This window comes from Corynebacterium sp. KPL2850 (genome assembly GCF_040225855.1).
Classification (GTDB): Bacteria; Actinomycetota; Actinomycetes; order Mycobacteriales; family Mycobacteriaceae; genus Corynebacterium.
The window spans coordinates 1-86765 of record NZ_JBEHFV010000008.1 but is presented as its reverse complement, the minus strand read 5'-3'; the positions used below and the strand labels follow the sequence as shown (position 1 = coordinate 86765).

Genomic DNA, 86765 nt, shown 5'->3' with positions numbered 1-86765 from the left:
TCACCAGGGTCATTCCAGGGCATATTTCCCTGACTAAGAGAAGCAGTGACACAGAAGGTCTACCTCAGCGTGGGCCCTGTGGGCGTGCAGGTTCCGTGTGTGGCTGGTGTGCTGCGGCATGGTCGGCAGCGATTGATGACCGACTCTGGAGCGGGTGCCTTGTCTGGTCTCGCGGTTCAGGGTGGGTGGACTATTCGGCGGGTTGGATCTCGCTCTCGGTGACCCACTTGTGGTTGGTCATCGTCATCCCGTCGACGGTGAGATCAACCATGTAGACCGTCTCCTCGGTGGAGTAATCGATGGTGGCCTCAGCACCCTTCATGCCGGACATGTGCTCGGCATCCAGGACAACGCTCGCCCCGTCGGGCAGGGGGGCCTGACCCGGATCGACGAGCTCCTCATGGACGACCCAGCGGTGGTCGGTAACCGGGGCCCCACCCTCGGCGGGGGTGTAGCTGACCGAATAGGTCGTGGTGTCAAACGCCCCGGAAATGGTGGCGGTGGCCCCGTCCATGCCGGGCATGTGGTCAGCGGTGAGGATGACCTCGGTGCCCACCGGGTACGTGGGATCCTCGGCCTCTTCAATGCCTGCCGGCGGTGCCCCGCCGTCGGCAGGGTGGTCGTGCCCGCCGTGCTCTTCGTCGGCAGTGGTGGTGTCTTCCTGGTGGGTCTCGTTGGTCTCTGCGGTTGCCGTCGTGGTGCTGGTGGTGTCGGCATCGTCGGAGTTGTCGGTGGCGTCACTGCAGGCGGTCAGCGCCAGGGTGGAGGTCAGTACCAAGGCGGCGAGGGTAATGCTGCGTTTCATGAGCGTTCCTTTCAAAGGTGGTGTGAGTTAGGGGTCGAGAGACAAGGTCAGTCAGTAACGGTTACGGGGGATATCGACCTACTGTGTTCCTCCTTCCCGTCGGTCGGAGCCAGGTGAGCCGGCTCCAGATCAATGCGGCGCAACAGCTGGGCGTTCAGGGCCACCACGATGGTCGAGGCAGACATCAAGATCGCGCCCACGGCCGGGGACAGCACGAACCCGATCGAGGCGAGCACTCCGGCAGCCAGCGGCACGGCGAGGATGTTGTAGCCAGAGGCCCAGATCAGGTTCTGGATCATCTTGCGGTAGCTGGTCTGGGACAGCTCAATCATCGACAGCACTGCCCGCGGGTCATCACTGGCTAGGACCACCCCGGCAGATTCCATGGCCACATCCGTGCCGGCACCAATGGCGATACCGACGTCCGCGCGGGTCAGAGCGGGGGCGTCATTGACACCGTCACCGACCATGGCCACGCTCAAACCCCGGTCCTGCAGCTGCGTGACCTTGGTGTCTTTGTCCTGGGGCAGGACCTCGGCGAAGACCTCATCAATGCCTAGGTCCTGACCAACCGCCTGGGCCACCTGTTGCGCGTCGCCGGTGATCATCGCGACCTTCACCCCGCGTTCCTGCAGGGCTCTCACAGCGGCGCGGGATTCGGGGCGGATCTTGTCCTCGACGGCCACCGCACCGATGATCTGACCGTCGCGGACAATATGGAGCACACCGGCCCCACGCCCGGTCCAGGCACTGGTGGTGTCGGTGAGCTCGGCCGGGGTGGTGAGGTTGAACTCGCGCAGCATGTTCGGCCCGCCCACGAGGATCTCAGCGCCATCGACAGTGGCCCGGACTCCCCGGCCGGAGGCGGCGTTGAAACCAGTTGCACGGATTTGCCGACGGGAGGCCTCGGGATGGGCGGCCGCGGCCGCCACGATGGCGCGGGCCACGGGGTGCTCGCTGTCGGCCTCCGCAGCGGCGGCCAGGGCCAGTAGCTCGTCCTCGGTGACGCCGACAGCTGCCGCGACACCGGTGACCGCGTGCGCACCCTCGGTCAGGGTGCCGGTTTTGTCGAAGAGCACCACGTCGATGGTGCGCATCCGCTCGAGCGCCATCCGGTCCTTGATGAGCACCCCGGATTTCGCGGCCCGCTCGCTGGAGATCGCAATGACCAGCGGAATCGCCAGGCCCAGGGCGTGCGGACAGGCGATGACCAGCACCGTAACCGTGCGCACCACGGCATCGTCCGGGCTGCCGATGATGGTCCACACCACCGCGGTGATCAGAGCGGAGATCAGCGCGAACCAGAACAACAACGCCGCCGCCCGATCCGCCAGGGCCTGGGCCCGGGAGGAGGACTCCTGGGCGTCGGCAACCATGCGTTGGATCCCAGCCAGGGCGGTGTCCCCGCCGGTAGCCTCCACCCGGATGCGGACGGTGTTGTCGGTGGCCACAGTACCGGCGACCACCTTGTCACCGGTGTCGCGGAAGACGGGACGGGATTCGCCGGTGATCATCGCCTCATCGAATTCGGCGGCTCCGTCGAGGATGGTTCCGTCGGCCGGCACCCGGGCACCGGCCCTCGCCAGAACGACGTCGTCGACGACCAGCTCGGAGATGGCCACGGTGCGGGTGGTCCCGTCGATGACTTTCTCGGCCTCATCCGGCAGCAGGGCAGCCAGCGCGTCAAGCGCGGAGGACGCGACCCCGAGAGCGCGCATCTCCAGCCAGTGGCCCAGCAGCATGATGGTCACCAGCAGGGCCAGCTCCCACCAGAAGTCCAGGTCAAAACCACCCAGCCCCAGAGTGGTGACCCAGGAGGCGACAAACGCCACGGTGATGGCCATGGCGATCAGGAGCATCATCCCGGGTTGGCGGGATTTCAGTTCTTTCCATGCGCCCTTGAGGAAAGGCGTTCCGCCGTAGACGAAGATGATCGTGCCCAGCACCGGGGGGATCCAGGTGGATCCGGGGAATGCCGGGAGGTGGTAGCCAAGCAGGTGGGCGACCATGGGGCTGAAAATAACGACGGGAATGGACAAAATCAGCGACCACCAGAAGCGGTCCCGAAACATTGCGGTGCTGTGTCCGGCGTGTTCGCCGTGACCATGAACGTGGTGGTCTTCGTCCGGGGCGGAATGCGGGTGATCGTGGGGCATTGCCTGGCCGTGGGTGTCGGCATCTGCGTGGTGTTCGTGGCTGGCATGATCCGGGTGGTGGGTGTGGTCTGTTTCCGGAGCGGGGTGATCACCATGGTGATCACCCGAATGGTGGGGAGTGCTCATGACGTTCCTTTCGCTCAACCCGGTCGGGGTCGAGATGATGGGTAAAACTGATCAGGATAAGACGGTGTAGCCAGCCTCCTCGATGGCCCGGCGAACCATCTCCGGAGGTACGACACCGGTGACCGTGACGGTGGAAACTCCACCAGCAGCGAGATCAATCTGGACGTCGTCGACCTGGGGGAGGGCCTGAAGGGCCTGGGTCACGCTTTTCGCGCAGTGCCCGCAGGTCAGGCCGGTGACCTGGTAGCTAGGGGAGGACCCTCCTGCTGACGAGTCGCTGGCGGCAGGGATGGAGGCGGTGTCGGCACGTGAGGCAGGTCCGCAACAGCTGCAGCCGTGGGAGGCCATCGGCAAGAGGCGGGGCGGGGAGGTGATCATGGGAAAGCTCCTACGAGTCGGTGGGATGCGGCGATGCTACTCTCTAGCATATACCCCCCAGGGGTATATTTTCAATGGGTGGAGGGCGCGGCTCTCACGCGGGGCAGGGTGTGGTCACCGAGCAGCCTCCTCACTGTCGGGAGGGGACAGCGGGAGGCGGAGGGCAAACACCGCTCCGCGACCGGGTCCGGGGGAGGTGGCGGTGAGAGTGCCGCCGTGGGCCTCGATCAATGCCTTGGAGATGGTCAGACCGATACCGGCCCCGCCGTCGTCCCGGCTGCGGGCGGCATCCCCCCGGTAGAAGCGTTCGAAGATGTATCTGAGCTGGTCAGGCGGGATGCCCTCGCCGTCATCGGCGACGTGGATGAGTGCGGTGGACGCCCCCTGTCGGTGGACGCTGATCCGGACCTGCCCGCCGGCCGGGGTGTGTCGTAGCGCGTTCGAAAGGAGATTGCTCATCACCTGGCCGAAGCGTTGCCGGTCCACGAGCACCCAGGCGGTGTCCGTAATGGTCTCGACCTGTAAATCGACGCCTTTGTCAGCATAAGCTTCCCCCGCGGCAGCAGCGGCGGTATGGAGCAGATTCCCGAGCCCTTCCTCCGCCAGGTCCAAATCGATCCGGTGTTCCTGGGCCCGGGAGACATCGTCAATGTCTTCCATCAACCGGGTCAGGCGGGTGAGTTGGTCAGCCATGATCGTGTGGGTGGCATTATTCCAGTCCACGACCCCGTCCTGGAGACCATCGAGGTAGACCGTGAGCACCGATAAGGGGGTGCCCATTTCGTGGGCCAGATCAGAGAGCATCTGACGGCGGACCTGTTCGGTGTGTTCCAGCCGATCGGCCATGGTGTTGAAGGCATGCGCCAGGGTGGTGACCTCGGGGCCTGCTTTTCCGGCGGGCACGCGGATACGGGAGTTGCCGGCCGTCAGGCTGGTAGCGGCGCGGGTGAGATCCTGCAGGGGGGTGCGCAGACGACGCGATAACCACAGGCTGGCAAGCAGGGCGCTGATCAAGGCGGTGGGCAGGGCGACGGCCAGGGTGATCAGGTTGGCGCCCCGGTAGGCCTGCTCGGCATGGAACAGCTCCAGCGAGGGGTCCTCCCGGCCGGTCATCAACATATGATCATGGAACAGGGTCGGACCCACCATCGTGGCCACGGCCGCGGCCACCAGCAGGCTAATCACCACGACCAACACCTGGGCGGCCAGGAAGCGGAAGGTCAGGCCGGGTCCGTGATTCATGGCTGCTCCACCCGGTAGCCCACGCCACGCACGGTGTCGATAAACCCCCGGCCCTGGGTGTCGGTGCCGAGCTTGCGACGCAAGTTGCCGATGTGGACATCGACGATGCGTTCATCACCGACCCAGGTGGTGTCCCAGACCTCGGTGACCAGGTCGTGGCGGGTCAGCACCTGGCCGGGGCGCAGGGCCAGGGCAACCAGCAGCTCGAACTCCGTGCGGGTGAGCTCCACGGTCGTCTCCCCCACCCGCACCTGATGGGCGACGGGGTCAAGGATGAGGTCACCAACGATCAAGGGGGTGGTCACCTGCGGTGGGGTGGTGCTGGTGCGCGGGCGGCGCAGCACCGCATGCACCCGGGTCACCAGTTCCCGGATGCTAAAAGGTTTGGTGATGTAGTCATCCGCCCCCAAGGTCAAACCGCTGATCTTGTCGTCCTCGCTGCCACGCGCGGTGAGCATGAGGATGTAGCAGTCCGAGAAGGTGCGGATCCGTCGGCACACCTCCAGGCCGTCGAGTTCGGGCAGCCCCAGATCCAGCACCACAACATCAGGGGAAAAGCGACGAGCCTCGTCCACGGCCTGGGTGCCGGTGTGAGCCTGGCGGGTATCGAAGCCGGCCCTGATGAGGTAGGCGGCCACCATCTGAGCCAGGGGTTGTTCATCATCGACGACCAGCACCCGCCCCGGGGGCGTGGCGGTGGTCGGTGTGCGGTCAGCCATAGACCCCAGTATCGCTCCGGTCAGGGGGGAATACCACCCTCGCTCAGTACCCGGCGGGAAAATCTTCATCAAATCTTCAAACATCACCCTTCGACCGCCGTCACCCCTGTGCCCCATCCCGGGTCGGCGGCATCGCCTCTCCGGTCGGTTCAGCAGGCGCCACCAGGGATTTCACTGCCTGCACCGCATACCCGGGGCGGGTAGAAGGACATCGCCCACGGCTGTGGGGTGGTGTCCCGGTGGTGACCCAGCCCACCGAATCCACCCCCCTTTCGCCCTGTTATAAGGCTGTGAGCAGGGATTTTGATTTCTAGTCCGTCAGGCACCCGTGCTAGATAAAGGTATGACATCGACCTTGAGGCGGTGTCTTCTCACGGTCTTACCACGATCCAAGGAGATTGACGTGAAACGAGCAGCGATCGCAGCCGCCGCCCTTGCCCTCGCCCTCACGGGGTGTTCGGCCGCCGACCCGGAACCCACCGCCGACGGGACGGTGTCCCGGGATACATTCCTGACTACCCATGGCCTGGCCGCCATGGACGCGGTGGAGATCATTGATCACCTCGACCGGCAGAAGGTCACTGAGCGTCCCACGGATCTGATCGCTTCAGTGCGTGCCGATGAACTGCTGCTCTCGAGCGATGACCAGGAAGTCGTGGTCGATCTTCCCGACAATCAGACGTATGTCTCGATCGCGCCCTATCTCACCTCCACCCACGACTGCTTCTACCACAGCCTCACGACCTGCCTGGGGGAACTCGACAATGAGGATATCCAGATCACGATCACCGATGAGGCGACCGGTGAGGTGCTGGTGGACGAGGCGACAACCACCTTCGACAACGGGTTTATTGGCTTCTGGCTTCCCGATGATGCCACCGGCCTGATTGAGGTCAGCTACCAGGGGCGTACCGGCACCGCGGAGTTTTCCACCGCCGACGATGGTGCCACCTGTGTCACAGACCTGCACCTGACGTGATGGCTCAGCAGGGTCCTCACCTGCGCCTGTCTCCCGTGTCACTGAAATCTAACACCAAGGAAGGTTAAATCATGATGAACGGATTTTCCCGACGACAGTTTCTGCTCGGCGGGCTCGTCCTCGCCGGCACCGGGGCCGTGGCCGCCTGCACCAGCGACCCTGGACCCGCTGCCTCGGCACCAGGTTCCTCTCTTCGCCCCACTCCCACCCCCACTGCGCTCGGTGAGCCGACGGTGCGCCGGACACTGACCGCCCGGCCCCTCTCTCTGGATATCGGCGGCATCGAAGCCAAGACGTGGGGATACGTCTCTGACACCGGGGATGCGGCCATTGAGGCCACCGCCGGCGACGTCCTCCAGGTCGATATCACCAATGAACTGCCTGAGAGCACCTCCATCCACTGGCATGGCATCGCACTCCACAACGCAGCCGACGGTGTGCCCGGCATGACCCAGGACCCCATTGAACCTGGCGAGTCTTTCTCCTATGTTTTTGAAGTCCCCCACAGTGGCACCTACTTCTACCATTCCCACTCCGGCCTGCAGCTTGATCGCGGCCTCCACGCCCCACTGATCGTCCGTGACCCGCAAGACGCTGAGGACCAGGACGTCGAGTGGACCATCGTGCTCGACGACTGGGTCGATGGCATTCAGGGTACTCCCGACGATGAGCTCGACAAGCTCACCGGAATGGGTTCAGGCGACCATAACGGGAAGAAGGGAATGGGAGGTCACGGCCAGATGATGCACGGCACCCCGGACCGGGTACTGGGCGGGGATGCTGGCGATGTGATGTATCCGCACTACCTCATCAACGGACGTATCCCCCGTGCTCACCGGACCTTCGAGGCTCGCCCGGGCGACAAGGCCCGCCTGCGGTTTATCAACTCCGGCGGTGACACCATCTTCAAGGTGGCCCTCGGTGGTCACCGCATGACCGTCACCCACACCGACGGCTTCCCCGTCCAGCCTCGGGAGACCGAATCGATCTACCTGTCGATGGGCGAGCGTGTCGACGTCGAGGTCATCCTCGGCGACGGCATCTTCCCGCTCACGGCTTTGGCGGTGGGTAAGGACGACCGCGCCTTCGCCGTCATCCGCACCGCCGGCGGCCAGGCCCCCCACCCCGATGTCGACTTCCCCGAGTTGTCGTCCACCGGACTGCTTCTGTCCTCCCTGAAGCCAGCAGACCGTGCACTCCTGCCCGAGGACACACCAGACCGAGAAGTCAGTATCGACCTGGGCGGGCAGATGATGCCGTATGAATGGAGCATTCTCACCGACGGCCAATCCTCCTCCGCGACCGTGCAGGAGGGCCAGCGCCTGCGGATGGTCATGCGCAACAGAACCATGATGCCCCATCCCATGCACATCCACGGCCACACGTGGGCGCTGCCCGGCAGCGGCGGGCTACGCAAGGACACCGTCCTTCTCCGCCACGGTGAAACCATGATCGCCGACCTGATCGCTGACAACCCCGGTGAGTGGGCATTTCACTGCCATAACGCCTATCACCTGGAAACCGGGATGTTCAGCTCGCTTCGCTACGAGTAACCCCCACAGCAGGGTTGAGTGCCGAGGTGGGCGGGGGTGTCCCCCGAGTAGTGGACACGGCGTTGGTGTGAAGTGTCCCAGGTTTTGTTCCGTTTGAGTAGATGGGAAAATCTGGAACGTGCCGAGAAAATTTGACCAGGATGCAAAGGATCGTGTGGTCCGTCTCGTGGAAGATCGCATCGTGGCGGAAAATATGTCGATGCACCCCGCGTGCCAGGCAGTAGCTCCAAAGCTGGGGGTTTCATGGCACACGGCTCGTCAATGGACTTAAGCCTGCCCGTCGTGCGGGGAGCATCCCAGAACCTGTGTGTGAAGATTTGGCTGCCGAAAACGCGAGGCTACGTCGTGAAAATCAAGAGCTACGCGATACTAATGAGTTGTTGAAGGCTGCCTTGGCTTTTTTCGCCTCATGACTCGACCCGAAACGTTAAGAAATGATCCGGTTCATCGATGAAAACCGGAATTATTTCTCTGTCGAGTTCATCTGCACTGGCGTTGAAGAATAACCGGGCTGGTGGGTTTATCACCTCGCGTGGGTATCGCCAGTCCAAGGCCCGTGGGTTAAGTGCTCGTCGACTTCGCGATGCTGCGTTGGTTGAACGCATTAGTGCTGTTCATCGGGATAATGACGGTGTTTACGGCGTGCGGAAAATGTGGCATGCGCTTCACCGTGACGGAATCGATATCGGTCGTGAACAAACCGCTCGGCTGATGCGCCTGGCTGGTGTTTCTGGCACAGGCACAGGCGGATCACCAATCACAACGCGTACACCTCAACGTGCCGGATCTGCGCCCGGATTTGGTCGAGCGTGAATTTAAAGCCCGGGGCCCGAATAAGCTGCGGGTGGCCGACATTACCTACGTGCGCACGAAGAAAGGCTTTGTGTACACCGCGTTTGTCACCGACGTTTACTCTCGACGGATCGTTGGGTGGGCGTTATCAGACTCGATGCGCACTTCAAGCACTGCCGCTGCAAGCACTCAACCAAGCGATTGTGTGTGCTGAGGAAACAACAGGTCTCATTCACCATTCGGATCACGGATCGCAGTACGTCAGCGTTGTCTACAACCAGCGAGGTGCCCAGCACGGCATTATCGCTTCCACCGGGACTGTTGGTGACTTATATGACAATGCTCTGGCTGAAAACGTTAACGGCCCCTCATAAGAACGAACTTATTCATACTCGCAGGTGGAATGATGTTGTCGAGGTAGAAATTGCGACATTCGAGTGGGTGTCATGGTGGAACGAGGTAAGGCTCCACCAAAGCTTGGGATACCGAACCCCGGCCGAGGTGGAAACCGAATTTTGGAAGAAAAACCCGCCACAGGCAATAATAGAAATCAAGGCAAATGCCTAGGAACAAAACTCGGGGCACTTCATTCCTTGGCGGAGTATGCAATGCCGTTCAGGTGGCTGCACTGCGAATCATCGTGGTGGGAACCGTACCTGATGAAGTTAAACCCAAAGCCCTTTCTACGATGGGATCGATAAATAGCTCTGCAATGCTTATCGGATACATCATCGGGGCACCCGTCGTAAGCGCCATCGGCCCAGCAGCGGCACTTGCCGTATCCGGAATTGGAACCTCCGTGTTCACAGTGGGACCAGTCCTGAAACACCGTTTGCAACAATGACCATGTATTCACCTAGTTGCTGTTTTTCTGCTTTTTCGTGCGCAGCATATCCATGCTCATTACGGCGCCGATGATGGCGGCGTGCTGCTGCTCGTTGAGGCCTGGCACCATGCGCAGGAGATACGTGTTTTTACCCATGAAGTAGTTGCCCATGCCGGTCCATTTATTGGAGACATCGGCAAGCTGGCGATCCTGGGAGGTGATGGTGAGGTTCCAGTCCCAGAAATCGCCATGTACTTCGACATCGGCAAAGCCCTCCATCGTTAGTTCCATCTTGGTTTTGAACATGGAGAAACGCTTGGTGATAACGGCCATGGGCTGTTCAATTCCCGGCAGGTGCACCTCGTAGGTATCCCGCAGAAGATTCGGCGGATCCGAAATCGTCATGACTGTTTGTTCGGGGTTGCCTTCGGCATCCGTGAGCGCGACCTCCAAACTGCGGGAGGATTTAAACACCATGTCCTTGAGGCTGGTGGATTGCACAATGGTGCCGACGGGGGTCCCGTTGACATCAGAAATCATGAATCGATCTTTGAGGAGGGACTTGGTTTGGGAAATGACCAGCTCGTCGAGCGTGAATAATTTTTGCATCATGCCTGCCAATGTATGGCAGTCGGCGTTTTTAATCCTCCTCCCTAGGGGTGGTTTTTGCTTCTTCCTGTGCTTGGTGGGCCTCTTCGTAGGCCCGCGCGCGGTGGACGGTCATGGTTTGTGCAAAAGTCTGCACCCAATTCTTATTCTTTTCCGCCAGCGGGCCGGAGGGCTCGGTGACGGTCCAGGTGCCGTCCTCGAAGAGCCAAATAATGTCCCGGGTGTGCGGATCCATGACGTAGAAGGCCCGGCCATCGGTCTTTATGTTGTGGTGGTGTTGGCACAGGCAGGCAAGGTTTGCGGGCGTCGTCGGCCCGCCATCCGCGTGGTTGATGCGGTGATCCTTCTGGCACACCGTGGCAGGGCGGTTGCAGCCAGGGTAGCGGCAGGTGCCGTCGAATCCTTCGAGGTAGGCTGCCATATCCGGCGGGGTGACGTATCCCTTTACCTCCTTATCCGGGTTCATTTCCCGGATCTTGGAGTAGGGCAGCGCGTTGGAGCGCGCTGGGTCGAGCCACCCAACGGATTCAATGAATGCGGGGGAGTTGGGGACATCGGTGGCCTTGTAGGCATTCAGGATGACCTGGGGTGCTTCGGTATTGCCGGTGAGGAGGGAAATGGCGGCATCGGCAAGCGAGCAATCCAGCTTGAGCGCAGTCTCCTTGATGCACTTATCTACGCACGCCATCACCGAAGGCTCCGCGCTCAGCGTCATCGCCGAGGTATTGTTTCCCCAATTCTCCATGGTGTAGCGCGGCTGGGTCGGCCCCTTTTTGACCGCAAGCGTGTCATCTTCGAGGTTGATGAGCTCATTAATCTTCCTCTTAATCTGCGCTTGCGTCCGCATGGACTGGTTGGCGCGGGTGGGAGTGAGGTAGGCGGTGAGCTGCTCATCGATGCGCGCGACTACCTCCGGGGTCGGGTTGCCCAGGCGGTTGAGGGATTTATTGATGGCAATGAGGCGGTCTAAATCTAAGTGGTAGAGCTGGTGCTGCAGTTCTTTCAGCTGGGGCAGCTCTTCTAGGCGGTACAGTGCCATCAGGATATGGCCGATTCGCCCTTCATTAACTCCGGTGGTGCGGTAGAGGGATTGGGTGACTAATTCGAAATCAGAATCGAGATCGGGGATCTGCTCAGTCCAGAACTCGTATTCAGATTTCCGCATCTCAAAAGCTAAGCGTGTAGTGGGGTCTTTGGTGTTGGTCGTGGAAAAGTAGGGATCTTCCATGGCGCTTAAAACCTAAATTTGTAGTATGAACGTGTGTACGAACAACACTATAGATTACCCGCCGGACATTCGCCTGTTTTAACGCGTTTTCGCAGGTAGGACTGCATATTCTTCGGTCAGGATAACCAGCTTAAAAGCAAATTATGTGCTAGCTTGAGGAACGTATGAGTCAGGAGCAGGAAACGCAGGAAGAACCCGGCCGCGCGTGGTGGCAGTGGTGGGCACCCTTGGCAATGATCGCTGTCTTCTTGGTGCTCCCGCCGGCGATTTACCAGGCGGTTTCCGGCACGGTATTGCTCGGCATCATGGGTGGGCTTACCGTGCTTATTGCTCTTATCGATGCCACCACATTCCGCTACTCATGGACCATCTTCTGGGTTGCGGGCATCGCCTATTTCGCAGCCATGGCGATGTACTTCAACGAGGGGACATGGATTTACCTGCCGGTAGTGGTCCTTTTGGCGTTGGGAGCTAGCAAATTGGGCGCCAAGTTGAGGAAGCGCTGATGGAAATCTGGCGGTTGGATCACCCTGAGGCTGGCCTGCTCGAGGTTGAGCGCGGCTACGATGCCGAGTTCGCTGAGCAGGGCGAATGGCCCAAGGAGCCGAAGGAATTTACGCCGGTGCTTGGCGATGCCCCCTTTATCCACCGCATCCAGCTCTGGCGCAAGAATCCTGCACCCCGCATGCAGATCGTGGTCAATGGCGAGGTTCGCAGCCGGCACGACAAGCCGCGTGGCGGCCGTTATTCATTGCAGAAGAATCTGGAAAACGATCTCTCATTCAGTGAGAATAGTGCGCCGCTGACTAAGCCTTATGTAGATATCCAAGCCACGCCCTTCGGGGAGATACAGGATGTCTACTACCGCGATGGGGAGGAGGCCGTGGCCTTTGATCCGCCGCCGGGCTCCTTGGGTGAAAAGCGGCGCCGGGCAATGGAAGAAAGCCCCTTCAAGCGCGTGCTGTATCCACTGCTCGGTGGGCTGGGGAAGTCCGGGTGGGCCATCGCGATGATTGTTTTGGCTCCTATTATTAGCCGCATCCTCTCGCGCTTGCTGCCGGATTGGGAGCTGCCAGATGTAGATTTCCCAGAGATTTACCTTCCGCTGCCAAATTTGCCGAACCTGCCGGAGCCACCGCAGATTACCTTGCCCGCGCCGCAGTTTGCGGTGCACTTTGTACCTCCGGAATGGGTGGTTTTCCTTATGGATTACAGCAGGGTGTGGATGCCTATAGTTATTGCCATTGCCTTTGGGGTGATGGCGGTGCGCAATGCAAAGAAGTCGGAGGCGAAGAAGAAGGAGTGGCAGAACCATGAAGATTCGCGGCGCGATTGATGCGGAGGGCAGGTGCAAGCACTGGCATTCGCCGCTCGACGTGGTGGCCAATAAGTGCGCGACCTGTGGCGAGTACTTTGCGTGCGCGCTGTGCCATGCGGAGCTGACGGATCATGAGTTTGGGCCCATGCTTGTCGATGCCCCCGCTGCCCTCTGCGGTTCCTGTGGCCTCGAGATGGATTACCGGCTGTATTCCTCTGTCGAGGCATGCCCGCAGTGTGGGCATATGTTTAATCCCGGCTGCAGTGCGCATGCCGGGATCTATTTTCAGGTCACCGCTTAAAAGCGAGGGGAGAGTGCTACTGGTTCAGGCCCAAGAAGCGGTTGACCAGGCTGTGGTAGGCGCGCACGGTGAGGTCGAGGTCCTCCAGGTAGAGGTGCTCATCGTGGCTGTGTAATTGCGAGTTGGCGCTGGCCATATCGCGGCCCTCGGCGTGCATCGCAAAGCCATAGGCATTGCCGCCCTTGCGGCGGGCGAAGCGGAGGTCGGAGCCACCGGTGGCGTGGACGGGGACGACGTCTTTATTGGGGAAGAACTCTTTGGCGGTGGCCTCGATGGTGCGCCAGAGCTCGGTATCGGTGGAGGACTGGGTGGCGTTTTCGGTGATGAGGTGTTCGATTTCTACCTCATCGGCGAGATCGCCCAGTGCGCTGCGGAGGAAATCGTCCAAGTCTTCCTGGGTTTGCCCAGGGAAAGGGCGGATATCCATCTCGAGGTAGGCGTGGGAAGGTAGCACATTGATGGCTCCGCCGGCGCGCAGGACGGTCTCGGCGATGGTGGTGTGGCTAAAGGCGTGGGCGTAGGCATCGAGGTTGCCGAACTTGGTGTAGTCACCGGTGCCATCGATAAGCTCTTTTTCGGTCTCAGGATCGAACTTGAAGGTGCGGACGAAGCCCTCCCAGATCTCGTTGGAGGCTGTGGGTGGCTCGGCCTCGGCGATGCGGCGGGCGACCTCGCCGATCTTTACGATGGCAAAGTCTTTGCCGTAGGGAGTCGAGCCGTGCCCGGCATCGCCGGTGACGTGGAGGCGGCGCTGGCCAGCACCCTTTTCGCCCACGTTGAAGCCCACCGCGCCGGGCAGGTGGCTACCGCCGGTCTCGGAGAGGCAGTTCTTCCAAGAGAAGGCATCGGGGTGGTTTTCTGCCATCCACCGCACGCCCAGGCCACCGCGGGCCTCTTCATCGGCCATGCCCACGAAGGCGAGCGTTCCGCCGGGGTTGCCGGCGCGCGCTACCTCGCGGGTGACGGCGGCCATGGTGGCGGTAATAAAGAGCATGTCTACGGAACCGCGGCCGTAGAGCTTGCCGTCTTCAATGAGTGCCTCGAAGGGCGGCTTAGTCCACTTGGGTTCGTCGACGGGGACGACATCGGTATGCCCCATAAGGGTGAGGGGCTCCTTGGCGGGATCGCCGGGGACGGTCACCACGATGGACACGCGTCCCGGGTGGGATTCAAAGCGCTCGATGGAGACGTCTTCACCGGCAAAAAAGTTCTCTAGCGTATCGGCATTGCGCACCTCAAAGCCGGAATCCGGGGTGAGGTCGTTTACACAAGCATTGCGGATGAGTTCTTGGAGGAGTTCGAGGGTGTCATCGTAAAGCGTCATGCCCCTTAGGGTAATCCCGCGAAAAAAATTTTGTGATTTTGGCCAAAGTTGAACGGCGTTCAAGTATGGTTCACTGCATGAGCATCATCGACATCGCCCGTGAGAAAGCTCTGGAGCAAGGCAAAGGCCTTAACCAGGAAGAACTACTACAAGTACTGCAGGTTCCAGATTCCCAGCTGGAAGAAATTGCTGATATCGCCCACCAGACCCGCCTGAAGTGGTGCGGCCCGGACGTATCGGTGGAAGGCATTATCTCCATCAAGACCGGTGGTTGCCCAGAGGATTGCCACTTCTGTTCCCAGTCCGGCCTTTTTGAGTCCCCAGTGCGCGCAGTGCGCCTGAACATCCCTGAACTGGTGGAAGCGGCACAGAAGACCGCCAAGACCGGCGCTACCGAGTTCTGCATCGTCGCTGCGGTGAAGTCCCCGGATGACCGCCTGCTGGACCAGGTGGGCGAGGCCATCGCCGCCATTAACGATGCCGTTGACATCGAGATTTCCTGCTCCCTGGGCACCCTGACCCGCGAGCAGGCACAGCGCCTGAAGGACATGGGCGCACAGCGCTACAACCACAACCTGGAGACCTCCCGCTCCTACTTCCCCAACGTGGTCACCACCCACTCCTGGGAAGAGCGCAAGAAGACCCTGGATTACGTGCGCGAGGTAGGCATGGAAGTCTGCTGTGGCGGCATCATCGGCATGGGCGAGTCCCTGGAGCAGCGCGCCGAGTTCGCAGCCCAGCTGGCAGAGATCGATCCGTGCGAGGTCCCGATGAACTTCCTCGACCCTCGCCCGGGCACCCCATTCGCTGACCGTCCGCTGGTTCCGCTGGGTGAGGGCCTGCGCGCCGTTGCTGCATTCCGCTTGGCGATGCCCTCCACCACCCTCCGCTTCGCTGGCGGCCGCGAGCTTTCGCTTGGCGATGACGGCACCGAGCGCGGTTTGCTCGGCGGCATCAACGCCATCATTGCCGGCAACTACTTGACCACTCTGGGTCAGGAAATCGAAAAGGATGTGGACATGCTGGGCCGCATCGATCTCCCGATCAAGGCTCTGTAGTGTCCGAGCCGAACTCTGAGTTGGCAACCGCCGTCCTGGCCGGGGACGAGCCAATTTTCCACCCCAATACCGGCAAGCCGATCGAAGAGGTCTTCACGCTGCACCCTGCTGCAGCCGCCGGCCTCGACGTGCCGCGCTACTGCCAGATCTGTGGCCGCCGCATGGTGGCCCAGGTGCGCCCCGATGGCTGGCACACCAAGTGCTCGCGCCACGGGGAGCTAGATTCTGAGTGGTTATACGTAGAGCAGCTACCAGAGAGTTAGCACTACCAAGATAGGGAGCCGCTGCCGCAAGGCAGGCGGCTCCTTTTTCTATTGAAAAATGGCTCTGACCTGGGTATAGGTAAATCTACTTGCGAAATTTGGTAAAAACTTGCAATCGCTTGATTAGATTAGTGGGTATGGATCCCGCTGTAGCCCATGCTCATCAGTCCGCGCTGAGATCGATTGCGCGCGTCGTGGAGGAGACGGCGCCGCACACGGAGGCGGGGAAGGCTTTAGGGGACATCGGCAAGCAGCTGCGTGACGGGCCGGTCATGGTGCTCACTGGAGCGGGGGTATCGACGGAATCGGGGGTTCCGGATTATCGCGGGCCGCGGGGCTCGCTGAGCAGGCACCGGCCGATGACGTATCAGGAATTTCGCCATGATCCGGCTGCTAGCCATAGGTATTGGGCGCGTAGCTTCGTGGGCTGGCGCGTGATGGATTCCGCGGCGCCGAATCGCACGCATTATGCGCTCGTGGAGTTGGAGCGCGCCGGGCTGGTTAATGGCGTGGTCACCCAAAACGTGGATGGCCTGCATAAACGAGCCGGTACGGAGCGGTTGGTGACGCTGCACGGTGATATGGAAACCGTGGTGTGCCTGTTGTGTGGGCACCATGAGGATCGCGGGCACTTTGATGCGCGCCTAGCGGCCGCGAACCCGGGGTACCTGGAGCGCCTAGTCGTGGAAAGGGACCAAGTAAACCCGGATGGTGACGTGACGCTGGATGAGAAAGACGTTGCGGCATTCCGGATGGCTGGCTGCGAGCGCTGCGGATCGGAGCTGCTCAAGCCGGACGTGGTGTATTTTGGCGAGCCCGTGCCAGCCACGCGGCGGGATGCCGCCTTTGCGCTATTGAATGAGGCTAATTCGCTGCTGGTGGCCGGTTCTTCGCTGGCGGTGATGAGCGGCTACCGGTTTGTGCTTGAAGCAAAGAAGCAGGGCAAGCGCGTGGCCGTCATCAACGGCGGGCCGGGCCGCGGGGATAAGAAGGTGGATACGCTGTGGCGCACGCAGGTGGGCCCGGCTTTTGATGCCCTGCTCGATGAGCTGGAGATTTAATTAACGCGGCGTGTGCTCCACCATCCTGAGCAGCGTGCGCACGATGGCGTGCACGCGCCTATCCATGGGCATATCTTCGTGCATGACCACGGCGTGGCGGTCGAAATCTTGGATATAGATATTGCGCACCGCACCCTCAGGAGCGCCCTCTGGGTCGAGGAAGCAGGTTTCGGGCGGGACAACGACGGCATCGGAACGCGTGGCGATGCAGGTGTAGCTCACGCCGGATTCGAGGTCGCCGTCGCGGTTGACATCGCGAAGCACCTCGCTGCCCACCACCTGGTCCATGCCGGCGGGGCCAAACCAGCCATCGATAATGGAGCGGATCACCGCCTCTTGGCGTTGGGTGCGAATGAGGCGACTGGCGATGCCCCCGTGGGTCGTCCCGTGATTAGGCGCGCTGATGCTCATGAGGTGGACGACCTTTTCGGCGCCGCCGTGCATGCGCATCCAGTACCGCGCGAGCAGGCCACCCTGGGAGTGGCCTACCAAGATGACCTTTTCTGCCCCGGTTGCGGCAAGCACGGTATCGATATAGGCACCGAGCTGGTGCGATGATTCCGGGATGGTCTGCGTGGCGCGATGGCCATAATCAGGGGCAAAGACCGCCCAACCGTCTTGGCGCAAGATATTGCCCATAATTTGCCAGACGCCCTTGGTATCGCAGGTGCCGTGGACCAGGATGACCGGCCAGGGGCGCTCGTCGCTCGGGCGGGCGCCCCAATCGTCTTCGAAAACGCCGCGCGGCTTCGTGCGTGCGCCGAGGGGGAGGGTCCTTGCGGCATCGGCGTCGAGGGCGGAATCGCCGGGACTGGACTTGTCCTTTTCGGCCTTGAGGCGGTCAACGATCTCGTCGGCGACGTCATCCTGCAAAGCACTGGCCGCGGCCGGGGAGGCGATGCCAAGGCGTGGCGAATCTTTTTCTTCGGGTGCATCTTCCTCGTTCACGCGCCCGAATTTGAGGAGTTGTTCAGAAATAATACTTTTCAACTCTGCAAGAGATTCGACAGCCATGCCTTCCAATCATACGCGTTAATGCAGGTAAATGGCCTCTTTGGAAAAGTTGAAGAAATTTATGGGGAAAGCTCTTGACCTCACGCCACAATCTTTATAAACTTAGGCTTGCCTAATCACGGGCGGTGCTTACGGCGTAGGGCGCTCCACTCCTTGCCGCTAAGTGCCAGAGATTAGTCATGGGGAGAGGGCCCGCCGATGCGCAGTCGGCGGGCCTTCGTTTATGCCTCGGGAGGATTAGTCGTCGAAGCAGGCAGCGGGCGCTTCATCCTCGCGCGGGGGAATAGGGAGATCAACGGGAAATTCACGGGTGGCGGCAAAAAGCTCCACCCCAATATTAGTGGCAGGCATGGAGCTAACGATACCAAGTGGGTGTTCCGGATTCAGGGCAGAAAAGACTCCGCTGCCGTGCTCCGTGGTCCCCGCTAAACTCGCCGTTATGACCGATCTGCAGCATGTCCACTCCGTAGATGAAGCGGTAACTCGCTTGATTGAGCATTATGAAACCTCGTGCGAGTTGGCGCGCGAGGCACTTGCTTCGGACACCCTCGATGATTATCGCCACGTGGTCTATCCCAAGGTGACCGTGGAGATCCGTAAGTGGCAGCCGATTGACCGCTCCGAGCCCTTTGGCTATGTAGACGAGGCCGGCAAGTACTCCGCGGTCATCTCCAAGCCGCACATCATCCGGGAGTACTTGCACGAGCAGCTGACTCGGCTGACTAACAATTATCCGTGCGATATATTCGTCGGCCAATCGGATGAGCGCATTCCGCCGGAGTACATCAAGCATGCCCCGGCAGCGCCGCAGGAGCGCGGCCCTATCCCGCGCCCGACTTTGGATGAGGTCAATGATGCGATTATTGATGGCGAGTGGGATGCCTTCCACGGCGGGGAAAAGCCGCTGTTTCACTTTGGGGCGCAGCGTTTCGATATTGCCTGTGCGCGCATTGAGCACTACACCGGCATCGAAGTCGATACGGTGCAGAAATACATTCTGTTTACCAATTACGCGATGCACACCACGGAATTTGTGAAATTTGGCCTGCGCGAGCTGACCAAGGAAGATTCGCGATATACGGCACTCGTATTGCCCAATGGGGAGACCATTCACCCCAATGACGCGGTGGACCTAGATCTGGATGGACTGACGCTGACCTCGCGCTTTCAGATGCCCCGGTTCGATCTCATTACCGCGGGTGGCGATGGCATCACGATGATCAACATTGGTGTGGGGCCATCAAATGCTAAGACCATTACGGATTGCTTGGCCGTGCTGCGGCCGGAGGCCTGGATCATGATTGGCCACTGCGCCGGCATGGATGGGCGCATGCGCATCGGTGACCTGATCTTGGGCAATGCCTACGAGCGCCACGACCACATCTTGGACCGGCAGGTAGTTTCTTCTACGCCGATTCCGGCCATTCCGGAGGTCCAACGCATGCTGGAGGCTGCCGTGGATGAGGTCTACGGCAGTGATAATTCGCTCATGCGCACCGGTACGGTGCTTTCTACCGATGACCGCGATTGGGAGTGGCGCACCAGCCGGGATCTGTGGGAGTGGTTGCGCACTTCTACCGCGGTGGCGGTGGACATGGAATCGTGCGCCTTGGCGGCGAATGGGTACCGCTACCGCGTACCCTATGGCACGCTTCTGTCCGTGTCGGACTTACCGCTGCACGCCGTGCCGAAGTTGCCGGCGCAGGCCCAAGCGTTTTATTCCAATTCCAAGGAAGCCCACGTCATGTGCGCGGTGCGCGCGGTGGAACAGCTGGCAGAAAACCCGGAGCGCCTGCGCACGCGCAAGCTGCGGCGCACGTTGGGTGAGGTTCCTTTCCGGTAGCTGCTTTCCCTTGGTAGTTCTCGCTAGTTAAACTACAAAGAAAGCCCATGACGCAAAAGGAGCCGCGCAATCGTGACTGAGAATTGGATTCACCCGGATCGAGAGAACCTCACCTGGGAAGTCTTCGGCGAAGCGAGCCGGAATCTTTCGGAGCAAATCGTGGAATCCGGTTGGTTTCCTGACTTGATCGTGGGTGTTGCCCGCGGCGGACTGATCCCAGCCGGTGTCATTGGTTATGCCATCGGGGTCAAGGCCATGGGCGCTATCAACGTGGAGTTCTACACCGATATTGGCCAGACCTTGGACGAGCCGATCATCTTGTCCCCGCAATTGGATACGGATTCCCTTAAGGGTAAGAAGGTGCTCGTCGTTGATGACGTGGCCGATTCCGGCAAGACCCTGGATCTGGTGGTGAACTTCTTGGAAGAAACCGCCGATGAAGTGCGTTCCGCTGTGGTCTATACCAAGCCGAAGACCATCTTTGAGCCGGATTATTCGTGGAAGAAGACGGATAAGTGGATCAACTTTGCCTGGTCGGTGCTGCCGGTGATCACGGCGGATGGCTCCTTTCAGGAAGGCTCGTAGTAGCTACTAGTATGTGCAGGCGTGATTAACGAGCAGCCTGCACCCACCGGCGTCATCGCCAGTTTCCGCTTTGCATTTTCCTCACCGGCGCGTTTGCGCAAGGAGGTCCTGGGCGGACTGGCGGTGGCGCTTGCTTTGATCCCGGAAGTTTTGAGCTTTTCTATTCTCGCCGGCCTCGACCCGCGGGTGGGGCTGTATTCCTCGGTGATTATGGCGATGGCCATCGCCTTTACCGGCGGGCGGCCTGCCATGATTTCCGCGGCTGCGGGCGCGGTAGCCCTGGTGGTGGCCCCGCTCGCGCACGAGTATGGGCATGATTATGTGGTGGCGGCGGTGCTTGCGGCCGGTATTATCCAGGTGCTGTTGGCGTGGGTGGGCATCGCCAAGCTCATGCGCTTTATCCCGCGTTCGGTGATGACGGGATTCGTCAATGCGCTGGGCATTATGATGTTTACGGCGCAGCTGCCGCACCTTATTGATGTCCCTTGGATGGTCTATGTGCTGGTGGCTATAGGCCTAGCCATCATGATTGTTTTGCCGCGGTTTACCCAGGTAATTCCGGCGCCGTTGGTAACCATCGTGGTGGTAAGCCTCATCGCCGTCGCGGCAGGGTGGAAGGTGCCGGATGTGGCGGACCAGGGCGAGCTGCCCACGACGCTGCCGGGCCTTTTCATTCCGGATATCCCGTGGAACCTGGAGACCCTGCAGGTAATTGCGCCCTACGCCTTTGGGATGGCACTGGTGGGCCTGATGGAATCGCTGCTGACGGCAAAGCTTGTCGATGACATCACGGATACCCACTCCGATAAGACCCGCGAGTCCTTTGGCCAGGGCATTGGCAATATATTGGCCGCAGCCATTGGTGGCATGGGCGTGTGCGCGATGATTGGCCAGACGATGATCGGCGTCAAGGTATCCCAGGCGCGCACGCGCTTGTCGACGTTCCTCGCGGGCGCTTTCCTCCTCGTGCTGTGCCTGCTTTTTGGCGAGGCCGTAGGCCGCATTCCGATGGCCGCGCTGGTCGCGGTGATGATCCTCGTGGCGGCGACGACGGTGAATTGGCATTCCGTTCGCCCGCGCACGCTGAAGCTGATGCCGCTTTCTGAAATCCTCGTCATGCTGCTGACGGTCGCGGGCACGCTGGCCACGCATAACCTCGCAGTAGGAGTGGTATTAGGCGTGGTGGCGGCATCGATTGGCTTTGCCCGCCGGGTGGCACACCTTGTGGAGGTTGAGTTGGTTGATGGGCATACCTACGTGGTGCATGGCCAGCTCTTCTTCGCTTCCTCGAATGACTTGGTCTACGCCTTTGATTACACGCTTGATACGGACTTCGTGGTGGTGGATCTTACCGATGCCGAGGTCTGGGATGCCTCGACGGTGGCGACGCTGGATGCGGTGCAGAAAAAGTACGCGGATCGTGGCATTGAGGTGGAGTTTCGGGGCCTCGATGGGGCGAGCGCGCAGCGGCTGGAGCGCCTGAGCGGCCAATTGGGTGATTAATATCACATTGCGATCCTGAGGTGCGTAGGCGTAGCGACTGCAGGGTGAAGAATAAAGTGGGCTAGCGCGGCAAGATCGTCTATTTAGGTCGATAACCTCGAACTATTAGGCGATAGTAACTTTGCACATTGGAGCAGCTTTGTCTTAACTAACTTAGGTGATCCAATCTGAAAAATGCCCCTGAGGTGCGGGTTTGTTTAAGCATACCTTGCTAGACGGGAGATTTTATTTCGGTATTGTAGTGCCTACAACCAATTAATTGATTCCTACAGAAAGGATTTAGCAATGGATGAGAAGCTGCAAACCCTGCTAAACAATCAGGTCATTAACGAGCACGGCGCCGCTATGGTCTACACCCAGCTGGCCTACGAGATGGACAACCTGTCCTTCCCGGGCATGCGCGATTGGTTCATGGCACAGGCTGGCGAAGAGCGCGTCCACGCACAGAAGCTTGCGGATCACCTCTTGGCACGCGGCTACCGCGTAGAGCTTAACGATATCCCGGTTGGCTCCATCAAGGCCGCCACCCCGCTGGATGCGTTCGAGGCTTCCTTGGCTCACGAGCAGAAGGTCTCCGAGCAGATTCGCGAGATCGCCCGCGTTGCCCTTGACATTCAGGATCTGGACTCCCGCCAGCTTATTGACTGGTTCTTGGCTGAGCAGATCGAGGAAGAGGACACCGTTTCTGAGATTATTGACCAGATCAAGCTGGTGGGCAACGATGGCGCTGGTCTGCTGCGCATCGATTCCAGTTTGGCCAACCGCAACTCCTAAGTTGTGAATAACAAACCCATCAAGATTTAAATCAATCCTCCCATGGCACTGCGCTGCTGTGGGAGGATTGACGTATGTCTGCACACCTGAAAGCAATCCTCTCTGCCGCTCTGGCGGTCTTGGCATTAAGCCTCATTATCGGTGCTGCGGTCATCTCAAGCCACGTGACCCTCGGCATCTTTTTGACCACCGCAGCGCTTATGCTGAGCCCGTTTGCGGGGGTGGTGATGCTGGCGTGTGGGGTCATCGGCAAGCGCGGGCTGGTCAACCGGTCCTTATATTCCTTGAGTGGAATGCTGATTCTGGCCTCGCTGGCCGTGCTCATCGTTTTGCCGATGGCGCAGGCGACGCTGGCGCTGGTGATTTTTATCGCCGGCACCGCGGTAGGGATTGTGGCCGTGCAGACCCAAGCTACTAGGCGCGCATAAACTGGACGCATTATGCCGAAGTTGCTGTTTGATCTATACGGCGTGCTGCTGCGCCCCGCCACGCCGGAAGCGCACGCTGAACTAGAGCGTTTCCTCGAGCCTGCGAACCCGGAGGCCTTCTGGGAGGCCTATAACTATTTCCGGCCGGATTACGATGCCGGAATTTTTAGCGATAGTCACTACTGGAATGAGATAGCCGCCCGCGCGGGAATGGGGACCATTGACTGCGCTGGGGCCGTGGCCTGCGAGAACCAGTACCTGCTTGAGGCGGACCCAGAGATGGTAGCGCTGGTCAGAGGGCTCATCGGGGAGGGCTTTAGCGTGGGGATTTTATCCAATATCCCCACGACCTTGGCGAAACAGGTGCGCGCGCAGCACCCGTGGTTGGCAGAGTGCGCGGCGGTAACGTTGAGCTGCGATATCGGGGTGGCCAAGCCGCACCCAGAGGCCTACCGAGTGGCGGTAGACGCGCTAGCGGCGCAGCCCAAGGACACGCATTTTTTCGATGACCGCATCGACTACATCGAGGGCGCCACTTATTGCGGGTTGCAAGCCCACCTGTTTACCGGGATCGACTCCGCGCGCGAGGTTTTACGCGGTCTGGAGTGAGCGGCCCAGCTCCAATGGTTCGCGCAATAGCTGATCGGTAGCCACGGTACGGGCGACGGCGCGCACGATTTCTTTGTGGCTTGGGATCATGCGCAGTTCCAGATCTTCCGAGGTGGAATCGCGGACGGTGGAGGCAAAAAGCTGGGGTGCGCGGGAATCGCCGGTAAAGGCCCCGCCTGCAATGACCACGGTTTTCGGTGAGTATTCGTTGACCATCTCCGCCGTAATCTGGCCCAGCTGGCGGGCGCGCTCGTCCAAGATGGCGCGCACGGCTGAATTGGACTCGGCGATGGTCGCGACCTCGGGCAGGGTATTGGCCTGGATACCGTGGCGGCGCACGGCCTCCAGGATGGACTGGGTGGCCAAGAGGTGTTCGGAAGCGCCATGCCCCAGTAGATCAGAGCGGGTCTGCGGCAGCGGGATGATGGAATTAACCTCGTCATCGGCGGAAAGCGCTGATCCTAAAGAATCGTCCGCGAAAAGCAGGAGCACGCGTTCGTTCGTGCCAATCTCGGCGGCCTGCGTCTCCGAGCCCAAAATGGCGGAAATGGCGGAGGTCACCACCACGGGGACGCTAAATTGGAAGCGCAGGCGCGCGGCGATATCGACGCCGTGCCAGCCCAGATTCTCCGCGGTGACCAGACCCTGTTCATCCACGGTGCCCGAAGTGGTAATCCCCAAGGCTACGAGGCGACGATCCAGGCCCGTCAGCATGCGGTTGATGCCGGCCATGATGTGTTCAAGAAAATCTTCCTCCGTCAGGCGGGCGACGGGGGTGGCGATTTCTTCCTCCGAAACGGTGCGGCCCTTGATGTCATAGAGGCCGATATAGGTCTCAGAGGTACCGACGGCAATCCCGCCGAGTACCCAGTTATTATCCGCGGCCTCGAGGGGGACCGTAGGGCGGCCCCGGCCCTGGGATTGGGTGAGGTCGGTGCGCTCTTGGATGAGTCCTGCGTTCAGGAGCGCGGTGGTGGCTCGGGTAATGGTGGGCTGGGAGAGTCCGGTGGCTTCTACCAGCTCACTACGGGTAATGATCGGGTTCAGACGCACCAGGTGAAGGCACTTAGCGGCCGGTGTACGGGGGCGTGTGAACACGGGGCCAGGTTTGATCATGAAAGAAAGTATATGTGTCACAGACTGCTTTGTCTAATCTATTCATAGGTGTATGTACCGAATGGTCTAAAGGTGGAGGTAGGCCAAAAATTCCCTATGCTGGGGCGCATGAAATCAGTAGCGGTTTATTGTGGCTCCGCCGTGGGCAATTCGCCCGCCTATAGCGCAGCGGCACAACACTTGGGCGGCGAGCTTGCCCGTCGCGGGCTGAACTTGGTCTATGGCGGCGGAAATATCGGCCTCATGCGTGAGGTTGCCAACTCCTGCTTGAAGGCCGGCGGCACCGTCACTGGCGTCATGCCGCAATCCCTGGTGGATCTAGAAATCTCCCACCCGGGCTTGACCCGCCTTGAGGTAGTGGACTCCATGGCAGAGCGGAAAACCCGGATGGAGCAGCTGGCGGATGCCTTTATTTGTTTGCCCGGCGGCGTGGGCACGTTGGAGGAAGTAACAGAGGTACTGACCCAACAACAGCTGGGCAGCATTCGTGGGCCCGTTGGCTTGGTTGACGTGGAAGGTTTTTGGCAGCCCTTTTATGACATGTATGCCGCCATGGCTGAGGCGGGCTTCATCCTGCCTCGCTTTGTAAAAGCACTGGTCATAGAGGAAAATCCCGCGGCCGTGCTGGATGGTTTTGCCCAGTGGCACTACCCGGGCACGAAGTGGAACAACGGTTAGCTAACAAGTTTGCAACATTTGGGTGGGGCTGGGTGGCCTATCAACAAGATAAAGGGTTAGACTTCCCTCTTATGAGTTCTGAGCAGACCGCTAAGCGCCAGCCCTCTCTACTGGACGCTTCGTGCGATAACTTCGTTCACGACCTAGCCGAGCTATCCCCAACAGATGCAACCGCGTGGGGCATTGACGGTTTTGAAGGCGAATTGCAGGATTTTTCCCCCGACTATTTTGAGGCTGTCGCTGATCGCACCCGCGACATGGTTGCGGATCTGGATGCCTTGGATGACACCACCGATGAATCCGATGATGAGGATGACTTTGATGACGTGGATTATGTCACCGCCGCCGTCTTGCGGGATCGTCTCTGCTTAGATCTGGATTTGCATCACCACGGCGAGGATATTCGCAGCCTTAATAATATTGCCTCGCCCGTGCAGACCATCCGGGATTCTCTGTTGCTTATGCCGCAGGATACTCAAGAGGACCGCGAGGCCATTCGCTCCCGCCTGTCCAAGGTCAAGGGCTCCCTCGATGGCTACCGCGAGTCCCTGAAGGAAGCGGCCTCCCACGGCATGGTGGCACCGCACCGCCAGATCTCTGAGGTCATTGTGCAGTGCGAGCGGCTTGCCGATGCCGACTCTATGCTCGAGGACCTCGGGCTCGACCCCGACTCCGCCGAGGTGAAGAAGGCCAAGGAGGCCTTTGGCGAGTTCTCGGATTGGCTGTCTAATGACCTGCAGCCGCAGTCCTCTAATAAGGACGCGGTGGGCCGCGAGCGCTACGAGCGCTTTTCCAAGCTTTTCGTTGGCGATTCCGTGGACTTGGACGAGGCCTATGAATGGGGCCTTGACCAGGTGCGCTACCTGCGCGGGGAACAGGAAAAGATCGCGCACGAGCTTTATGGCCCGGAGTGCTCGGTGCGCTCTGCCATGCGCAAGCTGAACCACGAGGAGCGCTATACCCTGCGCGGTACTGATGCCTTGGTGGAGTGGATGCAGAGCAAGGCCGATGCGGTCATCGCCGAGCTCAACGGCAAGGAATTCGACATTCCGGAAGAAGTAGAAGAGATCGAGTGCCGCATCGACCCAGCGGGTACCGGTGGCATCTTCTATACCCCGCCGAGCGATGACTTTTCGCGCCCGGGCCGCATGTGGTGGTCTGTGCCGGAGGGCCAAGACACCTTCCACACCTGGCAGGAGCTGACTACCGTGCACCATGAGGGCGTACCGGGTCACCACCTGCAGCTGGGTTCTGCCCTGGTGCAAGAGGATCTGAACCTGTGGCGCCGCGCGGTGACGTGGAATTCCGGCCACGGCGAGGGATGGGCCCTATACGCCGAGCAGCTGATGGCCGAGCTGGGCTACATGGACGATCCCGGCGTGCGGATGGGGCTGCTCGATGCCCAGCGCCTGCGCGCGGCTCGCGTCGTGGTGGACATCGGATTGCACCTGGGCAAGAAGCTGCCGGACTGCACCGTATCTGGCGTATGGGATAAGGCCCACGTGAAGACCTACATGCGCGAAAATACCGCCATGGATGATGCGAACCTCAACTTTGAGGTCAACCGCTACCTGGGTTGGCCGGGCCAGGCGCCGTCCTATGCCTTGGGCCAGCGCCTGTGGCAAGAAACCCGCGCCGCCGCCGAGGAGCAGGGCATGAGCGCCCGCGAATTCCACTCCGAGGCCCTGGCTCTTGGCTCGGTGCCTATGTCGGTGCTGCGCGAGGCCGTGCTCAATAACTAAGCGCGCGGGCTAGCCGCGCACGCTAGCGCCGTGTGGAAAACTTGCTGACAGCCCTGATGAGCTGCGGCAGGTACCCGGCAATGACCAGCACGGCGATGAGGCGGGTAAGCTGCACCGCGATAACCACGGGGCCAGCCCCACCTTCCGCAGAGAGCGCGAGCACGGTCTCTAGCGCGCCGGGGCTGGTGGCTAGGTAGGCCTCGAAGTAGCTGATATTGAGCCAGTGCATCAGCGGCCACGCCGTGGCCGCGCACAGGCCGAGGACCGCCGCGATGGAAAGAATCGTCGCGGGAAGTTGCTTGGCAAAGGCCTTGAGCGAGGGGAGAGAAAGCCCGCCGCCGCAGACCCACCCGATGGCTAAAAAGGCAATGACCTTAAACGCATAGATCGGCTCCAGCGTATGCCCCTCCGGCAGGAAGAAGGAGGCCAGCACCGTCAAGATCAGCGGGCCGAGCACGGCCGCTGCGGGCAGGTGCAGGAATTTACCGAGCCTTTCGCCGACCAGCGCGATAACGAGCACCAACGCGATGATCCACCAGGTGGTTTCCGCCTCGAGCCTTAAGTCACCGCCCCTTCCGGCAGGCGTATCGAGGAAGGTCACGACGGCGGGAAGGGATACGGATACGATCAATAACCGCAGGTATTGGGTGAGCGCGACGTAGCGGTAGTCGGCACCGAGTTCATCGGCAAGCGCGGGCATGAGCGAGGCACCGCCGGGAAGCATGGACAGGATGCCGGTTTCGGAGGAGACGTCCCGTGGCCGCTGGCGGTGCAGCATGACGCCGCAGAAGATTCCCAGCGCGATGGTGACAAAGGACATGGTTATGGCCGCCGGCAGGTATCCCACCAATTGGCCAAAGGAGACCACCGTCAGCGGCAGCGCGGCCATGATGCCGATGAATCCGCGCGATAGCCCATAAAATTTGCGGTTGACCTTGAGGTCTTCACCGGTGATAAGGACCATGGCGCCGGAGGCGATGATCGCGGCCAAAATCCACGCGGCCGGCACGTGCCACATGCTAAAAAGCCAGCCCAAGAGGATGGAGACGGGCACGACGATGCCCCACCGCAGGATGGTATGGGTATCCATGCTTATTCCCCAGTGCCGCTGTGCCACGTATTCTCCTATCTTCTGCTCGTCCTCGATCGAGTCTAGACCTCCCCGCCGCGGGGTTTATGATCTCCTCATGGATATCGACGTGGCGCAGTGGGCGATGCTCCTTGTGGGAGCGGCGGGGGCAGGCTGGATCGACGCGGTCATTGGCGGGGAGGCCTCGTGCTTATTCCGCTCTTGCTGGCCGTGATTCCGGGGCTCTCGCCGGCAACGGCGCTGGCCACAAATAAACTTGCGGCGGTATCCGGCACGGCATCGGCGGCCGTGACCTTGGTGCGCAGGGTGCGCCCGCCGGCAGGGGAACTCGTTCGCTACGCCCTCATCGCGCTCGTGTGCGCCGGGCTGGGCGCGAGTGTGGCGGCGAATCTTAATAGTGACATCATGCGCCCGCTCATCATCGTGCTGTTAGTGGTGGTGGGCGTCTTCGTGACCTTCAAGCCGAGCTTCGGCACCACCGAGTCACCCGGTATCCGCGGCGGATGGCGCACCTGGGCGGGGCTTGTGGCGGTCGCGGCCATCTCCTTTTATGACGGGATCTTTGGCCCGGGTACCGGCATGTTCCTGATTATGGCCTTTACCTTCATCTTCTCCCAGAACTTCCTAAAATCCGCGGCGATGGCCAAGGTGGTCAATACTGCCACGAATCTTGGCGCGCTGGTGACCTTTATCCTTGGCGGCCACGTGTGGTGGACCCTTGGTATCGCGTTGGCCGCCGCCAATATCCTCGGCGCCCAAGTGGGTGCGCGGACGGTGCTCAGCGGCGGGACGAAGTTTATCCGCTACGCCCTGCTTACCTTGGTAGTGGTCATGAGCTGCTATTTATCCTGGCAGCAGTGGGGTTAGGCTACATCCGGTTCTTGGTCCGGGCGGTGGCGATGGCATTCCACGGATCCTCGGGCCACGGGTGCTTGGGGTAGCGCCCGCGCATATCGGCGCGCACCCCGGCATAGGGGCCGGACCAGAAGCTAGCAAGATCATCGGTTACCGCTAGCGGGCGGCCGGCGGGGGAGAGCAAGTGAAATTGCACGCGGTTGCCGCAGTACTCCGGCGATTCGGCCAGACCGAAGCACTCCTGCAACTTGATGTGGACCACGGGGCGCTCGCCCGACCAGTCGATCCTGGCATCGCGGCCGGAGGGCACTGGGAGGCGTTTAGGCGCGAGCTCGTCCAGGCGGGTGGCTTCCGGCCAGGGAAGCAGGCGCTGCAGGGCGGGGTACATGTCTATCTTGGCGGTGGGGGTTCCCGCCGCAATATGGTGCAGTTCGGGCCCGAGCCACTCGGCAGGATCGGCGGCATCGACATCCGGCCACGGATCGCCGTAGTGCGCGTGCAGGTGGCGGAGCCTATCTTTTAAGCTCTGGGCCTTCTCGCTGAAAGTGAATAGGCCGAGACCCTCTTCGCGGATGCCGGCGGCTAGTGCCTGCGCGGCGGCATCGCCGGTGACCTTGACCGGGGTTTCGGACAGCACAATCGCCCCGGCCGCCCGGGCCTTGACCCCGCGCACGCGACCCCCACGCAGGAAGGCGCGGGTTTCTTCGGTCACGCCGATGGCATCCAGTGCGGCGGACTCTTCGATGCGCGCGGCGGTGCGGATGATGGGGTTTCCGGCATTGGAGAGGGTGACCTCCGCGATGGCGAGCCACGGCGAGCCAGCCAGCCCGGAGTTATCCAGCAGCCGGGCACGGGTGCCGCTGGCCAGCAGGTAGTCTTCGCCCACGCGCTTGGCCACCTGCTCGGGATAGGCGGTGGCGACGACCTCGCCAGGGTCAGCGGGTCCGAGATCCTCCACCAGGCGAGACAGGCGCCTGATTTCCTTCTGCGGTGCGGGGCGACGGGTGAGATCGGTGGTGTTGGTGGGGGCATCGGCAAGCGCGGCGATGGTGGGCGCCGCCTGGCTGCCGTGGCGGATAAGGGCCGCGCCGAGTCGGGGATCGGTGGGCAGCAGGGCGAGCTCCTGCGTCGCGCCAATGCGCTCGAGGGTCGTGCGCGCGGCCGCAAGGGCCTGGGCGGGCGGCGGATCGAGCAGCGGGAAATCTGGGCCCGCGCCCCAACAATCCAAAAACAGCGCGGCCTGCGTGAGATCCGCGGACAGGATCTCCGGCGCGGTGTGCGGGGAAAAGTGCTGGTAATCGTCCTGGGAATAGCAACGAATGACCGTACCTGGCGCCTCACGCCCGGCACGGCCCGCGCGCTGATCCGCGCTCGACTTCGACGTGGAGACCGTTACCAGGCCAGACATGCCGCGCTGCGCATCGCGCCGGGGAACGCGGGCCAGCCCCGCATCCACCACCACGCGCACGCCAGGCACCGTCAGCGAGGATTCCGCGATGGACGTGGCCACCACAATGCGCTGCTCATCGGTATAAAGCGCGGCATCCTGCTCCGCGGTGGTCTGCTTGCCGTGCAGCGGGAAAACATTATGGCCCTGCAGCTCCTCGCATACCAGGTTGACCTCCCGCACGCCGGGCACGAAGACCAGCGTGGATTCGTGTTGGCGGGCTGCTTGCTTGGCGATGCCCCCGTAAAACTCCCGCGACCCCGCCGCGCGCCCCGGCTGTGGTGCGTACTGGATATCCAGAGGATAGGTCACCGCCTCAGTGGTGTGGATGGGCGCGCCCATGAGCTGGGAAAAGCGCTGCGCGTCTACCGTGGCGGACATCGCGATGACGCGGAAATCTTCGCGCAGCTCGGCCAGCTCCAGGCACATGCCGAGCACCAGATCCGTATCCAGCTGGCGCTCGTGAACCTCATCGATGGCCACGGCGGCCACGCCCTCGAGCTCCGGATCCTTCAGCAGGCGGCGCAGCAGCACGCCTGGGGTGGCGAATTCGACCTCGCTGCCCGCGCGGGATTCGCCGCGGATGGCGAAACCGACCTTCTCCGGGGTGCCGCTGAGGGTGCTTAGGCGCTGGGCGGCCGCGCGCACGGCCACGCGGCGCGGGGCGGTGACGATGACCTTGCCGCGCCCTGCGGAATGATTGGCTAGCGCCGGTGGCACGAGCGTGGTTTTACCCGTGCCGGGCGGTGCCTGAATGACGACGTTTCCGGTGTGGGGCAGCGAATCGATGGTCTTGGCTACGGGCAGCCCCGCGCCAATGCTGGCGAGATCGAACATTTACTGCGCGGCCCCAAAACCTTCCACGGGGCCGTCCAAATCCTTGCGCTCCCACGAATCCTCATCGCCGTCCAGCGTGCGCACCACGCGGCCGGGCGTGCCCAGGACCAGTGAGTTATCCGGAATATCCTTGGTCACGAGCGTGCCGGCACCAATAACGCAGTTTTCACCAATGGTAACCCCCGGCATGACGGTGGCATTGGCCCCAAACCACGTATTGCGCCCCACGGTGATGGGGTGGGCGATTTCCCACCCGCCCTCGCGCATCGCGTGATCGTTAACAGGGTGGCCCACCGTAATGAACGAGCAATTGGGCCCAATCAACACGCGATCACCGAATGTGACCTTGGCTTGGGCCAAAATGCTGCTGCCAAAGTTGATGAAGACGCCCTCCCCGCAGACGATATTGCAGCCGTATTCCATATTCAGCGGCGCGTGCGCCCCCGGTACGTGCGATTCCTCCGGCAGGATCTCCCGCAAGATTGCCTGCGCCTGCTCCTTATCGGTGTTGTGCAGATCGTTGAACTGCCCAATCAGCCCAAAGGTGCGCTGGTGCTCCTTGTCGATGTCCCCCATGCCCGGCAGGTGCCACTGCCCACCGGTCATCCGCTCCCAAGTGCCGTAGCGTTGCAGGTCGTGCAGCTTCTGTTCATTCATGGTGGCTATTGTAGAGGGCGCGTGGGCTAACCGATTAGCGGTTAGGGTGGAGGAATGCTTTTTGATTCACTGCCGCGGCCGAATGCGTACGTCGCGCCGGGCGTGGGGCACGTGCCGGGGTGGGTGGGCATCGGCAAGCAAAAGGCCCTGGTAGAAGAGACGCGGGAGATCGCTCGCGCGTATGCGCATACACCGATGGCGATGGTGCAGCCGCGGCTGAAATCGGGTGGGCGGATGAGCGTATTTCAGCTGCATCTTGGCCGGTATTGGCATTATCCCAGCTACCGGTACGTGGACAATATGGAAGGCACGCGGGTGCCGCCGGTACCGGATAGCCTGCGGGAATTGGCCCCGGCGGCGCTGCGACAGGCGGCCCAGATTGCCCCGGAGCTGGAACCATGGGTGGATAACTTCGTGCCGGAGATGGCGCTGGTGAATTATTATCCGCCCGGCTCGGCGATGGGGATGCACGTGGATGACTCTGAGGAATCGCCCGCGCCCGTGATTTCGCTTTCGATTGGGGATGAGGCCCTTTTCCGCATAGGCCATACCGAAAACCGCACCAGGCCCTGGGACGATGTGACCTTGTGCTCGGGTGATTTGGTGGTCTTTGGCGGCCCAAAGCGCTTTGCCTACCACGGGGTGGTGCGGGTAAATGATGGCACGCTGCCGGAGGGATGCGGGCTGCAGGAAGGAAGAATCAATATCACCATCAGACAAGTTTCAGCGAGCGCGGTAGGCTAGGGCGGGTTACATAAAGGTTGAAGGAAAGAGGTTTTCTTATGTCCCGAATTGGCATCATCATCGGCTCCACCCGCGATAAGGCGGCAGGCCAGGCAGTAGGCGAGTGGGTCAATGACCTCGCCCAAGGCCGCGAGAACGGCGTGGAGTACCAGCTGTTGGAGCTCAAGAAGTTCAATATCCCCATCCTCACCAGCGAGGTCGTTCCGGGTGCGGCGAATAAGCAGTACGATGACGCCAACGTGCAGGCGTGGTCCAAGGCCGTCGATGCCTGCGACGGCTTTGTCTTCGTGACCCCGGAGTACAACCACTCCGTACCTGGTCCGTTCAAGAATGCTTACGATTCGCTCGGCGCGGAATGGGCGGGCAAGCCGGTAGCCTTCGTGGGCTATGGTTCCGTCGGCGGCGTGCGCGCGGTTGAGGCATGGCGCAATGTCGTGGCTAACTTCTCCATGCCACAGCTGCGCAACCAGCTGGACTTTAATATCTTCCCCGATTGGAACGATGGCGAATTCCGCCCCAGCGATGACTCCTACGAGCGTGCAAACTCCCTGCTTTCTGAGCTCGAGGACGCAGTCTAAGTAAAAAAGCCCTGCACCGTGCCGCGCGCTGCGTAGCATGGGGTGCATGACTGAAAAGAAAGTAGCAGTAGTAACCGGCGCCTCCTCTGGCATTGGGGAGGCCACCGCGCGCTCTTTGGCCAAGGACGGCTGGCACGTCGTCGTGGGAGCGCGCCGCACAGACCGCCTGCAGCAGCTTGCCAATGAAATCGGCGGCGAGGCCTATGAGCTGGACGTTACCTCCGATGTCTCCGTCTCCAAGTTCGTCTCCCACCTCGATCGCGTAGATCTTTTGGTCAATAACGCCGGCGGCGCCAAGGGCCTAGAGCCGCTGGTCGATACCTCCATTGAGGACTGGCAGTGGATGTACGAGACCAACGTGCTCGGCACCGTGCGCATGATTCAGGCGCTCATGCCCAAGTTAGAGCGGGTGCCAGATCTTTCCGGGCTAATTATTAACGTCGGTTCCATTGCTGGCTGGACCGTGTACGAAGGCGGTTCCGGCTATAACACCGCTAAGCACGGCGTGCGCGTGATTTCCCGCGCGCTGCGCCTAGAAAACCACGATGTGCGCGTTACCGAGATTGATCCTGGCCGCGTGGCCACGGACTTTTCCTTGGTGCGCTTTAAGGGCGATGAGAAACGCGCGGCCAAGGTGTATGACGGCCATCTCAACCTCGTGGCAGAGGATATCGCCGAGGCCATCCGCTGGGTTGCTGCCCAACCGGCCCACGTCAACGTGGATACGATGACCATCAAGCCGCGCACGCAAAGCTAAGGCCCCGCGGGGCTCTTAAAAAGAGCGGCGACGGGGCGGGGCCTAGGCTTTATCTTCCTGCTTGAGCCTTATTGCAGCCCAAACTGATCCCATGCGGCAGGGGTCAGGTTCTGGTACACGTGCTTGTGCTCCTGATATTCGGCAAGGCCGGTCGGGCCCAGCTCGCGGCCATTGCCGGACTGCTTGTAGCCGCCCCATTCCGCCTGCGGCAGGTACGGGTGGAAATCATTGATCCAAATGGTGCCGTGGCGCAGGGCGCGGGCAACGCGCTCGGCGCGGCCGGCATCGGAGGTGTACACCGCGCCGGCTAGGCCATACTCGGTATCGTTTGCGATCTCGATGGCCTCTTCTTCGGAAGTGAAGGTTTCGATGGTCACGGTCGGGCCGAAGGCCTCGTCGTGGACGCAGTCCATCTCGCGGGTAGCGCCATCAATGATCGTGGGCAGGTAGTACACGCCCTGGCCCAAATCCGTGGTGCCGGTGCCGTGCTGGCCGTTGGTGTCCTCGCTGGTGGCGGCGCGGCCGCCGGTGAGGATCTTGGCGCCTTGTTCGCGGGCCTTGTCCACGTAGGCCGCCACCTTCTCGCGGTGATCGGCCGAAATGAGTGGGCCGGTTTCCGCCTTCTCATCGGTAGGGCCGCCGATCTTGATCTTGTTGGCGCGCTCCACCAAGGCAGCGACGAACTCATCGTGCAGGGACTCTTCCACGACGATGCGCGAGCCAGCGGAGCAGACCTGGCCGGAGTGGAAGAAGGCACCGTTGAGCGCGTTATCCACGGCGACGTCGAAGTTGGCATCAGCGAAGATAACGTTCGGGTTCTTGCCGCCGAGCTCGAGTGCGGTGCGCTTGACGGTCTCGGCCGCATTCTTTGCGATCAGCTTGCCGGTTGCCAGGCCACCGGTGAAGGAGACCATGTCCACGTCGGGGTGCTGAGAGAGCGGGTTGCCGCAGTTGGCGCCGGAGCCGGTGATGAGGTTGCCCACACCGTCTGGCAATCCGCATTCTTTTAAGGCGGCCATGAGCAACATGGCGGTATGCGGGGTAAGCTCTGCCTGCTTGAGTACGAAGGTATTGCCGGCGGCAAGGGCCGGGCCGACCTTCCAGGACACCTGCAGCAGCGGGTAGTTCCACGGCGTGATGAGACCGCACACGCCGACCGGCTCGGCGTCGATGCGCGAGCGCAGGTTGGGATCGCCCGGGTCGACTACGCGGCCGGCTTGGTGCTGGGCCAAGGTGCCGAAGTACTCGAAAGCATTGGCAATATCGTCCATATCGCCCAGGGATTCTTCGTAACGCTTGCCGGTATCCGCAGACTCGGCTTGGGCGAAAAGTTCCTTGTGCTCCCGGATGAAATCTGCCAGGCGGATGACGATTTTTCCGCGCTCGGCGGCCGGAGTTGCGGACCACTCGCCCTTATCGAACGTTTCACGTGCAACCTGGATGGCACGCAGGGTGTCTGCTTCGGCGGCCTCGGAGACGACGCCGACGGTGGAGCCATCGGCAGGGCAGACGATGGTGCGGGTCTCGCCATCTTGGGCTGCCTCCCACTGGCCGTTGATGAAGAGCGACTTCGGGGCGTCACCGGAGTGCACGCCCTGGAGCAGTTCGGTGGTCGTGGGATCGAACAAGGTGTTCTGGGTGCTCAAAGTGCAAGCAACCTTTCTCTAATTGAGGCGGTATCGCCCGCCAGTTTAACTATCTTCGCGCCAGGTGCGTTCGGGCTCGGCGCCATCGGAGACATCGGAATCGCCCGGCTGATTTTGCTGCATGTAGAGGAATGCCAGGTGGCGCTCGTACAGGTCCAACACGTTATTGATGATCTGGTTTTCGGAGTAGCCGTAGACGTCATAGCCCAGCGAACCGGTCATGTCATAGACCTCAAGGCGGTAGTACTCGCCGTCGCCCTCGCAGAAGTCTGGGCGCTCCGCGGAAACGGGGAAGAGCTGGTAGCGGAATTGGCGCTCGTTGTGCAGCCGGACCTCGAGATCGAGCTGGGGCAGCTCGGCATCGGGAAGCTCACTGGTGAGCAAGATGGCGTCATAGCCGCGGGTGCGCATTTGCGTGGCCACCTGCTCGAGGGCGTAGGTGGCAGTTCCCCGCAGGTAGTCATCCATGTCCTGTTTGGTGGGGAAGGAATTGGCACGGTCCAAGCGGTTCTTCCACAGGTTGGAATCGCTCGGCTCGCGCTCGGTGCGGCTGCTGATGGCACCGTGCAACGCGGTTTTCCGTGCCTCGCGCTGGACGATTTCTAGGCGCAGCGACTTCCAGAGCGAGAACATGATGAGGTAGACCACGAATGCGAAGGGCAGGCCCATGACCACGGTCGCGGATTGCACGGTGGCAATGCCATCGAGCTGTAGCAATGCCAAGGTCAACGCGCCGACGGTAATGGACCAGAAAATGCGCAGCCGCCGGGCGCCATCTTGCCGGTTATCCGTGATGCGGGAGGTGAAATTGGACATGACCAGCGCACCGGAGTCGGCCGAGGTGATATACAGCAGCAGGCCGATGAAGGTGGTCAGGAAGATGACGATGGCGGAGCCAGGGAATTCCTGGAGCATGTCGTAGAAACCCTGTTCCGGAACGTTGATGGCGTTTTCCGCAAATTCCGGATAGTCACCAGAGCGCACCATGTCCAGGGCGGTATTGCCAAAGAAGGACATCCACATCAGGATGAACAGGAAGGGGAAGGTCAGCGTGCCCAGGATGAACTGGCGCAGCGTGCGGCCGCGGGAAATGCGGGCGAGGAACAGGCCGACGAAGGTTGCCCAGGCAATCCACCAGGCCCAGAAGAAGAGGGTCCAGGATTGCATCCAGGTATCCACGCTGGCTTGGTCCTCAGCAAAGGCGAAGGTCTCTAGCGTCCAGGAGGGGAACTTGGAGACGTAGTCACCGATATTGGTGACGATGGCGTCGAAGAGGTAGGCGGTCTTGCCAAAGACCACGACGTAAATCATCAGCGCGATGGCGAGGTACACGTTGAGCTCAGAGAGGAAGCGGATGCCCTTATCCACGCCGGATACGGCAGACAACGTTGCAATGGCGACAGCGATAATGATGAGGGCCGATTGCAGCCCCAACCCCTGCTCGATGCCAAAGATGAGATGGAAGCCGTAGGACAGCTGCACCACGCCGATGCCCAGGGATGCGGTAACGCCGAAAACGGTGCCCAGCATGGCGGCAATGTCCACGGCCGCCCCAATGGGTCCGTGCACGCGCTTGCCGATGAGCGGGTACAGCGCCGAGCGAATAGCCAACGGCATATTCAGACGGTAGGCGAAGTAACCAAAGGCCATGCCCATCAGCGCATAGAGCGCCCAGCCGGTAAGCCCGTAGTGGAACATGGCGTAGACCACGGCCTCTTTGGCGGCCTCCATGGTCTCGCCATCGCCCACCGGCGGATCCATGTACATCGTGACCGGCTCGGCCACGGCGAAGAACATGAGGTCCACGCCGATGCCGGCGGCAAAGAGCATGGATACCCATGAAAAGGTATTGAATTTGGGCCGGGAGTGGTCCGGGCCCATGCGGATGCTGCCGGTATTGGAAAAGGCGATGTAGAGGACAAAGACCACGGCGATGGTGGCGGTCAGGACGTAGAACCATCCCAGGTTTGTGCCGATCCATCCGGTGACGCTGGCGAGGGTATTCGCCGCGGATTCTTTGCCAAAGCCCGCATACAGGGCCATGGCGATAATCAGCACACCGGAAATGATAAAGACCGGCCAATTGGGTTTGGGTGCGGCCACCTCATCGGCACCGACATCATCGCCGGTTTCGGCCTTGTAGCTGCCGACGATGGCGCGTACTTGGTTGCGCGGTTTATGACCCTTGTCCTCAGTTGGGTGAGTTTCCCCAGGGGAGTGAGCGAGAGAGGTGTCGGAATCCCCTGTACGGGACTCTTCATGGTCGTGCGGACCACGGTTAGCCATCTACTTCTCCTAGTCTTGATCGATTAAGTGCCGAATCTTTCGCAAGAGTGCCCTTCAATCCCCCGAAAAGAGGGGTAAGAGATAGGTTGGTGTCATAAATCATATGCGAGCAATCTATGCGTAAAGACCCCGGATTTCATCTACTCAGATGCATACCCGAACACCGTAAATATACATTAATCTGCGAAAACGTCCACCAGATGTGTATTCTGGGGTCGCCATTGTGCATAAATGAAAGCGGTTAAGCACAGATTTTTTGCGCACAATACAATGGATTCGCCAGAAATTCGGCGAGAACTACGCGTGAGATGGCTCACAGAAGGAAGGGGATTTATGGGTATTGTGGACAAATTGACTAAGAAGAACTCGACAAAGAGGGCCACGGATGAAGTAAGCGATGTGGTCGTCGTCGGCGGTGGCTCCGCTGGCTCCGTCATCGCGGCTCGTCTGACCGAGGACAAAGACACCCGCGTGCTCGTTCTTGAGGCCGGCCGTCCGGATTCCCTGTGGGACCTTTTCATCCACATGCCTTCTGGTTTCTCTTTCCCCATCGGGGCAAAGAACTATGACTGGATGTATGAGTCCGATCCGGAACCGGAGATGAATGGTCGCCGCATCTACCACGCGCGCGGCAAGGTGCTCGGCGGTTCTTCTTCCATCAACGGCATGATCTATCAGCGCGGCAACCCCATGGACTACGAAAAGTGGGGCCAGAACCCGGGCATGGATAACTGGGACTTTGCCCACTGCTTGCCGTATTTCAACCGCATGGAAACCACCGCTGCTGCGGATGACGATGACCCGCGCCGCGGCCACGATGGCCCGCTCTACCTGTCCCGCGGTCCAGCAACCTCGCCGCTTTTTCAGGCGCTATTTAAGTCGGTGCAAGAAGCAGGCTATAACCTGACCAATGACGTCAACGGTTACCGCCAGGAAGGCTTTGCTCCCTTCGATCGCAATATCAAGCACGGCAAGCGTTGGTCCGCTGCCCGCGCCTACCTGTACCCCAACCAGGACCGCGACAACCTTGAGGTGCGTACCCGCGCATTTACCACCAAGATCCTCTTTGAAGGCACCAAGGCAGTGGGCGTGGAATACGAGTGGCAGGGCGGCACCCACCGCGTCTTCGCAGACAAGATCGTCTTGTCCGCCGGTGCCATCAATACCCCGCAGTTGCTAGAGGTCTCTGGCGTGGGCGACCGCGAGATCTTGGAAAAGCACGGCATCGATGTGGTCAAGCACCTGCCAGGCGTGGGTGAGAACCTGCAAGACCACCTCGAGGTCTATATCCAGTACGAAACCACCAAGTCCACCGCTTCCTCCCAGCCTTACCTGGATAAGTGGCGTTGGCCATTCATGGGCTTGCAGTGGCTGCTGACGAAGAAGGGCCCAGTGGCTACCTCGCACTTTGAGGGCGGCGGTTTCGTGCGCTCCAACGAGGATGAGGCCTACCCGAACTTGATGTTCCACTTCCTGCCCATGGCGGTGCGCTATGACGGCCAAAAGGCCGACGTTAAGCACGGCTTCCAGTGGCACGTCGGCCCGATGTTCTCCGATACCAAGGGCCACGTGCACATCAAGAGCTCCGATATCCGGCAAAAGCCCTCCATCCTCTTTAACTACCTGCGCACTGAGCAGGACCGCCGCGAATGGGTAGAAGCCGTCCGCGTCGCCCGCTCCTTGCTGGATACCAAGGCAATGGAGGAAGTTGGTGCCCGCGAGTTCAGCCCGGGCCCAGAGGTCCAGAGCGATGAGGAAATCTTGGAGTGGGTCCGCAATGACGGCGAGACCGCACTGCACCCATCTTGCACCGCCAAGATGGGCGATGAGTCCGATCCCATGGCCGTGGTGAACCCAGAGACCATGGGCGTATGGGGAATCGATGGACTGTATATTGCCGATGCTTCCGTATTCCCCTCGGTTCCCAACGGCAATATCTACTCCCCAACTATGATGGTGGGCGAGAAGGCTGCGGACCTTATTGCCGGCCGCACGCCGCTCGAGCCTAACTACACTCCGTGGTACAAGGCTCACGAGGATATGCCGCTCTACGCCGAAGGCGAGGCGATCCGTGACCACAAGGAGGCACCGAAGGGTGCTTACTAACGCCCGCTTATATTAAGGAGACAAAGCCGTGACCATTTCCTCACTTCTTACCCTGATGGGGATTTGGCTCGCGGCTTTGGTGTCTCCGGGGCCGGATATCGTGCAGGTCATCCGCGTGGCCCCGCGTTCCACGCGCGCCGGGCTAATGTGCGCGGTAGGGGTATTTAGCGGGACGGTCTTTTGGATCGTTGCCTCCCTGGCCGGTTTATCTGCGCTGATTGCGGCGCGCCCGAGCGTGCTGAGCATCTTGCAATTGCTCGGTGGCCTGTTCCTGCTCTACATGGGGGTATCCTCCCTGCGCAGCGGCGTAGCCGCACGTCGCGCTCCCGCCCGCGAGGTGGACGCGGAAGACTACGCGGAGCAGGCGCGGGCCGCTGGCGATGCCGATGTCGAAGACATGACCAACTGGCGGGCCTTCAAGCTGGGGCTGGTGACAAACCTGTCGAATCCCAAGGCATTGGTATTTTTCGGGGCGGTATTCGCCCAATTCATCCGCCCGGAAATGTCTGTGGGGTGGACCATCGCGGTGGCGTTGATCCTTGCCGCCATGTCCTTCGTGTGGTTTTCTTCCTTCGCGCTGCTCGTGCGCGCGGCCGCGCGGTGGACGGCGCGGTATTCCGCCGGCATCGATATGGTCTCAGGCCTCGTCTTTGGCCTGCTTGGTGTGGTGATGGCCGGGGAGGGTGCCACCGCGCTGCTGAAATCACAGTAGTTACCTGTTTCGCTGCAGGTGAGACACTTCCTACAGTTGTTTGCGTTAGTAAAAATGCATACGAATGTGGAGGTGTTAGGTGGCTATAGGTGCCCTTGTGACCCTGATGGGTATATGGTTCGCGGCCATGGCTTCGCCGGGGCCAGATGTGGTTCAGATTATCCGCCTGGGTGCGCGTTCCACCCGCGCGGCAGTGTGGGTGGCCATTGGTAGTACAACGGGCCTTGCCCTGTGGACCATCGCTTCACTCGCCGGGCTTTCGGCATTGATCTCTACGCATGAGGGCATTTTGGTGCTCCTGCAGGTCCTCGGCGGCAGCTATCTGCTGTGGATGGCCTATAGCGCGATTTCCTCCGGCCTGCGGGAGCGGCGTGCACCCGCCACCGTCGTAGGCACGGAGAAGCAGGCACCACAACCGCGCGGATTTACCCCGGACGGCATCATCAAGGCGAAGACGGCCTACCGCATGGGGTTGGTCTGTGACCTTTCAAACCCCAAGGTGGTCATCTTCTTTGGCGCCATCTTTGCCAATTTCATCGACCCAGGCATGGGGGTGGGCGGAAACGTCGTCGTCGCCGCGGTACTGGTACTAGAAAGCTTGGTTCTCTTCGTCGGCGTCGGTTTGAGCACGCGCGCGGTATCGAAGTGGATGGCCAAGAACTCGGCCTGGGTGGACATCGTCAGTGGCATCGTCTTTCTACTCCTCGGCGTGGTTATCCTCTTTGAAGGCATCCGCGGGCTCATTGCGATGTAGCCTGAAGTTATGATTTTTACTACCACGAATACCGTCGACGGGTATGAAATCACCAAGTACCTGCGCATCATCGCTGGTGAGACCGTTATCGGTATCAATATGCTCAAAGACTTCGGGGCATCGATACGCAATATCACCGGCGGTCGCGCCTCTGGCTATGAAAGCGAAGCCATCAAAGCCCGCGAGGCGGCGCTGGATGAATTGTGGCGCCGCGGCCAGGAATTGGGCGCTGATGGCGTGGTGGGCATCGCCTTCGACTATTCCCCAATGGGCACCAATAATGACATGCTTTTGGTCACCGCTACGGGCACGGCGGTCTCGCTGCGCGCGCGTGACTAAGCCCTTGCACCCCCACCCATAGCCGCGCGGGAACGGGCTCTGGGTAAGCTGGGCGGCATGCTTGAGGTTGCAATTTCTGGTGAGTCCATCAAATTGGGCCAGTTTATTAAACTGGCCAGCTTGGTCGGCACCGGTGGTGAAGCCAAGGAACTTATCGCAGAAGGCGCGGTGACGGTCAACGGTGAAACCGAAACTCGCCGCGGCGCCACGCTGCAGATTGGCGATGAGGTGTGCATCGAAGGCACCTGCGCGCGCGTGGGCGAGCCCGACGATGATGATGATTATTTTGATGAAGCCACCGCAGACGATGACTTTGATCCGGAAAAGTGGAGGAATCTATAAATGCCCGCATTTGAAGCCGAAGTAGGCATGCCCTACTGGATCGACCTGACCACCTCGGATCCGCGCAAGTCCGCCCACTTTTATGAGCAGGTCTTGGGCTGGGAAATCTCGGCCGAGTCCAAGGAGGAAAACCCCTATCAGATGGCGCGCCTGCAGGGCCTGCCCATCGCGGGCCTCATCCCGCAGCCGGACGAGGCGCCCATGCCGGATACCTGGGTGACCTATTTCCTCTCCAAGGACATCGACGGCGATTGCCAGCGCACGGAGAACCTCGGCGGGCGCATCTTGGCCGCGCCCCAGCCCGTGGAACTGGGCCACATGGCCTTGCTTGCCGATGCCGCCGGTGGCATGTTCGGCCTCATCCAGCCCTCAGGCCCCGAGCACTTCGTCGCCGGTGGCGAACCCGGCACCCCGGTATGGCACGAACTGACCGCCACGACGCGATTCCAGCAGGCCATGGACTTTTATGGCGAGCTTTTCAACTGGGAGATTCGCGCCATGGAATCCGAGGACGAGAATTTCATTTACGCCACCGCAGAAGAAGACGGCGCCCCGTTTGCCGGCCTGTGGAATGCCGAAGGCCAGTTTCCGCCTCAGGTGCCGAGCTTCTGGCAGACCTACCTAGGGGTGCGCGATATCGATGCCGCCGCCAAGAAAGCGGTAGAGCTCGGCGGTGAAATCATCCGTGAACCATGGGATTCCCCCTTCGGCCGCATGTGCTTGCTCGCGGATTCCACCGGGGCGACCATCACCCTGACCGAGGTGGAAGACGCACCCGAGGATGAGCCCACCGAATCCGATGACGTGCTCAACCCCACCAGGGACTAAGCACGGGGAAAGAGGCGTTTATGTCAGACTCCTCTGATTTGGCACAGCGCGTGCTAACCATCGTGGCCGTTATCCCGCCCGGCAATGTGTCCTCCTATGGGGAGGTGGCAAAACTCGCTGGGTGCGGGGCCCGCTACGTCGGCACCGTGATGAATAGGCACGGTGGTAACGCCGCCTGGTGGCGGGTGGTCCGCGCCAATGGCGCCTCCCACGATCCTGCTCGCGCGGAAGAATACTGGGACCGCGAGGGCATCGAGCATTCCCACGGGCGCGTCGCCATGCATAAGCACGGCATGGATGCGCGGGACCTAGCGGTATTGATGCGATAGATAGTGCAGTAGGAAAACTTTTTGCAGTTATAGAGTGCGGTGCGGTACCTCTCCAGCTACGCTATATGCGTTATGAAAAAATTAGCTATTGGTTCTCTCGTTACCGCACTTTCATTCGTGACCATTCCCGCTGCCCAGGCGGTCAGCCTCGATCCCCAATCCGTGCCTGATCGTACGCAAATCACCGTTAGGCACGATTCCGGCGCCACGGTCTCGACCGCCAATAGCCACGAGTCCCGCCCGGCGCTGTCCTTGAGCAAGCTCTACCTGGGATATTGGGTGCTCAAGTATGGTTCTGCCGCCGATAAGGACCAAGTGGAAAATATGATTCGCTACAGCGACGATAACGTGGCCAGCGACCTGGACCGCCGCTACCCGCAGGCCATTCCCAGCATCATCCAGGAATTCGGGCTGAGCGAGACTCATTATACCGGCTACTGGGGAACCACGAAGACCTCGAGCGAAGATGTCGCGCGGTTTACTGCCGAGATCCAGAACGATCCCATCGCGGCGCCCATTTTCGCGGGAATGGCTACCGCCGCTCCCGTGGCTGCGGATGGATACCGCCAGGATTTCGGCACCGATCACATTCCCGGAGTATGGGGTACTAAATTCGGTTGGTCCGATGACCGCACCATCCACGCCTCCGTATCTACTGGGCATGGGTTTACCGTAGCCGCCAATACCTACGGCGATGCGCAGACCCATACCGCGGATGTCACGCGCGGCGTCAACAATTCGCCAGCCGGCGGATCCAGCGAGGCCATCGGCGCACGCATTGAAAACGACCTCAACCTGCAAGGACCTGCGCAGCAGGCGGTCCGCGATGCCACCCAGACCGCGGCCGAGCTTGAGCGCCAAGCGTGCGCGAGTGCTAATCAAGCCCTAGTGCAGGTGAGCCAAGTGCGGGTGTGCCAATAAGCGCCGAGGGGGGCTGGCGTTTAGATCAGGTTCCAGACGGTCACGGCCATGATGACTAGGCCCATGCCAAAGACGAAGTAATTCCAGATGTCGTTTTTGAACTGGGAATAGTCATCAACCTTTTTAAACATGTAGACCGGCACCAGATAGACCAAGAATGCCACGAAGATGCCGCCAACCACCGAAATCATGTCCATGATCGAGGGGTTGAAGACGGCGACGAGCGTCGTTGCCACGAATACGATGACATAGATGGTGTTGAGCAGTGCGCGGCGCGAGAGCTTATTGGCCATGCGGGGCACGGCAATGCGCAGTAGATATTCTGTACCTTCCTCGGAACCAAGCATGTGTCCAAAGTAGGAAGAAATGATTGCACACATGGTAATAAGCGGTGCCATATAACCAATGAATGGCGTGCCCGTGACGTTGGCGAAATAAGACAGCACCGGGATGTTTTGATCGACCGCCTCCTTCATCCCGTCCGCGCCAAGTGCGAGAACGCAGGACCAGACGAAGAACATGGTAAATACCACGAGCATTGCAGCGGTATAGAGCTCTACGCGGGAGACGAACTTCTCCGTCTTCTTGCCGTAGGCCGGCTGCACGTCGACGGAGAACTGCGATAGCGCGGCCATGTGGGAAAAGGAAAAGACCAGCACCGGCAGGATAAGCAGGATGCCCTTAAGGATTCCCCAGAGGCCGCCCTCGTATTCAACGTTGAGGAAGCTTTCGAAATCCCACTTGGGGATCAAATAAATGGAGGTTGCCGCCAGGGCGACGATGAGCGGGTAGACCAGCATCTGGGCCAGCCACAGCATGGGGCGGCGGCCGATGGCAAAAAGGCCCGTCATAACGCCCACGCAGGCAATGGACAATATCCACCGATTGATGCTTGGCCCGCCGAGCTGGTTGACGATGAAACTATCGACCACATTGGTAATGCTGATGCCGTAAATGAGCACAGTTGGCACGATGGCCAGCCAATACAAAACGGCGATGAAAAGGCCGCTATTGCGGCCAAGGTAGTAGCGCACCAGTTCCAAGACATCCTTGCCGTGTTGTTCTTGTGGTGCGCCGCTGACTATGCGGGCGTAGGTCCGGTGGGAAAAATACACCAGCGGAAAGATAAAAACGGTGGCGAAGACGAGCGGCCAAAATCCGAAGGCGCCGGCGTTGAGCGGCAAGAAGAGGATGCCGGCACCAACACCGGTGCCAAAAAGCGCGATGACCCAAGACAGGGTGGAGCCCACTGCCTTTTGCCGGTTGGCTTCCTCTGCGGAATTTGTCGGAGCTGCCCCCTTAGTACTTTCCGTGCTGTCATCCGTGCGGGACTCGTGGGTTGGGGCATTCATGAAGGTCCTCAGTCCTTAAAATGGAGGATAGGTGGCAAAAGTGCCTTGTAGTGAGTGTAGCGAAGCCCACTACCAACATGTGCCTTAAACCACAGATTTTTGCGGAATGCGGTTGTTTTGGACAATTTTGGGGGAACAAGCGCGCTGGGTGATTAGCGCGTGAAGACGAGCGCGTCCTCTGCGCTGCTGTGGCTATAGCTGTCATCGTTGTTTGCGTATTTATTGCCGCGCAGGATGATCCAGATGCTCAGCGGGTACAAGATGATTGCCACGGAAAGGGCTTGGATGACGGCCGCGGTATCGGAATCATGCAGGTAATTCCAGCCAAAGTGCAGGAGGAAGGATACCGCGAGGCAGCCGAGCGCCACACCAATGCGCCACCAAAGAGGCTTGGCCGCCGCGTAGAGCGCCCAGCCGATGCCCCAGCCGGCCAGTGCCGTAAGCAAAACGTGCAGGCCAGGGCCAGCGACAAGGCGCAGGCCCCACATCTGTAAGAGCCCCGCAAAATCGCTATCCGGGTGAGTGGTAGCGCCCATAGAGCCGTAGAGGATGTTTTCGTTGGCCTCAAAGCCTAGGCCAACGACGGCGCCGACCATCCACCCGTGCCAGGGGCGGTTGAGTTGGCGGAAGGACATCAGGACAAATAAAACGCCTGTGGCCTTCGAAATCTCTTCGGGATAGGCACCGCTCCATGACATGAAGGAATCGACCCACCCGGAATTGATGGCGAGCTGCATGACCGGCGTGGAGCTTATAGACGCCAAGCTAATGGCCATGCCAGAACCCCATAAAAAGGCAAGCGGTGCCCATACGCGCGCCGGGCGGGCCCACATGGGGCTCAGCTGCAATACCGCGATGACTATCGCGACAAGGATCGCTGCGATGAGGATGCTGATAATACCCATCAGCGGTGAGATCAATAGGGTGATGACCGTCTGGGAGACAAAACCGATAAGGCCCAGACCGGAAAAAATCCACAGCGCGGTGCGAAAAAGTTTAGACATTTATACCAAGGCCTTTCCAGAAAACTCCGCGATATCAGCAGTGACTTCTTCCGGTAGTTCGTCTTGCCCAAAGGCTTTCCAGAGGCGTTCAGTGGTCGTGCGCGTAGCCGCGGAATCCCCGGTGACGGTGACCACCCAGTCCTTATTCTCGTCCGCACCGGTGCCGTCGATGGAAATGGCGGCGGTGGAGGAGGGGGCATCGGCAAGCGCGAGGGCACCATCTTTTCCTTCATGGACCTCGCCCTCTGGAAGGCCTGGGGCCATGCCATAGGCCCGGACCATGCGGCGCAGGGTGTGCTCATCGTCGTCGGTATCTTCCACGATGACCGCCTGCACGGAGGTGTCACCGCAGGTCCAGCCAACGCTAGCCAGCGAAGTATAGTCGCGCTCGCAGTACAGATCAGGCACGGTAATATCCCAGTCCTGGCTGGGATCAGACAGGGTTACTTGCTCCACATCGGCGGGGTGCGGCGGTAGCACCGCGTGGACGATGGCGGGCAAGGCGAGGACCACCGTCACGAAGGCAAGGACGGCGATAAAGAGGACGCGCGGCCGGGCTGGTGGAAAGCGGAATTTTTCCATAGTCCATACCTTAACTGGAAGGTTTGGCCTACAGTGGCAACCATGAAAGATCTTTATCAATTAGTCAACGGACCTTGGGTAGAAAATCACGTTGTCCCAGATGACCGCGGTGTGGATGGCACCTTCCACGCGCTGCGCGATGAAGCAGAAGAACTGGTTCATGACATCGTCAAAGACAACGATGCTCGCCCCGGCAAGCTGTATGCATCCTTCATGGATACCGCGGGCGTCAACAATGCCGGCATGGCTCCATTGGATGCGGACCTTGACCGCTTGAGCGCCGCCGATCCCACGGAATTGGCGCACCGCTTGGGCGAGCTCGAGCGCGAGGGCGTGGGGGCGCCGGCGACGTTCTGGGTGGAAAAGGACTCCGGCTCGGAAGAGGCCGTTGCCTATATCGTGCAATCCGGGCTAGGCCTGCCGGATGAGGCCTACTACCGCGAGGAAGCGCACGCGGAAACGCTGACCGCCTACGAGAAGCACGTGGCGGAGATGCTGGGCTTTATCGAGCCCACCCGCCTGTTTGGCCTCGGCACCGAAGTTGCCGCCGAGCGCATCGTCGGTTTGGAAAAAGAACTGGCGGCGGGCCACTGGGACGTGGTTTCTACCCGCGATGCGGTAAAGACCAATAACCCGTGCGAGTTTTCTGAGCTGCCCTCCATCACCCAAGCCTTGCTCGCCGGCGGAAAGCTGCCGGAGCACCGCGTGGTCAATATGATGCCGTCCTACCTGGAGCACCTGGAAAAGCTCTTTACCGCTGACCGCATGGCTGATTGGCAGCTGTGGGCCACCTGGCACATCCTGCGCTCCCGCGCGGCCCTCTTGCCGGAAGAAGTAGGCGCAAAGAACTTCGAGTTCTACGGCACCTGCCTTTCTGGTGCGACCCAACAGCGCGACCGCTGGAAGCGCGCGGTGGGCCTGGCAGAAAGCCTGGTAGGAGAGGAAATTGGCAAGGAGTTCGTGGACGCGCACTTCCCAGAATCCTCCAAGCGCGAGATGGATGAGCTGGTGGATTATCTCATCGCCGCCTACCGCGAGCGCATTTCCCAGTTGGAGTGGATGACCCCGCAGACCCGCGAGCGCGCCCTAGAAAAGCTTTCCCAGTTCAAGGCCAAGATTGGTTTCCCCGATACCTGGCGCGATTACTCCGGGCTGGAGATTTCTGACAAAGGCGCGGATCTGATTGCTAATGCCCGCGCCGGGTCCGCCTTTTCCCACGACTATGAGCTGGCAAAGATTGGCAAACCCGCCAACCGCGATGAGTGGGTCACCACCCCGCAGACCGTCAATGCTTTCTATAACCCGGTGGTCAATGACATTACCTTCCCGGCCGCCATCCTGCGCCCGCCGTTCTATAACCCGGATGCGGATGCCGCAGAGAACTTCGGCGCCATTGGTTCTGTCATCGGGCACGAAATCGGCCATGGCTTTGATGATCAGGGCTCGCAATTCGATGGCCAGGGCAACCTGAACTCCTGGTGGTCCGATGAAGACCGCGCGGACTTTGAGGCGCTTACGGCAAAGCTGGTGGAGCAATTCGACGGCCAGGTCCCCACGGTGCTGAAGGAAGCCGGCACCGAATCCGCCGGCGTCAACGGCAAATTTACTTTGGGTGAAAACATCGGTGACCTGGGCGGACTGGGCATTTCCGTGGTGGCTTATAAGAACTACTGTGCCGATAAGGGCATTAACCTGCTGGGCCAAGAAGAGGAATTTGTGGTCGACGGCGCTGAGCCGGAACTGGCCGAGCACACCTATAACGGCCTGCAGCGCTTCTTCTTGTCCTGGGCTCGCGTCTGGCGCACGGCCATCCGCCCGGAGATGGCGACCCAGTACCTGGCCATTGACCCGCACTCGCCCGCGGAGTTCCGCTGCAACCTCATCGCCGCGAATATCGCGGAGTTCTACGAGGCCTTCGACGTAGACAAAGACTCCGCGATGTACCTGGCCCCAGAGGACCGGGTGACCATCTGGTAAATCGGTTCTTCCCCGCGCCCGCCTTGTGCGCATCACGGGCACGCGTAGGCTCGGGGATATGACTGATGCACACGATAAAGATCCGCACCGGCCGCTAGAGCCCGGCCAAGAATGGCGCATCGGCGGGCAAGACCGCCAGATGAGCGAGGAAGAACAGCTAGAGCAGCTGGTTTCTTATATTGATGCCCATTATGAGACGCCTGATTTCCGCCCGCCCTGGGCCGGCGGTGGTTCGCCGAAGGCAGACCAGTATTGCGCACTGCTGCCAGACCGCATCACCCACGCCGCCATGATGGTTTTGGGCACCGGGGTTAATCACGCGCTTCCAGGCACGGCGTTTACAGACGGCATTACCGTAGAATCCGCCGAGGTCGGCACCATTTTCCGCCCGTCCGAGCCCACCGGCCGGTGGGCGGTATCGCTGCATTCCGGCGGCTGGTGGCGCGGCGATGGCAAGGCGCTGGAAATGCAGTGGCGCCCCGAGGTCGCTGCCGCCGCGCAGCTTTCCGGTACCACGATCATTGACGTGGATTATCCGCTCGCGCCGGAGCATACGGTCAAAGACATGGTTGCGGCGGTCAACCGTGCCATTGATTACGCCCGCGAACAGGGCGCCTCCCACGTCACCACGTGGGGATATTCTTCCGGTGGTGCGTTGGCAGCACTCGCGCCTGCCGATGCCCTCTTGCTCACCTTCCCCGACTTCGGCGCCCTGGCCAACCTGCCGGAGGAGTACCGCGTGGGCTATGAACTGCCCACGCAATTCCCCGAAACCTTCGTGCAGACCGCGACCGAGGATGAGATAGCCGATCGCGTCCACATCCCCCAAGCTAAAGAACGCGATTACGTCTCGACCCACCGCGTGTCCACCCCGGCCGTGGCGCGCCAGCGGGTACAGGATGCAGCCGATTTTTTGCGCGGTGAGCTGACGCAATAAAACCGGCTGCGGCTGGCTGCACAGCCAGGGGGATGGTCGCTATTGCTCGCCCTCTGGCCGGATCTTCATCTCGGACTCTTTCCACAGTCCAGAACGAGTAACGTCCTCATAATCGATCTTTGCCTTGGCCGGGGTATTGCCCTGTGAATCGGTACGCAATTCGTACTTTTCAATGGCACCCCAGTCGCGCGCCCAATCGTTATTGAGGTAGCTCGGGATTTCGTAGGCGTAGTTCACCGCTTCCGCAGTGGACATGGCACCGCCGCCAGAGAAGGATTGGAAATCCGTCAGGGAGGTTTGCGCTGCCGCATCTGGGAGGATGCGATACTCCGGAATCTCGGTTACGCCGGCGTAGTGGTCAAAGGTGCGCTGGCAGGGGAACTGCAGAGCCACTGCCCAGTCCAAGAGTGCGGGCTTTTCCGCAGGGAACTGGTTATTGATGCTGTCTAGTTCCGGCACGCGCGGCGGGGTGAAGGCCAGCCAGTCGTCTTCATCGGTGGAATCATCCTCGGCCACTAGGCGTACGACATTGGCTTCTTCCGGCAATTTATCCATGGGCAGGCGCAGGTTGCGCCACTTGGGGGTGGCGCCGACATCGGAAAGCTCTTCTTCGCCCTTATTGGTGACCTTGCCATCCTCATCGATGGTGCCGTATTCCAAGGTGAGCTCCATGCCCTCTTGTTTCACATCATTGACATCGTGGTGATAAATCTTGCCTGCGGCACTGACAGCCAGAACCGGGGTATTTTCCGTGGTCTCCGGCAGGTGATACCACTTCGTGGTTACCTGGGACAGCGACTCTTGGCTTTCGGTGTAGGAGCCCAAGACTGGCACGGTGGTGTAGTCCAAGTTGAAGGGCAGGTGCATGGTCGAGCCATTGACGCCCTTCGTACCGCGGACACCGCCTTCAGAAGTATCGGTGCTTTCTGAAGCCTTCTTCCCAGCACGGCGGGACTCCTGCGAATCATCAGAAGAATCCCCGCCGGATTCCTTATCCGTACCAGCGGTGGCATCGTCTTGGCTGGTGGAGTCGGAGTCTTGGGAGTCATCTCCAATAGCGCCCACAGAAGCAGAATCCTGATCCTCAGGTTCGATGGATTCGGGGATATTATTCGGCCCGAACCCATTGCTGGTTTCATCCTTGTCTACCAAGGAATCGCCCAAGTCACCATCTACCGGGGTGAGGAAGGAGTCATTGGTATTGGTTTCTACCAGAGTTTCATTGGCTAGCGAGCAGGTATCGCCGCGCAAGGATGCTAGGTTGCCCTTGCCCACTGAGTAGGAATCCGCCTGGGTGACGGTGGCCTTGGCAAAAGAGGCCATCGAAAAAGCCACCACAATGGCGCAGGCTACCGCGATGGGAGCGGACATGATGCCGGCCGAGCGCGATACCTTCGCTGCGGCTTCTTGCTTGAATTCTTTTTCCGTGCCTTCCTCTTGGGCCTGCAATTTGCGATGGCTGTGGCGCAAGGATTGCACCACGCCGACCGCGAGGACGACCAAGGAGATGGCGAGCAGGATCGAGTTGGCCTCAATGCCTTTGAACTGCACCGTGCGATCCCACCACGGGATGCCGAAGGAAGATACATACCACCAAGCATTCCAACCCGCGAAAGAGATGGCGAGCAAGAAGAGCACCGCAGCGATGCTAAAGGTGCGGGCGCGCGGCGAGCGCAACGCAAACCGGGATAGAACCACGGCAGCCAGCGCGGCGATCACCCCGGCGACGCCGGCATAGATACCAAAGTGGTGCGTCCACTTGGTCGGGGTGAACATGAGGAAGAACATCGACAGTGCCACGATGATGAGTAGGCGCTGGGTGGGGCCGACTGCGGCACCAATAACGCGGCGATCCTTGATAAACGCAGCCAAGATGAGCACCAAGCAAGACAGCATGGTGAGTACCGCGAAGCGGCGGGTCAGCGAGCCATCCACGGATTCTTGGAAGAGCGTGGAATAACGGGCGTATTCGGAATACCACGGCAGCGACGGGCCGACCTCCGAGCGCACCCGGGTGGATTCGGCAACGCTGGCCAAGGTTTGATCTCCAAAGGCGGCGGCGATGATGGCAGTGCCGGAGGCTAAAAATGGGGCAACCAGGCTAAGCCAACCGGTAGCGCCGCCGCCCATGGCGGGAACGCGTGCGGCCATGGCACGGAATAGGTGTGGCAGGCTCACGAGGAATACGCCGACCGCAAAAAGGCCAGTGGGGCCGGCGGCGAGCGTAATCGTGGCAGCGATGGTGCCCACGGCGGCCGGCAGCAAACGGTGGGTGGCAATGGCGCGCTCAAAGGATGCCCATGTCACCATCACGCCTAGGGCCACGATTGGCTCGGGGCGGGTGCCGTTGTTATACGGCAGCCAGAAGGCCAGGAACATCAGTGCGGCGGTCCAGTGGCTGACGCGGCGGGCATCGACGATGTCCCCAAAGCGCGGCAGCATTTCCCGCGAGAGAATGAACCAGATAATGAGCCCCGAAATCAGTCCGGGTAGGCGGACGAAGACCGACGCGGTGGAAATCTGCGAAAGTAGGGCGACGAGGTCATAGTACGGTGAGCCGAATGGCGCCTCCGGCACGCCGTACCACCGGTAGTAGTTGGCCATGTAGGTGGCATTATCGAAGACGCGGCTCATGGAGAAGATGAAGCCATCGTCAGAGGTATTGGCGCCGAAGATATACCAGAAGCCCAAGACTGCAGCGACGACGCCATCGAGGGGGCGAATCTTCTTCCACGTCTCTGGCATGAAGCGCAGCTTTTGCCCGTCGAGGCGGTCAATGCGCCATAGGCAGAATAGCGAGACAATCAACATGGCGACGCCGAGCCACATCGCGATGGACTTAATCAGCGAGGGAGAAGAGGTAAACCGCGAGTTGATATCGACGTGGATATTCAGCCCGTCCTCGACCAAGCTCTGCACATTGGCATCATCTTTGAGCTCGGTATACACACCGGTGACCTGCGGACGCAGGTCATCCTCGGTGGTCTTTTTGTGCTTGCCGACGCTGACGGTGGTGCCGTCACCGGTAGCGGAGATGTGCAGCTGGGCGTCATCGGAAAGCTGCGCTACTTCTTTAGCGCTTAAGGTCAGCAGCACCTCATCGAGCGAGACCACCGACAGGCCGTCATCACCGGAGCGGACAAAAAGACCGCGGTTTGAGGCCTTCTTAGACTCGGGCGGGACGGTGCTGTAGACCATGTTTTGGCCATCGCGGAGCTCATCCACCGCAGACATGGGGATGGTGGCCTCCAGGTTTTCTGGCGCCACGGAGATAAGCGGTGCATTGATAGATTGCAGCGAATCATTCTGCGGCCAATCAAAGGAAGACTGGGTTTGGTTCACTGGCAATAGCGGGGTGGCTATAAAACACAGGAAACCAATTAACCCGGCGATGATCGCGGTCCAGCGCAGCCCAGCAGGGGCTGTGGCGATACTTAGCCCGGAGGGGCGCGCTTCTTTCGATTTCGTTTTAAGGCTATCTGACACGGCGATTAGTGTACGTCAGTCTGGCCCAAGTTCCCGTGTGCACGCCCCGATAACCCCGGGGAAGTGTGGGTGAACTTACTTGGTTCGCACCGCCGTTACGAATGGACCCGTTTGCTCCAGCTCCCAGCCTTCCGCAAAGACCTCAGGGTTGAAGAAGACTGCTCGGTAGCGAATATTCGGCTGGTTAGGATAGATATCCTCAGCCAAGTGCACCTTGAACCCATCATCCTTATTGTCGAGGTCGCCGCGGAAGATGATGGCATCCGGCCCGCGCCACGGTGCGGAATCCAGGGATTTTTGGAACTCTTCAGGAGTAGAGTCCCACGATTCATCCGCCCAGGCTTCAATCTGGTCATTGCGGTGTTTGAATTCCCCGAGGGGATTGGCATAGTGGCTGGTAAAGGCGTTAAAGCCCCAGTATGGGTAGTAGGCCATGAAGGTTTTTTCATCCGTGAGAACCACCGTCTCATTGGCCGTATATCCCTGATCCTGGATGAAGTTATGGATATCCAGATAATAATGGGCGGAATCGCTGGTAAAGCGATCCGCGCGCTCGCCATAACCATCGGTATCGCTATAGGCGTGGTCGATGGCGTCCTCGTTTGCTTCGGGAATCTGCTGAGCATAATGGATACCAGCCAAGGCGAGGAAAATGCCAAAGACTGCCGTAATCCGCTTATTAGCTGCGTGGGAGAAACTAGCAGGATACAGGCGGTGAATACCGGCTGCGCGGACTTCTGCAAGGGCAAGGATGCCCGCCGTGGCGAAGAGCAATACTACGATGACCTCGAGGCGGAAGCTCAGCAGGGTTGTGCCGACTAAGGTCATCACCATGGACAGCATCGTCCACAGGTAAATGCCAATGATGGACAACCCCAGCGCGCGGACTTCCGCATCCCGCAACCGGGTGACGATAAAGATCAGGCCGGCCAGGCAGAGGAATCCAACGATGCTCATGGAAAGGAAGGGCACCGGAATTTGCGTACCCTCTTCAGGGAGGTAGTGCTGCGCGGTGGCTTGCAGGGGTGCGGTCGAGTGCAGCACTTGCCAGAGGTACGGCGCCCAGGCGATGGCCGCGATGGCAAGCGATCCCACCGCGATGATGACTAGGCGCACGATGGGGCGCCACGTGCGCTCGTACAGCGCGGTGAAAATGGCGATCAGGCTGACCACAGTCAGCGCTGCCGCGCCGGTAAATAGGGTATAGAAAGTGGCGGAAATCCCGAGGTAGATAGCCACTGCGGCGGTAGATAGCCACGATCCCTTGAATGCGCGCGGGCTCAAAAACGCGATGGCGGGCATGCCCATGGCGATGACGGCAGAGTACGGCTCTTCTGCCGCGATGGTCAGCGTGATGGCGGTGGTGGTAAGCGCAATAGCGGTTCCCACCGGCAGGGATTTAGTGAGGTGCTGCCAGATGGGAACGAGGATGCAGCCTGCTACCGCGATGGAGATCAGGCCCCAAGGCTGGTAAACCTCCCAGCCGGGAATGCCCAATATGGAGCCGAGGCGCCCGCCCAACCAGAACCAGCCCAGCGGGTAGAACGTGGGCATGTCTAGGTAGTTCATATCCGCATAGCCCATTTGATCCACCGAACGGGTAAGGAACTGGGTGCGGAATGCCTGGTCCACCTGCACGCCATCGAGCCAGAGGCGTGAGGCCGAAAGCGGAAGGCCGATAGACGCGAGGGTTAAAAGGGCCGGTGATAGGTAGGTCACCGCATACGTGACCCACGTGCGCCACCGCGGCCGAGAGAAAGTCTCCTTGTAATGGTCATAAATCCACCACGCGCTAAATCCACCCGCTAGCGCCAAGGTGATGACAACGCCGACGGTAGATAGCGCGCGGGTGACCATGGAGGTACTAAAGGACGGCAGGGATACCGCCTTGAAGGCATACCAACCAAGGAGGGTGACGGCGCCGCCGCCCAAGGCGGCAAAGAGGATACCCAGCAGGGTAGAGCGGTGGGGTAGCGCATCTGCGTGATACGCGGTGGTGCGTTTCTTCTCGCTCACTGGAGCTGCTTGGGAAGGCATAGCTGGGCTTGTCATGCCCTTTAGTTTCGCATACCTTAATCACTCTTCTGGGATTGGGCGCGGTGTGAGCTGTGGCCTATTAGCTAATAAAGCGCAGGGCGAAGGGCCTTTTAGGGCCCTGCGTACCGCAGGGCACAGGGGCAACGGTTAGAACGGCAGCTTGCGGAAGATGGGCTGCGGAATGAACTTGAATGCCAGCGAGACGTACTTGAACAGCGGGTGGACGTAGATGGACTGCTTGCCATCCAGTACCGCTTGCACGGTGGCCTTGGCCACGTCAGAGACATTAACGGTCAGCGGGGCATCGCCGGCCTCGGCCGACATCTTGGTGCGAACCTGTCCCGGGCGGACGACGAGCACGTTGGCACCGGAGCCGCGCAGTGCTTCATCCAAGTTGATGTAGAAACCGTCCACGCCGGCCTTGGAGGCGCCGTAGACAAAGTTGGAGCGGCGCACGCGCATGCCGGCCACCGAGGACATCGCCACGATGGTGCCGTGGCCTTGATTCCTGAACTTTTCACCCAACAGCACGCCGACGGAGACCGGTGCGGTGTAGTTGGTCTGGGCAGAAGCCACGGCCTTGTCGTGGTTTTGCCACAGCTCTTCCTGGTCCCCCAGGGTGCCAAAGGCCACGATGGCGATATCGACATCGCCGCGCTCCCAGGCCTTCTCGATGACCGCCGGGTGCGAGTCAAAGTCGGTGGCATCAAAGTCCACCACCTCGACATCCGCGCCGCGGGCCTTTAGGTCAGCCTGCGCCTTTTCGATGCGCGGGGACTGGGCGCGGGCAGCCAGGGTGATCTTGGCAGGGCCGCGCTCGAGGAATTCGGCGACGACGCCGAGGCCGATTTCAGAGGTACCGCCCAAAAGCAGGATGTGCTGGGCTTGGCCTACTGCATTAAGCATGGTTTAAAAAATCTCCTTCATGAGGGTGGTTATGAGTCCAGTGATTAGTGCAGCTCGAGGCGGCGGGACATATCGGAGGCAAAGACCCCGGTGGGGTCGATGTCATTGCGGGTCTTGAGCCAGCCTTCCAGGCCCGGGTACATCTTGTGGAAGTTCTCGGCAGAAGTGCGCGATTCCTTTGCCAAGTACAGGCGGCCGCCAAACTCCATGACGCGGCGATCCAGGTCATCGAGAAGCTCGCCCAAGCCCGGGCGGATGGGGAAGTCCACGCAGACGTTCCAGCCGGGCATCGGGTAGCTCAGCGGCGCCCGGTTGCCTTCGCCGAAGAGCTTGAATACGTTCAGCGCGGAGTAGTGGCCGGAGCGCTGGATATCGCGAATGATCTCCTTGAACGGCTCCACGGCCTCCGTGGGAACGACGAACTGGTACTGCAAAAAGCCCTTGGAACCGTAGCCGCGGTTCCACTCACCAATGAGATCGAGCGGCTGGTAGAACTGCGTCAAGTTCTTGACCTGGTTCTTCGCCGGCGCGCCCATGGTGTAGTAGGCCAAGCCCACAGCGGACAGGCTGAGCTTATTCAGCGTCCAGGACGGGAAGATATCCGGCACGGTCATCAGCTGCGGCGCGTTGAACTTCAGCGGATCCTTCGCCAGCTTGGGGGCCAATTCCTCGAGCTGCGCCAAGGTGGCCAGGGAGCCGCGGGAAATGGTGGAGCGGCCTAGCTTCGGCTCCGGGGAGATGACATCGAACCAGGCAGAGGAGTAGGTGTAATTGTGCTCCGACCCATCCGAGTGGAAGGCAATGGTTTCTTCCAGGTTATCGGTGCGATCCGTATCCGCGATGAAGTAGGCGGTCTCCGTCTTAGTCATGCGGATGGTGGCGCGCAGGACGATGCCGGTAAGGCCCATGCCGCCGATGGTGGCCCAGAAGAGGTCACCGCTCGGGTCATCGTCGCTGCCTTCTGGGGTGAGGTGGAGAACGCGGCCATCAGCAACGAGCAGCTCGATGGAGACCACGTGGTTGCCAAAGGATCCGGCGGAGTGGTGGTTCTTGCCGTGGATATCGGGGCCGATGGCGCCGCCGATGGTGACCTGGCGGGTGCCCGGCAGGACTGGAACCCACAGGCCATAGGGCAGCGCAGCCTTCATGAGTTGGTCAAGGGTGACGCCACCATCGACATCGACAAGCGCGGACTCCGGGTCAATGGAGTGGATCTTGTTGAGCTTTTGCATGTCGATGACCAGGCCGCCGCCATTTTGGGCGGGGTCACCATAGGAGCGTCCCATGCCGCGCGCGATGACGCCGCGGCGCAGGTGGGCGGGCTTGTCCGAGTTATCGTCCGCGACCTGTGCCACTGCATTCTTGATGACGTCCACGTCTTCCGTGGACAGCACATGGGCGGTCGTGGGGGCGGTGCGGCCCCAGCCGTGCAGGGACTTTTCGGTGGTATGTAGTTCCATCTCTTACTCTTTGCTCGACGGATTGTATCGATGTACCAGCCTACCTAGCTCATAGTGCAGTGGTTGGAGTGACGTTCGTGATATTTAAAACATCGTGGGCACACGGACTGCCTCGAATGCGGCGCTTTAGAGGTCCATGATCTCGCGGATTTCTTCCGGCAGCTCTGCTTGGGACTCAATCGTGGGCCCTTCGTAAGTGCCTAAAATCTCGTACACGCGGCGCCGCGAAGTGGAATCCAAAATCGGCATTTCCTCTGCCATGAGGCGCGTCATAAAGGGGCTGAGCGGCAGATTGGTGTGCTCTGTTGCTTCAAAGTGCCCGTTGCGCTTATCGTCCTCGGCCCGCTCATCCTGAGCGGCTTGCTGGGCGGGGGTCATATGCTCTGTCTTTTCCGAGTACATGCGCAATAGCTTACCGCCGCTTAGAGTGGTCGCTATGACAAATAACCGCGAAGCAGCAGAAGAATCCCGCGATAATTACGCCCTCGATGACACCTTGGCAGGCCGCATCACCCAAGCGGCCGCACAGGGCATCGTCACCTCTTACCCGGACTGGATTAAATCCAAAAAGGGCCTTATCACCACCTACGTTTTGTCCACGATTGGTTTTGGCGCATTGGTGGCCTATACCAACGCCCAGGCCGAAGAGGACGGCGATGAACCGCGTTCCCCACAGGATTTTGCGGATAAGGGCCTCAAACTCTGGGCCATTTTGGCAGCGCTGCTTATCCTGGTGGGGCTTGCTCTATGGGCCAATGTCGCCGTGTCCCGCAAGGCGGTGTCTTTCCTGCGCAAGCGCGGTGCCAAGCGCCCGTGGACACTGTTGGGAGCAATCGGAGCGGCGGCTACGTTTATTATCAGCGAGCTAGAAGCACGCGATATAGAAAAACTGGCTTCTTAAAATTTGCGTATGGTGGGGCCCATGAACGCAGGGGTCACCGATATTGCACAGGCACGGGCTCGCCGTGCCGACCCGCTGCTGTCGCTCAAGCGGGAACCGCTCACCGTCATCTGCCAAGCCGCCAATATCCGTGCGGATGGGGAAGTCCACCGTCAAATCGGTTTTAGCGATGCACTTACCTTGCACGAGCTGCAGAAAGTACTGCACATCTGTTTTGGTCTGCCGGATGAAAACTCCCCGTGGCACTTTTACGAGCACAGCGATGCCCGCGGCCCACGCCTTGACCCAGAGCGCCAGGCATCCGAATTTCTCTGGCGCGAAGGTGACCAGATCGATTTTGTGTGGGGCCTCTGGGACTTTGAGCTGGTGGTCGCGGAAATCTATCCACGCGATAATGGCACCCCCAACGCACTGTGCGTAGGAGGCTCGGGCAATCTCTTTGCGCCCTTTGAGCTTACCGCCGTGAACCGGGAATTGACCGGTGAAAAGATCACCGATGAAGTCTTGGCAAAGGTTAAGCCGCAGGTAAGGGCGTTAATCGAACGCACTAAGCTTTATGACTTTGTTCCCCTCTTACAAGCCATGGACCTAAACCGCGGAAGTGACCTGGCGGCGGCCACCGCCGAGGCACTGGCCAGCCTGCCGCGCGAGGTCACCAATGAGGGCAAAGATGCCTTTTGGTCCATGGCCTTGGCTCTATCCTGCATGGGCGGTGACGAGCTAACCGATTCCGTGGTGGAAACCACCATGGATGCCTTGGGCTGGGTCAACGATGATGGCAATACCTTGAAAGGCGCGGAGATTCGCGCGCTGTGCGATGCCTCCTTGGACCAGCTATCCCAGATTGGTGCCTACGGCAAGGACGCCGCCGCGCCGGTGTACCGCCTAGACATGTACCGCGCGCTGCTGCGCGGGTAAGCTAACTGCCTGTGACTAATCCACTTGAAGATGCTGCAGAAGTAAAGCGCCCCTCCAGCTCTTTGAAGCAGCAGCTGGTGCGATTTATTGCGGTAGGCGTCTTTGCCGCCGTCATTGACTATGGGTTGACGCTGTTATTGACCCATTTAGGTCTGCACCGCTCTGGGGCGAAGGCGATTGGTTGGGTCTTTGGCACCATCGCTGCCTACCTGGCCAATGCGCGCTGGACCTTTGGCACAAAGGTTTCCGGCCGCACGGCCGCGACCGTGGGCGTGTTATACGTATCCACCTTTGCCGTGCAGAATTTCTTGTACTGGGTGCTCAATGAGCCGCTCATTTCCTTAGGCTTTGAGGGCGCGGTGAAAGACACCATCGCCTTCGTCATTGCCCAAGGCGTGGCGACGGTGACCAACTTTGCCATCCAGCGGGTCTTTATCTTTAAAGAAAAGTAGGCACGCGGCGCCTTAGGAGCGATTTCCGGGGCGGCGGAAATCCTCGCGGCGCCCGCGGTTGTGCAGCTTCAACCACTCCAAGAAGCCGGCCGGATCGTGGCGTTGGACCAGGAAGAACCAGCCAAAGCGGGCAAATTCCTGGGGCAAGAGCTTCCGCATGCCGCGCTGCCACAGCAGGTAGCCGCGGTTGCGGTAGGTGAAAAAGCGCTTGAACTCGCCTTCTGGGTACTGGGTATGCATCTTGCCGCCCAAGATGGGCTTGAACTCATCCGAGCCATCTGGGTGGAGGTAGCTGGTGGTCAAGGCGGTGCCGAAGGACAGCCCGGAGTTGACCAAGCGGCGGTGGTAATCCACCTCATCGCCGCGGATGAAGAGGCGATAATCCGGCACGCCGATGGTCTGCATTGCCGCGGCGGAAATCAGGGCGCCATTAAACAGGGAAGCGATCCCGGGCAGGAAGTCTCCTTCCAGCTCCTCCATGCGGCGGCGCCACACGAGCCCTTGGCGCAGCGGGAAGGCAAGGCGACCGGGATCGTTGATATTGCACACGGCAGGTGAGACTTCGTGCAGGTTATTATTTCCTGCCACGCGGTAGAGCTCTTCTAATACGCCGTAATCGGCAGGGCGGCCATCATCATCGGCGCACCATACGGCATCGGCACCCAGTGATAGCGCGGTGAGAAAACCTAGAGCGAAACCGCCCGCACCACCTAGGTTGGTCTTGGACGGCACGTAGACCGCGCGGTCGCCTGCCAGGGATTCCACCACGTCACGGACCGCATCCTCAGCGCCATTATCCACCACGATGACCCATTGCACGGGGTGGGTTTGGTTGACTACCTTTTCGAGCGAGGCGCGCAGCAATTCCGCACGCTGGTGGGTGACAATGACGGCAGCGGTGGTACCGGTGGAATCAAGGGTGGCAGTCATGCGTTCCATCTTGCCACCGGGGGATGGATCTGCTGCGGATAAACACTCCGCGTGGGCTAAGCTGACTTCCTATGGACAGCATGTGGCCACCGTTTGGGCTGACGATTCGCGCGAGCGATACTACCCACCCTGGCGTGGAACTGCGCGTGATGCGCGATGAGGATATTGCGGCAATCGCCGGTGTGGCGCCAGAGGATATCTACGGCGCAGACATTCCGGATTACGCCTTTCCGTGGTTATTCAATCCCAGGATGAATACGCCTGCAGCGGCGGCCCAGTTCCGGTGGACCAATCGGGCGCAGCTGCGCCCAGAAAAGTGGTCCTTGGACTTCATCGTGCGCGACGCTCACTCGGGAGAAATCCTGGGCACCATCGATGCGCGGGCGGAGGACTTCGCTACGACGCGAGAAATCGCGACCGGTTCCTGGGTCTTTCACCGGTTCCAAGGCCAGGGAGTGGGCACGCTCATCCGGCACGCGGTGGTGTCTTTTGGCCTCGATTACCTGGGCGCGCAGGTGATGAGCACGAGTTGGGTGGCGCACAATGAGGCCTCGGCGCGGGTGAGCCAGAAGCTGGGCTACCAGGTGGTTTCTGAAGGAGAAGAGAAGGCGGGGCCGCAGAATAGTTCGCAGCGGCACGTGACTGCGCGCGTGGCAGCCCCCAATTACAAGCGCCCGGATGACCTGCACGTGGAGGTCTCTGGGCTGAGCCAGCAGCTGCTGGGGATGCTGCGCTAGCTCCTACTCGGCAGCGTCTTCGCCCTCAAAGCGCTGGCGCAGATCGCGCACGTATTCGCCTACTTCTGGGCCCTCGTACTGGCCCACGACGTCCGATACCTCGCCCACTGAGCGGATTTCGCCGTGATCGATCCACAGCGCGGTATTGCACAGCTGCGCCAAAAAGTCATTGGAGTGGGAGGCAAAGACCAAGATGCCGGAGCGCTTGACCAGCTCTTGCAGGCGCACGCGGGCCTTGGCCATAAAGGCTGCGTCGACGGCGCCGATGCCCTCATCCAGCAGCAGGATTTCCGGCTCAATGGAGGTCACCACGCCAAGTGCTAGGCGCACGCGCATACCGGTGGAGTAGGTGCGCAGGGGCATGGACAAGTAATCGCCCAGCTCGGAGAACTCTGCGATTTCATCCATCTTGTTTTTCATTTGCTTGATGGATTGGCCCAAAAACAGCCCGCGGATTATGATGTTGTCATAACCGGATACCTCTGGGTCCATGCCCACGCCCAAGTCAAAGACGGGGGCGACGCGCCCGCGGACATCGGCGGAGCCGCGCGTGGGCTCGTAGATGCCGGAGAGCAGACGTAACAGGGTGGACTTGCCGGCGCCATTGTGGCCGACGAGCCCGACGCGATCGCCTTCCCGCAGGTGCAGGTTAATATCCCGTAGCGCCTCGACCACCACGGTGTTGTGGTCATTTTTCCCAATGGCACCGCCCGCGGTAGAAAGCATGGCCTTTTTTAGGGAGCGGGATTTGGCATCAAAGATGGGAAAGTCCACGCACGCGTTATACGTATCAATTGAGACCATCAGTTTTTATCCTTTCAACGAGCCTCATGGTGGGGTGGGAGTAAAGGAAGGGAGGCTATACCCAGTAGCTCACGCGGAAACGCCACTTGCGCATGACGAGCCCGGCGATGAACAAGCCGATTGCGGTGCAGCCGATGACGATCCACCAGTGGTAGGCAGCAACGGGCTCACCAATCATTGGGGCGCGCACGATTTCCAGATAGTGATACAGCGGGTTGATTTCCGCGATGCGGGCGCGGTCCGCCACCGCACCGCCTTGGTCCTTGAGCGTATTGGTCATCCACACAATCGGGGTGACGTAGAACAATAGCTGCGTCAAGGCATCGAGCAGTGGGGCGACATCGCGAAAGCGCGTGGCGATGATGCCAAAGAACATGGTGACCCACACGCCGTTAATAAGCAGGAGCAGCAGCCCGGGGATAAAGAGGAAGAATTCCCAGCCCAAGTTGCGCGGGAAGATCATGATTAGCAAGAGCCAGATGATGAGGTTATGGCCCAAAAACAGGGTTTGGCGCCACACCAGCCGGTACACGTGCACCGAAAGCGGGGCGGGAAGCTGCTTAATCAGTCCCTCATTATCAATAAAGACCGTGGACCCTTCCTTAATGCAGCCCGAAATAAAGGTCCACATAATAAGGCCCACGGTGACGTGGGGAAGGAATTCCGCGACGGGAATCTGGAAAAGCATGGAATACAGTAGGCCCAAGGCAAGCGCCATCACACCGGTGGCGATGGTGATCCAGAATGGGCCGAGGACGGAGCGGCGGTAGCGCTGCTTGATATCTTGCAGGCCCAGCTTGAACCACAGCTCACGCTGCTGTGCACCCCGCATAAGGTCTGCGAAAGCAGCCTTGAGGGTCATGGACTGGGACGCTGGGATAGCCTCGCCTTCTGGCTGGGAGGTCATGCGGGCGATATCAGCGCGCAGTTGATTGTTATCTTGCACGCCCAACACCCTAGCGCGCGTGCTGGGCAAACAGTGAACTACACGCCGCTAGCCTGGGAAAACAGTGATGCCCAGGGAAAATTCAGATTTGGGAAACTGAAGCCAAACGCGTATACAGTAGGGAATCGACCGCCATGTAGTGGCAGTTGTTCAGTGCGATGAAGAAGGGGACCTAATGCCAGCAGCTTCGGCACACTATGACGTCTTTAGTGCGCGAGGTTTGTACACCGGACTATCTGATGGCTGGACATACCTCAATGCGCACGCGGTGCCCCAAATTTCGGAGCGCGTGACCTCCGGCGTTGCCCGGTCTTTCCGGATGGCGACGGCGGTAGCGACGCAAGAGGGACCAGGCGGCGCCCACTCGGCCGCGCCCGAGCCGGGCCGGTTGGCAGGCGATGGCAACTATGCAGCAGCGCGCATGGCCATTGCGGATCTCACCGCTTCCAAGGCAGACCGTGTGGTCCTTGGCCCATCCCTGCCCGTGCTGTACCAATCCCTGTCGCGTGCGGCACGCCCACTATTGGGCAGCAATTCCTCGGTGGTGCTGTCCAAGCTGGATCCTCCCACGCTGTATTCCGCTTTTTCTGACGTGCGCGCCGATATCCGCTGGGCGCAGCCGGACCTTGGCACCGGCGAATTGCCGGGATTCCAGTTCGCAGAGCTTGTCGATGGCTCTACAAGGCTCGTTTCCTTTTCCGCCGCGCATGAGCTTTTGGGCACGGTATCCCCAGCTGAGGAGATCATTGACACGGTGCGGGGGCGTTCACGCGCCTGGACGCTTCTCGATGTCTCCGCTATCGCCCCCTACCGCCCCATCCGCTTCGATGAGCTTGGCACGGATATTATCGGCATCGATATCGGGCTGCTTGGCGGGCCGCAGATGGCTGCCTTGGTCTTTCGCGATACGCGCATGCTTCGCCGCCTGGATGCCCTCAACCCCGTCTATTCCAAGGAAGACGGACGCAAGCTAGAGACCCCCGTGTCCTCTGGTTTGGCCGGCGGCGTGGGGCCGCTGGTGGATCACCTAGCGGCCCTAGCCGGTGGGGATAAGGGATCGCGCCGGGTGCGGTTGCATAAGTCCATGACCGCCTTGAGTGCTTACCTCGAGGACTTGCGCGCGGATCTTTATGCTTTCTTAAGCACCCTGCCTGCCGTACATATTTTGGGCGTGACCGGGGAAGCCGCCGCCGGAGCCTCCGATGATCGCTTGCCCCGCTTGACCTTTGCGGTCAACGGCGTTCCCGCAGAGACGGTGTACAAGCGCCTCTTTGATAATGGGCTTGTCACCACGTTGGCCCCGCAAACACCGCTGCTGACGGAAATGGGCGTGGAAGAGATCGGTGGTGCCGTCACCGTGGCACTGGGGCCGTTTAATACGTACCACGATATCGAGCACCTCGTTCGCGTCGTTGCCTCGCTCGCCTAAATAGGGTGCGCTGGGAAACTACACCGTGAGAACCAGCGTGCCCGTGACCTCGCCGCTGTCGAGGGCTTCGTGGGCTTGGGCGGCATCGGCAAGCGGGTACGTGCCATGCAGCGCGTGCTTCACGCGGCCATCTTCCAGCATGGGCCACACATTTTTGATGGTGCCGGCGACGATCTCCGCCTTATCGTCCAAGTCACGCGCGCGCAGCGTCGTGCCCTGAATGGTCAGGCGCTTCGGCAGCATGGGGGCCAAATTGATATCCGCCTTGGTGCCGCCCTGCATGCCGATGATGATGAGCTTGCCGTCCTTGGCCAGGCACTTCATGTTCTTTTCCAGGTACTTTGCGCCGATGATATCCAGGATGACATCGCAGCTGCCCTTGAGCTTATCGACGAAGTCCTGCTCCTTGTAGTTGATGAGAATATCCGCGCCAAGCTCGCGGCAGCGCTCTAGCTTTTCCTGCGATCCGGCGGTAACAGCCACCTCAGCGCCCAGCGCCTTTGCTACCTGGATGGCAAAGGTGCCGATGCCGCCGCCACCGCCGTGGATGAGCAGGCGCTGGCCCTCGTGCAGGCCCGCCTCGATGCCCAGGTTGGACCACACGGTGCAGCCGACCTCAACCACGGCCGCGGTTTCTTCCAGGCTAAATCCCTTGGGCAGCGGAAGCAGCTGACCCTGCGGGACCGCGACATATTCCGCATAGCCGCCGCCTGCAAGCAAACAGCCGACCTCGGTGCCGGCTTCCCAATCCGTATCGCCGGCATCCTCAATCACGCCGGCGGCCTCCAGCCCAATTATTTCCGATGCCCCTGGTGGCGGCGGGTACGCGCCCATCGTCTGCAGAATATCGCCGCGGTTGACGCCCGCCGCCTTTACCTTCACCAAGACCTCCCCGGATCGCAGCTCAGGAACGTCTACGTCCTGCAGCTCTAGCGACCGTGGGGTATCAGGATCGGTCTGGACGATTGCCTTCATCTGTGTAGCACTCATACCGCCAATCTAATGGAGGAGGTGTGGTGTGCGCCACGTCCATTTTCTCGTGGGGTAATGTGATTCGCGCGGGACCGTTTAGTAAGCTAACCAAGTTGCCTCTTCGGCACGATGGAGACGTGGCAGAGCGGCCGAATGCACCGGTCTTGAAAACCGGCGAGGTTTATTCCTCCGCGGGTTCAAATCCCGCCGTCTCCGCAGAGAGCATTTCCCCTAGTCCCAGCTGACTAGGGGTTTTGTCTTGTCTGTACGGCTCATCCTTTTCTAGGACGCCCTTTTCTAGGACGGGAAAATTGAAGAACCCTTTTCCTGCTACCCCACAATCATCTTTGAATCTAAAATTTATTGCGCGAAAGTTTTAATAAGAAAGAAAATGTAACGCAGGTTGTTTATGCCCTAGGACGATTGTTTTCTAACAAATCTATAAACTGTCTACTCGAAAGTTGCACATCACCGCACCTAACCACATACAATGATCAGTGCGCGCGGAAACGCGTATAGGAATTTTCCAACCTCGAAAGGAATTCTGAAATGATTCTTGATCTTGTATCCAACGTACAGGAAGCAGCACACTCCGCAGTCTCCACCGGCTGGGACGCTCTTGAGCAGGCAAGCCTGTTCTTCCGTCAGGTGCCTTACCTGGTTCCGGACGCTGTTAACGAGTTTAACCGCTCCATCCTCGGCTTCTAAGATTTAAGAAGCGAGAAAATAAATCCCCGAGGTCATTTGGTCTCGGGGTTTATTCATGCGCTGACCCATCCTGATTTCTAGCGATGATGGTAAACCTGATATGCATTAGAAATTTGTCTGGAATCAGAACGGAGCCCCCTACTTCCTTTCCAAAAGTGACCCACAACAAGATGATAGTTGGCTAGCTTCTGGTTCCCGCCAGGTTGCCGAATTCTCATTTTTACCTCCATTGGCGCGAATCCAGCCGCCCTAGCACTGTATGCTGCGCTTATGCCTAATTCTCTCACCTCTCCTTGCGCGATCCTGGCCGTGACTGCTGTCGCTTTTGTTTCCGGTTGCTCTAATTCCGATGAACCTAATAAGGCCGATAGCGAGCCGAATTTCACCGGATCTAGCGCGACCTCCGAGGTCAGCGAAGAATCCTCCAGTTCAAACACGGATGATGAAGGTGCTGGAGCCTCAGATTCCGCGAAGGAGCCGAGCACTGCGACAGTGACGGAAAAGGCCCAGAAATCTGCGACTTCAGGGGAAAATAAGATCATCCCAGTGGAAGACTTGTACTCCTTGTGGGTACCAGCGTTGTGTGAGCATGACGCCGGCACGTTGGTGGATGGGACTTTGCCCGAGCACTTAAAGACTGGATATCCCAATGCTGCCGCCGGGCTAAAGCTCAACAAGGATGGAACCCCTAAGGGTGCTTACGCCGATATCAACGGTGATGGCAAAGATGAAGCCGTTATTACCTATGTCTGCGATCAAGGCGGCGTGGCCTGGCCGGATAACTTGCTCATTTATGACAATGACCTGAATTACATTACCCAGGTAGAAGACTGGACCCGTAATGGCATGGAGCCAGCACGCAGGCATATTAATCAGCTGGAGTGGACCGACGATACCGTGACAGTAACGTGGCGTGCCTATGGGGAAGGCGAATCGGGTGCTGTGGCCACGCAGGAACTGACGGGAAACCTCACCTTAGATGGCGACAAAGCGAACCTAGAGATGACAGGGCACCGGAAGACCTCTTAGATCAGTGGGATTCTGCTGTGGCATTTCATACCGGGGGATGACGCGCCTAGTGCGGCGCAGACTTAATCTTGGAAATGTACAGGGCAAGTCAGGTATCGATGCGGTGCTGGCTTTGTCCCAGAGATAAAAATGCTCGACGAAAGGACGTCATGAATACCTCGGAACTTTATGTAGCAGCAGCGGAATCTACTAACTCTAATGACACGTGGTGGTTCCTTGGGTTCCTTCCCATTATTTTGCTCGTCGCGTTCTGGATTGCGGCGGTTATTTCTATTATCGCTTCTGGGTACACGATTGCGGCCAAGATACTCTTTATCGCCGCTACCTTCGCCCTTCCTTTCTTGGGGCCGCTGATCTGGTTCGTCTTTGTTCGCGGCAAGGAAGACAAATACGGAAGGCCATAGGCACCCCACACTGTTTGGCGAGGCTAGGACAAATCGTGCTGTTCCAACCACGCGTTAATGCCGCCGCGCAGTGAAACAACGTGCTCGTAGCCGCGGCCGCGCAATGCGTGGACGGCTTGCGCGGAGCGGATGCCGCTAGCGCAGTAGATAACAGCGGCATCGCCCTGGCCGATGTCCGGGTTTTCGCCGGCGAGGATGCGGTCGAGGGGCAGATGCGTTGAATCGGGGATGGTGGCGCGGGCGCGCTCGGCGTCGGTGCGGACATCGATAAGCGGGGCGTGCGCGGGGATCTCGCGGACCTCGGGGGCATCGGCTGGCTGAGTAGGCTGCGCGCCGGTAGGGCGGATGGGGATATACTCCCAGGTCCCAGATAGCGCCTCAAAGTAACCGAGCATGCCAATGAGCGGGGTGCCGACGCCGGTAATGATCTTCAAAGCCTCCAAGGCCATCGCAGAACCCACCGTGCCGACGATGGGGCCCAGAACGCCGGCTTGGGAGCACGAGGGAACCTCGCCTGGGGCAGGGGCGGTGGGGAAGACATCCTCGTACACAGGGCCCTTGCCGGACCAAAAGACGCTCATCTGCGCATCAAAGCCCAGGATAGAGGCCCAAATGTGTGGAATGCCCAGGCTATGGGCGGCCCACGAGCACAGGTAGCGGGCGTCGAAGTTATCCGTCCCATCGAGGATCACGTCGCAGCCGCGCAGCTGATCGAGGGCGGTTGCGGATTCCAGGCGGCCGTGGCAGATGAGCTCCACCTCAGGGTTGAGAGCCCGCACCGCTGCTGCGGCCGATTCGGTCTTTGCGGTGCCAATGGAGGCGGTGGTGTGAATGACCTGCCGGTGGAGGTTGGAGGGGGAGACGAGGTCGTCATCGAAAAGCGAGATGCGGCCCACCCCGGCTCCTGCCAGGTAGAGCAGCGCCGGTGAGCCAAGCCCGCCCGCGCCGATGACCGCGACGTGGGAGTCAGCCAATTTCTGCTGGCCCTTATCACCCCACAGGGCCTCCTGGCGGGCATAGCGTGTGCTCATTCGAGGCCCACCCAGTTGATGGAGCCATCGCCGTGGCTTTGTTCCTTCCAAATGGGCACCTCGGCCTTGACTCGATCGGCACAGGACTCCGCGGCGCGGAAGGCATCGCCGCGGTGGGCAGAGGCGGCGACGACGGTAAAGGCCAGATCGCCCACCTGTAGATCGCCGGTGCGGTGGGCCGACCACAAGCGCACGGGGTGCTGGCCTGCTACTTCATCGACAATCTCGCGCAGCTTTTCTGGGGCGCTAGGGTGTGCGGAGTAAGACAGCTGAGTGACATCGGGCCGGCCGCCATCGTGATCGCGCACGATGCCCTCGAACGTGACCACCGCGCCCATGGCTGAGGTGGTGACCTCTGCTTTGGCGGCGGCAAGGAGGGACTCGAGGGGCTGCTCGGTCAGCATGGCGCCGACAGTGAGCCCAGTCTGCGCGGCGACATAAGAAGGATCAGTGCTCATGTTTTCCTTCTAACATATCGACGATGTGGACGATTAAATCCTCTAGCACGGCGCAACCATCTTTGACCCCGCCGGTAGAACCGGGCAGGGTCATGGCAAAGGTGGTGTCATTGACGCCTGCGACCGCGCGCGATGCCACTGCGGTGGGGATAGTCTCCAAGCCTTTATTCCAAAAGGCCATGGCGATGCCGGGAAGCTCCCGCGTGAGATGGGGCTGTACGGCATCGACGGTGAGATCGTCTGGAGTCAGGCCGGTCCCGCCGGAGGTGAGGATGACCGAAGGCTTTTCGGCGAAGGCCTGGTTCACCGCTGCGGCGATATCGGCATCAGGAACCACGCGGGCATTGGGGCAGTCGAAGCCCTTGCGGCGCAAGAAATCTACCGCGATGGGGCCCGAACGATCCTCGTAGACCCCGGCGGCGGCGCGGGTGGAGGCGACTAAAACAATGGCGGTGCGAGCAGAACTCATAGGGGATAGACCTTTACTTCTTCTCCTGCATTGAGGCTCTTACCGGCAGGAATGCGGATGAGGTGGGTGGCATTGGCGGCTTGGGCCAGCAGGTGAGAGCTAGCACCGCCAGTAACGTGGGCTTGCGCATCGGCGTACCCGCGGCGGAATTGATCCTTGTGGGGCAGCCCCTCGATGGCGTGCGCGATTGGTACGCGATATGCCGCGGGTGCCCAGCCCAGGGTGGGGGCGACAAAGAGGCGGAAGCTCACCATGGTGGAAATCGGATTGCCGGGCAAGCAGATGACCGGGGTGCCATGGAAACTGGCGATGCCCTGCGGCCCGCCGGGCTGCTGATCCACGTGGCCAAACCAGCCGGTGAGCACCTGCCGGATGACCTCGTATTTGCCCGCAGAAATACCGCCGGAGGTGACGATGGCATCGGGGCGGTGGAGCTTAGTGGCCTCCTCCAGCGCGCGGGTGAGCACCTCCGGATCATCATCGGTGGTGACATAACCGGCGACCTCAATGCCGGCGCGGTGGGCCATAGCAGAGATGAGCGGTGCATTGGCATCGGGAATAGCAGCTATACCCGTACCAATTTCCGCGCCGCCGGTGCACACGAGGATGCGGGCGGGGCGGTAAACGGTGACCTCCTCGATGCCCTGGGAGGCCAGCGCGGCCAAGCGCACCGGGGTGAGCTTATCGCCCTTGGCGGCCAGGAGAGCGCCCTGCTCGAGGTCCGTGCCCGTCCCGCGGATGAATTGGCCATTTTCAGTGGCCGGAACTGTAATGGTCTCGCCCGGCTGGAGGAACTCCTGCGGCTGGCACTTTTCAATCGGCACGATGGCTGCCGTGCCCTCCGGAACCTTGGCTCCGGTCATGATGGGGCTGGCGGCGCGCAAAGGGCCATCCAGCAGCTCGGCGGGATCCGCGCCTGCGGCGATGGTGGGGCCCACCTCATACGCACCGGCTTCGGTAGCAGGCAGCGCGTAGCCATCCATTTGGGAATTGCTAAAGCGCGGCGAGGGGAAGGTGGTATAGACATCGGAGGCAAGGACCATCTCCTGTGCCTGGCCCAAGGACCGGGATATGACTTCGCGCGGGCCGAGGGCAGCCGCGACCTCGTGCGCGTGGGTTTCGGGAGTGCGCATGGCGTCAAGTTTACCCGCGAGTTCGACACGTTCGAAGCCTGCGGGCATAGTAGGAAGCATGTTGACCGTTCACTATTTCGCCGCCGCTCGTGCCGCGGCTGGCGTAGCTTCGGAGCAGGTAAAAGCGCCCACCACCTTAGGCCAGCTCATAGAGCAGCTGGGCAAGGACCACACCGGCACTACGGAGGCCGGTATGAGCATGAAAGAGGTGCTGGGGCGCTGCAACTTTCTTATCGATGGCGCCGGCAACACTCAGGCGGACTCGCCGCTCATGGGCGTGACCCGCGTTGACGTGCTGCCGCCCTTCGCCGGGGGATAACCCGTTCCTTTAGACCGGCTCGCGCAGCGGGCTGGTAAAGAAATTGACCAAGCTGCTGACTAAGGACAAGACGATGGCGCCGAAGATTGCAGAGCCCCAGGAATTGACCACAAGGTGGCCAATTCCTAAGTCAAAGGTATTGAGCGTCCACTCCACGATCAGCAGGGCGGCGCCGTTGATGACGAGCGCGAATAGCCCTAGGGTAAGGCAGGTCAGCGGGGCGCCGATAAAACGCAGCACGGGCATGACCACCGCATTAATGATGATGAAAACAATGGCCACAGCAATGAAATTGCCCAGCTTATCCGGGGTGATATAAATCCCGGGGATAATGCCCACTACGACCCAGAGCGCAATCGCGATGGCGACTACATTGAGGGCAAAATTGGTCAACGAACGCATTTAGCCTCCTACGGTATCGTTCCACGCCTGCAGCAGGGCGTTAGTTTCTTCCTCGGTTGTAATAGTAATGCGTATGCCTTCGCTAAAGGCGCGAACGAGCACGCCGCGTGTGGCTAGGCGTGCGGCTAATTCCTGCGGCGTTCCTAGCCTTTCAATATTCGCCGCCGGCAGCCATACGTGGTTGGCTTCCGAGTGGGGAACGCCCCATTCTGCCAGTTCCTTTTCCACCCGTTGGCGCTGGTCACAGGTCTCTTCGGTGCGCTCGCGCAGCGAATCCTGCGCTGCTAGCGCGGCGCGGGCACCGGCCTGGGCCACGGCGTTGATGGAAAACGGAATCGCTACCTTATTCAGCGCCGCGATGACGTATTCTGGACCATAGGCATAGCCCACGCGCACGCCGGCCAAACCATAGGCCTTGGAGAAGGTCCGTAGGAAAACCACATTGGGATAGGAACCAAAAAGCTCGGTGCCCAGCGGGGTATCGGCATTCCGGTTGTATTCGATATAGGCCTCATCGAGGGCAACGAGGACATCGCTTGGCACCGCGTCCATAAATTCGGCGAACTCCGCCTTAGTCACGGTGGTGCCGGAAGGATTATTCGGATTACAGACGAAAATTAGGCGCGTATCCGCGGTAATCTTCTCCGCCATCGCGGCCAAATCCACGCGCTGGTCCGCATCGAGCGGAACCGGAATGGGGCGTGCACCCACCACCTGGGCAAAGATGGGATAAGCCTCGAAGGAACGCCACGGGAAGATCACTTCCTCACCGGGCGTGGTGGTGATCTGTACCAATTGCTGGCACAGCGCGGAAGAACCCGTGCCCACCGCAACCTGGTCAAAGCTCACGCCTAAGTGCTCGGCCAGATCCTCACGCAACTCGGTGGCCGCGATATCCGGATAGCGATTGGCCTCGGCAGCGGCGCGGGCCATAGCCTCGGCTGCCTCAGGCAGCGGTGGTTGCGTTGCCTCATTAGAAGACAACTTGAGGGCATCATCGTGGCGCGCGCCGGGCACGTAGCCGGGGATGGCGCGTAAGTCGGAGCGAATCATGGCTACCACTCTAGGTCGTCTCTCCTGCGCGCGTGGAAGAAAACCGGGGACAAAACCAGGGGGTTAGTTTGGCCGTGGAGCATGCGGCAGGTATTGTCTTTTACGGTTCTTTCTGAACTTGGAGATGTGCCAGAGCGGCCGAATGGGGCTCCCTGCTAAGGAGTTGACCCTTCTGGGGTCCGGAGGTTCGAATCCTCTCATCTCCGCCACACAAATCCCGGGCGAATGCGCTCGGGATTTCGTCGTATTCTCGGCTTAAACGACAGGCCTAAACGGCGGGTTAGACGACAAAATGTGGTGGCCACCAAGCAAAATCCAGGCCCTTATTCTGCACGCGGGATACGAGTATTCTCCGCGGGCACTTTTGGAACTCAAGGAGGTTTCTTCAAAAAAGGAGAAACTCCAAATGAGGTGAATTTTTATCGTGAATAATGGAGCTATGGATAAAGCGCAGAAGATAAAAAACGGAGTTTTGCTCGCTTTAGCAGTTGCCTATTTAGTGGTACTTGTTTTGTGGCTGACCGATGTAATAGGCATCGGCTTAGTGACCATCTTCATTGTTGTTCTGACTGCTGCTTCTGTGGGAGTGCGTATGGGGGCGGAGTATGCAGGGCATCAGTCGAAATAAGTAGTACACCGCACCCCGTTGGCCCCAGGGGGTGACTGTTACGTCATCGCTGGTTCACGATTCTGCCCTGGCTCAGGTGGCGGGGTGTAGGCGTGGCGCCCTTTGTCGATGCGCGGGCTTGACCACTTTAAAGCGCCGGAAAAACCTCGTTGCGCAGGAGATCGGCCAGCTCGCACTGCGGGTCGGCGGGATCGATCCAGGCGGTTTCGGCGATTTCGGCTGCGGCGTGGGCGATGACGGGGCGCGGGTAGGTAAAGATATGCCCGCGGACGGTCTGGCCCGGTTCGTTGGCGGCGGGTGCAGTGAAGGTGCCGAGCTCGGTAAGTTCAGGTAGGCGTACCTGCACGCCGATTTCTTCTTCCACCTCGCGCGCAGCGGCCTGGACAGGGCTTTCGCCTTCTTCTAGTTTGCCGCCAGGCAGCTGGAACTTTGTGGATGAGGCCTTGCGTACGCCAAGCACGTGGCCAAAGGAATTGCGGAAAACGATGGCTGCGACTTCAATCATGGCCCCGATCATAACGAGGCGGCCGGGGCCGGCGGGTAGGGGCGCGGGCTTATCGCGCCAAGAATGTGCATTGAATATAAGGTAGGAAGACATGAGCGATTCGAGGTTTCCCCGCTCGGTATTTGGGGTAGGAAGCGATCCTGATCCGCGCTTTACGCTGGCGAATGAGCGCACCTTCCTCGCTTGGATTCGCACCTCGCTCGCGCTGATTGCCGGGGGAGTGGCCTTGGAAGCTTTCGATGTGCCGCTGCCGGCGACGCTGCGCGCGGTGGTCTCCGCATTCATGCTGGTGGTGGCGATTGTGCTGCCGGTAGTCGCGTGGGTGCAATGGAAGCGGGCCGAGCGCGCCTTGCGGCAACAGCGCCCGTTGCCCTTTAGCATCGCCATCCCGGTGCTGGTAGGCACCATCGTCGTTATCGCGGCTGTGTTGCTGGTAGGCGAGTTGCTTGCCTAGCCCGCAGCCACCTGGGGAGCTCTTTGACCCCGGCTTGCAGCCCGAGCGCACCCGCCTATCGTGGCAGCGCACCATCCTCGCGCTGGCGGTGATACTCCTGGGGGTCATGCGGGTGGTCAGCGTCAGCGTGTTTCTCCCGTTGCTGGGGCTCGCGGCGGGAGTGCTGGTGCTAATAGTGGCGGTGCGGAAGCGGGCATCGCTTGTCGATGCCTCCCTACGCACCCACCGCCACCTCCCCGGCGCCGCCGTCCTGGCCGGTGGTGCGGGGCTAGTCTCCCTGCTCGCGGCCTTTGCCTTGTGGGGTGTTTTTGCCTAAGGGGCAAAATTTTCCGCCGCAGCACTGTGTGCTGGTGGGGGATACGCGTAATCTATGTGAGGCTATATCAATTACGGTGGCCACCGGCGCCGCGGTATGAGAGGCGAGAAGGGCAAGGTGACGGCGATGGCGGATACTACTGAGCAGGCCAGCGATACGGTCGAGGCATGGTTGAAGCAGGATTCTGCCATTGACCCACAAAAGGCGCCCCGCCTGCAGGCACTACTTGATGAGGTGCCGCTGCAGGAGCTCATCGCCATCGTCGAGCGGCAAAATGCCATCCGGGCCGCGCTGGCCCTGCGCTTGTTGCCGCGGCGTAAATCCATCGTCGTATTTGATGCCCTAGACGCCAAGCACCAGGCCGATATCATCGATGAGCTAGGCAATGCTGATGTTTATGAGTTTTTCGATGAACTCGAGCCGGAAGACCGCGTGGCCCTTTTGGATGAGTTGCCGGCAGAAATCGCGGACCGGCTGTTGCGCTCGCTTACCAAATCGAAGCGGGATGTCACCGGGGTTGTCCTGGGCTATACCAAGGGCTCTGTGGGCCGCCGCATGTCGCCCGAGGTCCCCGGCATCCATCCTGAAATGAGCGTGGAGGAAGCGCTGCGGACCCTGCGCGCGAAGGCCGATGAGCTGGAAACCATCTATGCGGTTCCCATTACCCGCGCGGACCGCCGCTTGGTGGGCGTGGTGACGCTGCGGGAGATTTTTACCGCGGAGGAGGGCACCACGATTGGGGACATCATGCAAAGCCCCATCTATGCCAATGCCAATGATGATGCGGAAGAAACCGCCAGGTGGTTCCTGCCGCTCGATATTTTGGCATTGCCCATCGTGGATGATTCGGACCGCCTGGTAGGGCTTTTGACCTGGGATGATGCCATTGACATCGTTGAGGCAGAGGATAGCGAGGACTCCGCGCGCGCCGGTGGTACCGAGGCCCTGCAACAGCCGTACCTGTCCACGCCGCTATTGAAACTGGTGAAGTCCCGCATCGTGTGGCTGCTGGTGCTGGCGGTGTCCGCGCTGTTGACCGTGCGGGTCCTGGACGCCTTTGAGGACACCTTGGCGCAGGCCGTGGTGCTATCCCTGTTTATCCCGCTGCTGACCGGTACCGGCGGCAATACGGGAAACCAGGCGGCAACGACGGTTACCCGTGCGCTGGCGCTTGGCGATGTCCGCGGGCGCGACCTCCTCGCCGTCCTCTGGCGCGAGCTCCGCGTGGGCATGCTGCTTGGTGCAGTATTGGGCTTGGCGGGACTAGGCCTGGCAACGGTGGTCTACGGCGTGGATATTGGCTTAGTCATTGGCTCGACGTTGTTTTTAATCTGTTCCATCTCCGCCACGGTGGGCGGGCTGATGCCCATTGTTGCAAAGACCATTGGTGCGGACCCTGCCGTATTTTCCAATCCGTTTATCTCCACGTTCTGCGATGCCACGGGTCTGATTATTTATTTCCTCATCGCCAAGTCGGTGCTGGGTCTGTAAACGTCCCTGGCACGCGGGGCCCGTCGCTCCGGGTGGGGGGTAGCGAACCGGTGGGGAAAATTTCACATTGTGAGTAGCGGCGGTGTGTGAATTTTAAAAGCGGTGGGGGTGAATTCCGTAAAGTTTGTGGTTTCTGGTGCAAATGTTTTGTAGGGTCTTAGCATGCTCTGCACGGACTGAATGATGTTCGGGATGCACCAAGGATCCGGCTCGATTGCTGGTAATTGACAGAGCTTTCACACCCCCGCCCTGCTAAAAGTCTCTCTAGCGAAGGAGTTCGCGGCATGACCACCCCGCATACTCACGAATCTACCGCCCAATCAGAGGGCGCTGAGGATCCCGGTGCCCCACGCAATGAATGGCGCCGCCAGTTCATTGGCCTTTTCATCGGCCTAGCCCTGGCCATCCTCGTATTTTTCATCTTCCCCTCGAATGCCATCGAAACTGTCCAGCAGTCCACCGGCGTGGATGAGGAAGCCGATTACACGCTAAGCGCCATCCGTACCGTTGCGGCGGTGACCATCCTCATGGGCGTGTGGTGGATGACTGAAGCCATCCCGCTAGCGGCCACCGCGCTGATTCCGTTGGTCATCTTCCCGCTCGCTAGCGTGGGAACCATTAAGGAAGTCGGCGCACCGTATGCCTCTGCCACCATTTTCTTGTTCATGGGTGGCTTCCTTATCGCGCTCTCGCTGCAGCGCTGGAACCTGCACCGTCGCCTTGCGCTTTATGTGGTAAAGCTCATCGGCACCTCGCCGCGCCGCCTCATTTTGGGCTTCATGCTGGCCACCGGCTTTTTGTCCATGTGGGTATCGAATACCGCAACGGCCGTCGTCATGCTGCCGATCGGTACGTCCGTGCTGGCGCTTACCGCAGAGACCGTTGGCGGTTGGGACAAGCAGAAGAAATTCGCCACCGCCCTCATGCTGGGTATCGCCTACTCCGCCTCCATCGGTTCGTTGGGTACGCTCATCGGTACCCCGCCGAATGCCTTCTTGAATGCGTATATGGCCGATACCTGGGGAGTTACCCTCGGCTTTGGTCGCTGGATGGCGGTCGGCGTGCCGCTGGCGCTTGTCTTCCTGCTCATCGCATGGGTGCTGTTGATTACCATCTTCAAGCCGGAAATGACCGAAATCCCCGGCGGCCGTGAGCTCATCAACGACGAAATCAAGGCCCTGGGCCCGTGGACCCGCCCGCAGATCATGACCGGCATCATCTTCGTCCTGGCCGCCCTGGCCTGGGTATCCCTGCCCATCGTCCTTAGCGATTTTGATAACTATGACGATGCCATCGTCGGCATCGCCGCAGGTATCCTCCTGTTCATCCTGCCGGCTGATTCGGAACGCCGCATCCGCCTGCTGGATTGGAAGACGGCCAACGAAATGCCGTGGGACGTCCTCCTCCTCTTCGGCGGTGGTCTCTCCCTGTCCTCGGTATTCAACTCTTCCGGTTTGTCCCTGTGGATTGGTGAGATGGCCAAGGGGCTCAGCTCCCTGCCAATCGTGCTCATCGTCGCAGCCGTGGCCGCCTTGGTCCTCTTCCTGACGGAGATCACCTCCAATACCGCCACCGCGGCGACCTTCATCCCCATCATGGGCGGCGTCGCCGTGGGCGTGGGCCTGACCGCCGAAGGCGATATGAACGTCCTGCTGCTCACCATCCCGGTCGCCTTGGCCGCAACCTGTGCCTTCATGCTGCCGGTGGCAACCCCGCCGAACGCCATTGCTTATGGTTCCGGTTACGTCAAGATTGGCGAGATGATCAAGGGTGGCGTTGGCCTCAACGTCATCGGTATCTTCCTCATCACCCTTACCGTCTTCCTGCTGGCGGTGCCTATCTTCGGGTTGACGGTCTAGGCGTTAAGACCCAAATAGCCATCCTTTAATGAAAAACGTTACCATTAAAGGATGGCTACACCTGTTACCGTGCTGTCCGGATTTTTAGGCAGCGGAAAAACCACGCTACTTAACCACCTGCTCGCGAACCGGGAGGGGCGCAAGCTGGCGGTCATTGTCAACGACTTTTCTGAGGTCAATATCGATGCCGCTCTAGTCGCCGGCGAAGGCCACCTCGAGCGCGGCGAGGATCGCTTCGTGGAACTGTCGAATGGCTGCATTTGCTGCACCCTGCGCGAAGACCTCATCGAGTCCGTGGGCAAGCTGGCGCGCTCCGGCCGCTTTGATCAGATTGTCATCGAATCCACCGGCATTTCCGAGCCCATGCCCGTGGCTGCCACCTTTGAGTGGGAATTTGCCGATGGCACCACGCTTGCCGATGCCGCCCCCATCGACACCATGGTCTCCCTCGTCGATGCCTCTACCTTCTTAAACCAATTGCGTCGCGGCCGCAGCCTCGTCTCCGAGAACATCGAGGCTACGCCCCAAGATGACCGCACCATTTCCGATCTCTTAGTGGACCAAGTCGAATTCGCCGACCTTATCCTCATTACCAAGACCGATCTTGTCGATGCTGCCGAAACCGAGCGCGTCATCGCCGCAGTCCGCGCCATGAATCCCCGGGCTCGCGTGGTTCCGGTAACCCACGGGGTGATCGAGCCAGGGCTGGTTCTCGATGCGCATTTGTTCAATACCGCAACCGCAGCCGCCTATCACGGCTACGCCGAGGAGCTTGCGAACCCACACACTCCAGAAACCGAGGAATACGGCATCTCCTCAGTCGTCTTTCGCGCCGATCGCCCGTTTAATCGCGAGCGCCTCATCGCCGCCCTCCGGGCAAGCACGGGCCTCGTGCGGTCCAAGGGATATTGCTGGATCGATACCGACCTGCGCGTGGCCCACGCCTGGCAGCAGGCCGGGCCAAACCTGCAGATTATGCCCGCCTCTTTGTGGGCCGCCAATGGCGTAACCCCCGGCACGGAGCTCGTGCTCATCGGTGTCGACTTCGATCACGAATCCACCCTGCAGGCCTTTCAAGACGCCCTGCTTTCCGATGCCGAAGCCTCCGCCCTCGTATAGTCACCCGCCCTCCACACCGAGCTAAAGCGTGAACGGCGGGTGAACAATACTCCTCTGGCTATCCCGCCGAACACGGCTCTGTACAGGCGATTTGTTAGTTTCCAGGTCCGTGGGTATAGTAAATCCTCGTTGCACAGCAGAGCATACGCACTGCTTCACAACGGACTGCGCCCGTAGCTCAACGGATAGAGCATCTGACTACGGATCAGAAGGTTGGGGGTTCGAATCCCTCCGGGCGCACAAAATTTCGAATCTCGAGACATCGTTCCCAAGGCGGTGCCTCGAGATTTTTTATTTCCAGGTTTATTTTCGGGGGTGGGCGAGGCGTGTAGCCTAAGCGGCAAAAGGCCCGAGCTTCGATGTGTCCATTATCCGAGCTTAGACCTGAACTGCTAATAACGTAATGTGCGCCAGAACCTAGATAATGACAATCATTACCACGAAAGTCAATTTATGTTACTTTAAGTAAGTCATCGCGTACAGAAAGGGTAGTTGTGGACAAAACTTTATATACTGCCGCTTCTCTTCTGTCTTCTCTGCTGCTACTTCCTGCCTTGTCCCGGAATGGCTCAAGCGGAAACAGTATAGGGGTACAAGAAGGGTCCAAAACTGTCTTTGGTGGGAACTGCCAAAACAGGGACGAAAACGGGATCCATGTGACGCGCAAGGTAAAACTCACAATGATTGCCCCTTCGGTCATGCGCACGATGACGGATTTCAAAATTTTGACGTTAAGGGAAATGCCGAATGCGCACGTCTATTTGTAATGGGAGAATATAAAGGAGAACAGTGTCACGTAATTCATCCTTAGAGGTTCTGCTAAAGATTACGATTTGTGTATCACTGTTGCTCTGTCTCGGTTATGCTATCGGCGGGTTGAATGCGATATATGTTGCTAAGACCTTGGCTGAGACGGATTCCACCTCATCGTCAGATATCTTCCGCAGGTTAGAAAACGGCTTATTTTATTTTAGGGTTGCCGGAGTTTTTGCGGTTATTTTCTTTGCGGGAACTTACGCAGTCTGGCGCAGGGCCAATTACCTCCGTAAGGGAGAGCAATCCGGTTAGTGGCTTTTCGGCTCGGTTGTTTATTGGGGCCCGGTTTTCGCGGTCTTTATCTTCCAAACCTCAAGCTCCTCTCCCAGTAGGTTGCGTCCGGTAGCGTGGTGTCTCCACTTTCTGGGGGTCAGGCCCTACCACGGGTTACAGATACTCCACACTAATGGATGGAACCTCGGTTGATTTAGGAGGGAGAAACGAAGGGTGGCTCAACTTCGTGTTCATTTGCCAGACAGTTTGAGCGCTTTTCATAGGTACCAGGAAGCATCCTGACAGAAAAGAAACTATCAGAATAAAGGTATGGAGGGGGCAATCGATTATTTATAGCAAAATAGCAGGTAGGTGCGGGTTTCTGGGGTGAATTAATTGCGCGTAGTTGGCAGTGATGCGCGCTGCGGCGGGCCCTCCGGAGTGTGTTGCGGCCGGGAAATTGGCTGCGATCGTGTGCGGTTCGCGGGAAGTGGGGTCGTGGGATTGACTAGGCCAATAATGGCATTTATAAGGTACAGGACATGTAAAGTGTTGATACAGCAACCTCCCAGGCTTTCGTTGTAGAAAAAGGGAGTCGTTATAAACATGGGCCGTAGTAGAGACCGCTGCGTCCCATCACATCGTGAAGGAGAGTGCTAGGTGAGTACATCATCGCGCATCGTCGGGCTGGATTTGGCTCGTTCATTTGCCATTATCGGCATGATTATTTTGCACATGGCCTCGTTGGTATGGAGCACCAAGGTCATATTGTCGGGCCTTCCGGCCGCCCTATTTGCCATTGTCGCCGGCGTGACGATGATGCTCATTGGCAAGAACTATTCCGTACAGACGCTGCTGCGCCTGATTTCCCGTGGCGCCATCATTACGCTTATCGGACTGGCACTGCTTCCGGTCGGCGGGCAGATTCAGGTCGTGCTAGTTGCCATGGGTATCACCATGATGGTGGTCTCCTGGGTACCGCCGCTGAACGTGTGGTGGAAGCTGGCCCTGTTCTTCGTCGCCGCCATCGCCTCAACCGTGCACTACGCGCCGTTTACCCTGCCGCAGGTCTATCCGCTGCTGGCCTGGATCGCGTATTTCATCGCCGGCATGCTGCTCTTTGAGGTCTACATCCGCCCAGGTAGCTTCCGCACGACGCTGCAATGGATTGTTACCGCGGTCAGCGCGGTGATTGCCGCGGTTGGCACCTACTTCCGCTTCGAGCCGGATATTCCCGGCTGGCTGCGCTTTACCGGTCACACCGGTGTCGCGGGCGAAATCCTGCTCGCCGTTGCAGTGGCTGCCGTAGTGCTGCACCTGTGCCTGCTCATCGGCAGCGCGGTACCCAAGCTCGTCTACCCCTTGGCCGCAATGGGCACGATGTCCCTGACCGTTTATGTCTTGCACGTGCTCTCCGCTTATTACTGGCAAAGCCACATCTCACTGCACAACACCGCGTGGGCGTGGGCATTTATTGGCCTATTCCTCGTGCTCGCCACCATCTGGCGGAAATTCCTGGGCCAAGGTCCCCTCGAAAAGGCTGTCTCCACCGCCGTTAAACTCGCCGTTCCTGCTGGAAAGAAGGACTAACATGTCGCGTAAAATTGCTACCGCTTTGACCACCGCCGGCATCATCGGGATGTTGGCGGCCCCCGCCAGCGCCCTTGAGCACGGCGAACCCGCCCCCGATAACGCCGAGTCCCAGACCGTCGCCGCGCTCAAGATGGGCCGGATAGGCAACTTCGGCGACTGCACCGGCACGCTGGTGGATAAGCAGTGGGTGCTTACCGCCCGCCACTGCCTGCAGTCCGTCAATAATGAAGGCACCCAGGCCCGCCTGGGAGGCAAGGTCTATGACGCGGATTCGTGGGCGCTGTCCCCGCTTTCCGATGCCGGACTCCTCCACCTCACCGAGCCCGTCACCGATATCGAGCCGGCCAAGATCTCCACCGATATTCCAGAGACCGGCGACCTTGGCACCCTGTACGGCTGGAGCAGCAGCTCCTCCATGGCGCGCAAGGGGCAGCTGCCGATGGCAGAGATGAAGGTCTCCGAAATCCTGGGCGGCGGCCCAGGCGATGACGCCGCACAGAAGCCAGGCGCCGACAAGGAGGCCCCGGAAGGCTACGAGTCCGTGCCCGCTGAGGAAGCCATGCCCGGCCTCAAGATGCCGGGCGGCTCCAAGCCGGATGCAGACATGAAGGTCCCTGAAGGCTACGAATCCGTGCCAGCCGAAGAGGCCATGCCCGGCCTCAAGATGCCGGGATCTGGTTCGGGATCGGATAAGCCCAAGGTGGTCTCGCCCGGTGCCACCAAGCCGGGCGCTGAGCAGCCGCAGATTGTTAAGCCTGACGGCAACGGTGGGGAAGTAATGCAGCCTGGCCAAGGCGGCATGGCCCCGATGATCAGCAGCCCGATCCTCGATGTCCACTCCACCGGTAATGCCGGCATGCAGGGCGGCGATTCCGGCGGACCGTTCTTCGTGGGCGGAAAGCTTGCGGGCCTAGCTACCGCGGGTACGTCCAATGCGGACCCGGATTTGCCCTCCCCAAGCGCGGCTATCACCACGCTCGCCGGCACCAAGGACTGGGTAGACGGCGTGATTAGCGGCAAGGATAAGGACGCCATCTTGACCGCGGAGACCACGCCTACCCCGCAGGCAACGCCGCAGACCAGCGGTGACCGCCCGTGGATCTACTTCACGGTAGCGGCCATTGGCCTTATCGGTGCCGCGGCGGCTGCGCGCACCTTCGCTACCGGTGCTGGCAACGGTGCCGCCCGCACGTCGCGCCGTTAAAAAATCTCGATGCGCCCGCCCAAGGATTCGGTCTGGCGCAGCTGCGCCACCCACTTCGGGCCGCCGGGGTGCAGGCGCAGCACCGGGCGGGAAGAAATCTTGACCGGGGAGACCGATTCCTTGCGCGCGCCCGACCTGGCCTCGATGCGGGTGCGGGCGCGGTAGCCGGCATCGGCAAGCTCGGCGATGGAAGGCTCGGGGGCGGCGAGCTTCTCCCGGGCATCGTGAAGCAGCTCCAGCGCCTCATCCAAGGCCTCCACCAGAGCCGGGGCATTAGTCTCGCACATCTGCCGCACGAGATCCGGGCGAGTGCCTGCCACCCGGGTCGCATCCTTGAAGGAACCGGCAGACAGGGACTGCGCCAAGATGCCGCCATTATCGCCCACCGTGGCGAGGGTCTCCGCAAAGATATGCGGCAGGTGGGAAATGCGAGCGACCGCCGCATCGTGGTTGGCCACGCGGATGGGCACGGCCTCTGCATGCACCATCTGGGTCATGCGCACGACGTCCGTAAAAGTCTCAATCCATTTCTTGGGAATCTTTTCCCCGCGCGCCTCATACTCGGCGGCGTAATCGTAGGTAATGCCCCACGCTGCGCGGCGGAAAAGCCCCGTTTGGGAGTGATCCCACCCAGATTTCGAGGTACCCGCCATGGGGTGCCCGCCCACGTAGCGATCCTCCATGCCGCGGTCACAGACCTGCTGGCGCACGGGAGTCTTTACGGAGACCACGTCCGTAATGCCGCAGCTAGGGGCGTGTTCCTGAATGGCATCCAAGACGCTGCCCACCGCGGTCATGGGAACGGCGATCACAATGAGCGCCTCTTCAATCTCGGCGCGGTTAAGCACCGCCGGCAAGTCATCATTGACGTCAAAGCCCTGCTTGACTGCGGTGCGGGCGGCGGACGTCGAGTGGTTGTATCCGAATACGTCGTGGTTATAGCCGGCGAGATCGCGCAGCAGGGAACCGCCGATGAGGCCGAGGCCGATAATGCAGATGGGGCGTTGAACATCTTGAGAACTCACGGTGACAATTGTGGCACAACACGACTAATCTCACGAGGTATGAGCAACGAAAATTACTCTTTCGCGGTTACCGTCGCCCGCAACGAGGGACAATGGGTCGTGCGCAGCTTCGATGATGACTTTGAGGATCCGCAAACCTCCATCACCGCAGTGCGCTCCCTGCGCTCCGAAGGCGCAGCTTTCGCCCTTCTCTGCGTCGAAGACGCCTACTTCATTGCCGTGCGGCCCGTGCCCGGTGGGGTGAAAATGCTAATTTCAGACGCCACCTACGGCGTTGACGATGACTTTGCCGCGGACTTCATGGAGCTCAATGACTACGAGATTCCAGACGTGGACCCGGAAGAGGCTGACCCCTACGGTGAGGGCGATTTCGATATCTTCGCTGACCTGGGCCTATCCGAGGACCAGGTGGGCTACATCATCGACGATGAGGACGATTGGCCCTCCGACATGCTCCTGCGCATCGCCGGCGACCTGGGCTTTGGGGATGAGCTAGAAGACGTCATTGATAACGCCTAAGCCCCTGCAGCGCGCGCAGGAACGGATGCGGCGCGCCCTCGCGGTGGCGCGCCAGACCCCCGCCGGGGATGTGCCGGTTGGGGCGGTGCTTTATGATGCCGCCGGCCGCGAGCTCGCCACCGGCGTCAACCGCCGCGAGCAATTGCGCGATCCCACCGCCCACGCCGAGGTCGAGGCGATCCGCCAGGCGGTGCGCATCCATGGCGATGGCTGGCGCTTGACCGGCTGCGAGCTCGTGGTCACCTTGGAGCCCTGCGCCATGTGTGCCGGCGCCCTGCAATCCGCCCGGGTGAGCTCGCTGGTTTTTGGCGCCTTTGAGCCGAAGACGGGTGCGTGCGGCTCGCTTATCGATGTCCTGCGTGCCCCCACCGCACCCTTTACCCCTCAGGTCCGCGGTGGCGTTTTGGAAAAGGACTGCGTGGCGTTGCTAGAAAAATTCTTCGCCACACTCCGCGAAAAGTGAGTATAGTGGCTGGCACACTGTAAGCGACTCATTTAAGGAGAGAGAAAATGGGCGATTTGGAAAACAAGAAGGACGACCTCGCAGGCAAGGCAAAGGAAGCTTTCGGCGAGGCAACCGGTAACGAAGACGTAGCCAACGAGGGCAAGGCCGACCAGGTCGCTTCCGAGGCTAAGGACAAGCTGTCCGATGCTGCTGACAGCATCAAGGACAAGGCCAACGACATCATCGGTGGCCTGAAGAAGGACTAATTTTATAGTCCTTTCATAGCGAAATCGCTGCGCTGGCTTAGTGCTGGCGCGGCGATTTTGTTGCATCGGGGGTCCTCCCGTAATCTGGAACGCGGTGGCGTGTCCGAGCGGCCGAAGGTGATCGCCTCGAAAGCGATTGTTGGGTAACCCCCAACCGCGGGTTCAAATCCCGCCGCCACCGCGCAACGCCCCGACCTGTTAATACAGGTCGGGGCCTATTTTTGTTTTCTCCGGTGGCTTGGATTCTAGGGGGTCGTTGCAACGATGATGGTTATTTTGGTGTGATACTACCGGTTTGTGTCAGGGCGTTGGTCATGACTTCGGCTGGGGTGCGCCAGTTGAGTGCTTTGCGTGGTTTGTGGTTGTGAATGTTGGCGATCATCTCCAGGTCCTCGGCGCTGTAGATGGACAGGTCGCTGTTTTTGGGAAGGTTTCTCCTGAGCTTACCGTTGGTGTTTTCGTTGCTGCCGCGTTCCCACGGTGATCCTGGATGGCAGAAGTAGATGGGAATGTCAGTGGCCATGGTAAAGGCTTTATGGCCTGCCATTTCGCTTCCTTGGTCCCAGGTAATTGATGACCAGAGTGCTTTATCGATTCCAGCGACAGCCTTGTGCAGGGCTGTGAATACTTCTTTGCTGGTGTGCCTGCCTGGCAGGTGGCCAAGAACAACAAATCGGCTGACGCGTTCTACTAATGTGATTACCGCGGATTGGTTATTTTTACCAAGGATGAGGTCGCCTTCCCAGTGGCCTGGCAAAATACGTTCAGTAACCTCTTCTGGCCGGTCGTCGATGAGGATCATGTCATCAACGAAGCGTTGCTGGGCCGGTGTGGTGGTGCGTGTGTGGCGTTTCTTGCGTTTCTTTCTGCCGGTAGGCAAGTCCAGGCCAAGGTCTTTGAGTCGTCCTTTGGACTGTAGATAAAAGGCGTCATAAATCGTTTCGTGACTAATGCGCATGTCCTTATCTGTGGGGTAGTCGATGGGCAGGCGATTGGAAATCTCCTCCGGTGACCATTGTGCCCGCAATTGTGCGCATACATAGTCCCATAGCCTTTTGTTGGCTAGCAGTTTCGGTATTTTCGGCCGCAGTCTACGCGCACAAGCCTTTAACTGGGCGGTTTCTGCACGATACGGGCCTTCAGGAGCGTGTCAAGTTGTTTGTGTGTGGGGCTAGGTTTATAGGTATTTGTCGAAGCGGGCGGGAAAGGCTACGGCCA

Annotated in this window: 87 protein-coding genes, 4 tRNA genes and 3 pseudogenes; 58 read left to right on the top strand and 36 right to left on the bottom strand. The window is 60.1% G+C overall.

Features of this window, described 5'->3' with window-relative positions:
* Positions 1-190: 190 nt before the first annotated feature.
* The 5 genes from ABRP93_RS04455 to copR form a co-directional block, all read right to left on the bottom strand.
* Positions 191-805: a YdhK family protein gene (locus ABRP93_RS04455; RefSeq protein ID WP_005276111.1), complete on the bottom strand. Its 615-nt coding sequence runs from the start codon at positions 803-805 to the stop codon at positions 191-193.
* 47 nt (positions 806-852) lie between these two features.
* A complete protein-coding gene (locus tag ABRP93_RS04450; RefSeq protein WP_349887045.1) occupies positions 853-3087 on the bottom strand; it encodes a copper-translocating P-type ATPase in 2235 nt (744 codons plus the stop codon).
* Between the two features lie 51 nt (positions 3088-3138).
* Entirely contained in the window at positions 3139-3465 is a 327-nt protein-coding gene (locus ABRP93_RS04445) for a heavy-metal-associated domain-containing protein (RefSeq protein WP_005276120.1), read from the bottom strand.
* 114 nt (positions 3466-3579) lie between these two features.
* Positions 3580-4707 (bottom strand): two-component system sensor histidine kinase CopS, encoded by a 1128-nt coding sequence (gene copS / locus ABRP93_RS04440; RefSeq protein WP_349887044.1) that lies wholly within the window; start codon positions 4705-4707, stop codon positions 3580-3582.
* A complete protein-coding gene (gene copR, locus ABRP93_RS04435) occupies positions 4704-5426 on the bottom strand; it encodes a two-component system response regulator CopR (RefSeq protein WP_349887042.1) in 723 nt (240 codons plus the stop codon). The genes copS and copR overlap by 4 nt, the downstream gene beginning before the upstream one ends.
* A 403-nt stretch (positions 5427-5829) precedes the next feature.
* Between copR and ABRP93_RS04430 the strand changes: the two genes are divergently transcribed.
* The 6 genes and pseudogenes from ABRP93_RS04430 (at position 5830) to ABRP93_RS04405 (ending at position 9317) form a co-directional block, all read left to right on the top strand.
* On the top strand, positions 5830-6405 hold the full coding sequence (locus ABRP93_RS04430) for a CueP family metal-binding protein (RefSeq protein ID WP_023016447.1): 576 nt from the start codon (positions 5830-5832) through the stop codon (positions 6403-6405).
* Between the two features lie 71 nt (positions 6406-6476).
* Positions 6477-7958, top strand: a complete 1482-nt coding sequence (locus tag ABRP93_RS04425; RefSeq protein ID WP_023028062.1) for a multicopper oxidase family protein — start codon at positions 6477-6479, stop codon at positions 7956-7958.
* Between the two features lie 72 nt (positions 7959-8030).
* Positions 8031-8229 (top strand): annotated as a pseudogene (locus ABRP93_RS04420) (hypothetical protein).
* Positions 8230-8408: 179 nt separating this feature from the next.
* Complete coding sequence (locus ABRP93_RS04415; RefSeq protein ID WP_349887040.1) at positions 8409-8771, top strand: IS3 family transposase; 363 nt, start codon at positions 8409-8411, stop codon at positions 8769-8771.
* Entirely contained in the window at positions 8683-8964 is a 282-nt protein-coding gene (locus ABRP93_RS04410; protein WP_349887039.1) for a DDE-type integrase/transposase/recombinase, read from the top strand. The genes ABRP93_RS04415 and ABRP93_RS04410 overlap by 89 nt, the downstream gene beginning before the upstream one ends.
* A gap of 119 nt (positions 8965-9083) precedes the next feature.
* Positions 9084-9317 carry an integrase core domain-containing protein gene (locus ABRP93_RS04405; protein ID WP_349887048.1) on the top strand — a complete coding sequence of 78 codons (234 nt, stop codon included), beginning with the start codon at positions 9084-9086 and terminating at the stop codon, positions 9315-9317.
* Positions 9318-9606: 289 nt separating this feature from the next.
* Here ABRP93_RS04405 and ABRP93_RS04400 read toward each other — a convergent pair whose 3' ends face one another.
* Both ABRP93_RS04400 and ABRP93_RS04395 read right to left on the bottom strand, forming a co-directional pair.
* Positions 9607-10188, bottom strand: coding sequence for an LURP-one-related/scramblase family protein (locus ABRP93_RS04400; protein ID WP_349887038.1), 582 nt, complete (start codon positions 10186-10188; stop codon positions 9607-9609).
* 28 nt (positions 10189-10216) lie between these two features.
* Complete coding sequence (locus tag ABRP93_RS04395) at positions 10217-11350, bottom strand: HNH endonuclease signature motif containing protein (protein ID WP_349887037.1); 1134 nt, start codon at positions 11348-11350, stop codon at positions 10217-10219.
* Between the two features lie 227 nt (positions 11351-11577).
* Between ABRP93_RS04395 and ABRP93_RS04390 the strand changes: the two genes are divergently transcribed.
* The 3 genes from ABRP93_RS04390 to ABRP93_RS04380 are packed head-to-tail and all read left to right on the top strand — an operon-like array spanning position 11578 to position 13032.
* Positions 11578-11919, top strand: coding sequence for a heme transporter (locus ABRP93_RS04390; protein WP_349887036.1), 342 nt, complete (start codon positions 11578-11580; stop codon positions 11917-11919).
* Complete coding sequence (locus ABRP93_RS04385) at positions 11919-12749, top strand: hypothetical protein (protein ID WP_239269685.1); 831 nt, start codon at positions 11919-11921, stop codon at positions 12747-12749. The genes ABRP93_RS04390 and ABRP93_RS04385 overlap by 1 nt, the downstream gene beginning before the upstream one ends.
* Positions 12727-13032 carry a CHY zinc finger protein gene (locus ABRP93_RS04380; RefSeq protein ID WP_349887035.1) on the top strand — a complete coding sequence of 102 codons (306 nt, stop codon included), beginning with the start codon at positions 12727-12729 and terminating at the stop codon, positions 13030-13032. The genes ABRP93_RS04385 and ABRP93_RS04380 overlap by 23 nt, the downstream gene beginning before the upstream one ends.
* 16 nt (positions 13033-13048) lie before the next feature.
* Here the strand turns inward: ABRP93_RS04380 and ABRP93_RS04375 are convergent, their stop codons facing one another.
* Positions 13049-14356, bottom strand: a complete 1308-nt coding sequence (locus ABRP93_RS04375) for a M20/M25/M40 family metallo-hydrolase (RefSeq protein ID WP_237792259.1) — start codon at positions 14354-14356, stop codon at positions 13049-13051.
* Between the two features lie 77 nt (positions 14357-14433).
* On the opposite strand from ABRP93_RS04375, the gene bioB reads away from it, so the two are divergent.
* The 3 genes from bioB to ABRP93_RS04360 all read left to right on the top strand — a co-directional run bounded on the left by bioB (position 14434) and on the right by ABRP93_RS04360 (position 16738).
* Positions 14434-15414 carry a biotin synthase BioB gene (gene bioB / locus ABRP93_RS04370; RefSeq protein ID WP_278724042.1) on the top strand — a complete coding sequence of 327 codons (981 nt, stop codon included), beginning with the start codon at positions 14434-14436 and terminating at the stop codon, positions 15412-15414.
* Entirely contained in the window at positions 15414-15677 is a 264-nt protein-coding gene (bsaP, locus tag ABRP93_RS04365) for a biotin synthase auxiliary protein BsaP (RefSeq protein WP_023024778.1), read from the top strand. Before bioB ends, bsaP begins: the two co-directional genes overlap by 1 nt.
* A gap of 137 nt (positions 15678-15814) precedes the next feature.
* The gene (locus tag ABRP93_RS04360; RefSeq protein WP_023024780.1) at positions 15815-16738 is read left to right on the top strand and encodes a Sir2 family NAD-dependent protein deacetylase; all 924 of its coding nucleotides are present in this window, start codon (positions 15815-15817) and stop codon (positions 16736-16738) included.
* On the opposite strand, the gene ABRP93_RS04355 is transcribed toward ABRP93_RS04360, so the two are convergent.
* Positions 16739-17752, bottom strand: coding sequence for an esterase/lipase family protein (locus ABRP93_RS04355; RefSeq protein ID WP_349887033.1), 1014 nt, complete (start codon positions 17750-17752; stop codon positions 16739-16741).
* A 439-nt stretch (positions 17753-18191) separates the two neighbouring features.
* On the opposite strand from ABRP93_RS04355, the gene amn reads away from it, so the two are divergent.
* The 6 genes from amn to ABRP93_RS04325 all read left to right on the top strand — a co-directional run bounded on the left by amn (position 18192) and on the right by ABRP93_RS04325 (position 23494).
* Positions 18192-19595: an AMP nucleosidase gene (gene amn / locus ABRP93_RS04350; protein WP_302520038.1), complete on the top strand. Its 1404-nt coding sequence runs from the start codon at positions 18192-18194 to the stop codon at positions 19593-19595.
* Between the two features lie 72 nt (positions 19596-19667).
* The gene (locus ABRP93_RS04345) at positions 19668-20180 is read left to right on the top strand and encodes a phosphoribosyltransferase (RefSeq protein WP_349887032.1); all 513 of its coding nucleotides are present in this window, start codon (positions 19668-19670) and stop codon (positions 20178-20180) included.
* Positions 20181-20201: 21 nt separating this feature from the next.
* Positions 20202-21683 (top strand): SulP family inorganic anion transporter, encoded by a 1482-nt coding sequence (locus ABRP93_RS04340; protein WP_349887031.1) that lies wholly within the window; start codon positions 20202-20204, stop codon positions 21681-21683.
* Between the two features lie 285 nt (positions 21684-21968).
* On the top strand, positions 21969-22457 hold the full coding sequence (locus tag ABRP93_RS04335) for a ferritin (RefSeq protein WP_349887030.1): 489 nt from the start codon (positions 21969-21971) through the stop codon (positions 22455-22457).
* Between the two features lie 74 nt (positions 22458-22531).
* The gene (locus ABRP93_RS04330) at positions 22532-22885 is read left to right on the top strand and encodes a hypothetical protein (protein WP_023024794.1); all 354 of its coding nucleotides are present in this window, start codon (positions 22532-22534) and stop codon (positions 22883-22885) included.
* A 12-nt stretch (positions 22886-22897) separates the two neighbouring features.
* Complete coding sequence (locus ABRP93_RS04325; protein WP_023024796.1) at positions 22898-23494, top strand: HAD-IA family hydrolase; 597 nt, start codon at positions 22898-22900, stop codon at positions 23492-23494.
* Here ABRP93_RS04325 and ABRP93_RS04320 read toward each other — a convergent pair.
* Positions 23477-24610, bottom strand: a complete 1134-nt coding sequence (locus ABRP93_RS04320; protein WP_349887029.1) for an ROK family transcriptional regulator — start codon at positions 24608-24610, stop codon at positions 23477-23479. The two genes, ABRP93_RS04325 and ABRP93_RS04320, sit on opposite strands and share 18 nt — an antisense overlap.
* A gap of 108 nt (positions 24611-24718) precedes the next feature.
* Between ABRP93_RS04320 and ABRP93_RS04315 the strand changes: the two genes are divergently transcribed.
* Both ABRP93_RS04315 and ABRP93_RS04310 read left to right on the top strand, forming a co-directional pair.
* A complete protein-coding gene (locus ABRP93_RS04315; protein WP_349887028.1) occupies positions 24719-25288 on the top strand; it encodes an LOG family protein in 570 nt (189 codons plus the stop codon).
* A gap of 71 nt (positions 25289-25359) precedes the next feature.
* Positions 25360-27030, top strand: a complete 1671-nt coding sequence (locus ABRP93_RS04310; protein WP_349887027.1) for a DUF885 domain-containing protein — start codon at positions 25360-25362, stop codon at positions 27028-27030.
* Positions 27031-27052: 22 nt separating this feature from the next.
* Here the strand turns inward: ABRP93_RS04310 and ABRP93_RS04305 are convergent, their stop codons facing one another.
* Complete coding sequence (locus ABRP93_RS04305) at positions 27053-28120, bottom strand: AbrB family transcriptional regulator (RefSeq protein WP_349887026.1); 1068 nt, start codon at positions 28118-28120, stop codon at positions 27053-27055.
* A 97-nt stretch (positions 28121-28217) separates the two neighbouring features.
* On the opposite strand from ABRP93_RS04305, the pseudogene ABRP93_RS04300 reads away from it, so the two are divergent.
* A pseudogene (locus ABRP93_RS04300) lies at positions 28218-28987 on the top strand (TSUP family transporter).
* A 1-nt stretch (position 28988) separates the two neighbouring features.
* Here the strand turns inward: ABRP93_RS04300 and ABRP93_RS04295 are convergent.
* Together ABRP93_RS04295 and ABRP93_RS04290 are read right to left on the bottom strand one after the other, a co-directional pair.
* On the bottom strand, positions 28989-31259 hold the full coding sequence (locus ABRP93_RS04295) for an ATP-dependent RNA helicase (protein ID WP_349887025.1): 2271 nt from the start codon (positions 31257-31259) through the stop codon (positions 28989-28991).
* Positions 31260-31916, bottom strand: a complete 657-nt coding sequence (locus ABRP93_RS04290; RefSeq protein ID WP_349887024.1) for a sugar O-acetyltransferase — start codon at positions 31914-31916, stop codon at positions 31260-31262.
* A gap of 54 nt (positions 31917-31970) precedes the next feature.
* Here ABRP93_RS04290 and ABRP93_RS04285 point away from each other — a divergent pair, with 54 nt between their 5' ends.
* Genes ABRP93_RS04285 through ABRP93_RS04275 form a run of 3 tightly spaced genes read left to right on the top strand, consistent with a single transcriptional unit; the run spans position 31971 to position 33995 of the window.
* Positions 31971-32660 carry an alpha-ketoglutarate-dependent dioxygenase AlkB family protein gene (locus tag ABRP93_RS04285; RefSeq protein ID WP_349887023.1) on the top strand — a complete coding sequence of 230 codons (690 nt, stop codon included), beginning with the start codon at positions 31971-31973 and terminating at the stop codon, positions 32658-32660.
* A 38-nt stretch (positions 32661-32698) separates the two neighbouring features.
* Entirely contained in the window at positions 32699-33238 is a 540-nt protein-coding gene (locus tag ABRP93_RS04280) for an NADPH-dependent FMN reductase (RefSeq protein WP_349887022.1), read from the top strand.
* Between the two features lie 37 nt (positions 33239-33275).
* Entirely contained in the window at positions 33276-33995 is a 720-nt protein-coding gene (locus ABRP93_RS04275; RefSeq protein ID WP_349887021.1) for an SDR family oxidoreductase, read from the top strand.
* Positions 33996-34063: 68 nt separating this feature from the next.
* On the opposite strand, the gene ABRP93_RS04270 is transcribed toward ABRP93_RS04275, so the two are convergent.
* On the bottom strand, positions 34064-35641 hold the full coding sequence (locus tag ABRP93_RS04270; RefSeq protein ID WP_349887019.1) for an aldehyde dehydrogenase family protein: 1578 nt from the start codon (positions 35639-35641) through the stop codon (positions 34064-34066).
* A gap of 45 nt (positions 35642-35686) precedes the next feature.
* On the bottom strand, positions 35687-37927 hold the full coding sequence (gene betT / locus ABRP93_RS04265) for a choline BCCT transporter BetT (RefSeq protein ID WP_349887018.1): 2241 nt from the start codon (positions 37925-37927) through the stop codon (positions 35687-35689).
* Between the two features lie 333 nt (positions 37928-38260).
* On the opposite strand from betT, the gene betA reads away from it, so the two are divergent.
* The 8 genes from betA to ABRP93_RS04225 all read left to right on the top strand — a co-directional run bounded on the left by betA (position 38261) and on the right by ABRP93_RS04225 (position 44258).
* A complete protein-coding gene (gene betA, locus ABRP93_RS04260) occupies positions 38261-40033 on the top strand; it encodes a choline dehydrogenase (protein WP_349887017.1) in 1773 nt (590 codons plus the stop codon).
* Between the two features lie 28 nt (positions 40034-40061).
* A complete protein-coding gene (locus ABRP93_RS04255; protein WP_349887016.1) occupies positions 40062-40745 on the top strand; it encodes a LysE family translocator in 684 nt (227 codons plus the stop codon).
* A gap of 127 nt (positions 40746-40872) precedes the next feature.
* Positions 40873-41499 carry a LysE family translocator gene (locus ABRP93_RS04250; RefSeq protein WP_284898642.1) on the top strand — a complete coding sequence of 209 codons (627 nt, stop codon included), beginning with the start codon at positions 40873-40875 and terminating at the stop codon, positions 41497-41499.
* A gap of 9 nt (positions 41500-41508) precedes the next feature.
* A complete protein-coding gene (locus ABRP93_RS04245) occupies positions 41509-41838 on the top strand; it encodes a YbjQ family protein (protein ID WP_023024859.1) in 330 nt (109 codons plus the stop codon).
* A gap of 57 nt (positions 41839-41895) precedes the next feature.
* Positions 41896-42180 (top strand): RNA-binding S4 domain-containing protein, encoded by a 285-nt coding sequence (locus ABRP93_RS04240; RefSeq protein ID WP_005276256.1) that lies wholly within the window; start codon positions 41896-41898, stop codon positions 42178-42180.
* The gene (locus ABRP93_RS04235) at positions 42181-43008 is read left to right on the top strand and encodes a VOC family protein (protein ID WP_349887015.1); all 828 of its coding nucleotides are present in this window, start codon (positions 42181-42183) and stop codon (positions 43006-43008) included.
* 20 nt (positions 43009-43028) lie between these two features.
* Positions 43029-43337: an MGMT family protein gene (locus tag ABRP93_RS04230; RefSeq protein WP_023024863.1), complete on the top strand. Its 309-nt coding sequence runs from the start codon at positions 43029-43031 to the stop codon at positions 43335-43337.
* A 117-nt stretch (positions 43338-43454) separates the two neighbouring features.
* Positions 43455-44258, top strand: coding sequence for a hypothetical protein (locus tag ABRP93_RS04225; protein WP_349887014.1), 804 nt, complete (start codon positions 43455-43457; stop codon positions 44256-44258).
* A gap of 20 nt (positions 44259-44278) precedes the next feature.
* On the opposite strand, the gene ABRP93_RS04220 is transcribed toward ABRP93_RS04225, so the two are convergent.
* The 3 genes from ABRP93_RS04220 to ABRP93_RS04210 all read right to left on the bottom strand — a co-directional run bounded on the left by ABRP93_RS04220 (position 44279) and on the right by ABRP93_RS04210 (position 47196).
* Positions 44279-45610, bottom strand: a complete 1332-nt coding sequence (locus ABRP93_RS04220; RefSeq protein WP_349887013.1) for an SLC5/6 family protein — start codon at positions 45608-45610, stop codon at positions 44279-44281.
* Positions 45611-45762: 152 nt separating this feature from the next.
* Positions 45763-46614, bottom strand: a complete 852-nt coding sequence (locus ABRP93_RS04215) for a PrsW family intramembrane metalloprotease (protein ID WP_349887011.1) — start codon at positions 46612-46614, stop codon at positions 45763-45765.
* Entirely contained in the window at positions 46615-47196 is a 582-nt protein-coding gene (locus ABRP93_RS04210; protein WP_023024872.1) for a hypothetical protein, read from the bottom strand.
* 42 nt (positions 47197-47238) lie between these two features.
* On the opposite strand from ABRP93_RS04210, the gene ABRP93_RS04205 reads away from it, so the two are divergent.
* Both ABRP93_RS04205 and ABRP93_RS04200 read left to right on the top strand, forming a co-directional pair.
* Entirely contained in the window at positions 47239-49173 is a 1935-nt protein-coding gene (locus tag ABRP93_RS04205; protein ID WP_349887010.1) for a M13 family metallopeptidase, read from the top strand.
* Positions 49174-49231: 58 nt separating this feature from the next.
* On the top strand, positions 49232-50110 hold the full coding sequence (locus tag ABRP93_RS04200; protein WP_349887009.1) for an alpha/beta hydrolase: 879 nt from the start codon (positions 49232-49234) through the stop codon (positions 50108-50110).
* A 39-nt stretch (positions 50111-50149) separates the two neighbouring features.
* On the opposite strand, the gene ABRP93_RS04195 is transcribed toward ABRP93_RS04200, so the two are convergent.
* From ABRP93_RS04195 to ABRP93_RS04175, 5 genes are all read right to left on the bottom strand, one after another.
* Positions 50150-53596, bottom strand: a complete 3447-nt coding sequence (locus ABRP93_RS04195) for an arabinosyltransferase domain-containing protein (RefSeq protein ID WP_349887007.1) — start codon at positions 53594-53596, stop codon at positions 50150-50152.
* Between the two features lie 75 nt (positions 53597-53671).
* Positions 53672-55648: a galactan 5-O-arabinofuranosyltransferase gene (locus tag ABRP93_RS04190; RefSeq protein ID WP_034659457.1), complete on the bottom strand. Its 1977-nt coding sequence runs from the start codon at positions 55646-55648 to the stop codon at positions 53672-53674.
* Between the two features lie 132 nt (positions 55649-55780).
* Positions 55781-56539, bottom strand: coding sequence for a decaprenylphospho-beta-D-erythro-pentofuranosid-2-ulose 2-reductase (gene dprE2 / locus ABRP93_RS04185; protein ID WP_349887006.1), 759 nt, complete (start codon positions 56537-56539; stop codon positions 55781-55783).
* A 44-nt stretch (positions 56540-56583) separates the two neighbouring features.
* Positions 56584-57999, bottom strand: coding sequence for a decaprenylphosphoryl-beta-D-ribose oxidase (gene dprE1, locus ABRP93_RS04180; protein ID WP_349887004.1), 1416 nt, complete (start codon positions 57997-57999; stop codon positions 56584-56586).
* Between the two features lie 126 nt (positions 58000-58125).
* Positions 58126-58401, bottom strand: coding sequence for a hypothetical protein (locus ABRP93_RS04175; protein ID WP_023024886.1), 276 nt, complete (start codon positions 58399-58401; stop codon positions 58126-58128).
* Between the two features lie 34 nt (positions 58402-58435).
* On the opposite strand from ABRP93_RS04175, the gene ABRP93_RS04170 reads away from it, so the two are divergent.
* From ABRP93_RS04170 to ABRP93_RS04160, 3 genes are read left to right on the top strand one after another with little or no spacing between them, the layout of a single operon-like run.
* On the top strand, positions 58436-58900 hold the full coding sequence (locus ABRP93_RS04170) for a hypothetical protein (RefSeq protein ID WP_023024888.1): 465 nt from the start codon (positions 58436-58438) through the stop codon (positions 58898-58900).
* Positions 58901-58909: 9 nt separating this feature from the next.
* Entirely contained in the window at positions 58910-59818 is a 909-nt protein-coding gene (locus tag ABRP93_RS04165; protein WP_084532426.1) for a plasmid pRiA4b ORF-3 family protein, read from the top strand.
* Between the two features lie 11 nt (positions 59819-59829).
* Positions 59830-60270: a GtrA family protein gene (locus ABRP93_RS04160; RefSeq protein ID WP_005280656.1), complete on the top strand. Its 441-nt coding sequence runs from the start codon at positions 59830-59832 to the stop codon at positions 60268-60270.
* Between the two features lie 12 nt (positions 60271-60282).
* On the opposite strand, the gene glfT1 is transcribed toward ABRP93_RS04160, so the two are convergent.
* Positions 60283-61209, bottom strand: coding sequence for a galactofuranosyltransferase GlfT1 (gene glfT1 / locus ABRP93_RS04155; RefSeq protein ID WP_198010505.1), 927 nt, complete (start codon positions 61207-61209; stop codon positions 60283-60285).
* Between the two features lie 62 nt (positions 61210-61271).
* Here glfT1 and ABRP93_RS04150 point away from each other — a divergent pair, with 62 nt between their 5' ends.
* Positions 61272-61937: a GNAT family N-acetyltransferase gene (locus tag ABRP93_RS04150; RefSeq protein ID WP_349853006.1), complete on the top strand. Its 666-nt coding sequence runs from the start codon at positions 61272-61274 to the stop codon at positions 61935-61937.
* Between the two features lie 3 nt (positions 61938-61940).
* Here the strand turns inward: ABRP93_RS04150 and wzt are convergent, their stop codons facing one another.
* Complete coding sequence (wzt, locus tag ABRP93_RS04145; protein WP_349853007.1) at positions 61941-62741, bottom strand: galactan export ABC transporter ATP-binding subunit Wzt/RfbE; 801 nt, start codon at positions 62739-62741, stop codon at positions 61941-61943.
* Positions 62742-62796: 55 nt separating this feature from the next.
* The gene (gene wzm / locus ABRP93_RS04140; RefSeq protein WP_051138399.1) at positions 62797-63648 is read right to left on the bottom strand and encodes a galactan export ABC transporter permease subunit Wzm/RfbD; all 852 of its coding nucleotides are present in this window, start codon (positions 63646-63648) and stop codon (positions 62797-62799) included.
* 214 nt (positions 63649-63862) lie between these two features.
* Between wzm and ABRP93_RS04135 the strand changes: the two genes are divergently transcribed.
* Positions 63863-65116 carry an aminotransferase class V-fold PLP-dependent enzyme gene (locus ABRP93_RS04135; protein ID WP_239269645.1) on the top strand — a complete coding sequence of 418 codons (1254 nt, stop codon included), beginning with the start codon at positions 63863-63865 and terminating at the stop codon, positions 65114-65116.
* Positions 65117-65134: 18 nt separating this feature from the next.
* On the opposite strand, the gene ABRP93_RS04130 is transcribed toward ABRP93_RS04135, so the two are convergent.
* The gene (locus ABRP93_RS04130; protein ID WP_239269707.1) at positions 65135-66091 is read right to left on the bottom strand and encodes an NAD(P)H-quinone oxidoreductase; all 957 of its coding nucleotides are present in this window, start codon (positions 66089-66091) and stop codon (positions 65135-65137) included.
* A 128-nt stretch (positions 66092-66219) separates the two neighbouring features.
* Between ABRP93_RS04130 and ABRP93_RS04125 the strand changes: the two genes are divergently transcribed.
* The 4 genes from ABRP93_RS04125 (at position 66220) to ABRP93_RS04110 (ending at position 68229) form a co-directional block, all read left to right on the top strand.
* Positions 66220-66304 (top strand) — tRNA-Ser (locus tag ABRP93_RS04125).
* Between the two features lie 333 nt (positions 66305-66637).
* A complete protein-coding gene (locus ABRP93_RS04120; RefSeq protein WP_023024906.1) occupies positions 66638-66796 on the top strand; it encodes a hypothetical protein in 159 nt (52 codons plus the stop codon).
* Between the two features lie 309 nt (positions 66797-67105).
* Complete coding sequence (locus tag ABRP93_RS04115) at positions 67106-67825, top strand: hypothetical protein (RefSeq protein WP_349887003.1); 720 nt, start codon at positions 67106-67108, stop codon at positions 67823-67825.
* A 149-nt stretch (positions 67826-67974) separates the two neighbouring features.
* Complete coding sequence (locus tag ABRP93_RS04110; RefSeq protein ID WP_023024910.1) at positions 67975-68229, top strand: hypothetical protein; 255 nt, start codon at positions 67975-67977, stop codon at positions 68227-68229.
* A gap of 23 nt (positions 68230-68252) precedes the next feature.
* Here ABRP93_RS04110 and ABRP93_RS04105 read toward each other — a convergent pair whose 3' ends face one another.
* Genes ABRP93_RS04105 through ABRP93_RS04090 form a run of 4 tightly spaced genes read right to left on the bottom strand, consistent with a single transcriptional unit; the run spans position 68253 to position 71320 of the window.
* Positions 68253-69260 carry a ThiF family adenylyltransferase gene (locus ABRP93_RS04105; protein WP_349887002.1) on the bottom strand — a complete coding sequence of 336 codons (1008 nt, stop codon included), beginning with the start codon at positions 69258-69260 and terminating at the stop codon, positions 68253-68255.
* Positions 69257-69718, bottom strand: a complete 462-nt coding sequence (locus ABRP93_RS04100; protein ID WP_349887001.1) for a molybdenum cofactor biosynthesis protein MoaE — start codon at positions 69716-69718, stop codon at positions 69257-69259. Before ABRP93_RS04100 ends, ABRP93_RS04105 begins: the two co-directional genes overlap by 4 nt.
* Positions 69708-70187: a MogA/MoaB family molybdenum cofactor biosynthesis protein gene (locus ABRP93_RS04095; protein ID WP_349887000.1), complete on the bottom strand. Its 480-nt coding sequence runs from the start codon at positions 70185-70187 to the stop codon at positions 69708-69710. Before ABRP93_RS04095 ends, ABRP93_RS04100 begins: the two co-directional genes overlap by 11 nt.
* Positions 70184-71320, bottom strand: a complete 1137-nt coding sequence (locus ABRP93_RS04090) for a molybdopterin molybdotransferase MoeA (protein WP_349886999.1) — start codon at positions 71318-71320, stop codon at positions 70184-70186. Before ABRP93_RS04090 ends, ABRP93_RS04095 begins: the two co-directional genes overlap by 4 nt.
* A 58-nt stretch (positions 71321-71378) precedes the next feature.
* Here ABRP93_RS04090 and ABRP93_RS04085 point away from each other — a divergent pair, with 58 nt between their 5' ends.
* A complete protein-coding gene (locus tag ABRP93_RS04085; protein ID WP_023016533.1) occupies positions 71379-71639 on the top strand; it encodes a MoaD/ThiS family protein in 261 nt (86 codons plus the stop codon).
* A gap of 9 nt (positions 71640-71648) precedes the next feature.
* Here the strand turns inward: ABRP93_RS04085 and ABRP93_RS04080 are convergent, their stop codons facing one another.
* A complete protein-coding gene (locus tag ABRP93_RS04080) occupies positions 71649-72041 on the bottom strand; it encodes a phage holin family protein (protein WP_239269640.1) in 393 nt (130 codons plus the stop codon).
* Positions 72042-73094: a histidinol-phosphate transaminase gene (gene hisC / locus ABRP93_RS04075; protein ID WP_349886998.1), complete on the bottom strand. Its 1053-nt coding sequence runs from the start codon at positions 73092-73094 to the stop codon at positions 72042-72044.
* Positions 73095-73214: 120 nt separating this feature from the next.
* Here hisC and ABRP93_RS04070 point away from each other — a divergent pair.
* Both ABRP93_RS04070 and ABRP93_RS04065 read left to right on the top strand, forming a co-directional pair.
* A tRNA-Ser gene (locus ABRP93_RS04070) sits at positions 73215-73303 on the top strand.
* Between the two features lie 230 nt (positions 73304-73533).
* Positions 73534-73722 carry a hypothetical protein gene (locus ABRP93_RS04065; protein WP_349886997.1) on the top strand — a complete coding sequence of 63 codons (189 nt, stop codon included), beginning with the start codon at positions 73534-73536 and terminating at the stop codon, positions 73720-73722.
* 127 nt (positions 73723-73849) lie between these two features.
* Here the strand turns inward: ABRP93_RS04065 and ABRP93_RS04060 are convergent, their stop codons facing one another.
* Entirely contained in the window at positions 73850-74227 is a 378-nt protein-coding gene (locus tag ABRP93_RS04060; protein ID WP_034659491.1) for an NUDIX hydrolase, read from the bottom strand.
* Positions 74228-74318: 91 nt separating this feature from the next.
* Between ABRP93_RS04060 and ABRP93_RS04055 the strand changes: the two genes are divergently transcribed.
* The 8 genes from ABRP93_RS04055 (at position 74319) to ABRP93_RS04020 (ending at position 83292) form a co-directional block, all read left to right on the top strand.
* Positions 74319-74681: a YidH family protein gene (locus ABRP93_RS04055; RefSeq protein ID WP_005276372.1), complete on the top strand. Its 363-nt coding sequence runs from the start codon at positions 74319-74321 to the stop codon at positions 74679-74681.
* Positions 74674-74997, top strand: coding sequence for a DUF202 domain-containing protein (locus tag ABRP93_RS04050; RefSeq protein ID WP_349886995.1), 324 nt, complete (start codon positions 74674-74676; stop codon positions 74995-74997). Before ABRP93_RS04055 ends, ABRP93_RS04050 begins: the two co-directional genes overlap by 8 nt.
* A 126-nt stretch (positions 74998-75123) precedes the next feature.
* The gene (gene mgtE, locus ABRP93_RS04045) at positions 75124-76488 is read left to right on the top strand and encodes a magnesium transporter (protein WP_034657872.1); all 1365 of its coding nucleotides are present in this window, start codon (positions 75124-75126) and stop codon (positions 76486-76488) included.
* A 284-nt stretch (positions 76489-76772) separates the two neighbouring features.
* Complete coding sequence (locus ABRP93_RS04040; RefSeq protein ID WP_349868702.1) at positions 76773-78347, top strand: SLC13 family permease; 1575 nt, start codon at positions 76773-76775, stop codon at positions 78345-78347.
* Between the two features lie 51 nt (positions 78348-78398).
* Positions 78399-79466, top strand: a complete 1068-nt coding sequence (locus ABRP93_RS04035; protein WP_349886994.1) for a GTP-binding protein — start codon at positions 78399-78401, stop codon at positions 79464-79466.
* A 167-nt stretch (positions 79467-79633) separates the two neighbouring features.
* Positions 79634-79706, top strand: a tRNA-Arg gene (locus ABRP93_RS04030).
* 1449 nt (positions 79707-81155) lie between these two features.
* The gene (locus ABRP93_RS04025) at positions 81156-82085 is read left to right on the top strand and encodes a DUF418 domain-containing protein (RefSeq protein WP_349886992.1); all 930 of its coding nucleotides are present in this window, start codon (positions 81156-81158) and stop codon (positions 82083-82085) included.
* A gap of 1 nt (position 82086) precedes the next feature.
* Positions 82087-83292, top strand: coding sequence for a trypsin-like serine protease (locus tag ABRP93_RS04020; protein WP_349886991.1), 1206 nt, complete (start codon positions 82087-82089; stop codon positions 83290-83292).
* Here ABRP93_RS04020 and ABRP93_RS04015 read toward each other — a convergent pair.
* Positions 83289-84317, bottom strand: a complete 1029-nt coding sequence (locus tag ABRP93_RS04015) for a prephenate dehydrogenase (RefSeq protein WP_023024957.1) — start codon at positions 84315-84317, stop codon at positions 83289-83291. The genes ABRP93_RS04020 and ABRP93_RS04015 overlap by 4 nt on opposite strands.
* A 39-nt stretch (positions 84318-84356) precedes the next feature.
* Here ABRP93_RS04015 and ABRP93_RS04010 point away from each other — a divergent pair, with 39 nt between their 5' ends.
* From ABRP93_RS04010 to ABRP93_RS03995, 4 genes are all read left to right on the top strand, one after another.
* Positions 84357-84836, top strand: a complete 480-nt coding sequence (locus ABRP93_RS04010; RefSeq protein WP_023024959.1) for a tRNA adenosine deaminase-associated protein — start codon at positions 84357-84359, stop codon at positions 84834-84836.
* Positions 84823-85299: a nucleoside deaminase gene (locus tag ABRP93_RS04005; protein ID WP_255342566.1), complete on the top strand. Its 477-nt coding sequence runs from the start codon at positions 84823-84825 to the stop codon at positions 85297-85299. The genes ABRP93_RS04010 and ABRP93_RS04005 overlap by 14 nt, the downstream gene beginning before the upstream one ends.
* Before the next feature lie 47 nt (positions 85300-85346).
* Positions 85347-85547 (top strand): CsbD family protein, encoded by a 201-nt coding sequence (locus ABRP93_RS04000; RefSeq protein WP_005276418.1) that lies wholly within the window; start codon positions 85347-85349, stop codon positions 85545-85547.
* Positions 85548-85640: 93 nt separating this feature from the next.
* Positions 85641-85728 (top strand) — tRNA-Ser (locus ABRP93_RS03995).
* Between the two features lie 90 nt (positions 85729-85818).
* On the opposite strand, the pseudogene ABRP93_RS03990 reads toward ABRP93_RS03995, so the two are convergent.
* A pseudogene (locus ABRP93_RS03990) lies at positions 85819-86670 on the bottom strand (IS30 family transposase); the annotation flags it as partial.
* Between the last annotated feature and the right edge of the window lie 95 nt (positions 86671-86765).

Excerpts from the sequence above, each read along its gene's own strand:
- betA (WP_349887017.1), top strand. The coding sequence starts at position 38,261 with ATGGGTATTGTGGACAAATTGACTAAGAAGAACTCGACAAAGAGGGCC.
- ABRP93_RS04100 (WP_349887001.1), bottom strand. The coding sequence starts at position 69,718 with ATGAGCACTGATCCTTCTTATGTCGCCGCGCAGACTGGGCTCACTGTC.
- ABRP93_RS04425 (WP_023028062.1), top strand. The coding sequence starts at position 6,477 with ATGATGAACGGATTTTCCCGACGACAGTTTCTGCTCGGCGGGCTCGTC.
- ABRP93_RS04215 (WP_349887011.1), bottom strand. The coding sequence starts at position 46,614 with ATGTCTAAACTTTTTCGCACCGCGCTGTGGATTTTTTCCGGTCTGGGC.
- bioB (WP_278724042.1), top strand. The coding sequence starts at position 14,434 with ATGAGCATCATCGACATCGCCCGTGAGAAAGCTCTGGAGCAAGGCAAA.
- ABRP93_RS04305 (WP_349887026.1), bottom strand. The coding sequence starts at position 28,120 with ATGGATACCCATACCATCCTGCGGTGGGGCATCGTCGTGCCCGTCTCC.
- ABRP93_RS04230 (WP_023024863.1), top strand. The coding sequence starts at position 43,029 with ATGTCAGACTCCTCTGATTTGGCACAGCGCGTGCTAACCATCGTGGCC.
- ABRP93_RS04240 (WP_005276256.1), top strand. The coding sequence starts at position 41,896 with ATGCTTGAGGTTGCAATTTCTGGTGAGTCCATCAAATTGGGCCAGTTT.
- ABRP93_RS04120 (WP_023024906.1), top strand. The coding sequence starts at position 66,638 with ATGATTCTTGATCTTGTATCCAACGTACAGGAAGCAGCACACTCCGCA.
- ABRP93_RS04250 (WP_284898642.1), top strand. The coding sequence starts at position 40,873 with ATGGCTTCGCCGGGGCCAGATGTGGTTCAGATTATCCGCCTGGGTGCG.
- copS (WP_349887044.1), bottom strand. The coding sequence starts at position 4,707 with ATGAATCACGGACCCGGCCTGACCTTCCGCTTCCTGGCCGCCCAGGTG.
- ABRP93_RS04060 (WP_034659491.1), bottom strand. The coding sequence starts at position 74,227 with ATGATTGAAGTCGCAGCCATCGTTTTCCGCAATTCCTTTGGCCACGTG.
- ABRP93_RS04090 (WP_349886999.1), bottom strand. The coding sequence starts at position 71,320 with ATGCGCACTCCCGAAACCCACGCGCACGAGGTCGCGGCTGCCCTCGGC.
- ABRP93_RS04205 (WP_349887010.1), top strand. The coding sequence starts at position 47,239 with ATGAAAGATCTTTATCAATTAGTCAACGGACCTTGGGTAGAAAATCAC.
- dprE2 (WP_349887006.1), bottom strand. The coding sequence starts at position 56,539 with ATGCTTAATGCAGTAGGCCAAGCCCAGCACATCCTGCTTTTGGGCGGT.
- ABRP93_RS04165 (WP_084532426.1), top strand. The coding sequence starts at position 58,910 with ATGGTGGGGCCCATGAACGCAGGGGTCACCGATATTGCACAGGCACGG.
- ABRP93_RS04355 (WP_349887033.1), bottom strand. The coding sequence starts at position 17,752 with ATGGCTGTCGAATCTCTTGCAGAGTTGAAAAGTATTATTTCTGAACAA.
- ABRP93_RS04320 (WP_349887029.1), bottom strand. The coding sequence starts at position 24,610 with ATGATCAAACCTGGCCCCGTGTTCACACGCCCCCGTACACCGGCCGCT.
- ABRP93_RS04220 (WP_349887013.1), bottom strand. The coding sequence starts at position 45,610 with ATGAATGCCCCAACCCACGAGTCCCGCACGGATGACAGCACGGAAAGT.
- ABRP93_RS04390 (WP_349887036.1), top strand. The coding sequence starts at position 11,578 with ATGAGTCAGGAGCAGGAAACGCAGGAAGAACCCGGCCGCGCGTGGTGG.
- ABRP93_RS04085 (WP_023016533.1), top strand. The coding sequence starts at position 71,379 with ATGTTGACCGTTCACTATTTCGCCGCCGCTCGTGCCGCGGCTGGCGTA.
- ABRP93_RS04280 (WP_349887022.1), top strand. The coding sequence starts at position 32,699 with ATGTCCCGAATTGGCATCATCATCGGCTCCACCCGCGATAAGGCGGCA.
- mgtE (WP_034657872.1), top strand. The coding sequence starts at position 75,124 with ATGGCGGATACTACTGAGCAGGCCAGCGATACGGTCGAGGCATGGTTG.
- ABRP93_RS04150 (WP_349853006.1), top strand. The coding sequence starts at position 61,272 with ATGGACAGCATGTGGCCACCGTTTGGGCTGACGATTCGCGCGAGCGAT.
- ABRP93_RS04450 (WP_349887045.1), bottom strand. The coding sequence starts at position 3,087 with ATGAGCACTCCCCACCATTCGGGTGATCACCATGGTGATCACCCCGCT.
- ABRP93_RS04190 (WP_034659457.1), bottom strand. The coding sequence starts at position 55,648 with ATGACAAGCCCAGCTATGCCTTCCCAAGCAGCTCCAGTGAGCGAGAAG.
- ABRP93_RS04275 (WP_349887021.1), top strand. The coding sequence starts at position 33,276 with ATGGGGTGCATGACTGAAAAGAAAGTAGCAGTAGTAACCGGCGCCTCC.
- glfT1 (WP_198010505.1), bottom strand. The coding sequence starts at position 61,209 with ATGGAACGCATGACTGCCACCCTTGATTCCACCGGTACCACCGCTGCC.
- ABRP93_RS04385 (WP_239269685.1), top strand. The coding sequence starts at position 11,919 with ATGGAAATCTGGCGGTTGGATCACCCTGAGGCTGGCCTGCTCGAGGTT.
- ABRP93_RS04405 (WP_349887048.1), top strand. The coding sequence starts at position 9,084 with ATGACAATGCTCTGGCTGAAAACGTTAACGGCCCCTCATAAGAACGAA.
- wzm (WP_051138399.1), bottom strand. The coding sequence starts at position 63,648 with ATGACCTCCCAGCCAGAAGGCGAGGCTATCCCAGCGTCCCAGTCCATG.
- betT (WP_349887018.1), bottom strand. The coding sequence starts at position 37,927 with ATGGCTAACCGTGGTCCGCACGACCATGAAGAGTCCCGTACAGGGGAT.
- ABRP93_RS04325 (WP_023024796.1), top strand. The coding sequence starts at position 22,898 with ATGCCGAAGTTGCTGTTTGATCTATACGGCGTGCTGCTGCGCCCCGCC.
- amn (WP_302520038.1), top strand. The coding sequence starts at position 18,192 with ATGACCGATCTGCAGCATGTCCACTCCGTAGATGAAGCGGTAACTCGC.
- wzt (WP_349853007.1), bottom strand. The coding sequence starts at position 62,741 with ATGGTCTCAATTGATACGTATAACGCGTGCGTGGACTTTCCCATCTTT.
- ABRP93_RS04245 (WP_023024859.1), top strand. The coding sequence starts at position 41,509 with ATGATTTTTACTACCACGAATACCGTCGACGGGTATGAAATCACCAAG.
- ABRP93_RS04000 (WP_005276418.1), top strand. The coding sequence starts at position 85,347 with ATGGGCGATTTGGAAAACAAGAAGGACGACCTCGCAGGCAAGGCAAAG.
- ABRP93_RS04105 (WP_349887002.1), bottom strand. The coding sequence starts at position 69,260 with ATGAGCACACGCTATGCCCGCCAGGAGGCCCTGTGGGGTGATAAGGGC.
- ABRP93_RS04010 (WP_023024959.1), top strand. The coding sequence starts at position 84,357 with ATGAGCAACGAAAATTACTCTTTCGCGGTTACCGTCGCCCGCAACGAG.
- ABRP93_RS04295 (WP_349887025.1), bottom strand. The coding sequence starts at position 31,259 with ATGTTCGATCTCGCCAGCATTGGCGCGGGGCTGCCCGTAGCCAAGACC.
- ABRP93_RS04200 (WP_349887009.1), top strand. The coding sequence starts at position 49,232 with ATGACTGATGCACACGATAAAGATCCGCACCGGCCGCTAGAGCCCGGC.
- ABRP93_RS04285 (WP_349887023.1), top strand. The coding sequence starts at position 31,971 with ATGCTTTTTGATTCACTGCCGCGGCCGAATGCGTACGTCGCGCCGGGC.
- ABRP93_RS04130 (WP_239269707.1), bottom strand. The coding sequence starts at position 66,091 with ATGAAGGCAATCGTCCAGACCGATCCTGATACCCCACGGTCGCTAGAG.
- ABRP93_RS04395 (WP_349887037.1), bottom strand. The coding sequence starts at position 11,350 with ATGCGGAAATCTGAATACGAGTTCTGGACTGAGCAGATCCCCGATCTC.
- ABRP93_RS04175 (WP_023024886.1), bottom strand. The coding sequence starts at position 58,401 with ATGTACTCGGAAAAGACAGAGCATATGACCCCCGCCCAGCAAGCCGCT.
- ABRP93_RS04400 (WP_349887038.1), bottom strand. The coding sequence starts at position 10,188 with ATGATGCAAAAATTATTCACGCTCGACGAGCTGGTCATTTCCCAAACC.
- ABRP93_RS04210 (WP_023024872.1), bottom strand. The coding sequence starts at position 47,196 with ATGGAAAAATTCCGCTTTCCACCAGCCCGGCCGCGCGTCCTCTTTATC.
- ABRP93_RS04035 (WP_349886994.1), top strand. The coding sequence starts at position 78,399 with ATGGCTACACCTGTTACCGTGCTGTCCGGATTTTTAGGCAGCGGAAAA.
- ABRP93_RS04375 (WP_237792259.1), bottom strand. The coding sequence starts at position 14,356 with ATGACGCTTTACGATGACACCCTCGAACTCCTCCAAGAACTCATCCGC.
- ABRP93_RS04020 (WP_349886991.1), top strand. The coding sequence starts at position 82,087 with ATGTCGCGTAAAATTGCTACCGCTTTGACCACCGCCGGCATCATCGGG.
- ABRP93_RS04290 (WP_349887024.1), bottom strand. The coding sequence starts at position 31,916 with ATGAATGAACAGAAGCTGCACGACCTGCAACGCTACGGCACTTGGGAG.
- ABRP93_RS04335 (WP_349887030.1), top strand. The coding sequence starts at position 21,969 with ATGGATGAGAAGCTGCAAACCCTGCTAAACAATCAGGTCATTAACGAG.
- ABRP93_RS04170 (WP_023024888.1), top strand. The coding sequence starts at position 58,436 with ATGACAAATAACCGCGAAGCAGCAGAAGAATCCCGCGATAATTACGCC.
- copR (WP_349887042.1), bottom strand. The coding sequence starts at position 5,426 with ATGGCTGACCGCACACCGACCACCGCCACGCCCCCGGGGCGGGTGCTG.
- ABRP93_RS04315 (WP_349887028.1), top strand. The coding sequence starts at position 24,719 with ATGAAATCAGTAGCGGTTTATTGTGGCTCCGCCGTGGGCAATTCGCCC.
- ABRP93_RS04455 (WP_005276111.1), bottom strand. The coding sequence starts at position 805 with ATGAAACGCAGCATTACCCTCGCCGCCTTGGTACTGACCTCCACCCTG.
- ABRP93_RS04040 (WP_349868702.1), top strand. The coding sequence starts at position 76,773 with ATGACCACCCCGCATACTCACGAATCTACCGCCCAATCAGAGGGCGCT.
- ABRP93_RS04380 (WP_349887035.1), top strand. The coding sequence starts at position 12,727 with ATGAAGATTCGCGGCGCGATTGATGCGGAGGGCAGGTGCAAGCACTGG.
- ABRP93_RS04330 (WP_023024794.1), top strand. The coding sequence starts at position 22,532 with ATGTCTGCACACCTGAAAGCAATCCTCTCTGCCGCTCTGGCGGTCTTG.
- ABRP93_RS04415 (WP_349887040.1), top strand. The coding sequence starts at position 8,409 with ATGAAAACCGGAATTATTTCTCTGTCGAGTTCATCTGCACTGGCGTTG.
- ABRP93_RS04110 (WP_023024910.1), top strand. The coding sequence starts at position 67,975 with ATGAATACCTCGGAACTTTATGTAGCAGCAGCGGAATCTACTAACTCT.
- ABRP93_RS04235 (WP_349887015.1), top strand. The coding sequence starts at position 42,181 with ATGCCCGCATTTGAAGCCGAAGTAGGCATGCCCTACTGGATCGACCTG.
- dprE1 (WP_349887004.1), bottom strand. The coding sequence starts at position 57,999 with ATGGAACTACATACCACCGAAAAGTCCCTGCACGGCTGGGGCCGCACC.
- ABRP93_RS04080 (WP_239269640.1), bottom strand. The coding sequence starts at position 72,041 with ATGCGTTCGTTGACCAATTTTGCCCTCAATGTAGTCGCCATCGCGATT.
- ABRP93_RS04135 (WP_239269645.1), top strand. The coding sequence starts at position 63,863 with ATGCCAGCAGCTTCGGCACACTATGACGTCTTTAGTGCGCGAGGTTTG.
- ABRP93_RS04065 (WP_349886997.1), top strand. The coding sequence starts at position 73,534 with ATGGATAAAGCGCAGAAGATAAAAAACGGAGTTTTGCTCGCTTTAGCA.
- ABRP93_RS04445 (WP_005276120.1), bottom strand. The coding sequence starts at position 3,465 with ATGATCACCTCCCCGCCCCGCCTCTTGCCGATGGCCTCCCACGGCTGC.
- ABRP93_RS04055 (WP_005276372.1), top strand. The coding sequence starts at position 74,319 with ATGAGCGATTCGAGGTTTCCCCGCTCGGTATTTGGGGTAGGAAGCGAT.
- ABRP93_RS04310 (WP_349887027.1), top strand. The coding sequence starts at position 25,360 with ATGAGTTCTGAGCAGACCGCTAAGCGCCAGCCCTCTCTACTGGACGCT.
- ABRP93_RS04095 (WP_349887000.1), bottom strand. The coding sequence starts at position 70,187 with ATGAGTTCTGCTCGCACCGCCATTGTTTTAGTCGCCTCCACCCGCGCC.
- ABRP93_RS04360 (WP_023024780.1), top strand. The coding sequence starts at position 15,815 with ATGGATCCCGCTGTAGCCCATGCTCATCAGTCCGCGCTGAGATCGATT.
- hisC (WP_349886998.1), bottom strand. The coding sequence starts at position 73,094 with ATGATTCGCTCCGACTTACGCGCCATCCCCGGCTACGTGCCCGGCGCG.